The sequence below is a fragment of the Thermobaculum sp. T2p genome (genome assembly GCF_059335935.1).
Genome location: NZ_JANZYQ010000017.1, coordinates 1 through 95,742 on the forward strand (window position 1 = coordinate 1; position 95,742 = coordinate 95,742).

At 47.2% G+C, this 95,742-nt stretch carries 78 protein-coding genes and 1 riboswitch; of the genes, 33 read left to right on the forward strand and 45 right to left on the reverse strand.

All coding sequences use genetic code 11. The annotated features are described in order from the left end of the window. Positions 1–544: LLM class flavin-dependent oxidoreductase (locus N2245_RS08280; RefSeq protein WP_494536266.1), on the forward strand; the 544-nt coding region annotated here is incomplete at its 5' end. Positions 545–572: 28 nt separating this feature from the next. Here N2245_RS08280 and mutL read toward each other — a convergent pair. Then, positions 573–2,312, reverse strand: a complete 1,740-nt coding sequence (gene mutL, locus N2245_RS08285; protein ID WP_494536267.1) for a DNA mismatch repair endonuclease MutL — start codon at positions 2,310–2,312, stop codon at positions 573–575. Next, on the reverse strand, positions 2,302–5,094 hold the full coding sequence (gene mutS, locus N2245_RS08290) for a DNA mismatch repair protein MutS (protein ID WP_494536268.1): 2,793 nt from the start codon (positions 5,092–5,094) through the stop codon (positions 2,302–2,304). Before mutS (N2245_RS08290) ends, mutL begins: the two co-directional genes overlap by 11 nt. 338 nt (positions 5,095–5,432) lie before the next feature. On the opposite strand from mutS (N2245_RS08290), the gene N2245_RS08295 reads away from it, so the two are divergent. From N2245_RS08295 to N2245_RS08305, 3 genes are read left to right on the forward strand one after another with little or no spacing between them, the layout of a single operon-like run. Beyond that, on the forward strand, positions 5,433–7,061 hold the full coding sequence (locus N2245_RS08295; RefSeq protein ID WP_494536337.1) for a nitrite/sulfite reductase: 1,629 nt from the start codon (positions 5,433–5,435) through the stop codon (positions 7,059–7,061). Continuing rightward, on the forward strand, positions 7,061–8,251 hold the full coding sequence (locus N2245_RS08300) for a Coenzyme F420 hydrogenase/dehydrogenase, beta subunit C-terminal domain (RefSeq protein WP_494536269.1): 1,191 nt from the start codon (positions 7,061–7,063) through the stop codon (positions 8,249–8,251). Before N2245_RS08295 ends, N2245_RS08300 begins: the two co-directional genes overlap by 1 nt. A gap of 2 nt (positions 8,252–8,253) precedes the next feature. Beyond that, positions 8,254–8,622 (forward strand): hypothetical protein, encoded by a 369-nt coding sequence (locus N2245_RS08305; RefSeq protein ID WP_494536270.1) that lies wholly within the window; start codon positions 8,254–8,256, stop codon positions 8,620–8,622. Between the two features lie 65 nt (positions 8,623–8,687). Here N2245_RS08305 and N2245_RS08310 read toward each other — a convergent pair whose 3' ends face one another. Then, positions 8,688–9,323 carry a DUF47 domain-containing protein gene (locus N2245_RS08310; RefSeq protein WP_494536271.1) on the reverse strand — a complete coding sequence of 212 codons (636 nt, stop codon included), beginning with the start codon at positions 9,321–9,323 and terminating at the stop codon, positions 8,688–8,690. Positions 9,324–9,527: 204 nt separating this feature from the next. Then, a complete protein-coding gene (locus N2245_RS08315) occupies positions 9,528–9,746 on the reverse strand; it encodes a hypothetical protein (RefSeq protein WP_494536272.1) in 219 nt (72 codons plus the stop codon). A 119-nt stretch (positions 9,747–9,865) separates the two neighbouring features. Beyond that, positions 9,866–9,995: riboswitch (cyclic di-AMP (ydaO/yuaA leader) on the reverse strand. A gap of 967 nt (positions 9,996–10,962) precedes the next feature. Here N2245_RS08315 and rho point away from each other — a divergent pair. After that, positions 10,963–12,258, forward strand: coding sequence for a transcription termination factor Rho (rho, locus tag N2245_RS08320; RefSeq protein ID WP_494536338.1), 1,296 nt, complete (start codon positions 10,963–10,965; stop codon positions 12,256–12,258). A gap of 16 nt (positions 12,259–12,274) precedes the next feature. On the opposite strand, the gene hemB is transcribed toward rho, so the two are convergent. From hemB to hemC, 3 genes are read right to left on the reverse strand one after another with little or no spacing between them, the layout of a single operon-like run. Beyond that, entirely contained in the window at positions 12,275–13,285 is a 1,011-nt protein-coding gene (hemB, locus tag N2245_RS08325; RefSeq protein ID WP_494536273.1) for a porphobilinogen synthase, read from the reverse strand. 27 nt (positions 13,286–13,312) lie between these two features. After that, the gene (locus N2245_RS08330; protein WP_494536274.1) at positions 13,313–14,113 is read right to left on the reverse strand and encodes a uroporphyrinogen-III synthase; all 801 of its coding nucleotides are present in this window, start codon (positions 14,111–14,113) and stop codon (positions 13,313–13,315) included. 20 nt (positions 14,114–14,133) lie between these two features. After that, positions 14,134–15,036, reverse strand: a complete 903-nt coding sequence (gene hemC, locus N2245_RS08335; RefSeq protein ID WP_494536275.1) for a hydroxymethylbilane synthase — start codon at positions 15,034–15,036, stop codon at positions 14,134–14,136. 83 nt (positions 15,037–15,119) lie between these two features. On the opposite strand from hemC, the gene nifS reads away from it, so the two are divergent. Continuing rightward, positions 15,120–16,289: a cysteine desulfurase NifS gene (gene nifS, locus N2245_RS08340; RefSeq protein ID WP_494536276.1), complete on the forward strand. Its 1,170-nt coding sequence runs from the start codon at positions 15,120–15,122 to the stop codon at positions 16,287–16,289. On the opposite strand, the gene N2245_RS08345 is transcribed toward nifS, so the two are convergent. From N2245_RS08345 to N2245_RS08355, 3 genes are read right to left on the reverse strand one after another with little or no spacing between them, the layout of a single operon-like run. Beyond that, the gene (locus N2245_RS08345) at positions 16,278–17,219 is read right to left on the reverse strand and encodes an RluA family pseudouridine synthase (protein ID WP_494536277.1); all 942 of its coding nucleotides are present in this window, start codon (positions 17,217–17,219) and stop codon (positions 16,278–16,280) included. The two genes, nifS and N2245_RS08345, sit on opposite strands and share 12 nt — an antisense overlap. Further along, positions 17,197–17,733 (reverse strand): signal peptidase II, encoded by a 537-nt coding sequence (lspA, locus tag N2245_RS08350; RefSeq protein ID WP_494536278.1) that lies wholly within the window; start codon positions 17,731–17,733, stop codon positions 17,197–17,199. Before lspA ends, N2245_RS08345 begins: the two co-directional genes overlap by 23 nt. A 6-nt stretch (positions 17,734–17,739) precedes the next feature. After that, positions 17,740–18,120: a TraR/DksA family transcriptional regulator gene (locus N2245_RS08355; protein ID WP_494536279.1), complete on the reverse strand. Its 381-nt coding sequence runs from the start codon at positions 18,118–18,120 to the stop codon at positions 17,740–17,742. Between the two features lie 114 nt (positions 18,121–18,234). Here N2245_RS08355 and murG point away from each other — a divergent pair, with 114 nt between their 5' ends. Then, a complete protein-coding gene (murG, locus tag N2245_RS08360) occupies positions 18,235–19,380 on the forward strand; it encodes an undecaprenyldiphospho-muramoylpentapeptide beta-N-acetylglucosaminyltransferase (RefSeq protein ID WP_494536280.1) in 1,146 nt (381 codons plus the stop codon). Positions 19,381–19,386: 6 nt separating this feature from the next. Here murG and radA read toward each other — a convergent pair whose 3' ends face one another. The 4 genes from radA to N2245_RS08380 all read right to left on the reverse strand — a co-directional run bounded on the left by radA (position 19,387) and on the right by N2245_RS08380 (position 26,008). Beyond that, positions 19,387–20,769 (reverse strand): DNA repair protein RadA, encoded by a 1,383-nt coding sequence (gene radA, locus N2245_RS08365; RefSeq protein ID WP_494536281.1) that lies wholly within the window; start codon positions 20,767–20,769, stop codon positions 19,387–19,389. Between the two features lie 95 nt (positions 20,770–20,864). Then, positions 20,865–23,327: an ATP-dependent Clp protease ATP-binding subunit gene (locus N2245_RS08370; protein ID WP_494536282.1), complete on the reverse strand. Its 2,463-nt coding sequence runs from the start codon at positions 23,325–23,327 to the stop codon at positions 20,865–20,867. Between the two features lie 141 nt (positions 23,328–23,468). Then, positions 23,469–24,764 (reverse strand): 30S ribosomal protein S1, encoded by a 1,296-nt coding sequence (locus N2245_RS08375; protein ID WP_494536283.1) that lies wholly within the window; start codon positions 24,762–24,764, stop codon positions 23,469–23,471. 149 nt (positions 24,765–24,913) lie between these two features. Continuing rightward, on the reverse strand, positions 24,914–26,008 hold the full coding sequence (locus tag N2245_RS08380; protein WP_494536284.1) for a pyridoxal-phosphate-dependent aminotransferase family protein: 1,095 nt from the start codon (positions 26,006–26,008) through the stop codon (positions 24,914–24,916). A 127-nt stretch (positions 26,009–26,135) separates the two neighbouring features. Here N2245_RS08380 and N2245_RS08385 point away from each other — a divergent pair, with 127 nt between their 5' ends. From N2245_RS08385 to mfd, 4 genes are read left to right on the forward strand one after another with little or no spacing between them, the layout of a single operon-like run. Beyond that, a complete protein-coding gene (locus N2245_RS08385) occupies positions 26,136–27,452 on the forward strand; it encodes an AI-2E family transporter (protein WP_494536285.1) in 1,317 nt (438 codons plus the stop codon). Beyond that, the gene (locus N2245_RS08390; protein WP_494536286.1) at positions 27,436–27,996 is read left to right on the forward strand and encodes a GNAT family N-acetyltransferase; all 561 of its coding nucleotides are present in this window, start codon (positions 27,436–27,438) and stop codon (positions 27,994–27,996) included. Before N2245_RS08385 ends, N2245_RS08390 begins: the two co-directional genes overlap by 17 nt. Then, on the forward strand, positions 27,989–28,570 hold the full coding sequence (gene pth, locus N2245_RS08395; RefSeq protein WP_494536287.1) for an aminoacyl-tRNA hydrolase: 582 nt from the start codon (positions 27,989–27,991) through the stop codon (positions 28,568–28,570). Before N2245_RS08390 ends, pth begins: the two co-directional genes overlap by 8 nt. Positions 28,571–28,626: 56 nt before the next feature. Then, complete coding sequence (gene mfd / locus N2245_RS08400; RefSeq protein ID WP_494536288.1) at positions 28,627–32,082, forward strand: transcription-repair coupling factor; 3,456 nt, start codon at positions 28,627–28,629, stop codon at positions 32,080–32,082. Here the strand turns inward: mfd and N2245_RS08405 are convergent. Continuing rightward, positions 32,069–34,453, reverse strand: coding sequence for an endonuclease MutS2 (locus N2245_RS08405; protein ID WP_494536289.1), 2,385 nt, complete (start codon positions 34,451–34,453; stop codon positions 32,069–32,071). The two genes, mfd and N2245_RS08405, sit on opposite strands and share 14 nt — an antisense overlap. Before the next feature lie 119 nt (positions 34,454–34,572). Between N2245_RS08405 and gcvPB the strand changes: the two genes are divergently transcribed. From gcvPB to N2245_RS08430, 5 genes are read left to right on the forward strand one after another with little or no spacing between them, the layout of a single operon-like run. After that, a complete protein-coding gene (gene gcvPB, locus N2245_RS08410) occupies positions 34,573–36,024 on the forward strand; it encodes an aminomethyl-transferring glycine dehydrogenase subunit GcvPB (RefSeq protein ID WP_494536290.1) in 1,452 nt (483 codons plus the stop codon). A gap of 44 nt (positions 36,025–36,068) precedes the next feature. Beyond that, a complete protein-coding gene (gene fabF / locus N2245_RS08415) occupies positions 36,069–37,490 on the forward strand; it encodes a beta-ketoacyl-ACP synthase II (protein ID WP_494536291.1) in 1,422 nt (473 codons plus the stop codon). Positions 37,491–37,495: 5 nt separating this feature from the next. Beyond that, positions 37,496–38,242, forward strand: a complete 747-nt coding sequence (locus tag N2245_RS08420; protein WP_494536292.1) for a nuclease-related domain-containing protein — start codon at positions 37,496–37,498, stop codon at positions 38,240–38,242. 11 nt (positions 38,243–38,253) lie between these two features. After that, a complete protein-coding gene (locus N2245_RS08425) occupies positions 38,254–39,291 on the forward strand; it encodes a DNA polymerase III subunit (protein WP_494536293.1) in 1,038 nt (345 codons plus the stop codon). Then, positions 39,288–39,863 (forward strand): hypothetical protein, encoded by a 576-nt coding sequence (locus tag N2245_RS08430; RefSeq protein ID WP_494536294.1) that lies wholly within the window; start codon positions 39,288–39,290, stop codon positions 39,861–39,863. The genes N2245_RS08425 and N2245_RS08430 overlap by 4 nt, the downstream gene beginning before the upstream one ends. Here N2245_RS08430 and N2245_RS08435 read toward each other — a convergent pair. Both N2245_RS08435 and hemW read right to left on the reverse strand, forming a co-directional pair. Further along, a complete protein-coding gene (locus N2245_RS08435) occupies positions 39,846–40,106 on the reverse strand; it encodes a YggT family protein (RefSeq protein ID WP_012875304.1) in 261 nt (86 codons plus the stop codon). The genes N2245_RS08430 and N2245_RS08435 overlap by 18 nt on opposite strands. A gap of 70 nt (positions 40,107–40,176) precedes the next feature. Further along, positions 40,177–41,346 (reverse strand): radical SAM family heme chaperone HemW, encoded by a 1,170-nt coding sequence (gene hemW / locus N2245_RS08440; protein ID WP_494536295.1) that lies wholly within the window; start codon positions 41,344–41,346, stop codon positions 40,177–40,179. Positions 41,347–41,475: 129 nt separating this feature from the next. Here hemW and N2245_RS08445 point away from each other — a divergent pair, with 129 nt between their 5' ends. Then, positions 41,476–42,945 (forward strand): leucyl aminopeptidase, encoded by a 1,470-nt coding sequence (locus N2245_RS08445; RefSeq protein ID WP_494536296.1) that lies wholly within the window; start codon positions 41,476–41,478, stop codon positions 42,943–42,945. Positions 42,946–42,968: 23 nt separating this feature from the next. Continuing rightward, positions 42,969–43,937, forward strand: coding sequence for a polyprenyl synthetase family protein (locus N2245_RS08450; protein ID WP_494536297.1), 969 nt, complete (start codon positions 42,969–42,971; stop codon positions 43,935–43,937). On the opposite strand, the gene N2245_RS08455 is transcribed toward N2245_RS08450, so the two are convergent. After that, a complete protein-coding gene (locus tag N2245_RS08455; RefSeq protein WP_494536298.1) occupies positions 43,932–45,581 on the reverse strand; it encodes a hypothetical protein in 1,650 nt (549 codons plus the stop codon). The genes N2245_RS08450 and N2245_RS08455 overlap by 6 nt on opposite strands. A 116-nt stretch (positions 45,582–45,697) precedes the next feature. On the opposite strand from N2245_RS08455, the gene N2245_RS08460 reads away from it, so the two are divergent. After that, a complete protein-coding gene (locus N2245_RS08460; RefSeq protein ID WP_494536299.1) occupies positions 45,698–45,904 on the forward strand; it encodes a hypothetical protein in 207 nt (68 codons plus the stop codon). On the opposite strand, the gene pyrE is transcribed toward N2245_RS08460, so the two are convergent. From pyrE to N2245_RS08510, 10 genes are all read right to left on the reverse strand, one after another. After that, entirely contained in the window at positions 45,894–46,481 is a 588-nt protein-coding gene (pyrE, locus tag N2245_RS08465) for an orotate phosphoribosyltransferase (protein WP_494536300.1), read from the reverse strand. The genes N2245_RS08460 and pyrE overlap by 11 nt on opposite strands. Before the next feature lie 7 nt (positions 46,482–46,488). After that, entirely contained in the window at positions 46,489–47,553 is a 1,065-nt protein-coding gene (gene cax / locus N2245_RS08470; RefSeq protein WP_494536301.1) for a calcium/proton exchanger, read from the reverse strand. Between the two features lie 31 nt (positions 47,554–47,584). Further along, positions 47,585–50,872, reverse strand: a complete 3,288-nt coding sequence (carB, locus tag N2245_RS08475; RefSeq protein WP_494536302.1) for a carbamoyl-phosphate synthase large subunit — start codon at positions 50,870–50,872, stop codon at positions 47,585–47,587. Beyond that, positions 50,872–51,978: a glutamine-hydrolyzing carbamoyl-phosphate synthase small subunit gene (carA, locus tag N2245_RS08480; RefSeq protein WP_494536303.1), complete on the reverse strand. Its 1,107-nt coding sequence runs from the start codon at positions 51,976–51,978 to the stop codon at positions 50,872–50,874. Before carA ends, carB begins: the two co-directional genes overlap by 1 nt. Beyond that, positions 51,963–53,309 (reverse strand): dihydroorotase, encoded by a 1,347-nt coding sequence (locus N2245_RS08485; protein ID WP_494536304.1) that lies wholly within the window; start codon positions 53,307–53,309, stop codon positions 51,963–51,965. Before N2245_RS08485 ends, carA begins: the two co-directional genes overlap by 16 nt. Continuing rightward, positions 53,302–54,237, reverse strand: coding sequence for an aspartate carbamoyltransferase catalytic subunit (locus N2245_RS08490; RefSeq protein WP_494536305.1), 936 nt, complete (start codon positions 54,235–54,237; stop codon positions 53,302–53,304). Before N2245_RS08490 ends, N2245_RS08485 begins: the two co-directional genes overlap by 8 nt. A 4-nt stretch (positions 54,238–54,241) precedes the next feature. Continuing rightward, a complete protein-coding gene (locus N2245_RS08495; RefSeq protein ID WP_494536306.1) occupies positions 54,242–55,603 on the reverse strand; it encodes a uracil-xanthine permease family protein in 1,362 nt (453 codons plus the stop codon). A 1-nt stretch (position 55,604) separates the two neighbouring features. Next, positions 55,605–56,165 (reverse strand): bifunctional pyr operon transcriptional regulator/uracil phosphoribosyltransferase PyrR, encoded by a 561-nt coding sequence (gene pyrR / locus N2245_RS08500; protein ID WP_494536307.1) that lies wholly within the window; start codon positions 56,163–56,165, stop codon positions 55,605–55,607. A gap of 165 nt (positions 56,166–56,330) precedes the next feature. Continuing rightward, a complete protein-coding gene (locus N2245_RS08505) occupies positions 56,331–57,776 on the reverse strand; it encodes a peptidoglycan D,D-transpeptidase FtsI family protein (RefSeq protein WP_494536308.1) in 1,446 nt (481 codons plus the stop codon). 194 nt (positions 57,777–57,970) lie between these two features. Continuing rightward, the gene (locus N2245_RS08510; RefSeq protein WP_494536309.1) at positions 57,971–59,290 is read right to left on the reverse strand and encodes an FtsW/RodA/SpoVE family cell cycle protein; all 1,320 of its coding nucleotides are present in this window, start codon (positions 59,288–59,290) and stop codon (positions 57,971–57,973) included. A gap of 150 nt (positions 59,291–59,440) precedes the next feature. Here N2245_RS08510 and N2245_RS08515 point away from each other — a divergent pair, with 150 nt between their 5' ends. Continuing rightward, complete coding sequence (locus N2245_RS08515) at positions 59,441–59,737, forward strand: hypothetical protein (RefSeq protein WP_494536310.1); 297 nt, start codon at positions 59,441–59,443, stop codon at positions 59,735–59,737. A 4-nt stretch (positions 59,738–59,741) separates the two neighbouring features. On the opposite strand, the gene N2245_RS08520 is transcribed toward N2245_RS08515, so the two are convergent. Then, entirely contained in the window at positions 59,742–60,497 is a 756-nt protein-coding gene (locus N2245_RS08520) for a class I SAM-dependent methyltransferase (RefSeq protein WP_494536311.1), read from the reverse strand. Positions 60,498–60,609: 112 nt separating this feature from the next. Between N2245_RS08520 and N2245_RS08525 the strand changes: the two genes are divergently transcribed. Continuing rightward, positions 60,610–60,915 carry an ATP-dependent Clp protease adaptor ClpS gene (locus N2245_RS08525; protein WP_012875322.1) on the forward strand — a complete coding sequence of 102 codons (306 nt, stop codon included), beginning with the start codon at positions 60,610–60,612 and terminating at the stop codon, positions 60,913–60,915. A gap of 15 nt (positions 60,916–60,930) precedes the next feature. Continuing rightward, positions 60,931–63,519 carry a DNA mismatch repair protein MutS gene (gene mutS, locus N2245_RS08530; RefSeq protein WP_494536312.1) on the forward strand — a complete coding sequence of 863 codons (2,589 nt, stop codon included), beginning with the start codon at positions 60,931–60,933 and terminating at the stop codon, positions 63,517–63,519. Here mutS (N2245_RS08530) and ndk read toward each other — a convergent pair. The 4 genes from ndk to selB all read right to left on the reverse strand — a co-directional run bounded on the left by ndk (position 63,516) and on the right by selB (position 67,313). Next, a complete protein-coding gene (gene ndk, locus N2245_RS08535; protein ID WP_012875324.1) occupies positions 63,516–63,971 on the reverse strand; it encodes a nucleoside-diphosphate kinase in 456 nt (151 codons plus the stop codon). The two genes, mutS (N2245_RS08530) and ndk, sit on opposite strands and share 4 nt — an antisense overlap. Before the next feature lie 89 nt (positions 63,972–64,060). Beyond that, the gene (locus tag N2245_RS08540) at positions 64,061–64,276 is read right to left on the reverse strand and encodes a hypothetical protein (protein ID WP_012875325.1); all 216 of its coding nucleotides are present in this window, start codon (positions 64,274–64,276) and stop codon (positions 64,061–64,063) included. Then, positions 64,269–65,435, reverse strand: a complete 1,167-nt coding sequence (locus tag N2245_RS08545) for a zinc-dependent metalloprotease (RefSeq protein WP_494536313.1) — start codon at positions 65,433–65,435, stop codon at positions 64,269–64,271. The genes N2245_RS08540 and N2245_RS08545 overlap by 8 nt, the downstream gene beginning before the upstream one ends. Before the next feature lie 18 nt (positions 65,436–65,453). Then, entirely contained in the window at positions 65,454–67,313 is a 1,860-nt protein-coding gene (gene selB, locus N2245_RS08550; protein ID WP_494536314.1) for a selenocysteine-specific translation elongation factor, read from the reverse strand. A 146-nt stretch (positions 67,314–67,459) separates the two neighbouring features. On the opposite strand from selB, the gene dnaX reads away from it, so the two are divergent. The 5 genes from dnaX to glnA (N2245_RS08575) all read left to right on the forward strand — a co-directional run bounded on the left by dnaX (position 67,460) and on the right by glnA (N2245_RS08575) (position 74,118). Beyond that, a complete protein-coding gene (gene dnaX, locus N2245_RS08555; protein WP_494536315.1) occupies positions 67,460–69,106 on the forward strand; it encodes a DNA polymerase III subunit gamma/tau in 1,647 nt (548 codons plus the stop codon). Continuing rightward, complete coding sequence (locus tag N2245_RS08560) at positions 69,103–69,402, forward strand: YbaB/EbfC family nucleoid-associated protein (protein ID WP_012875329.1); 300 nt, start codon at positions 69,103–69,105, stop codon at positions 69,400–69,402. Before dnaX ends, N2245_RS08560 begins: the two co-directional genes overlap by 4 nt. Positions 69,403–69,439: 37 nt before the next feature. After that, on the forward strand, positions 69,440–70,978 hold the full coding sequence (locus tag N2245_RS08565; RefSeq protein WP_494536316.1) for a helix-turn-helix domain-containing protein: 1,539 nt from the start codon (positions 69,440–69,442) through the stop codon (positions 70,976–70,978). A 120-nt stretch (positions 70,979–71,098) separates the two neighbouring features. Continuing rightward, a complete protein-coding gene (gene glnA, locus N2245_RS08570; RefSeq protein ID WP_494536317.1) occupies positions 71,099–72,451 on the forward strand; it encodes a type I glutamate--ammonia ligase in 1,353 nt (450 codons plus the stop codon). A gap of 209 nt (positions 72,452–72,660) precedes the next feature. Next, on the forward strand, positions 72,661–74,118 hold the full coding sequence (gene glnA / locus N2245_RS08575) for a type I glutamate--ammonia ligase (protein WP_494536318.1): 1,458 nt from the start codon (positions 72,661–72,663) through the stop codon (positions 74,116–74,118). A gap of 49 nt (positions 74,119–74,167) precedes the next feature. Here the strand turns inward: glnA (N2245_RS08575) and N2245_RS08580 are convergent, their stop codons facing one another. From N2245_RS08580 to N2245_RS08620, 9 genes are all read right to left on the reverse strand, one after another. Beyond that, positions 74,168–75,901, reverse strand: coding sequence for an RNA-binding domain-containing protein (locus tag N2245_RS08580; protein WP_494536319.1), 1,734 nt, complete (start codon positions 75,899–75,901; stop codon positions 74,168–74,170). Positions 75,902–76,043: 142 nt separating this feature from the next. Beyond that, positions 76,044–78,446: an endopeptidase La gene (gene lon, locus N2245_RS08585; protein WP_494536320.1), complete on the reverse strand. Its 2,403-nt coding sequence runs from the start codon at positions 78,444–78,446 to the stop codon at positions 76,044–76,046. Between the two features lie 243 nt (positions 78,447–78,689). Then, positions 78,690–79,172 (reverse strand): cyclic pyranopterin monophosphate synthase MoaC, encoded by a 483-nt coding sequence (gene moaC / locus N2245_RS08590; protein WP_494536321.1) that lies wholly within the window; start codon positions 79,170–79,172, stop codon positions 78,690–78,692. After that, entirely contained in the window at positions 79,165–80,766 is a 1,602-nt protein-coding gene (locus tag N2245_RS08595) for a M20/M25/M40 family metallo-hydrolase (RefSeq protein ID WP_494536322.1), read from the reverse strand. The genes moaC and N2245_RS08595 overlap by 8 nt, the downstream gene beginning before the upstream one ends. A gap of 10 nt (positions 80,767–80,776) precedes the next feature. Continuing rightward, entirely contained in the window at positions 80,777–81,265 is a 489-nt protein-coding gene (gene rfaE2 / locus N2245_RS08600) for a D-glycero-beta-D-manno-heptose 1-phosphate adenylyltransferase (RefSeq protein ID WP_494536323.1), read from the reverse strand. Positions 81,266–81,277: 12 nt separating this feature from the next. Then, on the reverse strand, positions 81,278–82,279 hold the full coding sequence (locus N2245_RS08605) for a bifunctional heptose 7-phosphate kinase/heptose 1-phosphate adenyltransferase (protein ID WP_494536324.1): 1,002 nt from the start codon (positions 82,277–82,279) through the stop codon (positions 81,278–81,280). Further along, positions 82,276–82,764, reverse strand: coding sequence for a B-box zinc finger protein (locus N2245_RS08610; protein ID WP_494536325.1), 489 nt, complete (start codon positions 82,762–82,764; stop codon positions 82,276–82,278). The genes N2245_RS08605 and N2245_RS08610 overlap by 4 nt, the downstream gene beginning before the upstream one ends. 2 nt (positions 82,765–82,766) lie before the next feature. Beyond that, a complete protein-coding gene (locus N2245_RS08615) occupies positions 82,767–83,555 on the reverse strand; it encodes a WecB/TagA/CpsF family glycosyltransferase (RefSeq protein ID WP_494536326.1) in 789 nt (262 codons plus the stop codon). 22 nt (positions 83,556–83,577) lie between these two features. Further along, positions 83,578–83,949, reverse strand: coding sequence for a response regulator (locus N2245_RS08620; protein WP_494536327.1), 372 nt, complete (start codon positions 83,947–83,949; stop codon positions 83,578–83,580). Between the two features lie 184 nt (positions 83,950–84,133). Here N2245_RS08620 and N2245_RS08625 point away from each other — a divergent pair, with 184 nt between their 5' ends. The 3 genes from N2245_RS08625 to N2245_RS08635 all read left to right on the forward strand — a co-directional run bounded on the left by N2245_RS08625 (position 84,134) and on the right by N2245_RS08635 (position 89,612). Then, complete coding sequence (locus N2245_RS08625; protein WP_494536328.1) at positions 84,134–86,581, forward strand: ATP-dependent Clp protease ATP-binding subunit; 2,448 nt, start codon at positions 84,134–84,136, stop codon at positions 86,579–86,581. Positions 86,582–86,731: 150 nt separating this feature from the next. Next, complete coding sequence (locus tag N2245_RS08630; RefSeq protein ID WP_494536329.1) at positions 86,732–88,483, forward strand: ATP-dependent DNA ligase; 1,752 nt, start codon at positions 86,732–86,734, stop codon at positions 88,481–88,483. Positions 88,484–88,508: 25 nt separating this feature from the next. Next, on the forward strand, positions 88,509–89,612 hold the full coding sequence (locus tag N2245_RS08635) for an aminopeptidase (RefSeq protein ID WP_494536330.1): 1,104 nt from the start codon (positions 88,509–88,511) through the stop codon (positions 89,610–89,612). Positions 89,613–89,654: 42 nt separating this feature from the next. Here N2245_RS08635 and panB read toward each other — a convergent pair whose 3' ends face one another. Next, positions 89,655–90,509 (reverse strand): 3-methyl-2-oxobutanoate hydroxymethyltransferase, encoded by an 855-nt coding sequence (gene panB / locus N2245_RS08640; RefSeq protein ID WP_494536331.1) that lies wholly within the window; start codon positions 90,507–90,509, stop codon positions 89,655–89,657. Positions 90,510–90,640: 131 nt separating this feature from the next. On the opposite strand from panB, the gene rlmN reads away from it, so the two are divergent. The 3 genes from rlmN to purE are packed head-to-tail and all read left to right on the forward strand — an operon-like array spanning position 90,641 to position 93,391. Next, positions 90,641–91,756 carry a dual-specificity RNA methyltransferase RlmN gene (gene rlmN, locus N2245_RS08645; RefSeq protein ID WP_494536332.1) on the forward strand — a complete coding sequence of 372 codons (1,116 nt, stop codon included), beginning with the start codon at positions 90,641–90,643 and terminating at the stop codon, positions 91,754–91,756. Beyond that, positions 91,728–92,942, forward strand: a complete 1,215-nt coding sequence (larC, locus tag N2245_RS08650; protein WP_494536333.1) for a nickel pincer cofactor biosynthesis protein LarC — start codon at positions 91,728–91,730, stop codon at positions 92,940–92,942. The genes rlmN and larC overlap by 29 nt, the downstream gene beginning before the upstream one ends. Further along, the gene (purE, locus tag N2245_RS08655) at positions 92,933–93,391 is read left to right on the forward strand and encodes a 5-(carboxyamino)imidazole ribonucleotide mutase (protein ID WP_494536334.1); all 459 of its coding nucleotides are present in this window, start codon (positions 92,933–92,935) and stop codon (positions 93,389–93,391) included. Before larC ends, purE begins: the two co-directional genes overlap by 10 nt. Positions 93,392–93,469: 78 nt before the next feature. On the opposite strand, the gene purH is transcribed toward purE, so the two are convergent. Further along, positions 93,470–95,017 carry a bifunctional phosphoribosylaminoimidazolecarboxamide formyltransferase/IMP cyclohydrolase gene (gene purH / locus N2245_RS08660; RefSeq protein WP_494536335.1) on the reverse strand — a complete coding sequence of 516 codons (1,548 nt, stop codon included), beginning with the start codon at positions 95,015–95,017 and terminating at the stop codon, positions 93,470–93,472. Between the two features lie 4 nt (positions 95,018–95,021). After that, positions 95,022–95,630 carry a phosphoribosylglycinamide formyltransferase gene (purN, locus tag N2245_RS08665; protein ID WP_494536336.1) on the reverse strand — a complete coding sequence of 203 codons (609 nt, stop codon included), beginning with the start codon at positions 95,628–95,630 and terminating at the stop codon, positions 95,022–95,024. Between the last annotated feature and the right edge of the window lie 112 nt (positions 95,631–95,742).

Below are 95,742 nucleotides of genomic sequence, written 5' to 3' on the forward strand. Positions count from 1 at the left end.
CCGGGAGGCTTGTGCCATCATCCATGCCATGTGGACCCAGGACTACCCTCAGTTTGAGGGCAAGTACTACCAGATAGATCGTCCCATCAACGAGCCCAAGGGAGTCAGGAAACCTCATCCCTCCTTCTGGATAGGTGGAGGAGGGGAGAAGGTCACCCTCAGACTAGTAGCCCAGTACGGCAACGCCTGCAACCTAGCATCAGATCCAGAGATCCTAAGGCACAAGCTGGAGGTGCTCAGGCAGCATTGTGAGGAGCTAGGCAGAAACTACGACGATATCATCAAGTCCACAGGAGTAACCGTGCACCTGGTACGCCCTGGGCAGGACCCACGTGAGGCCACATGGCGAGCTCGTGGCAGGCAGAGCTTTGAGGAATACTCTCGCAACGTCATAGTAGGTACTCCGGATGAGGTAGCTGAGAGGTTGCAGACCATTGTTGATGCTGGCGCTAACTATTTTATAGTTACCCTGCCTAGAGTGGCCTACGACACAGAACCCCTCCATTGGTTCGCAGAAGAAGTAATCCCTCACTTCCAGAAGTAACCACATAGCTGCCCCAGGATTGGGGCAGCTACCACTCGAAATCTCTGTAAAGAGATTCCCTCGGCAGGTACCTGATAATAGGAGAACCATGGGGACAAATCGCAGGGGTGCTAGTGTGCCCTAGTCTTTCCACAATCCACACCATATGGTCACGCTCAAGCGACTTACCTCTGCGCACAGCCATCCTGCATGCCATGCGAGTTATAAGCCTGTGCTTCCAGTTGCCAGGATCCTCAAAGGCCGAAGGCTCATCCTGAAGTATCCAGAGAAGGTCTGAAGCAGTTAAATGATCTCCAAGCTCTTTTCCTGCATCTGGCAGAGCTCGCACTAGGAAGGCATTTCTACCAAACACCTCACACTCAAATCCCAGTGCGGATAGCTCGTCCATGTACTCTGCCAGCTTTTGCGCTTGGTGAGTACGCAGCTCGATCACTACAGGCTCAGATAGCAGCAACCCCTCAGATCCATCCATGCGCTCGGCGAGAAAACGCTCATATAGCACACGCTCATGCGCCCTGTGCTGATCCACTAGGTAAAGCCCTTCCTCTCCCTCCAGCACTATGAGCCTATCGTGCAGCTGGGCAAGCACCTTCACGGGAGGTAGGTTCGGAGTTACAATCCTTCCATCAGGCCAACTCTCCTTCTCTTCCGCTATCTGTAGCCTTGGATATTCTGAAGGGAAAGGCTCAATACCGTAGTACAGCAGCGACTTGGAGGCGGACGGATTCTTCCCGAGAGCACTCCTCAGCTGCTCACAAACGCTTTCGGCCACCTCTCTCTCATCCAGGAGCCTCACCTCCTGCTTAGCTGGATGTACGTTCACATCCAACCTAGATGGATCCAAATCCAACTGCAACAACATGATCGGGTGCCTACCCTTTGGTAGTATGCTCCTATAAACCTGTTCCATACTCGCAATCAGCGCCTTTACCTGCACCCACCTGTTGTTAACTACTATGTTAATGTGATGCCTGCTAGGTCGTGTCACCGAGGAATCGCTGAGGATCAACCTGTACCTGCCATATCGCAACTCCCTGATCCCTAGATCGATGATGTGCTCCTCAAGCTCGTCACCATACAGCTCGATTAGTGCTGCAAGGCGATCACCTTGGCCACTGGTACTAAGGAGCCTCTTCCCTTCAAAATAGAGCCTGAGAGCTATATGTGGGGAACTAAGATACAGCCGACGAAGTACCTGAGAGATGTATCCCACCTCCACCTGAGGCTTGTCCACCATAGCCAGCCGCGCAGGCACATTTCGGAATAGGTGGCGTGCTACGACTATAGTACCTCCAGATGCAGGTGCAGTATAGTCCGCCACTACCTTGCCATCTCGGACAGTAATGGATCTACCCACATCCTCCCATTTTGCCGAACTGGTTATGGTGAGCTCCGACACAGCAGCTATACTAGGCAGAGCCTCTCCTCGAAAGCCAAGCGTCGTAATAGCATCCAGTTTACCTTCCGGGAGCTTACTAGTAGCGTGCCTCTGGACAGCAAGATGCAGCTCGTCGGTAGGTATGCCCATGCCATCATCAACTACGCTTATATACGCCAGCCCACCCCCCTTCACGTCCACACGGATCGATGATGCAGCAGCATCTATTGAGTTTTCTACCAGCTCCTTCACCACAGAGGCAGGTCGCTCTACTACCTCGCCAGCTGCGATCATCCGCACAACGTCATCAGGCAGCAGCCTTATCTTAGGACGGTTAGCAGAAGATGCACCACCTACAGGTCCCTCAAACACCCCGTGCTCATAGATCACTTCTCATACCCCTCAGACGTCGTTGCCACTCTTCTATCTTCTGTAGAGCCTCTACAGGCGAAAGACAAGCAAGGTCAGTATCAAGGATATCCTCAGCGACACCTTCAAGCTCGCTCCTGGAGGGCTCAAAGCCCTCCAATACCCCCTGATAAGCCAGCATATTTCCATCGAGAGTCTTTACAGCAGACATCTTCACCGGCAAAGGATTTCCGCTACACGTATAACGCTCTATAGGCTCAAAAAGATGCCTTGCACCATCACAAGAGGCTTCACTTATGTCAAATTTAGGTGCTAAGTCGTTAACCCTACCATCTTCCTCATATCTCATAGCTTCACTTGCAGAGCCAGAGCTCAGAGCGTGAAGTATGTTCTCGGCCCTGCCAGCCACCCATGGAGGTAGACCTGCTAGCCTGGCCACATGTATTCCGTACGACCTGTCCGCAGCTCCTGGACGCACTGAGTACAAGAACACAATGTGATCTTTCTCCTCAGCAACAGACACATGCATGTTCTTAGCCCCTGGGAGCTTCTCAGCTACTATAGTCAATTCTAGGTAGTGGGTGGCAAATAGGGCTCTAGCCCTAACACGATCATGTATGTCCTCCAACACTGCCTGAGCTATTGCCACGCCATCATAGGTGCTCGTGCCCCTACCAATCTCGTCCAACACAACCAGGCTCTTCTCTGTAGCCCCATTGAGTATGGTAGCTGTTTCCACCATCTCCACCATGAAAGTACTGGCACCTCGAGCAAGGTCATCATGAGCACCCACCCGAGTGAATATGCGATCAACAAGTCCTATATGTGCGCTCTCGGCGGGCACGAATGAGCCTATCTGAGCTAGCAGGACTATAAGAGCCACCTGCCGGAGATAAGTGCTCTTGCCACCCATATTGGGGCCCGTGATCAGCAACACTCTCGGCCAATTACCACCTATATAGCAATCATTGGGCACAAACCTTTCCCCTTCTAAGGAGGACTCGACCACGGGATGCCTACCATTGCGTATCTCGATAACGTCCGAATCATCCACCAATGGACGGACCCAACTGTATCTGGAGGCTACTTCCGCTAGCGCCACAAGGGCGTCCATCTCCGCCAGAAACTGCGCGGTAGCTAGCAACCTTCGAGTGTTGGCGCTTACAAGCGACCTCAGAAGAGCAATAGCCTCGTTCTGTAGGCGTTCTATGGCATCCTCAGCTCGCGTTATCCTGGATTCCACTTCCTTGAGGGGTTCTGTTACAAACCTTTCACCAGTAGAAATAGTCTGCTTGCGCACGTAGTCTCTCGGCACCAGATGGAGGTTTGGTCTAGTGACTTCTATGTAGTAGCCGAATACCTTGTTGTAACCCACTTTCAGGCTACGTATACCCGTTCGCTCCCTTTCTTTTTGCTCCAGCCTGGCTAGCCACTCCCTAGTAGACCGCAGTTCCTCAAGAGCATCCTCTAGCTCTGGCATGAAGCTGGGCAGTATCACTGGGGAGCCATCATCAGCCTCTGCCACAGCCATCCTCAAACGAGAAAGGATATCTTCACAAGTGTCCATACTGCTTGCTACACTTGCCAGCGCCTGCTGATGTGTACTGGCTAGTATCCTCACCAGAGAACCTACATGTCCTAGAGCCGAAGACAGCGATAAGAAGTCTCTTAGAGTAGATCCGGACTGAGTGCATCTGCTAACTGCTCGCTCCAGGTCGCCTATCTGGACGAGTTGATTGGCAATCCGCGCTCGTACTCGAGGCATCTGGACAAGAGATTCTATGATATCCTGTCGCCTTCTAATCTCCTGCAGATCACGTAAGGGCGTATTGATGATCCTTCGCATGGCTCTGGATCCCATAGGAGTACTAGTCAGATCCACTACTCCCAGTAGACTTCCCCTGCTGCCTCCCGTACCAAAACTGCGTGTGAGCTCAAGGTTCCTTCTCGTCGCAGGGTCCATTCCCACTATATCTTCCGCACCCTCCATACGTATGGATGTCAGCATGCAGAGAAGTGATGGGTTGGTCTGCTCTATATAGGTGTATATGGCTCCTGCCGCACCAAGGGAGGCCTTTGCATCTTGGCAACCAAAGGCATCAAGCGACCTGACACCAAAGTGCTTGCACAGCAGTTGATAGGCAACTTGTGGATCACAGTTTTGGCGCCTAACAGGCGTAGCATGAGCCTGAGATAACACCAACTTATAGGGGAACCCCTCGGGAATCAGACATTCAGCAGGAGATACCCTTGCCAACTCCTCTTGCAGGCGCTCCGACGCATCGTCGCCTCTAAGCTCCATCAGCCTGAATTCACCAGTGCTAACATCCACCCAGGCAATTCCTATCCTGGCACCCACATCATAAACCGCAGCTAGATACCGATTCTCCCCTGCAGGCAACAATGCAGATTCCACTACAGTACCAGGTGTAAGCACTCGGGTTATCTCACGCTCCACCAATCCCTTTCCGGGCTCACTCATCTGCTCAGCAATGGCTACGGTGTGTCCTGCATTTAGTAACCGCGACAGGTAGTAGTTGAGGGCATGATGTGGAACTCCCGCCATAGGCACACGACCACTTCGCCCAAAAGTCCTGGAGGTCAAAGTAACGCGAGCATCGCGCGCAACTACTCTGGCATCGTCATCAAAGGCCTCGTAGAAGTCCCCCATCCTATAGAGCAATATCGCATGGGGATACTTCCTCTTAAGCTCCAGATACTGCCTTCTGGACGGTACCAGATCCCTGGCCGCCAGCTTGTCATCTATATTCCTGACAAGAGATTCCACCTGATCTTCAGGCATAGCCTTTCGCCCTCCATCTGGTCGCTCTAACGAATGCGCACCGTACGCTGTATAGCATAAATCACTCTGATAGTTACCGACAAATAATCACGAGGAGGATAGCTATAGGTAGCAAATATTTGTTGCTCCAGATTGCAACGTGAAAAGCAGATACAAATACCGAATTATTCTTATTGCGAAAAGATGCATGTAATATATGAGGTCATTTTCTCTCAAACTCTTGAGATTTAATTGGCACAATTGTTATCATCTCTGTAACCATGAGGTTAGAGCATATCTATTGCAATTAATTTCAACTAGTAAATTCATGGTAATTCTAGAAAGGAAGGGTTGTGAACATGAAGTTTCTACGCCCCTACAAGAAACTAAACAGCGTTGAGCAGGCAAAGCTGAAGAGACATCCACTCGATGTCCGTGATGACATCATCAATAAGTACGCTAAGGAAGGTCCTGAAGCCATAGCCGCAGTTGAAGGCGAGCAAGAACGCCTCAAGTGGTTTGGCATTTACCCTCAACGCCAGGGCGGAGATGCCTTCATGTTCAGAATCAAGATCCCCGGCGGCAGACTTACCTCCCAGCAGGCCCGAGTGATTGGACAGATGGCCGAAGAGTTTGCAGTCGGACCATACCCTAACCCCGTATTTGGTACGGGCTTCCTAGATATCACCACCAGACAGGATATCCAGCTGCATTGGATAAAGATCGGTAACATCCCAGAGATGTGGCGCAGGCTGGAAGAGGTAGGCATGACTACCACCCAAGCCTGCGGTGACTCGGCCCGCAACGTTGTCTGCTGCCCTGTGTCTGGACTTGATCGTGAGGAAGTCATTCACGCATATCCCCTGGCTGAAGCCATAACCCAGTTCTTCCTGGGGAACAGGGAATATGCTAACCTCCCACGTAAGTTCAAAATGAGCATAACGGGCTGTGTAGAGGACTGCGCCCAGGCCGACATCAACGACATAGGACTCACCCCGGCAAGGCAGGAGGACGGCACCTTAGGATTCAACGTACGAGTAGGAGGGGGGCTAGGCGATGGCCCAAGGATGGCCAGCGACATAGATGTCTTTGTTACCCCCGATCAGGTCGTAGAGATATGCCGGGCCATAGCTCAGGTTTATGGGGAGCTTGGTAACAGGGAGAACAGATGGACTTGCCGCCTGCGCTACCTTGTACAGGAGCTGGGGCCCGAACAATTCAGGTACGAGCTTCAGCAGCGAGCAGCATTCGAATTGACCCCGGCAGGCGAGGACCTTACAAAGCGCTACAGGGGCGACCATATAGGCGTGCACCCTCAGAAACAGGACGGTCTATACTACGTTGGATGCAACGTCACCGTGGGCAGGATGCAAGGCAAAAACCTCATAGAGCTTGCCAGGCTTGCCGATGAGTACGGCAATGGCGAGATCAGGCTCACCAACGACCAGAACTTTGTAATTCCCAACATACCTGAATCCAGTATCGATGCCTTGCTCTCCGAGCCCTTGCTACAGATACACTCCCCCTTCCCCAAACCCTTTGAGAGAGGGGTAGTAGCCTGCACGGGTAACGAGTTCTGCAGGTTCGCCATAGTCGAGACAAAAGTCAGGGCTTATCAATGGGCTAAATATATGGATGAGCACGTGCAGACCGACCAGGAAGTCATACGGATGCATTTTTCAGGATGCTCAGCCTCTTGCGCGCAACCGCAGATCGCAGACATTGGCTTCAGAGGCGACACTGCTATTACGGATTCAGGGGTAGTAGAGGCCGTAGACATAGGGCTCGGAGGTAGCCTGGGTCCCGATGCAGCATTTATAGACTGGGTTGAGGGAGCTAAACCAGTAGACGAAGTCCCCGAAGCTCTGGTCAGGCTGTACAAGCGATATGAAGCTGAGAGAAAAGATGGCGAACGCTTCTACGAATGGGCGAGGCGTATCCCAAACAGTGAGCTTAGAGCAACCCTACAGAATGGAGGTGGTCAATAGTGTCAGGTTTCTCTATTCGCAAGTTCATGAACGGTATTGAAGAACCCCCGAACAAGATATTCTTCTGGGAGCTCGAGCAGGCAGTTATAGATCCCGGAAGATGTGTACAGTGTGGGGCCTGTGTGGCTGCGTGTCCCTCCGATTCTATAGGCGTGGCTGATGATGGACTACCCAAGCTCGTCAAGATGTGCACGGGTTGCTCGCTCTGTTGGGACTTCTGCCCTCGCGGCGGCTTGCGATACGAGGCCGGCTGGAAGATGTTTGCAGAGGACTCAGGTGCAGGATTAGGTACTGTTCTTGAGAGCTACACGGCAAGAGTCTCGCCATACATAGACGGCGTCCAAGACGGAGGCGTCGTGACAGCCTTGCTCATCGCACTGATGGAGGCAGGAGAGATCGACGGAGCCCTGCTAGCTAGGGAAAGCAAGACAACGCCGTGGAAAGCGGAGCCCTTTATAGCACGTACGCCTGAAGAGGTTATAGAGTGCGCAGGCAGCTTCTATAATCAGACAATGGCCCTATCTCACCTGGACCTCAAAAAGTACAAGCTAGGGCCAGATGCCAAAATAGCTCTGGTTGGTACACCCTGCGAGATACAAACACTCAAAGCGATGCAAGCAAGACCCTGGAACTGGGGCTCAAGCAATGTAGATGCCGTGGTACTTACAATAGCACTCTTGTGCACCAAGAACTTCAACTACGAGAAGCTCATGGTCCAGGAGATAGAGCGCAAGAGGGGCATACCCCTGCATCAGATAGGCAAGTTGGATGTCATTCGTGGCAAGATGCTAGTGTACGATCACGAGGGCAATACACTAATTGATGAGCCAGTCAAAGACTTCCATGGCGCTGCACTCAAAGGATGCGATGAATGCGCAGACTTCCTAGGGCGAACAGCTGATATATCCGTAGGTTCCGTGGGTAGTGCTGACGGCTACTCCAGCGTCCTAATAAGGACCCAGAATGGCAAAAGGGCATTCGAACATGCTAAGCCCAAACTGGAGCTGAGACCATTGGACAAGCCCAAGGCGCTAGAAAAGCTGGACGCTCTAGACAAGAAGATAGCATTCGAGACACTTGAGAGACCCTTCGACCCAGATGCACCACTATTTATTGAGTATGAGGATCACCTCATGCACTATGCTGGCTCTGATAGAGCTCCTGTTGAATATGATGCTGTGAGATATTAGTAATGATGAGCAAGACTCCTGTACTACACATCCCGAAGGAACCCAGCGAAACCCTCACGGAGATCAGGGCCACTTATGGTAAATCTCAGCTTGAGGCCCTGCACCTAGTCAACGATGGCAACATAATCGCCAGATACCTATGGAAGGAATGGCAGAAGCCTCTGACACAAGCAGGATTGACCTACAACGACCTGCTGAGGGCAGTCAGGGGATACAGGCAAGAGTTTTGGCTCTGGGTAATGGGTGAAAGGCCTTGGGACCACTGCGTCGTGGGCACAGCTGGGAGGCTAGCACGGAGAGTATCTAGCAGCAAGGTCAAGCTTGAAATAGAGGATCTGGATTCAGGGTTTGTATCAGAGCTAGTAAGCTAGCCCCATCAGGAAGTCAACCTCCTAAGATAAAGAGGGGCGGTTTGGCGCTTGTCCCTCCCGCCCCTTTAGTCCTTTATTATCAAAGTCTCCATAACGTTAGCCACGTCCTCCGCCTGGTCCGTAGTGTCCTCTAGCAGACCATAAAGCTCTTGCCACCTTAGGCCGTTAGCTACATCTTCGAGCGTCTGCGCACCTTCGAAGACTTTAGCCAGCGCTTCATCCAGGACAACGTCTGCTTCATTCTCCAAGTCATGTATTAGCACGATGTTTCTCTGAACTTCATCGTGATCCCTAACCTTCTCAAGCAACGGAATAGATCTATATATTATGTTCCCCTGATCCCTGATCACTCTGCCAAGGGTCACTGCTTCAGGATATACAGCGCTTATACCATACAAGTGAAAACGCCTGGTCACAGCGTATATATGGTCAACAAAATTGTCTATCCTGCTACTAAGTGACTGGACATCCTGACGATCAAAAGGTGCTATAAAACTTCTGGAAAGGGCATTGAGAATAGTGTGGTTTATGTCATCACCCCTCTGCTCCAGCTCGTGGATGCGCTTTGCTTTCTCACCAACGCGCTCAAAGTTGCAAAGCAGATCATAGAGAGCTTCAGAGGTCTCATAAGCATTCTTTGCTGCATTTATAAAATACTCGAAATAGGGTTCTGAGTGAGGAAGAAAGCTCTTGAACGGCATGCACTTTCCTCAACCTAAATTTTGTTACAACTACAGATTGTATCGAAAAACCACTTGGTTCGTAATCATCAATAAGTTCATCCGCCTGAGAAAAGTTATACATATTGCAAATAGTAACAACATCATAATAAGAGATGTCAAAAGAATAGAGGCGGGAATTTTTCCCGCCTCTACATGTAGCTTCTCATACCAAGGGAGTCTTAATTATGGCACATCTTGAGATCCGGCAGATCCTTCAAGATATGGCACTGTGCTCGAGCGCACGAACTCTACCTCTACCTCCCCCTGAGGTAGATTAGTAACTCTTTGGACTATCCAGCCAGTAGTCGACATCTGATGTACCTCACGTGACATCTGATCTCGATCACGGTATCTAACAGTCCTGGTCTCCAAGTGGGATTCCCTGTGTTCAGAAATAGCCATAGATATCTCCTTTCTAGCTCCAGCAGTTATCGCAGAGAGCCGAGGGGAAATAAAGGAGTTCACCTGAGGGCAAGTTGACACAACCCACGATAGACAGCTTAAAGTCCTTGGCACCAAGCAAAACTCCTTTCGTACGCCTACGGGGTTAGCTGACGGGTTAGGGTCGAAAGGCTACCCTGTCCAAGTGGACTTCACCCCAATTATCTTGGGTCCCCCGCTCCCTTCAAAGGGATTCGGCTCTCTAAGTAACCTAAAGTAATTATAACAGCAAAGAGTGCCACCAAGGAGAAAACCCAAATATTTTTTATAACAGTCAGCCCTGAGTATGATCTAGGTTGCACGCCGATTGACTAAGAAAGCAGTTTATGCTACCCTAGAAGTGAATCTATTTGGTAAATTCCTGGTAATTTACCTTTTGGTTCTCCTAGCAGCATCAGCTAGCTAAACCTTCCTTAGGTGGTTTCCACGAACTACTTGAGTCATATATATCCGTTGCATTCTATAGACTATAAATTCACACACATGAATGTGAGACCTATCTTACTCCCTTGCAATCTTCCTTTAAGTGAGGTTTCAGCTAATGGATAACACTAAAAATCAAGAACTAGAAAGGAACATCGAAGAGATCGCAACCACAACGATTACAGAAAGTCCAGTAGATACGAGAGCATCAGCTCCTCAGCAAAGCCAGCAAACATCCAACGTAGATAACCAACCATCATCAGACCAGACAGCAAGCAACAACTTAGAACCCAGTAGTATAGCTTCAGAGAAGCCATCAGAAGATCAACTTGAACCTCCTATATCTGAATATAGAGTTGATAATAAGCCTGAAATCGTCTCAGAAGCACCTACCGATCAGCAAACCAGCATGCATACCCAAGAAGATACATTCTACAATGATCAACAACCAGAAAACCTAGTTGTTACTGAACAATCGGCCGAACCTGATCCTCCAGTTGCTGAAACAACAGAAGTAGTCGAAGTCGAGCAACAGGAGGAGCAAGCCGAACATAGGAAAGATGTAGCTCAGGAGCCCTCATCAACAACAGCTGTTGCAGAAGAAGCCACCTCCGAAGCAGCAACTTCTACAGAGGTGGATAAGGCGGAAGAAAAGCCAAGTAGTAAGAGGTCGAAGAAGAAGTCAAAGCAGAATAACGGTCGTAACGGGAGCAACCAGCAGGAAAGGACGAACGGTAACAACACAGCAGTTGCTGTGGCTAAGAAGCCTTCTAATGAGACAGAAACTGTTCAGGCTCCCACATTCACTTTTGCAGAGCTACAAAGCATGACTAAGGCTAACCTGCTTGCCCTGGGCAGAAGCCTGGAAGTCGAAGTCTCAGGCAGCATGACCAAGGAGACCATAATCTATAAGATACTGGAAGCCCAAGCTAACCGAGCTGGTTATCTGCTGAAGCAAGGCATTCTGGATATCATAGAAGATGGTTTTGGCTTTCTTAGGCAGGAGAGGTATCTACCTTCTCCGGACGACGTGTACGTCTCACAATCTCAGATTCGTAGATTTGGGCTCCGCACCGGCGACCACGTAATAGGTCAGGTTAGGGCTCCAAAGGACAACGAAAAGTATCACTCCCTGCTCAGGGTGGAAGCTGTAAACTATATGGACCCAGAGGCCGCACGAAAGCGCCCATTTTTCGACCAGCTAACGCCCATTTTCCCCAACCGGCAGCTGGTTCTCGAGACCACCCCGAAGCAGCTTAGCACTAGGCTTATAGACCTGGTAGCACCAATCGGGAGGGGCCAACGTGGCCTTATAGTATCACCGCCCAAGGCAGGTAAGACCACGCTACTCAAGGACATCGCCAACGGTATAACTCATAACTACGATGACGTTCACCTCATGATGCTCCTGATAGGTGAGCGTCCTGAAGAGGTTACAGATATCCGTAGATCGGTAGAGGGAGAGGTTGTAGCAAGCACCTTTGATGAGCCCGTTGAGGATCACACCAAGGTCGCTGAGATGGCCCTTGAGCGCGCCAAGCGGCTGGTTGAGTGTGGGAAAGACGTAGTGATACTAATGGACAGTATCACCAGGCTGGCAAGGGCCTATAACCTGGTAGTACCCGCAAGCGGCAGAACCCTCTCTGGTGGTATAGATCCCGTGGCCCTATATCCTCCTAAGAGATTCTTTGGTGCGGCCAGAAACATAGATGAAGGCGGTAGCCTTACAATAATAGCCACATGCTTGATAGATACCGGTAGCCGCATGGACGACGTGATCTATGAGGAGTTCAAAGGCACCGGCAACATGGAGCTTCACTTGGATCGTAAGCTCCAAGAGAGAAGGATCTTCCCCGCTATAGATGTACAGCGTAGCGGCACTAGAAGAGAAGAGCTGCTCATACCTGAGCCAAAGCTGCAGAAGATTTGGACTATGCGTAGGATGGTAAGCATGCTAGGTGGGCTTGAAGGCACTGAACTTCTCCTGAACCGCTTGGCAAAGACCGAAAACAACGAGGAATTCCTGAACACCCTCAACAAAGAGCTATAAGCAGCAGTTGGCTATCTTATTCGGATAGCCAACTGCAAACATCAAGCGAATGGTAGCTGATTATCATGTCGGCCCCTGCTCGCTTAATACCTGTAAGTATTTCCATTACAGCTCTGCGCTCATCCAGCCAACCGTTCATGGCCGCAGCCTTTACCATAGCGAACTCGCCACTGACATTGTAGGCCGCAACAGGAAGATCAAATCTTTCCTTTACCTTAGATATAACATCTAAATAGGCCAACGCAGGCTTGACCATCACTATATCAGCACCCTCGATTACGTCCATATCAACTTCCCGGATAGCCTCTCTAACGTTAGCCGGATCCATCTGGTAGCTTCTCCTGTCACCAAAAGCAGGGGCTGACTCAGCGGCCTCTCTAAACGGACCGTAGAAGCAGCTAGCGTATTTAGCCGAATAAGCCATTATGGGCACGTGCTGAAATCCTTCAGCATCCAGCAGCTCCCTGATAGTCAGCACCGTACCATCCATCATGTTCGAAGGCGCTACAATGTCCGCTCCAGCCCTGACATGCGACAGCGCTGTTCGTGCCAGGAGCTCAAGAGAATCATCATTCTGAACATCACCATCTCTTACAACGCCACAATGACCATGAGAAGTGTACTCACATAGGCAAACGTCGGTTATGACAATCATCTCAGGGAATCTATCCTTTATCTCGCTCACAGCAACCTGAACCACACCATGCTCATCATAAGCCTGCGAACCAACCTCATCCTTATGATTAGGAATTCCAAACAACAGTACAGCACGAATTCCCAGCTCCCAAGCAGTCTTGATTTCAGATAGAGCCAGGTCAATTGACTGCTGCCTCACTCCTGGCATAGAGGGGATATCATTACTTACAGAGGTTCCCTCCCTTATAAAGAGCGGTAGAATCAAGTCCTGAGGACTGATCTCTGTCTCTCTCACCAGTGTCCTAAGGCTCTCTGACCTCCGTAGCCTGCGTAGGCGTACTCTAGGAAATGAATATCCGGCAGTGGTACGAATAGTACTTGTATCAGACACCGAGGCACCTCCAGTCTAGCACTGACATCAGCTACACTCGACAAACCATTTCTCCATCGCCTTAACAAGACCTTCTACCGTATAGACCTTAGCAACGACATCAACACGCAATCCCAATTCTTTTGCAGTATCAGCCGTAATTGGACCTATACACGCGACACATAACCCTTGAGGTACATAGCTTGGATCACCTAGAGAATCTAGGAAATACTTGACTGTTGATGAGCTTGTAAACGTGATAGCGTTGGAGTGAGCCAGTAAGTCCTTTAGATACTCCTGGTCATACTTAACGGGAAGAGTCTGATAGATCGGCACCTCTCTAACTATAGCACCCGCCGCTTCTAGTCCCTTCCGTAACACCTCTCGAGCATTCTCCGCCCTGGCAAGCAGTATTCTCTGCCCATTTATGCCTTGATCTATAAGGGATTGAAGCAGGCTTTCAGCAACGTAGGACTTGGGCACTAAGTTTACACTAATCCTATAGGACTCAAGCGCAGACTTAGTAGAAGGACCAATACAGGCGAACTTTAATCTACTTAGGGGAATTTCTTCAAGCCCCAACTGCTTTAGGCGATCAAAGAATATCTCCACACCATTGACACTGGTGAACACAACCCAGTCATAGCTACCTAGCACATTCAACTCAGCATCCAGCTCAGAGCTGGCTACGTTAGGATTTATTTCTATCGTTGGCAACAAGATAGGCACTGCTCCGCTACTTTCAAGCAGCTTCACTAAAGAGTTCGCTTGGTGCCTTGGACGAGTGATAACTATTTTCTTGCCACTCAATGCGCCTGCAATCTCAGTTTCAGTCGACTTCCAGCTCATAAATAACCACCAAATGCCTATCAGCTGATAGTCAGTCCGATACCCAAGTCAAGCATCTCCTTAGCGACTCGCTCTCCTAAGTGATCAGCTTGATCAGGAGTATCTACCCGCCGCGTGATCACAACTTGAGAGCCATCTGGTGCTACAACCATACCGGTTAAAGACAGCTCTCCATCACGTAGCTCGGCGTATGCTCCAACAGGCATGCTACAGCCGCCTCCCAGCGCACGCATAAGCGATCTCTCAGCCAAGTAAGCCACCTTAGAGGGGAAGAAATCTAAGGCATTGAGCATTCCAATTATTTGTTGATCATCTTCCCTGGCCTGCACAGCTATAATTCCTTGACCAGCTGAAGGTACCCAGCTATCTAGAGGCAAAGGCTTAAACTCTACAGATAGATTCATTCTCTTGACTGCAGCATAGGCCATCAATATCACATCATAATTACCTTCAAGCATTTTCCTGACTCGAGTATCTACGTTACCTCGAAGGTTGACTACATTAGCATCTGGCCAATAAGACCTTACCAATGCAGATCTACGAACACTGCTGGTACCAACCCGACTATTATTGAGGTCAGGCATGGGCTGACCCTTTGGCCACAGGATACAGTCTCTGGGATCCTCCCTCTCGGTAAAGGCGGCTATAACAGTTCCTGGAGTAGAGAGCGTCGGTAGGTCCTTCAAACTATGGACAGCTAGATGTATGTCACCAGCCAGCAGTGCCTGTTCAATGTCCTTTGTAAACACTCCTATCTGGCCTATTGCACTAATAGGCGCATCAGGACTCCTATCTGATGTGACCTTGATCACCACTGGTTCAAATCGACAGTCTGGATGCAAATTCCTAAGTCTATCGATCACCCACTGAGTCTGCCAAAGTGCCAGCTTGCTCCCTCTGGTACCTACTCTAATTACTTTCAACTCTAAACACCTCTCCGAATCAATTGTAGCTTATCCAAAAGTTGATGCATCCAATGGTATACTTGCAGATGGAGGTGTGTCTTATGGAAAGTAGACTTGTGTACATGGATCACGCGGCAACCACACCTGTACATCCCAAGGTGGTAGATGCTATGATGCCCTACTTCAAGCAGGAGTATGGCAATCCAAACAGTGTGCACTCTTTGGGTAGGAGTGCTCGAGATGCTGTAGATAAAGCCCGTGAGACTGTCGCTCAGATACTCAGTTGTCAACCTCAGGAGATTGTCTTTACAAGTTGTGGCACTGAAAGCATCAACTTAGCCATAAAAGGCATAGCGAAGGCTCGAGGAAAGACTGGACATATCATCACCTCGGCAATAGAGCATCATGCTGTGCTCCATACAGTCGAGCAGCTAGAGCGAGAAGGCTATACAGCCACTATTTTACCCGTATCCCCCGATGGACTAGTGGACCCGGACGACGTTCGCAAGGCCATTAGGCCAGATACAGTCATCATATCTATTGGCTATGCAAACAACGAGATTGGAACTATACAGCCAATAAGGGAAATAGGCGCCATAGCTCGAGAAGCAGGCATCCCATTCCATACGGATGCTGTACAAGCGGCAGGAAGTCTAAGCCTGAACGTCGAGGAACTGCAAGTCGATGCTCTGTCGCTTTCTGGGCATAAGTTTAATGCCCCCAAAGGTGTAGGGGTATTGTACATACGCAGCGGCATTCCACTTGAGCCTCAAATGCAAGGAGGTGGCCAGGAAAGCGGCAGGAGATCAGGTACCGAGAATGTGCCGTACATAGTAGGCATAGCGGAGGCACTTAGACTGGCCCAAGAGAACCTGGAAGCTCACAATGAACATTGCATCTCACTAAGAGAGAAACTATTTGAAGGTATACTCTCGGAGCTATCAGACACGCGGGTAAATGGGCATCGCACTCAAAGGTTACCCAACAACGTACACGTGGCCTTCAGGGGCATCGAAGCACAATCCATACTCATGGGGCTTGATCTAAAGGGTATATGTGCTTCCAGTGGTTCCGCTTGCCATTCAGCATCCATAGAACCGAGCCACGTACTCAAGGCAATAGGCGTTCCAAGCGAATACATCTACGGTAGCTTGAGGCTCACACTAGGAATAGATAACTCGCAGGAAGATGTTAGCTACGTACTGGAAGTACTGCCTTCACTGGTCAGAAGGCTGCAGTCCTTATCGCCGTTAGTTGAATCAGCTAGCTAACACAGTAACCCTCTCAAGAGCTTGGCGCAGATCCTCAGGAAGAGGGCTGCGCCATTCTTTGTACTCGCCGTTTGGCATAACTACTCCTAGGCGTGAAGCATGCAAAAACTGTCTGTTTAGTCCCTCTATCCTGCAGTTACCATAGACAGGATCCCCTGCTATTGGATGACCAATAGCTGCAAAATGGACCCTAATTTGATGCGTTCTGCCCGTTATGGGTCGCGCTACTGCAAGCGTATATTTTCCTAACGCCTGTATCGTAGAGTACTCAGTAACGGCCTCTTTACCTCCAGCGATCACGCTCATCTTAGTTCTGTCTCTAAGGTCTCTTCCTATAGGTGCTTCAATACGCCCTTCAGGAGGATCTAGAGTTCCGCAACAAAGCAGAGTATATTCCTTGAATATCCTTCTGGCCTTCATCTGACTTTGGAGGTAGTTTAGGATCTCCAGATCCCGTGCTACCATGATCAGGCCACTAGTACCTTTATCAAGTCTGTGCACTATACCTGGTCGATCGGTGGGTTGCTTTAGTAGATCAGGGTATCTAGCTATTAGAGCATTTACCAAAGTGTTTTCATAGTGGCCAGGAGAAGGATGCACCACCATGCCAGCAGGCTTGTCAATGACTATAATCTTGTCATCCTCATATACGACGCATAGGTCCTTATAAGAAGGGATCAATGCAACTTTCCCTTGTGGAAACCTGGGAATATTCAGGACTAATATTCTATCTCCCTCTTTAAGTTTGTAAGAAGGCTTAGAGGGGTGGTTATTCACTAGGATGGTACCTTGTTCGATAGCACGCTGGACTTGAGACCTTGAAACATCCTCAAGTTTATGAGCTAGCAGTGTATCGAGTCTTTCTCCAGCCTCTTCTGAACTAATGATAAGTAGGGCTTCAATCTCGTCAGTTACTGGCTTCCCTCTCATAAGTCTTTACTTCCGACTGCTTCTCACCTCCACTATGTAGGATTAAGTAACCCAAGAGCAGAACCACCCCTATGGTAATACTTGCATCGCTTATATTAAACACAAAGGGCCAGATCCGTACATCTATGAAGTCAATGACATGTCCATATCTTATTCTGTCAGTAAGGTTACCTATGGCTCCACCCAGTTCCATCCCAAGAGCCAGTCGCACTATCCAAGGAGCGTAAGCTATCCTTCTCGAAGACAGCAATATGATTACGGCTACCAGCACAGCAGCAATAGCGAATATCAAGGATGCTTCCCGAAACATTCCGAAAGCTGCGCCAGTATTGTGCACAAGTCTTATCCATAAGATATCGTCTAGTACTTTTCTGTAGGATCCCTCTTCCGTGCCCAGAATTCGGAGCACATAAGCCTTGGATGTCTGATCTACAAATATTATTAGAGCTGCTGTCATGTACGTCAGCAGTAGTCTTCTGATGATGAATGTTCTCTCCTCTTGTGCAGATCTCAATTTATACTACCTATGAACACGATCGTATCTTTCTTGGTCAGCGATACATCTTACAGCGTAAGGCCTTGCCATAAGCCTCTCAATAGGTATTTCCTGTCCGCAATCTATACATATACCGTACGTACCCTCATCCATACGCTTCAAAGCAGATTCTACCTCATTTAACACAGATTTGAGGTTCCTCTGAAGAGCAATTTCTTTTTCCTGCTCAAAGGTATCTGTACCCTCATCAGCCATGTGGTTACCATAGCTGCTATCCTCATCTCTAACAGACTCTCCCCATTGAGAGGCATCAGATTGCAGCTCCTTCAGTTCTGAGATCAGTCTAGCACGTTCGTCTTCCAATCGCTTTCTTAATTCAGCTATCTGTTGAGTTCTAATAGCCATATTGTTGTAACTCCTTTCCCAGAAGCATGTAAGCTGATTTATATTGGTTCGTGGATTATATCACAGCATATATTGCTCTCATTTGACGTTGCACTGCCTTATAATTCACTTGCTATGAAGAAGAGACTGAGGCTTGCTATTACAGGCGGAGGCACGGGCGGACATCTAAGCCCGGCAGTGGCTGTCATAGATGAAATCAAAGCCAGAGAGGATCTGGAGGCGAGGATTCTGTACCTGGGCAGCAAGAATGGTATAGAATCCACTGTCATCCCACTAATGGGGATTGAGTACAAACAAATACCCACTGGCAAGCTTAGGCGATACCTGTCGTTACAGAATTTTTTAGACTTATTTCGCGTAATAGCTGGTATCTTAAGGTCACTCATACACCTTAGTAGTTTCAAACCCGAAGTCTTATTTGCTACCGGTGGTTACGTATCAGTGCCTGCAGTCGTAGCAGCAAGACTGCTGAAGATACCGGTAGTCATCCATGAGCAGACTGACAGTCTGGGGTTAGCCAACCGAATATGCGCACGCTTTGCCAATGTGATAGCAATTTCCATTCCAGAGACCGTCAATTTGCCACCTCACAAGAAGACTGTCTTTACAGGTAATCCAGTCAGGAAGAATGTTCTCAGTGGCAGCAAGCAGAACGCAGCAAGGAGGTTTGGATTCGATCTATCATTACCAACTATCTACATAACGGGTGGTGCCCAAGGATCCCACAAGATAAACACAATTGTCGGCGAAGCGTTACCACAACTCTTGTCTATAGCACAGGTAATTCATCAGACCGGCGATTCCGAACATGGTAAACAAGACTACGAACACCTAACAAGAACCGTGCTATCGCTCTCACAACAGCTACAACAGAGATACATTCTATTTAGGTATATAGGTAGTGAAATAGGCGATATATACGCCATTAGCGACCTGGTGGTCGGTAGAGCCGGGGCTGGTACAGTGAACGAGCTTATAGTACTAGGTAAGCCATCAATCCTCATCCCATTACCTCACGCAGCTGGGGATGAGCAGAGAAAGAATGCCCAAAGATTAGCCAACGCTGGAGCCGCAGTGGTCATAGAGGAGTCAGAGCTGTCATCAAGCATCCTTGTTGACACCATTAAGGATCTTATATCAGACCCTGAGAAACTGCAGAACATGTCGCAGGCTGCCTTAAGAATGGCTCCCGAGAGAGCAGAACACAAACTAGTGGACCTTATATTACAGACTGCGCAGAGGAAAGATACAAGCCTTTAAGTAAGGCTAGTCTCTAACTCCAGGTGGATATAGAGACTTACCAATAGCCTCAGCAAGAGTCTTGGCTTGGACAACTTGAATACTGTTTATCTTTTGGGCGTTCTTCTTGACGGGTGCGCAAACCGCTCTCTTGAATCCAAGGCTAGCCGCTTCGGATAGCCTTCGATCTATATTAGGAACGCTGCGTAGCTCGCCCGATAATCCTACCTCCCCAACAAATATGGTATCCTCACGCACTGGTCTGTTGAGTGCACTCGAAGCTATAGCTACAGCAACAGCTAGATCAGATGAGGGCTCATCTAGCCTGAGACCTCCCACCACGTTCACATATATATCTTGATCAGAAAGCTTGAGCCCAACTCTTTTGGTAAGCACCGCAATGAGAAGGAGAAGCCTGTTGTAGTCCAGACCGTTACTTGTCCTCCTCGGTATGCCCGCAGGGTTATGAATGGCCAGCGCCTGCAATTCCACCAACAACGGACGGCTACCCTCAAGCAACACGGCTATAGAGGATCCAACGGTATCCTCCGGCCTCTCCGAGAGGAAGACTTCCGAAGGGTTCGGGACGTCTACGAGACCTTCTTGCGTCATCTCAAAGACACCCACCTCGTTAGTTGATCCATAACGGTTCTTGGCAGCACGAAGTAATCTGTACTGGTGGGCCCTATCACCCTCAAGGTACAGGACCGTGTCAACTATATGCTCAAGAACTTTGGGGCCTGCAATGGCGCCCTCCTTGGTGACATGCCCCACAATAAACATGGGAATATTCCTAGATTTCGCTGTCAGCATGAGGGCCATAGTACAGTCCCTTACTTGACTTACACTGCCTGCAGCGGACTCGATATTCTCTGAATATATAGTCTGAATAGAGTCGATGATAACTAAACTGGGGGACTGCTCCTCGATAAGGTTCAATATAGCCTCCAAGCTCGTCTCAGAAACAGCCCAAAGATTATCTGGTATACGCCCTAGACGAGAGGCTCGAAGCCTTATTTGTTCTATAGACTCTTCTCCAGAGACATATAATACGGTGGGCAGATAATCACATAGCAGACAACATAGTTGCAATAGCAGGGTACTCTTACCCACCCCCGGATCCCCACCTATCAATACCAGCGATCCAGAGACTATGCCCCCACCAAGCACCCTGTTAACCTCAGGCATAGGTACATGTATCCTGTGTATATCATCGGTCGATACGTCCTTAAGCCTTCTAGGACGCGTAGCAACACTAGTCGATATCCCACTAGTAGTTGGTGTAGGTTGTTCTACTGTTTCCACATAGGTATTCCACTGCCCACACTCAGGGCACTTACCTTGCCACTTTGGAGAAACGTTACCACAACTGTTACAAACATAAACGGTTCTAGATCTAGTCTTAGACATATGTTCCTACTCACTTCTCCATAAAATACGGAATCGGGGTTTTCCCCCGATTCCAGATATTAGCTACAAATAACATCTATTTATGAGAACTCGAGTTATGCGGTTACGAGCTCCTCTTCAAGATGCAGCACTATCTCGTCGTCGCGAGCATCAACCACTACTGTAGATCCTGGCTGGAACTTACCCTCAAGTACGCCCTCAGCCAGTTTGTCTTCAACCTCTGTCTGTATCAACCTCCTCAATGGTCGAGCACCATAAGCTTGGTCATATCCTCTTCTGGCCAGTGTGTTCAGAGCTTCCTCAGTCAGCTTCAGCTGAATCTGCTGTTCGGCCAGGCGTTCCCTCACGCGATCAATCTGTATGTCTACTATCTTACGTATGTGCTCAGGTGACAACGAGTGGAACACTACCACAGCGTCGATTCTATTGAGGAACTCCGGCCTAAAGTGCTTCTTCAGCTCGCTCAGAACCTTGTCTCTCATGTTCTCATAAGCTCTCTGCTGGGCCTTGGCCTCATCGGTACGGATCGTAAATCCCACAGTCGTATCACGGTTGATCATCTCCGCACCGATGTTACTGGTCATGATTATGATTGTGTTACGGAAGTTTACTCTCCTACCCTTGGCATCCGTAAGGTGACCATCCTCCAGTATCTGGAGCAGCATATTGAAGGCCTCTGGGTGAGCTTTCTCTATTTCATCTAGAAGTATGACAGAGAAGCTCTTCCTACGGACAGCCTCTGTCAGCTGGCCACCCTCTTCATATCCCACGTAGCCTGGAGGAGCCCCAACCAGTCTCGCTACCGCATGACGCTCCATGAACTCCGACATATCAATCTTGATAAGAGCGTCTTCGCTACCAAACATGAACTCGGCAAGCGTCTTAGCGAGCTCAGTCTTACCGACTCCTGTGGGGCCTAGGAATATGAAAGAACCTACCGGGCGTCTCGGGTCCTTCATCCCTGTTCTGGCTCGACGCACGGCCCGAGCCACAGTAGTGATAGCCTCATCCTGACCCACGATGCGCTTGTGAAGCTCCTCCTCCATTTTCAGAAGTCGCTCCGACTCTTCGCCAGCTATCCTGGTTAGAGGAATACCAGTCCACATACTCACTACCTGGCTTATATCCTCTTCGGTTACATAAGGCTCTTCAGCCTGCTGCTCTTCCTGCCACTGCTGCTCAAGCATGCCTATCCTTTCTTGAAGTCGCTCTTCACGGTCACGGAAAGCAGCAGCCATCTCATAGTTCTGAGCATTGATGGCGGCTTCCTTCTCATCCTGTATAGCCTTTAGATGCCTCAGAGCATCCTTCAGGCTTGGAGGACTTGCAGCTCTGTGCATTCTTACTCGGCTGGCAGCTTCATCTACCAGGTCTATAGCCTTATCAGGCAAGAACCTGTCGGACACGTACCGCGCAGCAAGGTAAGCAGCAGCCTTCAGAGCCTCATCAGTAATCTTGAGCTTGTGATGAGCCTCATACCTGGGTCTTACACCCTTGAGGATCTCGATTGTCTCCTCAACAGTCGGCTCCTCGACCATAACGGGCTGGAATCGCCTCTCTAGAGCTGCGTCCCTCTCTATATACTTGCGGTACTCATCAAGGGTTGTAGCACCTATAACCTGTATCTCACCTCTGGACAACGCTGGCTTGAGGATGTTAGCTGCATCCACAGCCCCCTCAGCAGCGCCAGCCCCTACTAGGGTATGGAGCTCATCTATGAACAGGATAGCTCCAGACTCCTTGATTTCAGCCATAATCTTCTTGAGGCGCTCCTCGAATTCGCCCCTGTATTTAGTCCCTGCCACGAGAGCTCCCATATCTAGCGAGAGCACTCTCTTATTGAGCAAGGTATCCGGCACATCGCAATTAACTATTCGCTGAGCCAGCCCCTCTACTATTGCTGTCTTACCAACCCCTGGCTCACCTATCAACGCGGGGTTGTTCTTGGTTCTCCTAGACAGGATCTGCATGACACGCTCGATCTCTTTCTCGCGACCTACTATTGGATCGAGCTTATCATTCCTTGCAAGCTCCGTCAGGTCAGTGCCTAGAGCATCTATGTAGGGCGTCTTTGTAGCAGCTTTACCCTGCTGAGAGTAGGCACTGCTCTGATTTATAACCTGTAGCACCTGAGCCCTTACCTTCTCAAGGTTCACGCCCAGGCTCTCGAGAACACCAGCTGCTATGCCCTCACCTTCTCGCACGAGGCCGAGCAGCAAATGCTCGGTACCTATGTAATGATGATTCTGCCTCTTGGCCTCATCGAAGGCGAGCTCTATTACCCTTCTGGCACGAGGAGTCAAACCAATTTCACCCTGAGGCGGTCGCTCACCCCTACCTATTATAAACTCTACAGCAGCTCTTACTTTTTGGAGCTGGACCCCCATGCTCGCAAGCACGCGCGCAGCTACACCATCGCCCTCGCGCACCAGACCTAGCAGTATATGCTCGGTGCCAATATAGTTATGATTAAAGCGCGCTGCTTCCTCATGGGCCAAGCTTAGAACCTTACGTGCCCTCTCAGTAAACCGATCGAAGCGTTCGCCTCTATCACTCATCTTTCTAACTCCCTCTAGCGAACGAAGGGGACAAAACCCCTACCAAAAGTTTAGCAACGGTATGGACTAGGTGCAACTAGTTTTACCACCATCATACACCTAGCACAACCCCTCTATGTAATTTCAACCGAAAAGAGACTTTTATTCTTCCCTTTCTCCCTCCTCCGTAGACTCCTCTTCCCCTTCGCCGGCAGCATAGTCAGGCTCATCCAACTGTCGAACACTCAGACCTATACGGCGTCTCTGCGTGTCCATTTTGATAACACGAAGTCTCAACTTGTCACCAACTTGTACTTTAGTATCTCCCAGCTCGGACATATGAACCAGGCCCTCTATACCATCTTCTAGCCTTACAAAAACTCCAAAGGGGGCTATCTGTGTCACCTCCCCTTCCACAATCTGGCCTACATCGTATCTTTCCATTGCGGTGGCCCAGGGCTCTGGTTGTGTCCGCTTCATGCTCAGGGCTATCTTTTTGTGCTCGCGATCTATATTGAGCACCATGACATCAACTTCATCACCAGGCTTTAGCACTTCGCTGGGATGGTTGATCCGCCCCCAAGATATCTCCGACAGATGTATGAGCCCGTCAGCACCTCCTATATCTACAAAGGCTCCGAAATCTGCAAGGCTAGTTACCTTACCCTTTACTATCTGCCCTTCATGTAGCTCTTCAATTAGACGCTCTTTGCTCGTCTCCTTTCTTTCCTGGGTGGCTATCCTCTCAGAGAGTATCAAGCGATTACGCTTTCTGTTGACCTCTATTACCTTGGCCTGCAGTGTTCTACCAACCAAGCTAGCAAGCTCAGACTGCCTGCCAACATCATTTGAACTGACAAGAAAGCTGATTTGAGAGGAAGGAATGAAGCCTCTTAGTCCGCCTAGATCTACAAGTAGTCCTCCCTTGTTATACCCTACAACCTTGCAATCGACGATCTCACCAGTTTCAAGCTTTTGCTGAAGCTCGCGCCACAAACGCTCAGCTCTAGCTCTATCCACTGAGAGGACTATACGTCCCTCATTGTCTTCACTAGCATTGAGCACGGAGACCACAATAGGCTGACCCGGCTCAAGAGACTCCTTCTCTTCATCGCTTAGCGTAGTTAACTCGGAGGCGGGAACTATACCTTCGCTCTTCCCTCCCACATCCACTATCAGGTCGCCGTTATCGAACCCCATTACCACGCCATCTACGATCTCGTTTCGGTGCAGAGCCCGATAGTCTGCCTCCCCGCTAGCCAGAATATCTTCCATAGTAATATCTTCTTCTGGCTGGGAGGTTTGTTGCCCTCTTTGGGAGCTCGGGCTGTTATCTTTGTCCGGCGAACCAGCGGATAGGTTACCCGAACCGCTGACTTCTCTGTCTAACTCCTCGTTCTCTCCAGGAAAAGGATCATTATAATGTTGACCTGTGGTGCCCATGGATTCGTGTGTCATTTATCTCCCTTTTGCCATAAGTAGAACTAACGGCTCCGATGTGCGCCATTGGGTCGCACTCGTGAGCCGTCTGTTGACATTATAGTAAATTAGGAGATACCTATCAATGAAAGCTCGAAAGGCAAGACATATGAGCTACTAAAGTAAATTTACTGAGCGGCTACCTTCAGGCTCTCGAGCTCCATCTGGATGGCATCACAGGCTGCGGAGATATCCTCCTTGGTAAAGTACCCTAGGTGTCCCAACCTGATAATCCTCCCAGAGAGTTCAGCTTGGCCTCCACCCACTATAACCCCGTGTTTATCTCGCAAGTTATTCTTGAAGATCTTACCATCTACACCTTCAGGTACTTTGATAGCCGTAACTGTATTAGAGGCATAGCGCTCATCGGCAAATAGCTCTAGCCCCATTTCTTTTATACGATTCCTAGTATAAGCTCCCGCTTCAGCATGCCTCTTCCATATAGCCTCACGTCCTTCTTGCATCATCAAATCTAGAGCAACCTCCAAGGCATAGAAAAGACTTACGGCAGGGGTGTAAGGTGTCTGGCCCTTCTCGAGCGAGGATTTTGCTGCCCTGAAATCCCAGTAATACCTGGGGAGCTTTGCAGTCTGAACAGCTTGCCATGCACGTTCACTGACGCTAACCATCACCATACCAGGTGGAATCATCCAGGCCTTCTGAGATCCAGACACCACCACATCCAGATCCCACTCATCGGTCATTACCGGGATAGCCCCCATCGAGCTTACCGCATCTACTAATAGCAAAAGATCTCTTTCCTTTACTATATGTGCCAGTTCCTCCAGAGGATTGGTAACGCCAGTTGATGTCTCGTTATGAGTGATCAATACTGCCTTTACATCCGGGTTCTCATCAAGGGCTTGACGAAGCTGATCGGGATCTACAGCCCTACCCCTGGGTATAGATAGTCGTCGCACATCGAGACCGAAAGTCTCAGCTATCTTGGCAAACCTATCACCAAAGACGCCTATGATAACAGCCAAGATTGGGTCACGAGGTGATAAAGTGTTGACGATGGCCGCTTCTAATCCCCCAGTACCCGAGGCGGGAAATATTAGCACATCCCCCCGTGTGCAATAGAAATACTTGAGCGTCTCAGTGCACTGTTGTAGAATACGAGCGAATTCCGGCCCCCTATGATCTATCATATCTCTGTGCATAGCCGCCTGTACTTGCTCAGGCAAAGGTGTTGGACCTGGAATTCTCAAATTCTGATGCATACACTCATTCTCCTGTAAAGATACACGCTTTCAATATTATAAGAGATATATGTAATGTTGGTTAGTTCGACAAAATTAGCTCAGCTTGTGATATATTCCCGCTGAGAAATGGTTGAGGTTCCATAAGGTGAGAGAAATAAGGTTTACCAAGAGGGCTAAAGAGATAACTATATGGATCTCGGTAGCCGTAATTCTTTACTTTCTCCATAGCACAGCTCACCTGCTTACACCGTTTATCTGGGCTATTGTAGCCACGTATATATTTCACCCACTTGTGAGTTTTTTGTCCAGAGAATCTGGAGTACCTAGAGCTATATGGATCATACTACTGTACATAGCTGTTTTCTCAGCGGTCGCGTGGAGTCTCATAAACGTTGTGCCCATCATCAGAGACCAGTCACTAGCCCTAGCTAACCAAGTGCCACACATCCTCAATCAAATAGAAGGCTTCATTAATCGAAACCAGATGCTGCGAGAATGGGGAATATCCGTCGATCTCAAGCAATTAGAATCACAGGTTGTAGCTCTTAGTGATGACTTCGCAGATTACGCACGCAGGATGGCAGTACCCATCCTGACCGTAGTCATAGACAAAGCAGTTAAGTTTTTTATATTTCTCGTCGCTACATTCTTCCTGCTTCTTCACGCAGACCATATAAAGAGCTCGTTTCTCGAGTTCACCCCGGCTCCATACAGGCACGAAATAGAGAGCTTGCTAAGGAGAATCAACGATACGTTAGGGGCTTACCTAAGGAGCCAGCTAATTCTGCTAGCCATAATGACTATAGCTACATGGATATTCCTATCTACGATACACGTACAGTACGCCCTGCTTCTGGGAGTATTGACAGGTTTTCTTGAGCTCATACCCATTATCGGACCTTACACGGCAGGAGGTATAGCTGTTAGTGTAGCGTTGTTCCAGTCTAACCCCCCATTTGGATGGAATAACCTCACGCTCGCAGCAGTAGTAGCGTTAGGATACTTCATATTGCGTCAGTTAGAAGACAATCTGGTAATACCTTTTCTGATTGGTAGAGTGGTACACCTCAATCCAATAATAGTTATATTCTTCATAATGGCTGGAGCCAGCTATGGAGGCATACTGGGACTTCTAATCGCTGTACCAATTGCCTCGGTCCTACGCATAATTGCTCAATATCTTTATAGCAAGATAATCGCCCCCGAGCCGGCATTCTTCGTTACAGTCTCAAAGAATGATAATCCAATAGAACAAACTGTTAGGGCCATACAATCCGGAGCAAGACGCATAGTGCTGATCTCAACAGAGGGAAACGACGCTCTAAGGGATCACGGGACTTTCCAACAACTGGTAAATCTCATGAATACAGAAGATGTCGAGATAACCGTGATCACTCTAGACTCCGTGACTCAGGCTCTAGCTACAGCCCACGGGATGAGGCTGAATGGGAACGGATATTAATAATATAATGATCAGAGCTGGAAGGTTGTCAGATATAGCCTTATGCGAGAGGCTAGATGCCAGTTTCATCACCGACCTGGTTTGGCAGATAGCACTAGATTCCTACGGTATAGGCTCAGAAGACGACCTTTCCCTTCGACTACTAACAGCTAGGCTACCAAGGCCCAGAGCAATAACTGATCCTCCGATTCCATCGTATCTTGAGAGCAATTGGGACAGATTAAGTCTGTTTTTAGTGGCCGAAATAGACAAGCTAGTTGGTTTCCTATGTGCAAGTACAGAAGAGCAATATCTTAGGATCGAGCAAATAGTGGTAGACAAGCCATTCCGCAGATTAGGCATTGGCAACTCCCTGATAGGCGCTACTATCAGTTGGGCTAGAGAAAACCATATGAAGGCAATTACTTGTACGATATCGACTAAGAACTATCCAGCTATAGCATTCTTTAGGTCGCAGGGCTTTCATATATGTGGCTATAATGAGAAGCATTTCACTTCTGGAGATATAGCTATCTACATGGCACTGGAACTACTAGATGAATAGAGGATTTTTGATAGTTGGTCTCGGGAATCCTGGAAAAGAGTACGCACATACACGACACAATGTAGGCTTCCTAGTAGTAGATGAGCTGGCCCGTAGATATAAAACATCTGGGTTCTCTCTTATTGACAGAGCACTAGTGGCAGAAACCTATATAGATGGCTACAAAGCAATCTTGGCCAAGCCCGTCACCTACATGAACAACAGTGGGCAAGCAGTCAAGCTTCTGCTCAGACGCTACAATCTGGAATATCAGAGCTCCTTGATAGTTATACATGATGACCTAGATCTACCATTTGGAACAATTAGAGTGAGAACCAAAGGTAGCTCAGGAGGTCATAGAGGAGTTCAGTCGATAATAGATACTATCAGTAGTAACGAATTCATAAGGATTCGAGTAGGCATAGGGAGGGACCCAAAGTTAGATCCAGTAGATTACGTCCTTGGGAAATGGAGCAGGGAGCAACTGTCCTACATTGATCATATAATCACACGCGCAGCAGATGCAGTGGAATCTTTGATCAAAGAAGGTGTAGAGGCAACCATGAACAGCTTCAACACCAAAGCAACGAGATAGGTACAAATCGACTTGATATACTAGATAGGTCACCAATGTTACTTTCCTGGATATAAATGACAACAACAAAACCTCTAATAGAACTGCTATCTAAGTCCAAGCAAATCCAGCATCTAAAGTCACAACTCAGTAGAGGGGAAAAGGTCAGTTATCTTCCATCTGCTGTCCCTTCTGCCTACCCAGCCTTATGGGCAACATTATTTGCCGAAATGCAGACAGACACCCTGCTGATAGTACCGAGGCCAGAAGAAGCTCAGAACGTAGCGGATTCTCTATCTACATACTTATGGGATCCCAAGAGGGTACTGCTATGGCCAGCACATGATGATCTACCTTATGAGAGGATAGCTACCCCAACTCAAGACTCGCCATTCAGAAGGCTCGCAGCCTTGGAGCGAATATTACAAACAGATAGGGAGCCGCTGCTAATCGTCGCAAGCGTGAAATCCATCCTGGAACCCACGTTAGCTCGACGCTACTTTGAGGATCATAGAGAACTTGTCAAGACAGGAGTTACCGTAAATATTATTGCCCTAGCTAACAGAGCGTCCAAGTTCGGTTACTCGCCTGTTCCCAGTGTCGAAGAAGTTGGTCAATTCTCACGGCGAGGCGGTATCTTCGATATATGGCCACCATCATCGGATCTGCCAATCAGATTAGAACTTTTTGGCGACGAAGTCGACAGCATAAGGCTGTTTGATCCAGAAACTCAAAGATCTGTCAGAGAAATAGACTCATTCTCTATAATCTCGCCATACGAGATCCCAGTTGCCGAGTATGAGTCAGCACTAGAACGTCTTCAGCAGATAGATCTGTCTAATCTGCGGCATGAAGTAGCATCCAACTGGAAACAGTCCCTAGAAAAGCTATCAGCAGGTGACGTTCCATCCATACATAGCATAATAGCTCCGTACTTTCCAAGCGGTCAGGGGAATCTGCTTGATTACCTCAGCGAAGGCAGTATAGTCTTCACAGATCTGCCTGACAGACTTGCACTTACTGCAAGCACCCTGCGTTCACACATTGAAGGTATGCGATTGGAGATGGAGCGATCAGGAGATATACCCTCGAACCTGCTTAGCCCTGTCTTTGAGTGGAGTACTATAGAGGATAGACTCAAGACGTTACCGAAGATCGAACCTGTCAATTCGGCTGAGGGCAACCTCAGTTTCTATCCCGCTCCGCAGATTAGATCCAGCACTATAGACATCGTCGATAACCTACGATCTTGGATTGACGAGGGTAGAACTGTATTTATCGTAACTCGGCACCATGAGAGAATCCGCCACGTGGCAGAAGAGCACAACTTGCCATTGGCACTAGAGGAGGATGATAAACAGGGGCAGATATTCATAGTACCTGGCTCCATCCAAGATGGTTGGATATGTGACGACATCAATCTGGTAGTTCTTTCAGACACGGAACTTTGGGGTTATAGGGAGCCAAGAAGAGCGCGCTCTCCAAGGAAAGCTCCTCAGAGGGTCTTCCTAGCTGACCTCCAACCAGGTAGCTACGTGGTACATGTAGACCATGGGGTAGCTAAGTACGTAGGCAACGTTATGAGAGGTAGCTCAGGAGCAGAACGAGAGTACCTGGTCCTGGAGTATGCCGGAGGGGACAGACTATATGTACCAGTAGACCAAATAGATAGAATCTCTCCATACATTGGTGGAGGTGAGCCTGCGCTCAGTCGGTTGGGAACTGCCGACTGGGCGCGCACCAAAAGAAGAGCCAAGAAGGCGGCAGATCAACTAGCTAAAGAGTTGCTTCAGCTATATGCGGCCCGAGAGATAGCCAAAGGTCATAGCTTTTCCCCAGACAATGAACTCCATAGAGAGTTCGAGAGTGCGTTCCCTTATGTGGAAACAGATGATCAGTTGGCAGCTATTGAAGATGTCAAGGCTGATATGGAATCATCAAAGCCCATGGATAGACTGATATGTGGGGATGTAGGGTACGGCAAAACCGAAGTGGCGCTTAGAGCTGCATTCAAGGCTGTGGCAGATGGCAAACAAGTCGCGGTACTCGTCCCGACAACTGTGCTTGCACTACAACATTATGAAACATTTAGGTCCAGATTTAACCCATTTGGCATACGAGTTGAAATGCTGTCCAGGCTGCGGACCAAGAAGGAGAGAGACCAAGTCCTGGAAGATTTGCAGAAGGGTAACGTCGATATAGTTATAGGTACACATACCATCCTCCAAAAAAATGTAGTGTTCAAGGACCTTGGACTAGTCATAGTAGATGAGGAGCAAAGATTTGGCGTCAAGCACAAGGAAACGCTCAAGCAGATACGTACTCAGGTAGATGTGCTGACCCTTACAGCTACTCCTATACCCAGGACTCTGCAAATGGCGCTTTCGGGAGTAAGGGATATGAGTGTGATAGAAACTGCTCCCGAGGATCGCTTACCTGTATACACCTATATTGTTCCGAAGAATGACAGCATCATCAGAGACAGTATCATAAGGGAGTTGGAACGAGGCGGACAGGTCTTCTACGTGCATAATAGAGTGCAGGACATCTACAAGGTAGCACACAAACTACAAGAGATGGTGCCAGAGGCTCGCATCACTGTCGCCCATGGTCAAATGCCAGAACAACAGCTAGAGCAGGTAATGCTGGAATTCATGCATCACCATTATGATGTTCTAGTATGTACCACCATTATCGAGTCAGGACTAGACATCCCCAACGCTAATACGCTAATAGTTGACGATGCTACACATATGGGCTTAGCTCAACTCTATCAGCTACGGGGTAGGGTGGGTAGAAGCAGCAATCGAGCATACGCATACCTCATGTACAGACCTGATGCTAGGATGACAGAGGACGCACAGAAAAGGCTGGAAGCAATTTCAGAAGCTACTCAGCTGGGGGCTGGCTTCCGGATAGCTATGAAGGACCTTGAGATAAGGGGAGCAGGCAATTTCTTGGGGCCAGAGCAAAGTGGACATGTTTACGCCATTGGACTAGAGCTTTACACCCAAATGATAGAGAGAGCAGTACAGGAACTGCGCACAGGACAGCCCATCAGTGAGCCCCCTGCAGTAACAATAGATCTGCCGATTCCAGCTCTAATACCCGAACATTACGTTTCTGATAGAGACACCAGAATCAGGTTGTACAGGCGATTAGCATCCACATCAACGGCACGTGAGCTTAGATCGATGGAAAACGAGATGCGAGATAGGTTCGGGCCGCTACCTGAAGAGACCATAAACCTGATCAAGCTCATAGATCTCAAGATAGTGGCAGCAAAAGCAGGTGTCACTGCAATACGAGCAGCGGACAACGAAGTGATAATCAAAGCCGACAACCCTCCACCTGCTGAGAGACTGGCACATTGGCGAGGAGTTAGGATATTGCCTGGTCAGGTAAGAGTAGAGATTAGTGGCAAGCCAGATCGATGGCTTACTAGATTGAGATCCGTACTACTTCAGATGTCCTACACGCCCGACGAGTATCAGCCAACCAGCCTGGAAGACAGGATGGTTAGCGGGAGATAAGATTGATAACAGTTACCCCGTCTCCTCCCTCACCTGGGCTACCAGGCCGAAATACGGAGACCAGTGGATGACCCTGCAGCATACCCCTGACTGCATCCCGCAAAGCTCCAGTACCATAGCCATGAATTATACGTGCTGTAGGAATACCCTGTATGTAAGCATCATTGAGATATTCATCAAGCTTAGAAAGAGCCTCCTCAGCTCTCATTCCCCTCAAGTCAAGTTCTGTGGATATGTTGGCCCTAACATCCACATTTAGCCTGACACCACGGGTACGCTTTTGAGACGAGGCCTCGAGGCTTTGCTTCCCCCCTACAACCTCCAGGTCAGATAGTGGAACCCTAGATCGGACACTGCCTACTTGTACTTCAGCAGTAGAATCACTTATACTAATAACCTTTCCCTCGGTACCAAAACTCATTATTCTCACACTATCCCCTACCTGAGGGGTCCTTCTAATAACACTAGGCCTCTTCGAACTCCTTGTAAGCTTCCTCACGCGACGCTCAACATTCTCCACTGTTCTTAGGGACTCGGTGATCTCCCCCAGTTTGCTCGCTGCCTGAGAGGCACTCAATCTTCTCCTGAGCTCATCGATCTCCCTGCGTACATCTTCCAGTTCTCTTAGAGCCTGCTGATACCCTTCTTCAAGAGCTTGCTCCCTTATCCTTTCAGCCTCCTGAAGTTCAGCTACAGCGCGTGAACGAAGCTCCTCTGCCTCACGTCTAATCCGCTCTGCCTCGGCTAATCTTTGATCTGCTAGCTTCTTTTCATTCTCTATCTGTTCCAACAGATCGTTGGTTGCTCTGCTTTCGGGTGAGACTCTAGATTTTGCCGCCTCAATAACTGCTTCGGGTAAGCCCAACCTCTGTGCAATATCTATGGCATAACTACGGCCCGGGAGGCCAATCTTCAGCCTATACGTAGGTGAGAGTGTCTCCAGATCAAACTCCACAGACGCGTTAGTAACGCCTGGAGTGGTCTGAGCATATACCTTGATCTCAGGATAGTGAGTAGTAGCCACCACCAAAGCTCGCTTTTCAAGAAGATAATCGATAATTGCCTCAGCTATAGCTGCTCCTTCTTCTGGGTCCGTACCCGCTCCCAGCTCATCCAGCAGCAGCAAAGTATCGGAGCCGGCCACCTCCAGCATCTTCTTGATATTGATGATGTGAGAAGAAAATGTCGACAAGCTTTGCTCAATGCTTTGCTCGTCGCCTATATCAGCCAAGATGTACCTCAACACTGGCACGCGTGCACGCTCACTTGTAGGTAGGTGTAGACCACTTAGAGCCATCAGAGAAAGGAGCCCTGTAGTTTTGAGGGCTACGGTCTTACCGCCAGTATTAGGCCCGGTTATAACCAGTACTCTAAAATCTTCTCCCAAGAAAATGGTTATGGGCACTACGTCCCCGCCTAATAGCGGATGCCTAGCATCAGGCAGGAACAGTTTATCTCCTTTATACTCAGCACTTACCAACTCGGGCTCACAAGCATCCAAATATTGAGAGAACTTTGCCTTGGCCAAGGCAAAGTCCAATCTTGCGAGAGCAAGTAAAGTCCTCATAATATCCGAAGCAGCCGAAGCAACCGCTTCGGATAGTTGGGCAAGTATCCTTTCTATCTCCTCAGACTCCTGCCTACGAAGCTCAGTAATCCTATTACCCATGTCTACGGTAGCTAGTGGTTCTACAAATAGCGTCTGCCCGCTGCCTGACACATCGTGAACTATGCCCGGTATCCTGTGCCTTGCATCCGCACGTACAGGGACTACATATCTTCCATCTCTCTGAGTGATGATCGGCTCCTGCAGGGCATCCCTATAAGACGAAGAGCTAATCAAATTATTGAGGTGCTGCATTAAGCGATCGTGCGCTGATCTCAGCTGCGATCTTATCCTTGCAAGAGTAGTACTAGCGGAGTCACGTACCTGGGCCTGGTCATCTATGGCCGCGTCTATCTGTTTACGCAGATCAGACAGGTCAACTATGTGCCTCAACTGGGCAGATAGCAGAGAAAAGGAGTCTACACCTTCCAAGACTTTACCAAGCTGCCTGGAGAAACTATTGGCAGCTGCTATAGTATCAGAGACCTGTAACAGCTCCGAAGGGTCTAATACACCTCCCAGACTTGCCTTTGTGACTAGACTCCTAATATCCCTAGCTCCACCTATCGTTATATCTGGTCTGAGTTGTAAAACTCTGAGAGCCTCAGTTGTCTCTCGCTGGGACCTTATAGCTCCTTCCAGATCATTCAGCGGACGTAGAGATAGAGCCAGCTCTTTGCTAAGGCTAAACGAAGTGTGCTTACTTAGCAGCTGTAGTATCTTGTCGTATTCTAGGCTTGTATATGCTTTATCTTGTATATCCAAATGTGCAAGTTTACTCCGCAAACTAACAGGTGTATGACAGCATCATGAGTGCCATTCAAATATTATGATATAATCTAGCCGCATATAGGATTTTTAGAGTTCTCGGAGCATCGAGCATAATGACCATACCTCTAATCTTCGAATGGAGCCGAGATGGCGCCACCGGATACAGTCTACCAGATAGTCAAGTCCCTACAGCAAATCTCCCAGAGGAACTGTTAAGGGAAGATCTCAATCTGCCAGAAGTCAGCGAGCTTGAGGTGATTCGTCACTTCGTAAGGCTGTCTCAGTTGAACTTTGCCATAGATACTACCTTTTATCCTCTTGGGTCCTGTACGATGAAGTACAATCCCAAAGTCAACGAAGAGGTAGCTGCTCACCGAGGCGTTAGGAGAGTTCACCCGTATACCCCTATCGAGAAGGTCCAAGGAGCCCTACAAATTATGTATGAGCTCCAGCAGGCATTAGCGGAAATCGCCGGTATGGATGCCGTCTCACTACAACCAGCTGCAGGCGCACACGGCGAGCTGACCGGTATGCTCGTGATTAGAGCATACTTAGATAGTATAGGCCAGACACACAAAACCAAAGTAATAGTGCCAGATTCCGCTCATGGCACGAACCCAGCTACTGCCTCCATGGCCGGGTACCAAGTAGTAACCGTTAGAAGCGATGATCGCGGCAACGTTGACCTCGAGGAACTAAAGCAGCTGGTAGATGAAGAAGTAGCTGCTATGATGCTTACTAATCCCAATACCCTCGGCCTGTTCGATGAGCATATCAGAGAGATATGCGAAGTTATTCACGAAGCTGGTGGATTGATGTACGGTGATGGCGCAAACATGAACGCCATAATGGGTATAGTTAAACCAGGCGAGCTCGGATTTGATGTACTCCACTTTAACTTGCACAAAACCTTCACAACACCCCATGGTGGAGGAGGTCCAGGTGCAGGTCCAATAGCAGTTAAGGACTTCTTGGCTCCATTTCTGCCATCGCCTGTAGTAGTAGCTCGAGATACAGAGGCAGGTAGGATCTATCAGTTTCAGGATCCCCCCAAGAGCATAGGAAAAGTAAGATCACTATGGGGGAATTTTGCAGTGCTAGTAAGGGCGTACACATATATAATGCAGCAAGGTTCTGAGGGACTAAGATCTGTCAGCGAACATGCTATACTCAATGCAAACTATCTTCTGTCTCTACTAAGAGACGCTTATCAAGTACCATACGATCGTCCTTGTATGCACGAGTTTGTGCTTTCAGGATCAAAGCAGAAGCGATTTGGTGTACGTACCATAGACATAGCTAAGAGGCTCATCGATTACGGTTTTCATCCACCAACAATCTACTTTCCACTTATTGTAGAAGAATGTCTGATGATTGAACCTACCGAGACGGAAAACAAGAGAACCTTGGATGAGTTCGCTGCAGCTATGATAAAAATAGCCGAAGAAGTTGAGAACGATCCGGAGCTAGTAAAATCAGCACCACATAACACTATCGTCAGAAGACTAGATGAAACAACAGCAGCTAGGAAACCTGACCTAGTGTACCAGCAAGCAGTTAAATGAAAAACAGTTACTAAAAATAAATTATGGGGGTGTTTTGTAGCTTAATGACTACCGAAAACAAGGTCGAACTAAGGGAAAGGCTTATAGAAAAGCTTAGAGCAACCATAAAGGAGGAAGGTGGAGAACTTACAGAGACCATAGAGCGTCAAATTGCACAGATTGCCACCAACGTAGCTCATGAGCCCCAGTCCCTTGTAGAACCTCTGGAAGTAGCGGACAACTCCAGACAAAACAGAAGAGTTGTAATCACAGGCATGGGAGTAATCTCTCCTGTAGGCATAGGGAAAGAAGCTTACTGGGAATCGCTTGTCAATGGAAAGTCTGGAATAGATACCATCACCATGTGCGACACCGAAGGTTGCACGACCAAGATAGCCGGAGAGGTAAAAAACTGGAATCCAGAGGAGTATATTGATCCCAAGCAGGTACGCAGGATGTCCCGAGCATCACAGTTTGCTGTTGGGGCTGCAAAACAGGCTGTGCAGGACGCAGAGCTATGCTTTGAAGAGCAAAATCCCAGGATAGGCGTGCTGTTAGGTACCGGAACTTCGAGTTTCCCTGATACTGAGGCCGCTGCACAGACTCTATTTACACGAGGTCCTATGAGAATTAGCCCCTTCTTCGCACCCATTAGCTTAGCAAACGCGCCCGCAGGACAGGTGGCAATGACATTCAAGGCTCATGGGTATAACGGCACTATAGTGACCGCTTGTGCTGCTGGCACTCAAGCCATTGGTGAAGCCTTTGAAGTAATAAGGCGCGGCGAAGCAGATGTCATGCTAGCAGGGGGTACTGAAGCTCCTATCTGTCGCTTGGGCTTGGCTGCATTCTGCGTTATGCGTGTTATGAGCACCCGCAATGAAGAGCCTCAAAAGGCGAGTAGACCTTTTGATAAAAATAGGGATGGATTCGTACCTGCGGAAGGGGCAGCTATACTAGTGCTCGAATCCCTTGAACACGCTCTGCAAAGAGGTGCCAAGATATATGCTGAGATAGTAGGTTACGGCGCAACCTCAGACGCCTATCATATGGTCATGCCAGAGCCTGATGGAACTGGTGCTGCCAGAGCCATGCGCAAAGCACTGGAGTGTGCACACCTGAGTCCAGACCAAATAGACTACATAAACGGTCACGGTACGAGCACACAGCTGAACGATGCCGCAGAAACCTTAGCAATAAAAGCAGTCTTTGGTGAATATGCATATAAGGTGCCTATCAGCTCTACCAAATCTATGACAGGACACTTGCTAGGAGCTGCGGGAGCCATAGAAGCAGTAGCTTCTGTAATGACAATTTACGATAAGGTGATTCCTCCTACGATCAATTACGAAACCCCTGATCCAGCATGCGATCTTGATTACGTGCCCAACGAGGCCAGAAGAGCTGATGTAAGGACTGTTATGTCTAATTCGTTCGGTTTCGGCGGGCAGAATGCCGTGCTGATATTTAGAGAATATCAAGGGTAAAACAAGTGCAAGTAGCAGTCAATTCAGAGTACATAAGAAGCCGCCAAAGCCTAATACAGAGAACGTTACTAATAGGGTTCTTCTTTCTAACAGCTTCAGTAGTAATAGTCCTGCTGTATCAGCAGCTAATATTTGTCGCATGGCCACTCATGATCATCGGTTATATAATAACGAGCCTTACTAGGCAGATCCAGTTTGACCTAGGACAAAACGTGAGGACGGATCAGAGACTAGCCACAGCTTTGAAATCCCTGAGCAACAGGTACTGGCTAGGTAATTGGATACCCGTGGGTTCTGTAATAGTAGATGGTATACTCGTAGGTCCCGAAGGCGTACTGGTAATTGAAACTCGTAATCACGGCGGCGTAACAGAATGTAATGGTAACAAGTGGAAAAGACGAAAGAACATCTTGGTACGTTTCTTTACTGGCGAGCCATCCCTGGGAAACCCTTCAATAGATTTGCAGGCATCTCTTGAAGCTGTAGCAAAGGACTTACAAGAGGCAGGCTTTGGAGATGTTCCCGTGAGCGGTGCAGTGGTCTTTACATCACCCGACGCTGTATTGATGTTAGACGACTGTAAGAACACAGCTTTAACTTCTGCACAGCTACTGCGCTGGGCCAATAGCAGGCAGGTACCCTCGGTAGTAATTCAAGACACAACCAGGCAGAAGATAATTGAGCACTTTTCTGCGAAAATAGCACCAGCTAAGAGCCCAGCACAGCAGGAACAAGAAGTAAAAGCTAAATAAAAGAGAAGGCTATGATCAGCACCAGCTCGTCAGGGTTTGTAGGCAATAAGCAAGCATTGCAGCTACTGTCCGCAGCCAAGACAAAAAATAGAGCTAGCGGCTCCTGGCTATTTACCGGTCCTCCATCCGTAGGCAAGAGCACTCTGGCAAGATGGTTCGCCGCATTACTACTATGCTCCGCCGAAATATATGATCCCCCATGTGGCAGATGCATACACTGCAGGAAGATCTATCATGGCTCACATCCTGATGTCGAGACGATTAGCCTGGCATTACAGGCTGAACAATCAGGCAAAACTTCTAGAGAGATTGGTATAGATTCCATCAGGAACATCATCGAGCGCATATATCTTAGACCTTTCGAGGCTAACAGGAAGGTCTATCTGATCGAAGACGCATCTACAATGACAGAGGAAGCAGCCAATGCCTTCCTGAAGACTTTGGAAGAACCCCCAGACTTCGTGACAATAGTACTTATAGCTATAGATGATTACACGCTCCCTGAGACGATCAGATCACGTTGTTATAGAGTAAACCTACAACCCGTTCCACATAGTGAAATTACCAGCTATTTGGTCAATAGCCTAGGTGTCGAGCAAGGAGAGGCAAATATAATAGCGACTCTGTCCAACGGCAGGCCAGGATGGGCAATTAGGGCAGCTCACGACGGAGCGCTAGTAACCCAGGTAAATGATGATTGGAAATACCTGAATAAAGTCCTCCAATCAAATGACATTGAAAGGCTGAAGTTCGCTGAAGAATTATCCAAAGATTGGTCCAATAAGCCTAACGATAGAGATGATTTGTACTCTCTCTTGTTTAACTGGATAGGAGTTATAAGGCTAGCAACTATCAAGACGTTTCAAGAAAACAGCAGTAAATCATATCTATCTGAAAACGTAGATCTTATTCAGTTCCTAGTCTCCTTAGGGCCACAACATGGCTACGAGTTGATACAGCATATTCTAAGGGCTATATATATGCTCGACTCAAATGCTAACGTAAGGTTAGTACTAGAAAACCTCTTTCTGAGGTTACCTAGAGTATGAGCTATATTCTAGGCATTAGGATACTTGGACATAATGAGCTAACATGGGTAGAAAATCACACCCCAGCATCTCCAAGTACATCTTCCTACTGCTTGATAGATCTAGCGAATGAAGGACTAAGATGGGCGAGAATAGTATGTATAGCGCACAACTTGGCCAAAATCAATGTTGAATCTCAAGCTAGCATCAAGATGTTCTCTGCAGAGCCCTCCCCACCAGAAAAGGACTCTGTAGTTCAAAGCTTAGTAAGGGAAATGCGATCAACACCAGGAAAAATCGTGAATATTAGCTTGGATCCTTTGCTTAGATTCCTAAGAATAGAAATAAACACAGATGATATCGATCTAACAAGTAGGATCAAGGAGATATCTTCAGAACTAGGGATAGTAACATTTATAAACAAAACTCAACCCCAAATACGGTACATACCGAAGCTGGGAGAAAAGGTCACGTGGAGAGGCCAAGAATACAAAGTAGCTAAACTGAACTTATACAAACAGACAGCCAGCCTCGTATCCGAAGAAGGTCGGGTTCAACAGATAAAACTTTCAGATCTAGCCAGCCACAGCTGAGTAAAACAGCCTCTCTATTATCCAAAGAATTATCAAAGCAACTAAAGGAGAAAAATCAATCATCACTCCCCCAGGCATAAAGTTACGTATTGGCCTAAGAATAGGTTCAGTGACATCGTAGAGAAAACGCGATATTGGATTCCTAAACAAAGGGTCAAACCAGGATATCAGCGCTCTACCTATAATGGCTATCTCTAGTACCCTCAACAGCAGACCTACGAAGGTTACCAAAAACTCTGGCAAGGTTTTCCTCCAATAAAAATAACTAAGAACTATTGTGTTTTGCGTATTAGATAGCTGTAAACCTACAATTCTAATCAGGAAGTATCCTAACAAACACTTCGTTAGAAAGCAGTCTGCCCTTCGAAGTGAGTCTGAAATAGTTATCCTTCCACTCTACAAGCCCCAAACCAGCAACATCATCGATCTTACCGCTCAGAAAAGATCGTAAGCTTTGACCGTATCGTAGCTGAAAATCTTCGGCGTTCACACCCTCCGCAAGCCGTAGATGCAGGATAACGTATTCAGACCTCTCGATGGGCGCGCTCAGCTCTTCTTGCCAAAATATAGGGCTCTGCCCATTATTTATAAGTGAAATATACTTAGAAGGCAATAACTCATTGTAATAGCGCACGCCGTTTAGAAACCCATATGCTCCTGCCCCAGCCCCTATAAACGGCTCTTCTCTCCAATAAATCATATTGTGTTTGGCCTGCTTACCTGGCCTACACCAATTGCTTATCTCATAGTGTATATATCCGGCTTTTTCCAGGACCTCTTGAGCAAGCTCATACATATCAGCCATTAAGTCGTCATCTGGAGAGGGCAGCTTCCCCCGTGATATCAACTTATGTAATGGGGTTCCTTCTTCAACAGTCAACGCGTAAAGTGATAAATGATCAGGCTCTATATCTATTACACGGGATAAGTTAAGTCTCCAGTCATCTAGAGTTTGAAATGGCAAGCCATATATCAGATCGACGCTGATGTTCTCAAATCCTGCTGCCCTTGCAGCACTGTAAGCCTCCAAAGCATCTTCAACCGTATGGTGTCTAGCCAGCCTGCGCAAATCATCATCCTTGAAGCTTTGTATACCAATACTGACTCTATTTACACCCAAAGCTAGGATAGCTCTAAGGTACTGCTCATCAACCGTACCAGGGTTAGCTTCCATTGTTATCTCAGCATCATCAAACAATCTAAGGTAATCATGCGCAGTACTAATGATACACTCAACCTGACTGGGAGAAAGAAGGCTAGGTGTGCCGCCTCCCATATAGAGCGTTTTCGCAGCCAGTCCTTGATTACTGTAGGTTACAAGTTCCTTACTAAGGGCAAGCACATAATCAGGTATGAGAGCATTTTTCCCGGCATAACAATTGAAATCACAGTAGATACACTTGGTTCTACAAAAAGGTATATGAACGTATAATCCTACATAGGAGGGTTTATTGGTTTGTTCTAGCTCATTACCTCTATTCACATATGGAATCTTAGCTGCAGGATACGACGTATGTCCAGAAAGACACGGGCCCAGCTTGCTATAATCTCTTCGGTTTCAGGTAAGATACCTATGATCACCAAGGTTGATGGCTAGGTAAAAGGAAGAGATATGAAGATTACTTACCGTGTTGGCGAACCACTTGAATCCGAAAGAAGATATGTAGCAATACCAATGTTTGCAGGGCAGGCTTTGCCCTATGTGAACCAAATAGAGTCAAATATATCATCGACGGATCTGGTCGGCGTAGCATCACAGAAGGGTCAAGTATCCCTAATAAATGCAGGACAAAGGGATAAGTTTATCCTTCTAATTGGGATGGGCGAGCTCAGTAATACCGTAGAGGACATCAGAAAGTTCTCTGGGACTGCTGTCAGGTGGGCCAGGAAACATAAAATCGATAACCTATCAATATTCTTACCATCACTCGCAGAGCCAAACGAAGCACTGGTAGCAGCGGCGGTACACGGCGCTATAGTGGGCAATTTTTCACCCGGAATATATAAAACCCCCTCTCAGGAAATAAACGTAGAAAGTATAGAGCTCATACTAGAATCTTCAAGCTCCGATATAAAAGCAACCATCAACAGGGCTACAGCAATTGGAGAGTCGGTTAACCTGGCCAGAACCCTTGCTAACGAGCCTCCCAATGTACTAACAACAAGGGAATTTGCTCACAGGGCACAGAGTTTATGTGAGGTCAATGGATTGGCTTGTGAGATACTTGAGGAAGAGGATCTAAGGCAAAGAGGTTATGGTGCTATCCTCGCGGTCGCAAGCGGCAGCTCAGAACCTGCGAGAATGGTAATCATCAAATATCTAGCCAGCGACAGCCCAAACACTATAGGGTTCGTAGGGAAAGGCATAACCTTTGATACTGGTGGTATATCACTCAAGCCGGCTGAGAATATGCACAGGATGAAGTCAGATATGTCTGGCGCTGCAGCAGTGCTAGGTGCGATGATAGCTATATCTAAGCTTAAACCTGAAGTGAACGTAGTTGGTATTCTATGCCTAGCTGAAAACATGCCTAGTGGCTCAGCCATGAGACCTGGAGATGTAATAAAAGCCGGCAGCGGGAAAACCATTGAGGTGCTAAACACTGATGCTGAGGGCAGATTAGTACTTGCTGATGGCATCGTACAAGCCAAGAGGGAGGGTGCAACACACCTGGTAGATGTTGCCACGCTCACAGGAGCCTGCGTAGTAGCTCTTGGAACTATTACCACGGGAGTCTTCGGGTCCCATCAGTACTGGACAAATGTAGTGCTCAACGCCGCCTCACAAGTAGGTGAGAAGATGTGGCAGATGCCTACTTTTGCAGAGTATAGAGAACAGCTAAATAGCGACATAGCGGATATAGCTAATAGCGGCGGCAGAGAGGCCGGGGCTATAACTGGTGCTCTATTCATCAAGGAGTTTGCTGAAGATACTCCATGGGTACACCTGGACATAGCAGGCACTGCTTGGAATAATAAGGACCTTCCACATCTAGCCAAAGGGCCAACAGGAGTGGCTACTGCTACATTAACTAAGATAGCTGATATAGTAGCAAGTCATGGTATAGATAGTAATGGCTAATATTATTCAACTTGAGGTTTGATGTGACTACACTCACTTCCTTCGGAATCATATCGTCGGAACTCAGGCAAGTAGAACAGAAACTACTGGAATCAGTGCCAGAAGAGATACCGGAGCTAGCATCGGTAGTAAGATCACTGATTTTAGCCGGTGGAAAGAGACTAAGACCTGCGCTAGTCTTTCTTTCTGGCAGCATCAACTCGCCGGATCACGAAAAGCTGCTTAACGCCGCCGTGGCCGTTGAATTACTGCATACTGCAACTCTTATACATGATGACACAATAGACCAAGCTGACGTCAGAAGAGGTATAGCCACTGCCAACTCGATATTTGGCCCTGGAGTTGTCATTCTCCTAGGAGATTTTCTGTTTGCAAAAGCTGCTCACTACGCGGCAATGACGTCAGATCCAGAAGCAATTGATCTTTTTGCGAAAGTCCTGATAGTCATAGTAGATGGAGAGCTGAGGCAGAGTTTAGGGAAGAACAACGGAGTACCTTCAGAAGAAGAGTACTATCGACGAATATACGCAAAGACAGCAGCTCTCTTCGAGTGTTGTACCGAAACTGGGGCTATACTCTCCAAAGCACCAGAATCTCACAGAAGAGCATTAACCACTTATGGCAAAAAGTTAGGGTTAGCTTTCCAGATCATAGATGACTTGCTAGATTTCACATCTACTGAACAGATAGGCAAGCCTGTGGGTAACGATATAAGGCAGGGTACTATAACTCTACCAGTAATACTGTTCCTTCAAAGTGCCGACATTAACGATCACAGAGCTGAACATGTTAAGGCAGTCATATCAGGACTCAGCAAAGATTATGATGGGGCTATAGATATTATCAAATCTTCAGGAGCTCTAGAAAAGGCAAGAGACAAAGCAGCAGCCCTTATTGAAGAGGCCAAGTCCGCTTTACTAGTGCTACCTAACAGCGATTCTCGTGAAGCCATGATGGAGATAGCTCAGTTTACGTTAGAGCGGACCTTATAGTGAGTTCCCTTGCTCTTCTACTAACTGCTGTGCCCTACTGATTACCTCTTCTAACGTAATTGGTAGGAAGCATACCTTACTATCAAATCTATGTTCATAGAGCCACTCAGTTGTAATCGAAAGCGCATACGTGGGCACGTTCGTCGGTTCTTGACAGGACTCCAATAAAATTAATAGGTTCTTTATCTTCTTTCGAACGTCCTCGATGTCATCCCAACTAGCCCTGGTGGCAACAATGGGTATATTTATAACTCCAGTAAATAACAGCTCTCGACTCAGAGAACAATAGCTTATTATGATAGCAGGACCTTGAAACCTGTCAGAGGTCAAGCTGAACTGGCCCCTCTCGATCTTCTGCAAAACACTCGTCATACTTGACCGTTCTAGGCTATGCTTACTATCTAGACCAGTTATATAAATAAGTCGGCTTATTATTGGCTGTAGTTTCTCAGGATCCTGCACAACTTGCGCAAGAACTTCAGGTTCCTTAGGAAGAATAGAAGGACAGAAAGTTAGTGCCGATTGAACTACGATCTTTAGGTCGTAGAGCAGCTTCCTATTGGGTAAAGGGCCTATATGAATAGCTCCTTCTTTCCTGTTATCGCTGGCAACAGTTAACTTGATGCTATCTTTTTTCTCTATTCTCAACCACCAGAGCTTGCGGGTTCGCATCTTTTGGATGTTGTATTTGGGGTTCAGGCCCGCTATTAGAGCCATTTCCTCAATTTGCGCCTCAAGATGTGTAGCCAACAGCACATAATCAAAATCACTCACATTCTCAAGAAAGCCTCTCATGTTGCGAGTTATGTCTACTTGCCCACCCAGATAAGTCCTAAGTCTGCTACGGAGATTAGAGGAGCTCCCTATGTACATAGGAACACCATATAAGTCGTAAAAGATATACACTCCTGGCCATTCCGGTACAGCTCTCACCTTTTCCTGCATGCGACGTAGTCTAGAACCTACGTCTTGAGCAGCATGATGTGTGTAGCTACTATTGATCGCACTCAAAATCACCTGTATCTCTTCTACAAGGGGGTTATAGTTTAAAAACGGTCCCGGCGATAAGCCATTGAGAACGTAGTTTGATTTACCCTTATCCCAGCCTTTAGAACTTACAACCACGGGCTCGGCTAGATCTGGGGACAAGCCTATCCTAGAAAATTCATAGGCTAGAGAGTTCCAGACCTTGATATCCAGTACGTATACATTTCTACCCGCTAAGTAGTAGCTGATATCCTTTGCTACATGCTCAAAAGGCACAGGTTCTATATCCACAAACCAATCGTACAGCCCTTCTTGATATAACGGCACCTTGGAATCAACAGAAAATCTCCAATACCTTACCGTAGATTCTTCAGGAGCATATATTGCTAGCAAAAGCAATCGACCTCTGTTAGCTCTAGTTGTACGACCGGTAAGTAAAACTGGTTGTCTAGATAAGGCATCTTCCTTAAGTCTCCAAACCCCGTTGGGATCCTTTTCTAATCTGGGATCCCCATCTAGACACTGCTCCAGGATCCGGATCCAAGCAGGACCACTATTTATAGCACCAAAAAGTTCCCGAGCTAAAGAATCTTCACTCTTCGGACCAGTTTTAAGAAGCGTTACAGCACGAGATCTGATTTTATCCTGAGAATCCATTATCACCTCTCGTAAATACATGAGCAAAGGCATAAATACTGCTAGAAAATAGCAAAACGCAACAATATTTATACCCTAACACGGTATAATTAGGGGAAGGTAGGGAGGGTTAGGTGTTGGGTAATAACGAAGGTTTTCACAAAGATCCATTTCTATCTACCGTACGTACCATAGGCCGCGTTTCACAAATAATAACTGAGCTTAGGGCTGAATATGAACGCAGACCAAATCCAGCTACTTTAGCTCAGATCAGACATCGCATTCGAGAGCTGGCGGAGCTTGAGCGTCAACTGGACTCAGACGATATACTAGCTACGGGTTAACCTTAGCAGAAGTCCCTCTTTTAGTAATTGGTACTCCAGCGGAACAAAGGGGACACTCTTCTGGGTTATAAGTCGGTATATCAAGAGTTATAGTAGCCCAATAGTCAAGACCCAAATCAACTTTTCCCGCAGATCTGTCCACAAGCAGACCAACGCCTACCACATTACCGCCCAACCGGTTGACAGCCTCAATAGTGTCTTTCACGGATCCTCCAGTAGTCATGACATCATCTACTATTAGCACTCGCTCACCAGGCTTAATCTCAAAACCGCGTCTGAATTCCCTACCACCTGCCGGAGCAGGTTCAGCGATTATACTTCGCAACCCCATCTGTCTCGCTACCTCGAAGGCTAATATCGCCCCACCAGTAGTCGGCCCTGCAACAACCTCTGGATTCCTATCAGCAAAATGCTGTACGATCTGGCTACATAAGGATGAAGCTAAATCAGGTTTCTCAATAATCCGAAACTTCTCAACATAGTATTGCGCATGTAGTCCACTCGAAAGTAAGAAATGCCCTTCAAGAAGTGCACCGTTTCGAACTAATAATTCTCGGGTATCATTCGTCTCCCTCATAAGCCTCCTAAACAGGTAAGAAATAGAATGCTATCCCTAATATGACATATGCTGTAATAAGCTGTGCGCCCTCAAGCCAGTTGCTTTCACCATCCAATACCACTAGATTACCTATTAGAACAGCGGCTATAAGTGCAACTATCTCAAATCTTGTGAATACCAAGTCCATATGCTTAGAGAAAAGCAGGCTTACTAGGACCAGCACTGGAGCTACAAACAGTGCTACTTGCAAGCTACTACCTAAGGATATAGAAAGGCTCAGGTCCATTCTATTCTTTAAGGCTACCTGCACTCCTACCAGATGCTCAGCCACGTTACCAACGAGAGGTATGATCATTACTCCCAGGAAGATCTCTGTCCACCCTAAGGCACTTACAACCTCCTCTACAACTCCTACTAGTATCTCGCTCATTACCACAATACCTATAGTGGAAGCAACGAGTAGACCCAATGACATAGGAAGGGTCCAGCTAGCCGTATGCTCACCCTCAGCACTATCAGAAACACCTTTGTGGGAGTTAGGAGAGGTAAAGAAAGAATACAATAGATATAGGACATATACCACTATCATGGCGATAGCTACACCATCGCTTAGCAGCTGTACATCTTCATGACCCGACTCACGTTGTATCGTGGCCGAAAAGATAGTTGGAACAGATATCGATATAACAGCAAGCAACATCATGGATGCAACAGCCCCCATGCTACCCCTATCGAACCTCTGGATGCCGTTCTTTATACCACCCGCTAACAGGCTTGCACCCATAACTATTAGGATGTTGCCTATGATAGAGCCAGTTATAGAAGCCTTTACTAGGTCGACCAAACCCGCACGAAGAGCAACTATGCTTATGATCAACTCAGCTGCGTTCCCGAGAGTAGCGTTCAATAAGCCTCCTACCTGTGGACCGGTATAGACGGCTAGCTCTTCAGTAGCCTGACCTAGCACAGCTGCAAGAGGAACTAGGGCAATAGCAGAAGTAATAAATATAAGCAGATATAAGTCTGGGACGAGAAAGTGTAGAAGTACTGCTATAGGTAAAAAAATAAGCAGTGCGTATATATATTTCACACATCACTCCCAACAAACCGTAATAAAGAAGTTACACAGCCAAAATATCCAATGCACCCTGCCTATACTCTACAACAGTAGCAATATTATAATCTCCTCTTCTCTGTAATGCTTTCACCAGAGACTTAGCTGTATCCAGAGATGTCAGGCAGGGAATACCGGACTCTGCAGCCGCACGACGAATCTCAAAACCATCTCTTATGGTCCTACCAGACCTAGAGGGCGTATTGATTACTAAGGAAACCTGCCTCCTCCGGATGATATCGGTGATATCTGGGCGTACTGATCCTATCTTGTGCACTACCTGGTTTACACGGATACCATTGTCCTCAAAGAAGGTTGACGTACCTTCGGTACAGACCAACGTGTAGCCCATGTCAACCAGAGCAGCAGCTAATGGCAGAGCCTCGGATTTCTCATGGTCAGCTATGGACATCAGCACAGATCCCCCTGGAGGAGGATTTATACCTGCGGCTATCATAGCCTTCATAAGTGCTGGTTCATATTCAACATCTACGCCCATAACTTCGCCTGTACTCTTCATCTCGGGGCCAAGAACCGTGTCAACCCCAGCTAGTTTCGACATGCTAAATACCGGAGCTTTCACGGCATATAGTGGCATCCTAGGTACTAACCCCGTAGCGTAACCCATATTAGCAAGCTTACTGCCAAGCATCACGTGAGTAGCTAGAGTTACCAAAGGCACCCCGGTGACCTTGCTAATAAAGGGTACTGTACGGCTGGCTCTAGGGTTTACTTCAAGGATATACACCTGATGATCCTGAACCACAAACTGAACGTTCATCAGCCCTTTGACGTTCATAGCTCGAGCCAACCTAACCGTGATCTCTTCAATTTGTGAGACATCCTGGTCATCCAGAGTTATCTGCGGGTACACGCCAAAGCTGTCTCCTGAATGCACGCCTGCTCGCTCGATATGCTCGACTATACCAGGGATAACCACCGTCTCTCCGTCAGATACAGCATCTACTTCCACTTCAGTGCCTTCGATGTACCTATCAAGCAGAACTGGATGGTCCCCACTTACCTCGGTAGCAGCATCTATATAGTCCAGAAGTTCTACTTCGTTGTAAACTATTCTCATAGCCTGTCCACCCAGAACATAAGAAGGCCTTACAAGAAGCGGGTAACCTATCCTGGTAGCGGTCTCCAAAGCAGAATCCAGATCTCTAGCAGTCCCTCCAGGTGGTCTAAGTAACCCCAGGCTATTGAGCAACCCGTCGAAGCGCTCTCGATCCTCCGCCAAATCGATGGACTCTAGCGAACTACCTAGGACCTTAAAGCCAGCTCTGTGTAACTTGGAGGCAAGATTTATGGCCGTCTGTCCACCGAATTGTACAATCACAGGAGGTCCTGCTACCGGCAGTTCATCACCTTCAAGCGTAGATTGAGTAGGATAGCCTTCGGCAAGCGTTTCCAGACGCTCATTCTCGACTATATCTCTAATGCTTTCGTCGTCAAGTGGATCAAAGTACAGCCTATCCGAAGTATCAAAGTCTGTGGAAACGGTCTCAGGATTGCTATTGATCATTATGCTCTTTACTCCAGCTTCCCTTAGAGCCCTTGCACTATGGACGCTACAGTAGTCGAACTCTATGCCCTGACCAATTCGTATAGGACCGGAACCTATAACAACAGATGACCTACCCTCTTGTGGGAGAGCCTCGTTCTCCTCCTCATACGTGCTGTAGAAGTAGGGAGTTGTAGCCTCAAATTCGGCGGCACATGTGTCCACCATCTTCCATACGGGAGTTATACCCCATTGCTTGCGTAACTTCCTGATGTCCTCAGCACTTACGCCCTTAATCTGAGCTATATATGCATCGGAAAAGCCTAGCCTCTTCGCCCTCCACAATAGAGCTTTGTCTAACTCGGAACGTCTGATGACACCCTCCAAGGAGATTATATTTTCCATGCACTTTATGAACCATGGATCGATTTTCGTCTTCTCAGAGACGTCTTCAACTGTATAACCTCTCCTCAGCGCAGTAGTTATGGCCCAAAGCCTCTCATCTGTAGGCACTTGTAAAGCCTTATCCAGCTCCTCTAGGTCATTCCACTTTGGAGACTCCCAGAGCAGGTTTCTGCCCGAGATTTCCAGAGAACGTACTGCCTTCTGTAGAGCTGCTTCAAAGCATCGATCTATAGCCATAACCTCGCCGGTAGCCTTCATCTGGGTACCTATCCTCCTATCACCTTCCGTAAATTTATCGAAAGGCCATCGAGGTATCTTGACCACACAGTAATCCAGTGAAGGCTCCAAAGCAGCCGTTGCCGAGGACGTAACCGCGTTAGGTATCTCATCTAGTGTAAGACCTAACGCTATCTTGGCGGCAACCCTAGCTATAGGATAACCAGTGGCCTTCGATGCTAAAGCTGAGCTTCTACTAACCCTTGGGTTGACCTCTATGACATAGTAGTCATCTGACTTAGGATCCAGGGCAAACTGGACGTTGCAACCACCTTCAATTTTCAGAGCGCGCACTATTCTAAGCGCTGAATCCCTGAGTATTTGATACTGGCGATCAGACAGAGTCTGGCTCGGAGCCACCACAATAGAATCGCCAGTATGTACACCCACAGGATCTATGTTTTCCATATTACAGACTATGATGGCGTTGTCTGCGCTATCTCGAATGACCTCGTACTCGACCTCTTTCCAACCCTCTATAGATCTCTCGAGTAGGGTTTGGCCTATCGGGCTAGCCCTTAGGCTATGCTCTATTAGCTTAGTCAGCTCTCCCTGGTTGTGAGCGATGCCACCGCCAGTCCCTCCAAGCGTATATGCAGGCCTACTAATGAGCGGGTAACCAATCTGATTAGCGAAAGCTATGGCTTCTTGTACAGAATGCACAGTCATGCTCTCAATTACAGGTTCTCCTATCTCCTGGAGCAGCTGCTTGAACAGTAGCCTATCTTCTGCCTGCTTGATACTATCCAGGGAAGTCCCAAGAAGCTTAATCCCATACCTATCAACAATACCCGCAGAGGCCAGCTCAACTGCCAGGTTTAGGCCCGTCTGTCCGCCGAGCGTTGGTAATATGCCATCAGGTCTCTCCCTGCTAATTATCTTCTCCAACACGTCCACATTCAGGGGCTCAATGTACACTCTATCCGCTGTGGACTCATCGGTCATGATGGTCGCAGGGTTAGAGTTCACAAGCACAACAAATATGCCCTCTTCTCGCAAAGCTTTGCATGCTTGACTACCAGAGTAGTCGAACTCTGCAGCTTGGCTGATAATTATCGGGCCAGAACCTATAACCATAACTTTCTTTATGTCGGACCTGATGGGCATTAGCTTTGCCTCCTTGAATAATTCTCAACCATCGAAAGGAAGTTAGAAAATAGGTACTCGTTCTCATCAGGGCCAGGAGAGCCCTCCGGATGGTACTGCACCGAGAAAGCTGGCCTGGTTACGTGCAGTATCCCCTCCACCGAGCCATCGTTCAGACTAACGTGACTGACCTTCCAACCTTCATGCACTGGTATGCTATCAGCATCTACCTGGTATCCATGATTCTGAGATGTTATGTGTACTTGCCCAGTAGCTAGTTCTTTTACTGGGTGATTTGCCCCTCGATGACCAAACTTAAGTTTGCTTGTGGTAGCACCGATGGCAAGTCCCAGTATCTGGTGCCCCAGGCATATACCGAAGAAAGGCACATCGTTGTCCAGCACAGCTTTCACAGCTCTAACTGGAGCTTCAGCATTTTCGGGATCGCCTGGTCCGGGTGAGGTGAGTACACCATCGGGAGAGAGCTCTAGTATATCCTCTGCGGTAGCTGAATAAGGAACTACAATTATCTCTACGGGGTGCTTAGCCAACGACTTGAGTATATTATGTTTGAGGCCACAGTCTATTACTACTATTCGCCTGCCAGCTACATCTGCCTTGTATTCATATTTCTTACCCAGGCTAACCGTGTCCACACTGGGAAGATCATCTGGAGTAAGAGCCCTCTGAGCTTTATCTAGTAGCTCTTCAAGCGAGTACTGAGACATATCAGATACAAGTACGCCTCGCATCGTGCCATGAGATCTTATATGGCGGGTTAATGCCCTGGTGTCAACCCCACTTATTCCAGGAATTCCGTGTCTCTTGAGGTATGAATCAATAGTTCCCTGACTAGACCAATGGGAAGGATGATCACAGTGCTGCCTAACTACTAGTCCAGCTATCCAAGGACGGACAGACTGATCGAAGGCTTCACTTATCCCATAGTTACCAACAAGAGGATATGTAAGGCATAGTATCTGCCCATAGTAGGAGGGATCGGTGCACATCTCTTGATATCCAGTCATGGACGTGCTGAACACAACCTCTCCTTCTGTATAGCCGAGGTAGCCGAATGGCTCTCCTTTGAATATCCTGCCGTCTTCCAGAATTAATGCTGCTTCCATTTCGCCTTTAATTCCTCTCTTACATAGCGCTTATTTCCCAATATGGTCATAAGTACTCGGCCTGTGACCTGCCTACCAATCAAAGGGGTATTTTTGCCCTTGGAAATCAGAGTCGATGGGGTAACTGTCCACTCCAGGTTGGGATCGAACAACACCAGGTTCGCATCTCTTCCCTCCTCTATTCCCCAATGGTCAATACCAAAGGCCTTGGCTGGAGAGATGGTGAGCAAGCTCACCATCTTCATCATAGAAATTCTTCCGGCTCTGACTAACTCCAGACTAAGAGGCAAGGCAGTCTCAAGTCCACTAATACCGAATGCTGCCTCTTCAAACGGACAATCTTTTTCGAGAACTGAGTGCGGAGCATGATCAGTGGCAATTGCGTCAATCGTCCCATCAACTAGGCCTTCAATGACTGCCTCAACATGCTCTCTAGACCTAAGAGGAGGATTGACTTTAGCATTAGTATCGTATGCTGAAATGCTCAAGCATCGATCAGCACTAGAATCTTGCCATCCTGCCACCCACTCATCAGTAAAGGTAAAATGATGGGGTGTAGCTTCAGCTGTGACTTGCACACCCATCTTCTTCGCATGTCTGATGGCTTCAACTCCTCCAGAGGTGCTCACATGCGCAATATGTATATGCCCCCCTGTCTCAGCGGCTAGTGCTAGATCTCTATAGATCATGACCTCCTCCGCGCTAGCAGGTATTCCAGGAAGTCCCAAACGAGCGCTAACAGCTCCGTCATGCATACAACCATTAGCCGATAGATCACTATCCTCACAATGGGAGGATATGGGCACTCCCAATGTTCTGGAGTAAAGTAAAGCCAGACGCATCATTCGGGAGTTCATAACAGGACTGCCATCATCGGAAAAAGCTACGGCCCCTGCCTTAACCATAGCTTCATAATCAACCGGTAATTTACCCTGCCTCGCAATGGTAATAGCACCTATTGGGAGAACCCTTACGCCATTACCATTAGCCCTATCTACTACCCATCTAACTAACCTGGGATTGTCTAAGGCAGGGTTCGTGTTAGGCATAGCACATATAGTGGTGAATCCACCAGCTAGAGCTGCACTTGCTCCAGACGCTATAGTTTCCTTATGTTCCTCTCCGGGCTCTCTGAGGTGTACATGCACATCTACGAAACCAGGGGATAACACTAAACCGTCGCAGTTTACACTTTCAGCCTGATCTACATCCAGCGACTTACCAATGCAGACGGCAGTTATCCGACCGTCCTCTATTAGAACGTCTCCAGTACTATCAATCGAGGTATAAGGACATACTATTCTGGCGCCTCTCAGCAGTAATCTACTCACTATCTCCTCCTAGAAGCATGCTAAGAACTGCCATCCTAACTAGCACGCCGTTCGCAACTTGCTTTTGGATCAAGCTGTTGGGAGCTACCATAAGATCCGCAGATATCTCCACTCCCTCGTTAGCTGGTCCAGGATGCATAACAAATGCGTCTGGACAGTACTTTGCTATGACTTCTGGGGTAATGCCATAGTTCGTTATATAGTTGCGAATACTGGGTATATACCCCTGATCCTGCCTTTCTCTCTGTATGCGCAGAGGCATAACTACATCAGCACCTGTGATCCCCTCTTCGAGAGAGGTATGCATGCTAACTGATAGGCCGAGTCCATATAACCAATCTGGGTGTATAGATAATGCTGGAGGAGATACAAGCCTAACGTTAGCTCCGCACATAGCGAGTGCGATCGCGCTAGATCTGGCAACTCTACTGTTCTGGATATCGCCTACGATAGCCACGGTAACACCTTCAATGCGGCCTAATGCCTGATAAACAGTCAGCAGATCTAGCAGCGCCTGAGTTGGATGAGCATGCCTACCGTCTCCAGCGTTGATAATCACACCAGAGTAGTGTCTTGCCAGCAGGTAGGAGGCGCCAGCAGCCTGATGCCTCAAGACTATGGCATCCGCCCCCAGAGCCTCGACAGTTCGAACAGTATCTATCAGAGACTCGCCCTTTTCTACACTGCTCCCGGCCACAGCGAAATTTATAACCTCAGCCCCGAGCTTACGTGCAGCTATCTCAAAAGACATTCTTGTCCGTGTACTTGGCTCATAGAATAGGTTGACAACTAGTTTGCCAGCTAGCTGATGCGAATAGACAGTTGAATCGGTCCTACCAAACCACTCAGCCTGCTTCAATATTCGCTCTATCCCAGCTTTCCCTAGAGTATCTACATCAAGCAAATGCTTCTGAACTGCGACAGCCATTCCATCAAACCTCTGCATCAGCTACAGCGATAGACTCTCCTTGTTGTGGCTGAGACTCCAATCTGAGCAAAATTTGATTGAGAAGTATTGCAGCAAATGTGGCCAGAGCCATATCACCAAGTGCGAAATTGCCTATATTGATGGTCCCGGTAGGTACTTGCGACAGGACATCAGCAGGCAATTTGTTAGCCTGCACCAGATTACTTACCGTAGAATGTGCAAACTGTAATGCTGCGCTACCTCCCCCAATGACAAGGGTAGCTCCAAATACTATTAGAGGTCTGGGACTAGTAAAATCAATTCCCGCATCCCGAATAATCCTTCCTGAGGTAGCCACTATAAGACCAAATAGCAATATTGATATACCACCCATAACTGGAACGGGTATCGAATTAATCAGCGCCCCAAATTTTGGACAGAAGCCGAGAATTATGGCCGTGGCGGCCGCAGCTATGAACACATAGATGCTGTATATCCTAGTCATAGCCATGACGCCTATGTTTTCAGCATATGTTGTTTGTCCAGGGCCTCCACCCAAGGCGGACACCATAGTGGCCACAGCATCGCCCAGGAATCCTTTACCTAGATGGGGGGTAAGATCACGACCCATATTGGAATCAAGAGCTTTGATATGGCCTGCGTTCTCGGCTACAAGCACCAAAGCTACGGGCGCTATCAGGGATATAGCCCTCCAGCTGAATGTAGGATGCACAAAATTGGGCAGCCCTATCCAAGCAGCATTGCGAACAGGAGAAAGGTCTACCTCGCCCATTATTAGTGCAACAATGTAAGCTACGATCGCACCAAGAAGTATCGGGACTAGGCGAGGAAAGCCTCGAGCTCCCACTGCGATAATGCCGGCAGCCAGCAGGCTTATGATCGCTAGCGTTATGTTACCTGAAGCCATGTTGATAGCAGTAGGAGCCAGAGCCAGGCCTATAACAGCTACAACCGAAGCAGTAACCACAGGAGGCATCACAACATCAATCCATCGTGGCCCAGCCCACATAACTATTACTGCAATAACTGCATAGACAACTCCTGCTGCAAAGATCCCTCCCAGTGCTGCCGGTATGCCACCCTGAGCCTTAGCTGCAATGACGGGAGCGATGAATGCAAAGGAGCTTCCCAGGTAAGATGGGATCTTGCCTCTTGTAATTAGAATAAAGATGATCGTTCCCACACCAGAGAAGAAAAGCGCTAGGCTTGGGTCAAAACCCATGACTATCGGCGCCAAGACGGTTGCACCGAACATAGCTAGTACATGCTGTATGCCAAGTACCAACGTTCTACCCAGTGGCAGCCTAGTCTCAGGGTAAGCTACAACTAGCTGATTGCTTTCTACCGTCTGTGCGTTTGAACTCATGTCAGTCCTCTCCCCTCCTTACGATGTATACCCCTTCCACCCCATCGACATCTGATATCCTTACTAGAACCTCTTCTTCTCGAGATGATGGAAGGTTTTTGCCTACATAATCAGGCCTTATAGGTAATTCCCTGTGCCCCCTATCTATAAGAACAGCCAGCTGAATCCTTGCTGGCCTACCCATATCTATCACAGCCTCCATGGCAGCCCGAGCCGTGCGTCCAGTGTAAAGGACGTCATCGACAAGTATCACTGTACGGTTTTCAACCTGGAAATCTACATTGGAGTAATTAGATCGGTAATCGTCTCTTCTTAAGAGGTCATCTCTATAGGGGGTGATATCTATCTCTCCAACCGGGACCTTTACGCCTCCGATACGGAGCAGCTCAGTCTGAAGCCTATGGGCCAGATGCACTCCTCGGGTACGGATACCTATTAGGACTACATCGTAGAGGTCAGGGTTGTTCTCAAATATCTGATGTGCCATGCGGATAAGCATCCTTCGCATGGCAGACTGATCTATAAGATTCTTCGCTCGCTCATCTAATCTATTTGGACCCATAATAAAAGCTCCTGCTTTTTCCGCAAGGCGGCAGGCAGGAGCTTAGGCTAACAGACATATTTATATAGCTATAGCCAGATTGTCCTTGCCTTGCCAGCCTCACGGGACTGGATTTAAAGGCTAACTGATTATAGGAACACTAATGGTCCAATTGCAAGCACCACATTACTTACTATATTCCTGCAGAGCTGCCTGTAGCATGGCCTTAGCAATAGGAGCAGCAACCTTGTACCCTTCGCCACCGTTCTCAACTAAAACTGTCACAGCAAACTGAGGATTGTCGGCTGGAGCAAAAGCAGTAAACCAGGCATGAGGAGCTTGCCCTTCTCCTAGTTGAGCTGTACCTGTTTTGCCGGCAACCTTAACACCAGGAATCTTCGCATTCTGACCACTCCCACTGTCGACTGTGGCCACCATCATTTCCTTGATCTTCTGTGCGGTATCCTTACTCACCACTTGTTCAAGCGGGGTATAACTCCTCTCTTCAATAACTCGACCACTTGGCGAGACTATTTTCTTTACCAGGTAAGGCGCTGGCATAACACCTTCGTTAGCTATAGTGGAAGTGATCAAATTAATCTCCATAGGCGTTGCCAAGATCTCTCCTTGGCCAAAAGCAGTATCTGCCAGTAGCACCCGATTACTCAGATCGGCTGGATCCTTGGCCAATTGACTAATTGATATAGGTAAATCAAAAGGTATACGCTTCTCGAAGCCAAATCTTCTCGCGTATTCCCTAAGTCCTGCAGCTTCAACTTGTAGACCCACCTGAGCAAAAACAGCATTCAAAGACCATTTGTAAGCCTCTAGCAACGTCCACTTAGTCTTGCTTTCGTCAGGTCTATTTGGATCTCTAACTATATGTCCCCCAACGACAAATTCACCATCATCCTCATAGATATTATCTGGCTCCGCAACTCCAAGATCTATAGCCGCAGCGGCCGTAACGGTCTTGAAGGTGGAGCCTGGAGAGTATAGCCCCTGCAGAGCCCTGTTAATTAGCCTGGCATCAGCACCACTGCTTATCTTAGAAAGTTCCTCTCTCAACCTATTGATTTCTTGATTTCTTACAGATGGATCAGGGTTCATAGTCAGATCCTGGGCGTTGTAGGTGGGATTGCTCACCAGAGTCAGAACCTCACCAGTCTTAGGATTCATCATCACGATAGCCCCTCTTCTGCTGCCTAGCAGGCGTTGCCCAAGATTCTGTAGTCTAGCATCTAAGGTCAATACAAGATCATTGCCTACCATTGGAGTGTGGAAGACTTTGCTTCTAAGCCTCTCGATGGGATCACCAGCACGACCAGAAAGATAATCGTCATAAGCTTTCTCAAGAGCTGATTTACCGATCACAGCATCTGGAGTGAAATAACCAGCTATATAAGACGTAGAAGGGTCTGAGTAAGTACGCCTAACATAGCCTTGCTTAGTGATCACCCTTCCGGCTATCTCAATACCGTTCCGATCGTATATACGACCACGCACTACCCTTAGCTCTGCATTCAGTAGCCTAGGATTATAAAGCCCTCCTACTGGAGTGGTAGCGTAAGTATCAGCTATGATGAACTGCTGGCGTAGAAGCTGCAGGCTAAGCATGATAAAGCTCGCCATCAACACCCCCACGATTCTCCATGTATTCTTTTTCCAATCAGGCGCATCAACCGGAATCATGGAAAATATCAAATAGCAGAGAGGCAGCATGCTCAGGTAAAGACAAGACATCCATATTACATCTGAACCAGAGGTTGCACCATAGATGAGCAACCCAGCTATGCATACAAGGCTAAGAAGGCGCAGGAAAAACTTCAATTTGCGTCCCTCCCCCTAGCTCCACTAATACCGAGGAGCAATCCCGCCATGATAAAGTTGGTCAAAGTGGAGCTGCCTCCATAAGCGATGAACGGAAGAGTGACGCCAGTTAGGGGAATAAGCTTGATATCTCCTGCTATGATTATGAAGGTCTGTACGCCAAATATAGTTGTTATACCTATGCCCAGCAACTGGTAAAAACCATGTCTCGCAGCCATAGATATCATAAATCCACGATATATAAGCACTATATATAAGGCAAGAATGGCGATGGTGCCTATCAATCCCAACTCTTCACCAATGGCTGAGAATATCATGTCGGTATGTACATACGGCATGTTCTGGGGGGCATCGTAGCCTATGCCAGTACCAAACACACCGCCGGTACTAAGAGCAAACAAAGACTGTATTATCTGAAAACTCGAATCATACGGGTCGAACGCCGGATTCAGCCATGCAAGCACCCTGACCTGTACGTGTGCGAAAAGCTGGTAGGCTACATAAGATCCAGCCACGAACATACCACCCAGTACCCAAATATACAATCCCCTACCAGTAACAACGTAGAGCAGAGCTAGAAAAATAGCAAAGAATAGTAGAGCTGTGCCAAGATCCTTGAGCAGAACTATAACCAACATCGACAGCCCCCACATAGTAACCATAGGAGCGAGGTAAGGCAGGGGAGGCAGCTTTAGCGGTCCAACCCTGTAGAAAGAGGTTAAAAGTTCCCGACGTTCATCAAGATATGAGGCCAAAAAGATAACTAACAGTACTTTGACTATCTCTGAAGGCTGAAAGAGAATAGGACCAAGCCTATACCAGAGCTTGGCCCCATTTATCTCCACACCAACGTAGGGTATAAGGAGAGCCGCCATCAATAACAAACCCAGAACGGCGATGGAATATTTATATCTACGCAGCCTATAAACTAGATCCACCTTGGCCGCAACTACCATCATGGCGATAATGCCAAGCAGAACCCATAAGCTCTGTCTTATAGCTATACCGCCCAAGGGGTTGTCGCCACCAGGCATGATAAGCTCTAGCCTTCTTATGACAACTAGACCCACAGCCGTAAGTATAGCTACTGTAGGAAGGATAACCTGGTCGCCAGCAAAGCGAGTGACCGTGAAATAAAGGTGAACAACAAATAGCGCGCCCACGAAGGCTAGAGCTGTAGATAGGTCTGATAGAGTCCAGTAAGCCTCGCCACGACTTACTAAAGTTATGAGTAGAAAACCTGCTACTATAAGCAGGGCTGCTAATATCAGTAGCTCCAGTTCTATAAACCTAAATCTACGTACAGTCTTGACCATGCTTATACTATTACACCATCTATGAGAGGATTAGGCAAACAAGCCGAGTTGCTAATCAAGCAACGAAGGATACCTAACCGAATGCATTTGACTTGAATATGTTAGCTACAATATACTTTGGAAAAATCACCTGATAACAATACAGAACAAATGGAAGAATTAGAAAGACAGGACCACGAAGAAGAAATCGACGTACAGCCCAACGAAGCCAAGGTGCTTATAACGCTCGTTAGAGGCGAGGATGGCATCGATGGATTCATCCTTACTAGAGAGGGTTTCGATTTTGATCCTGGCGATACTGAAGGCTTTCCTCAGAACGATGTGCTCAGATTAGCCTCTGAGCTCCTGCTAAGGGCATCAGGGTACGAAGACAGAGATGTACAACAATTCCTAGATTCTGCGCCTAGAGGTCCTATAAGGCTTGAAGAGAGGGAAGTAGAAGAATAGACTTCTATATGTTTCCCTTTGCTCCCACAACTATCAGCCTGTCACCTTGGCCATAATAAGGCGTCATGTCCCAACTACCGAAGACGTTTTCTATCTTCAGTCCTGCGGCCTTGAATAGAAGATAGATCTCTCCAAGAGTATAATTTCTCATCTCAGCCTCAAAAACCACCCTCTTGAGGGTATCAGAGCTACTTATATCCCAGATAATAGTAACGTGATCAATAGAGTTAGCTTGGTCTGTCTTTACAGACACCAACTTCAGAATAATATCCTCACCTCTCCTAAACTTGCCAGCTAGTAATACCTCTCCGTTGCCAGGTCTCCTGCCAGCAACATCCTCCATGTCCAGAATGAGCAACCCAGACGGCCTCAAAGCTTTCTTAATACCCTCCAAAATCTCCATCGCCTGCTGTAGATCGTGCACATGCGACCAAGTATTGAGAGCACATATGGCTAGGCCAAAAGTTTCCTCCGGCAAGTTATACAGGCTGTCTTGCATCACACCATGGATCAGCTTGAATCTCGCCTCAGGCAAACCTGATAGTCGTCTCATGGCCCTGTCTAACATATGAGGAGAGGCATCAAGACCTACCACCTCGTACCCATGCTTTACTAAGGGAAGCATCACTCTACCAGTACCACATCCCAGATCAAGCACCGGACCGCCAGTGCGAGCTGCATAGCTGAGATAGAGGTCTATGTCCTCAGTTACCGAATCATGCTCCAAATCGTATAGTTCCGCAACTAACTCGTCGTACATATCTGAAGCATAAAGAAAGCAGTAACAAGCAAGCAAGTGCCAAACATGACCAAACAGATGATAAAATCCAATCTGTAGTAAAAAGACAAGCCAGGATGACGGGAGTGAGATAATGGGGCTTGATTTTGATATGCCTATATACAGAGAAGTCTCTGGCGAAGAGAAGGAATTACTAGATATACCCGATAGCCTTTTTGGTTGGAAGGTCATACTATGGAATGATGACGTCCATAGCATGGACTACGTCGTACTCGTCCTCATGAGATGCCTAGGCATGAGCCTAGAGAAAGCAACTCAGGTAATGCTTGAGGCTCATCACAATGGCCAATCGGTTGCTTGGGCAGGAGCTAAGGAGACTGCAGAGCTCTATCAAGATAGACTACTATCATTTGGACTTACCGCAACGATTGAGAAGTAACCTCGAAGCACTGTCATGTCTACACCCGCAAGGCAACAATATCTAAGAATTAAGCAGCAATATCCGGACGCCATACTATTTTTTCGTCTGGGAGACTTTTACGAGACTTTTGACGAAGACGCTAAGATAGTGTCTTCAGAACTGGACATAGTTCTAACCTCAAGGGAGGTTCGAGGCAAAAAGATACCCATGGCGGGCGTTCCTTACCATGCTGCCGAGGGGTATATCGCAAAGCTCATCGCTAACGGCCACAAGGTAGCCATATGTGATCAAATAGGTGAGCCAGATGGCAAAAACCTAGTTGAAAGAAAGGTAACCAGAGTACTTACACCGGGCACAGTTGATCACCCATCTTTGATAGAAGCTCAAAGAAACAATTACTTGATGGCCCTTTGTTTTAGCAGAGGCAGGGTCGGCTTAGCTTTCGCTGATGTATCTACCGGAGACTTCTATGCTACAGAGCTAACAGGTGAAGACAGGCTAGATAAGCTCAGAGATGAAATAACTCGGATTCAGCCTTCAGAGGTTTTGGTAAGCGAGGGCCCAGACAAAGTCCATACTAGTGAAGAACATGTGTGGATGAAACAATCAGGACATCCAGCGCAGATCACGGTATTGGAGTCCTGGAAATGGAAAACCGATGTAGCTAGGGACTCGGTATTGTCGCTAACCGATGCCCAATCGTTAGAGGCGTTCGGGCTTGACTCTATGCCAGTAGCTTTGAAATCAGCTGGGGCCCTAGTTCAATACATCTCTGATACCAATCCAGCTGCTTTATCTACCCTGCGCCCTCCCAGCACATACTTCCTGTCTAACTTTATGCCTCTGGATGATAGAACACGTAGGAACCTAGAGTTGATAGAGAGCACGAGAGGAGACAAATCTCTGTCACTGTTAGCCGTGCTCGATCATACCAGCACCGCCATGGGCGCTAGAATGCTCAGGAACTGGATTAACCAGCCACTGATATCCAAAGAATCCATAGAAAATAGACTAAACAGAGTACAGGAGTTTGTAGCACATAGCGAAGCTAGAGAAAGAATAAGAGAAGCACTCAAACAAGTCTCCGATCTGGAGAGATTAGCCAACCGACTGGTCCAAAAGACTATTACTCCAAGAGAGCTACGTTCCCTTGCCCTCAGCTTGGAGAAGATTCCAGAACTTGTACAGATACTTCAGCAATGTAACATGCAGCTACAAGTATCCACCCATAACTTCCAACATATAGTCGACCTTATATTGTCAGCATTGGTGGACGATCCTCCAGCAGTTAGAGGGAGTGGGACGATCATACGTGAGGGTTACTCTCAAGAGCTAGATAGGTTAAGGAGCGCATCAACAAATGCAAAGCAGTGGATAGCATCTCTCGAGCGCAAGGAACGCGAGGCTACCGGAATCAAAAACCTGCGGATAGGTTACAACAAGGTATTTGGTTATTACATAGAAGTTACCAACTCATTCAAACACCTGGTACCAGACAGATATATAAGAAAGCAGACACTTGTGGGGGCGGAACGTTTCATAACTCCTGAGCTGAAGGAGTACGAGTCACTCATACTGAACTCGCAAACAGAAGCTGAGACCATAGAAGAGCAATTGCTTGATGAACTCATAACTAGAATAGCTGGAGAAGCAGGCAAGATATTCTCAACAGCCAGACAGATAGCCGAGATAGACTGTTACGTATCGCTAGCAGAAGCAGCAGTTAGACACCAGTATGTTAGACCCATAGTATCTGAGGATGATGTTATAGAAATCAAGGGGGGCAGACATCCGGTAGTTGAGCTGAGAGCCAGCGAGGGCTTTGTACCTAACGATGCCTTCCTTGATCAGGAGACCCATCAAGTACTTATCTTAACCGGGCCCAATATGGCGGGCAAAAGCACCTATCTTAGACAGGTTGCGCTTATAACCCTCATGGCACAAATAGGGAGCTTCGTACCTGCTGACAGCGCTCGTATAGGGATAGTAGACAGGATATTCACCAGAGTGGGTGCTCAAGACGATATAGCCAGCGGGCAAAGCACATTTATGGTAGAGATGACTGAGACCGCCTATATACTCGCCCACTGCACTCCCAAATCCCTGGTAATACTGGATGAGATTGGGAGAGGTACAAGTACCTATGATGGAATGGCAATCGCACAGGCTGTAGTTGAGTACCTTCACAACAACACTCGGACAAGAGCCAGAACCCTATTTGCTACACACTACCATGAGCTCACATCATTAGAAGAATTCCTGCCAAGGGTCAAGAACTTTAGGATGGAAGTTCTTGAGGAAGGCAACGATGTGGTTTTCCTTAGAAAGGTCGTGCCAGGTGGAGCAGACAAATCCTATGGCATCCATGTGGCCAAGCTAGCCGGTATTCCGAAATCTGTAATCCGTCGGGCACAAGAGCTCCTAAAAGAGCTAGAAGCACAACTCAAGAAGGAAGAGGAAGATGATAATCCTCAACTAACTTTTCTCAATCCGGATGATGGATTGCTTCAGGAGCTGGCGGATCTAGACGTGGAATCAATGACTCCTGTGGAGGCATTGACCAAGCTGTTCGAGATCCGCCAGCGGGCAGCCACTAAGTTGCTTGATCTAAGTAATCCCTAATCCCTCTCCAGTATCCAGTTATCTATAGCTCTCTCGTAGCTAAGTATCTCATCAGGAGAGAAAAAGATTGATATCTCCCTCTCTGCCGACTCAGGGCTATCCGAGCCATGTATAACATTTCTGCCCAGACTAATAGCCAAGTCCCCTCTTATGCTACCGGGAACAGAATCAACAGGGTTAGTAGCCCCCATAGTCTTTCTAACTATGGAAACGGCATTAGGTCCCTCAAAAACGGCCAGAACTACTGGGCCGGAAGTTATAAAGTTCACCAGTCCTTGAAAGAAAGGCTTATTTACGTGCTCCTGATAATGGGTATGCGCAGTCTCTCGATCTATCTTAGAGAGCTTTAAAGCAACCAGTTTCAAACCTGTACGCTCTATCCTGGCTATAACCTCTCCTATAAGGCCTCTCTGTACAGCGTCTGGCTTTACTATTACTAATGTTCTTTCCAAATGATCCCTCCTATAACACAAAGTAATCTATGCCTGGGCCTTGCTGACCCAAGATCAAGAATACCAATAAACAGATCAGAAGTTAGTAATTAGCCTATAGCTGGGACCGGTTCTCTCTCTGGCTCCACTTCCGGAGGTTCTTCAGGAGTAGGCTCCAGAGGTATATCTGGTCCTATGTCAGGTACAGGTTCAGGTATATCTGGTTCTGGCTCGGGCGGCGTGTCCACCTCGGGATAGTCTGGTGCAGGATTAGTATCTGGTTCATCTGGGATGACTGGTATACGCATGTAAGTAATATCAGGCATTAGCATCTATCCTTTCTATCCATAGCTGGGGAGACTTTATCTCCTCAAGGGACGGCAGATTCTCAGGCCCCTCCCATACTTTGTTCATGAAGCTTATTCCGCGTTCAGCCACCACCTTGTTCACAAAAGCCTCACCCTGACGGTACTGTTCCATCTTTATATGAAGTCCTGTCAAGCGCGCAAAGAGTTTATCCGCCCAAGAGGCATTGGTCTGTCTTGCATCAAACCTTGATTTAATATAGCTGTAATCCGACAGTACAGATGAGCCTATAGAATTCATAATATGGTTTGAATACCCCTCCAATAGGCTCATTACCGCCTGAAGCTTGCGAAAGATCTCTCTTTGAGCTTGAGGCATGAATATCTCCATCCAACCCTCATAATTATCTCTCGAACGCAGGCTGGATATGGCAGTGTTGAGCAGATCCTTACCCCTGAAAGTCTTTACCTGACTGTTTACTACATCAAAATAACTCTCCAATAGGCTATTGAAATAATCCCTTAGCCATGGATTAGCCTCAAACTCAAATGCATGAGTAGTTTCATGAAGCGCTATCCACAAGCGCAAATTATATCCTGGCAGCCTCAAGTCCCTTTCAAGCTTGCGAATGTTAGGCTCCACGAAATATAAACTGCCACCAACAGGTTCCTTCCCAAGTAGGCTTAGATCATATTGTCCAAGCACTCTTCTTGAGAGGTAGCCAAGGAGCACCCCCATCTGTGTGCTCATAAGCTGCTTGTTTACCTGAGAGAACACTAGAGCGCCCAACGAGCTAGAATTGTCAAGGTGCGCTTGTATCTCTTCTATCTTACTGAAGAGCTTGCGAAACCCTTCGATATTAGCCTTTATCCACTCTACGCGATCAAACACGTAAACAGTGCCGGTACCATGGATCAGATCCAATCCAGTGTAGCTATGAATGAAAGCTACACTTTGCTGAACCATATCGTTGTACATAAATCCCAAGCGATGCCTATCGATCACCTCTGAATCTGGTAGAGATTGCACCATATTGATAGCCATCTGCTCTACTTTAGACCAATTAACTAGCCTAGAAGAGTCATGATTTGTAGTTCTCGGTCTGGTAGCAACGTATATAGCACCAAGAGCGGCGCCAATTAGTATCCCTGTTTCTATCTTTCTCCTGTTATTCAGCATCTTTTTCCTCTAGCTATACTACCTTCTTACCCTGTAGTCTCCCGATCTCCTGGTGATTCTCTGCTCATCCATGTACTCCAGCAAAGCCAGTACATACTTCCTGCTGGTTCCCAGCAGATCTCTTGCCCTCGCTACAGTTATAGGTCCACTCTTATCAATATCAGCAAGTATCTTATCAACCATGTCTTCATAAACGTCGATAGAAAAATAAATATCATCATCCACCTTAACAAGTTTACCCATATCTACCAGAGCCTGTAACAGCTCCCTGTCAGCATCGATTTCTGTTGGAGATGGAGGAGAGCTACCACCTGCTCTTATGCTCTCTAATATCCTGTCTGCCTTATACTTTAAGTATGCTGGCACCTCCAAACGCCAATCAGTAGCGCTTACAGAGTCACCTAAATCCTTTATTATGTTATCCTCTATTAACTTATGTAAAACGGCCGATGTAAACCTAAGAGGTACAGGCAGCTTCTTTCTGAACTCCTCCTTCGGCATTCCCTTTCTCAAGGGAAAGTTACTATGGTACTCATGGAGCTCTATAGTAACACCTTGCTCGATAGAGTCCCAGAATTCTCTAGTCATTACTAGAGCGTCTGAGTTATATCCAGAGCTGATTGATATTAACTGGCTATTCGCTATCATTCCCCTTATGTCATCTTCATGAGCATATCCTAGAGACATCAATAGATCGTTCAAGGGCATAGGTCCATAGAGGCTTAGGATGGATACAACCTTATCGTTGATGCTACCTCTATGAAGGATATTCATCAGCTGTAATATCGCTGAATCGCTACGCTTATGCCTTCTAGGATATGGGGACAATACTATTCCTCCGCCTACCGTAACAGAAGGAGATGCTTTCCTCAGTATGAAATAGTCGCCTGGAGAGACCACCACAGGATCACTCAACCTAAGTTGGGCATATCCAGAACTCCCAGGATCTATGGTATCTATTACCAATAAGCTCAGGATAGCCTGAGATTGAGTGGTACCTGAGAAGAACTCCAACTTATCGGCATGGGTGATTGGATCATCTAGGTCACTTACTGCTCTCACATACACATCAATTCGCTTTGTTGGTCTAAACTTACCAGGAGTAACAAGCACATCTCCTCTCTGGATATCAGAGACATCTACTCCCGACAGGTTTACAGCCACCCTCCTACCCGGACCAACAGAACTAATTTGATTCTTGTGGCTTTGAAGCCCTCTTATTCGAGCCCGTTTCCCAGTAGGAAGTATCTCTACTTCTTGCCCCAGAATAAGAGAGCCCTCGATTAGGGTCCCTGTAACCACAGTACCAAAACCCTTGATAGTAAAAACTCGATCGATTGGTAACCTAGGCACACCTTTTACACTTCGAGGGGAATCCACCAAAATAGAATCTAAAATCTTAACTAAGTCACCCAGCCCCTTACCAGTGCGCGATGAAACACAAACGATAGGCGATCCCTCCAATACTGTACCCTTAAGGAGCTGGAGTACATCCTCGTATACGAGAGATAACCACTCTTCATCCACCAAGTCCACTTTAGTCAGAGCTACTACAGCCTTAGATATCTCAAGCAGGTCGAGAATCGCCAGGTGTTCCTTCGTCTGAGGCATGACACCCTCATCTGCAGCTATTACTAGAATAGCCGCATCTATGCCTCCTACACCTGCAAGCATATTTTTGATGAATCTCTCATGACCAGGAACATCTACTATCGATACCTCTCTGCCAGAGGGTAGCCTCAGCCAAGCAAATCCCAGATCAATAGTCATCTCACGGGCTTTCTCTTCTTGCAGCCTGTCAGGGTCGATTCCTGTGAGAGCCTTGACGAGGGTACTCTTGCCATGATCTACGTGACCAGCAGTGCCAATGACAAACACAGACGAGCTCCTGAGAAGAATAACGAGAGTGTAAAAGAATAAAGAAAAGTAAAGTCGGCAGGTGGATTATATCACAGAGAAATAAGTAAAGTAATAAGGCATATATACGAAAACGCTCAACGGTTATAATGGCAGGTGGAGGTATGATGTCACAATCACTGTACCGGAAGTACCGCTCGCAAACTTTTGATGAACTCGTAGGCCAGGAGCATGTCAAGAAGACTCTGATAAACGCTATTAGGTCCGGCAAGATTGCTCATGCCTACCTGTTCTGCGGCCCTAGAGGTACCGGCAAAACCTCCACTGCTAGGCTATTGGCCAAGGCAGTAAATTGCCTTTCAGAAGATACCAAACCCTGCAACAGTTGCAGTGCATGCCTATCCATAAATGAGGGTAGAGCAGTAGATCTTATAGAGATCGATGCAGCCAGCAGGAGAAAGGTAGAAGACGTAGCTGATATCATCGAGAGGGTCAACTTTGCTCCTGCTGAGCTGAGATATAAGGTCTATATAATAGATGAAGTCCACATGCTAACCACCCACGCATTCAATGCGCTTCTCAAGACCTTAGAGGAGCCTCCAGCACATGCCATCTTTGTGCTGGCAACAACTGAGGTCTGGAAAGTGCTACCTACAATAATCTCTAGATGTCAAAGATTCGACTTTAGAAGAATCGCTCCTAGGGAGATAGTAGAGCGACTGGCGTTCATAGCTGAGAACGAAAACATTAGGATACAGAAGGATGCCCTGATTGCTATAGCGAAAGCCAGCACAGGAAGCCTAAGAGATGCAATAAGCATCCTCGACCAGCTTACGGTATATGGCGACGAGGAGATAACGCTGGAGCATGTAAAACAGCTGCTGGGCATAGTAGGGGAAGATGTAGTAGCTGACTTCGTGGGAGCAATCATAGATAGCGATACTCAAGCAGCACTCTCATTGCTGTCACAACTGTCTGAGCACGGCATAGACCCTAGGCAATTTACCCATGAGCTTGTGAGCTATTTGAGAGATCTAATGCTACTCAAAGCCTATAACCAAAACGCCAGCAAGGCGGGAATAGAAAGGATGTCGCTCCAGGCTATAAGCGAGCAGGCAAGCAGGGTTAGCATAGGTAGATTACACGAAATCACTGAGAAGTTTAGCACGCTAGACTATACAATACGTACTGGGCCTTACGGTTACCTACCACTGGAATTGGCAGCTGTCGCACTCACAAATCCACAATCCTATGGAAGGACAGATAATCAAAGGCAGCAATCTAGCCCGACGCACACAAACAGTAAATCTGTTATTCATAGAGTTGAAGAGGTAGCAGAAGACGTTAAGGATGCGATAAGCGACATGGTCGCCAAGGTAACATCAAAGAACGATGCTCTGCTGTATGAAGCTCAACCCTCACAAAGCGAAACAATAACATTAGATAGGGTACAGGCAAGTTGGCAAAGAATATTGGACAGATTGAAAGCAAGCAGTCTCAAGGTACAAGCCCTGCTAAAGGCAGGGAGGCCAGTAGCGGTTGAAGATGGTAACACCTTAGTCCTAGAGTTTCAATTCGACTTCCATAAAAAGAACATTGAAGAACCCTCAAACAGAGAGCTTGTGGAATCTACTCTTCAGAAGGTCTTAGGGGGAACATGGAAAATACAATGCGTACTAAGCAGTGAGCAATCAGATCTAAATCCAACAGATACAAGAACTGAGAGGGAGAAACTTAGCTCAGATCCCAGGGTAAGAGCCGCAGTACAAATCTTTAACGGCAGAATCGTCGAGATAAATGGAGGAGAGTCATGAATCAGAGAATGGTAAGAGAACTTCAAAATCAGATGATGAAGATCCAGGAACAACTAGAGCACGAAACCGTAGAGGTTACAGCTGGTGGCGGGGCGATCACTGCGGTCATGAACGGACATATGAAGCTACTGAGCATCAAGATTGACCCAGAGGTTGTGGATCCTGAAGACGTGGAGACTCTGGAAGATCTAGTAGTTGCCGCAGTAAACGAAGCAATAACCAAAGCCCAGGAGCTAGCCGCACAACGCATGTCCGTACTAACTGGCGGGATGAAGATTCCGGGACTCAACTTCTAACTTGCAATTTATTGTGCACTATGCACTATAATCTCTTGTGGTCTCAATAAGTGAACTGCTGTCTGGTCCTCTCAGTGGAAAGGCATCGGTGGTTGCAGGTGCACAATCCCTCAACCACATAGTCACTTGGGTTGCCTCCGCTAGATCACGCACTCCTGCACTTTCTAGACTTGAGGGAGGAGAGCTGGTTCTCATTCCCCCATCAGCTTATGAGTATTTAGGCGGAGACCAGACACTAGAAGACCTGCTTAGATCCTTGAAGTCAGCCGACATAGCTGGTATATGCCTATGGCAGGCACCTTCCGCTAGGGCTATACAGGTTGCTAACGAGATAGAACTACCGATTCTAGCTGTGACTAATGTATCCCCTCCAGAGCTGGAGAGGGACCTAGTTGAGTTCATCTCCAACAGGATCCGATCTGGTATCCAGAGAACCAATCAGACACAAGTACAGCTTTTGGATATTCTTGCTAGCAATAGAGGTCCAGAGGCACTAATCAGATTGCTAGCACAGAGCTTGAATATGCCGGTGGCTTGTTATCAGATCGATGGGCAAATGATTTCAAGTCCCAATTTCCCCGATATAGATCCCCCTGACCTAAACATAGATTGGAATGAAAGCATCATCCATACAAATAGGTCAACAAACGCAAGGTATTCCGGATGGGTCTGGCAGATAGCAGTACGTAGGAGCAATAAACCTATTGCAGTGTTAGTGGTTCTAGCCGATAAACCAGACCCAACCCCACAGGAAGCCTTGGACATAAAGCAGACAGCCGCCGCTATCTCTGTAGAGTTGAGCAGGCTACTAGCAGCTGAGGAGAATAAGGCCAGGCTACGGTCAGAACTAATTAGGGACCTATTCTATAAAGGAGCCGTTGAGAATCTGGCTGTAAGAGCAGATGTCGTAGGGATATCCATTCCAAATAACGGTGTAGTAGCGGTAATAAGAGGGATACCGCCTGAAACTAATGCTATGGAATTGCTGAGGGATCTGCTACCAAAGGCATCAAGCTTGCTTTCCAGTTACCCTATTCTGTATCTGTATGAGAAAGGTGAAATTGCTATGCTCTTACCTGCTACCTTGAGGGGTGAGAGCACGACTTCTATGCTGAGCAGAGGTGGAGCAATAAATATACCTAATATTGCCGTTGGGATTAGCACTCAGGTAAAACAGATAAGCGAAATACCTAACCACCTCTATGAAGCTAGAATAGCGGCCCTTGTTAGCGAGAAGATCCATCAAGGGAGAATGGTAACCTTAGAAGAGGCTAAAGCATATGGACTTATAGCCCCCTTGGCTGGCTTAGAACCTATAAAAAGAAGAGTTATCGAAATTCTAACTCCCCTCATCACAGAAGCGGAGGGTAACAGATCGGAGCTATTCGAGACTCTGAAAGTATACTCTGAATGCAACGGCAATTTATCAGAAGCTGCTCGCATTCTGCACATACATCGCAACAGCCTGGCCTACAGATTGCACAAAATAGAGCAGCTTACTGGAAGGAACTTGGAAGATCCTGAAGATAGATTTATGCTGGCTATTGCTGTACACCTCTATCCCTTCCTGTTGTAGCGCTAATTTCTGTTGCTAACTGCACAACTAAATAGCGGTTTTATTGTGCAAAATGCATACTAGAACGATAGGCTCTGACCTATACCATGTATGCGTAACTATTATACTTAGGAGTTGCAAATGGCCTTAGTAGATGTCCAGCCCGATGTTCTGCAACGCATAAAGGAAACTATAGAAAGAGAAAACATCAAATTCATCAACCTACAATTTACAGACATAATAGGTATGGTAAAGAGCGTAACCATACCTGTATCCCAATTCGAAGACTGTGTAGAACACGGAAAATGGTTCGACGGATCCTCTATCGAAGGTTTCGCTCGTATCGCAGAAAGTGACATGCTTCTTGTTCCCGACCTTGAGACCTTTAGAGTTATACCCTGGGAAAGAGGCGAGAACGCTGGAGCTAGAATTATATGCTGGGTCAGGGAGCCTAATGGCTCTGAATTCCCTGGAGATCCCAGAGCAGCTCTCAAAAGGGTAGTCGAAGAAGCTAAAGCTTTGGGCTATGACTTCATGACTGGTCCAGAGCTAGAATTCTTCCTATTCAAGCTATCTGATCTCGAGAAGACTGAAGTACTACCTCATGACAAAGGCGGTTACTTCGACCTAACCACCGATCTTGCATACGATGTGCGTAAAGATATGGTAAACGCCTTGGAAGACATAGGTATAAAGGTAGAGACCAGCCATCACGAAGTAGCTCCAGGTCAACACGAGATAGACTTTCAGTATGATGCTGCCATTCCTACTGCTGATGCTGCGGTAACCCTTAAGTACACTTTGAAGGCGATTGCGGAGCGTCACGGTCTTCACTGCACTTTTATGCCAAAGCCTATTTACGGCGTCAACGGATCAGGCATGCATACTCATCAAAGCCTATTCAAGGATGGTGAAAATGCGTTCGCAGATCCTTCAGACACCTACGGGCTGTCGAAGATCGCTAAGCACTTTATAGCTGGACAGCTGGCTCACGCCCGTGCTATGATCGCGGTTCTAGCTCCCACCGTGAACTCCTATAAGCGTCTTGTACCAGGTTACGAGGCTCCTGTGTACTTATCGTGGGCAAGAGTAAATCGATCGGCGTTAATCAGAGTACCTAAGGTAAGCAAAGGTCAACTGAAGGCTACGAGGGTAGAGTTGAGATGTCCAGATCCAAGTGCTAACCCATATCTAGCCTTTGCAGTCATGCTCAAAGCAGGACTGGACGGTATTAAGAGAGAACTGGAGCCGCCAGATCCCGTGGAAGAGAACCTCTATCTATTTGATGAGCATATGCTTGCTAAGCATGGAGTCGGCACATTGCCTGGTAGCCTGGGAGAAGCGATAGAAGAGCTCAAGAAAGACGAAGTTATACAGGATGCGCTCGGCGAACATATATATGAGAGATTCATAGAAGCCAAGCAGATAGAGTGGGAAGAGTACAGCAAGTATGTAACAAAGTGGGAAATAGACCGCTACCTACCTATCTACTAGGCTATTAGACCAGAAGAAATACCGGCTTTCACGGGAGAGACGATATGTCTCTCCCGTTTCTGTTTTAGGTTTTTGTGCATGTTGCACAAAAACCTAATCATCTTTGATGGATATTGCACTTACAAAGTTTCCTTACGACCAGTAAAGTCATGCATAAAAGATAAGACTAAGCGCGTACTGCAGGTAAAAATTCGGAGGTAAGAGAATAAATGGGTAAAGTCTTGATCGAAGAGCAAATCGTTCAGGAAGGAATAACACCTAAAGAGGTTATTGCCCGTGCACACGAAGCTGGGGTGGCTATTGTTGACTTGAGATTCGTAGACCTGCTAGGTACTTGGCAGCACTTTAGTATTCCAATATCCGAACTGAATGAGAAACTGTTTCTGGAAGGAGCAGGCTTCGATGGTTCTTCTATAAGAGGCTTCCAGCACATACATGAGTCCGATATGATACTCATCCCCGATCCCTCAACGGCTGTAGTAGACCCTCTACTGAAAGTACCAACCATGTCAATTACGTGCTCCGTGTACGACCCGGTAACAGGGCGGCCTTACAGTAGAGATCCTAGATATGTAGCTCAAAAGGCCGAGAACTATCTTAAGGAAACTGGCATAGCTACTGTTAGCTATTGGGGACCTGAAGCCGAGTTTTATATCTTCAACTCAATAAGGTTTGATCAAGACAGCTATTATGGTTTCTATTTTATAGATAGCGAAGAGGGCATATGGAACAGTGGTAACGATGGTGGGGTTCCTAATCTTGGATACAGACCGAGATTCAAAGAAGGTTATTTCCCTGTTCCACCCACCGATAAGCTTCAAGACCTCAGATCTGAGATAGTACAGAACCTTATAGCTACCGGTATCGATGTAGAAGTGCATCATCATGAGGTCGGCACTGCTGGTCAAGCCGAGATAGACATGGCTTTCAAATCCCTCACGCGTATGGCTGACCAGCTGATGATGTACAAATACGTGGTGAAGAATACTTGTTACCAGAAGGGCTATGTGGCTACATTTATGCCCAAGCCGATTTTTGGAGACAATGGTTCAGGTATGCATGTGCATCAAAGCCTATGGAAGGAAGATCAAAACCTGTTCTTCAGTCCGGAGGGTTATGCTGGGCTAAGCGACATAGCTAGGTGGTATATCGGTGGGCTATTGTTACACTCACCGTCTATACTAGCATTTGCAGCTCCAACCACCAACTCATATCGAAGACTAGTTCCAGGGTTTGAGGCCCCAGTATACCTCATGTACTCAAAGCGTAACAGATCTGCTTGCGTAAGAATACCGATGTATAGTAATAATCCTAAAGCCAAGCGAATAGAATACAGAGCTCCCGATCCTAGTTGCAACCCATACTTAGCATTCGCGGCGATGCTTATGGCTGGTCTCGATGGTATCAAGAACAAGATAGAGCCTCCATCTCCTATGGATCAGGATCTTTACGAACTACCGGAAGAGGCTATTACTAAGCTGCCGTCTGCTCCATCATCACTAGCTGAATCGCTCTCTGCACTGGAGAAGGATCACAATTACCTGTTGCAGGGAGATGTATTTACCAAGGATCTCATAGAAACCTGGCTATCAATAAAGAAGAAGGAAGTTTCCGAGATAAATAGGAGACCTCACCCCTACGAGTTCTTCATGTATCATGATGCGTAGTCCGATCAAATATTTCAGGGCAGGGTTTTATTCCCCTGCCCTGGAGTACTTAGCTGACAACCTCAATTGGCTCCTTGGAGACTGTATCTTGGGAATCCTCTAGCTCCTCAGCTGGAAGCGCAAATGCCCTCCACGCCCCGTGCAACCCCTCATCGGTCACACCATAATAAACGTGCAGCCTACCATCCGTGTCCCTCTGCACCAAGTTGTAACGTATCTCATTGCCGCGTCTATAAGTCTTCCAAATACCCATGCCCTCACGCCATTGGATCTTTGAAGGATCAAACTTTCCGCTCTCATGCTCTTCGATTGCATACCTCCACAACTTCCGAGCAGACCCCCTGGTTACGTTCGTTACAATCGATCCGTTACGCAGGTCCTTCATCGTATAGTAGTTGACACCATCCCGAGTAGTATAGTCAATTATCTCAACTCCATTCTTGGGAGGATCATGCAGAGAATGGGTCTGTTGAGGCTGAACGTCTGGGCCAAAAGACAAGGTTTTTTCAGAATGATATTTGCTAACCAGCTTCACAATATCCTCAGGAGATGCTGGTACAGTAGAAGCATCTTTACGCACCCAGACCTGAGCCGGCTTCAGAATATAAGGAGGACTGGTTCCATCGGGAACGGACACTATGAGCACATTCTTCCCTTGCGACTGCACTATCTCTACCTTTACTTTGAGTTTGGGCTGCACCGCAGACTCTACGTACTGCTGAACCCTTTCAGAAAGAGACTCAGGGTTATCTACACCCTTTACTGATCCAGGCTCACGAGATGCGCCAATAATTATCCTTCCCCCTCCTCCATTGGCTAAAGCAACAGCATCCTTTGCAACTTCTTCCATCTGTTGCTTTCTGCTAACTAGACGCTCGTAAAACACTAGCGATGGCCCTGGCCCGGACTGTTGAGCCTGCATGATAACATCAGGTAGAGAGATTTGCTTGGCGGGACGAGTTCGGTCAAAGTCCGTGCTGGTAAGCAAATCCCTTATGGCTTCGAAACTAACTTCAGGAAGAAGCATCTCAGTACATCTATCACCTATACCCAGCCTGCCACTTTTATCTGAGGGATCCCTCTCTAACCTGTGAGCATCGGAACCTTGTATACAGTGCATCCTCCTTGGGTACTCAGGTTTGGTGCCATTGTAAAACCTAGCAGTAGCTTTTTTACTACGGCTAGACAGATCGGTAACCTCCAAAGCATGTAGGTTAGGGTCCTGAGTATATGATATTTTGGTTTGACCTCCAAAATTAAAGTCCTGCATAGCTACCCCATGGTTACTATTTGCATGAGCAGCTATCACTAGAGCGCCAGCCCTATTGAGTAGGGAATAAGCTGTCAGGACATCGGTAGTGGCTCCGATCTCGCTAGTGCCCTCATCAAGCTTCTCTTCGGGAACATTTAGCTCGAGCAATATGTGTTCAAGCTTTCTAATAGAGGTCTCTGGTGGAAATATAGCCAAAATATGGAAACCAAGGGTAGCTGTAAATTCAAAGCCTGGGAGTACAAGGATTCTAGACAGCAACTGCTCACATTCTTCAAGCTCAGAGGCCTCTGCAGGAGTGAGACGATGAGTATCCCGCAAAAACCTCAGTATATCCAACCTCCTTCGGAATTCAGCTATACCAACAACGGTATTGTGATCAGTTATAGCTATGGCATCTAGCTGCTTTTCAGCTGCCTTGCGCAATATATCTATAAACCTAACGTTCTTATCCAAGTAGCAGAGGGAAGACGCAGGGGTATGGATATGCAAGTCGACTCTAAACCACTTCATCTGACTCTTATTTTTTGATTTTGCCAAATCACATCAACCCCCTAGATCGGTAAGATTTACAATTTCTATTTTTGCCAATTCTAGCAAAATAGGGTGCGAGGGTTTTATGTCACCTCGCACCCTACTAATCAAAGCGCTAAGTTCAACTACTCTTGCTTTGCACTGACAGATCGTAGCTGGATGTTTCAGTTGGCAGATCTATTGGAGAATCCGAATTCTCTGCTCTGGGAGCAAGAGCTATCTTTAGCACTTCGTCCATGTTCTCAACCCAGTAGAACTTAAGGTCTCTTTGTACGTTCTTAGGTATTAGGTTTAGATCTGGCTCGTTATCTTTGGGTGCAATTATGCAGCGTATTCCTGACTGGTGTGCAGCTAGTACTTTCTCTTTGAGCCCACCTATAGGGAGCACACGCCCTCTTAGAGTAATCTCACCAGTCATGGCCACATCGGATCTCACTGGTCTGTGTGTAAGTGCGCTAATCATAGCTGTGGCCATCGTTATCCCAGCGCTGGGACCATCTTTAGGCACAGCACCTTCAGGCAAATGTATGTGCCAATCTGTTGTCTCTTGGAAGTTCTCAGGGATATTAAGTTCCTTCGCCCTGGATCTAGCGTAACTCAGTGCTGCCTTAGCTGATTCCTGCATTACATCACCTAGACGACCAGTGATTATCAACTGGCCTTTTCCAGGTAATGTAGCCACCTCCACTGGTAGTAGCACACCACCAAGTTCCGTCCAAGCCATACCTATAGCCACACCTACCTGGTCACTGGCATTACGCATATCCTGTATCTTCCTAGGCGGACCAAGGTATTCCTGTAGCAAGTGAGTAGTAACTCTGATCCTAGAGGTCCTACCTGAAACGATCTGTCTTGCAGCTTTCCTACATATTGCGCCCAGCTGCCGTTCAAGATTTCGCACTCCAGCCTCACGTGTATAAAAACGCACTATATGTCTCAGCATCTTGTCCGAGATCTCTATGTAGTGAGGCTGAAGGCCATGGGACTGTATCTGCTTAGGTAATAAGTATCTTCGGGCTATTTGTACTTTCTCATCCTCGGTATAACCACCTATCTGTATTACTTCCATTCTGTCGAGCAGAGGACGAGGTATAGTATCGAGTGTATTGGCGGTGGCTATAAAGAGCACATTAGAAAGATCAAATGGGAGCTCCATGTAATGGTCAACAAACGTCTTATTCTGCTCTGGATCCAGCACCTCAAGCATAGCAGCAGATGGATCTCCCTTGTAATCCGCACTCATCTTATCGATTTCATCTAGCAACATTACCGGATTATTGGTCTTAGCCTGCCTTAAGCCATGAATGATCCTTCCAGGGAGGGCTCCCACATAGGTTCGCCTATGTCCTCTGATCTCTGCCTCGTCCCTGACTCCTCCTAGGCTAATACGCACAAAGCTTCTACCTAAGGCCCTTGCTATGCTCTGCCCCAAACTGGTCTTCCCAACACCCGGAGGCCCCACCAGGCAAAGTATGGGGGTTTTCGGCTTGTTGCCAGATTTGCTAGTCAACTCTCTTACAGCTAAGAACTCGAGTATTCTTTCCTTTACCTTTTCAAGTCCGTAATGATCCTCATCAAGTATCTGTTCTGTTCGCCTGATATCATAGTTATCCTCAGTACTATGTGACCAGGGTAACGCTAGTATCCAGTCTAGATAAGTTCTTATAACTCCACTTTCCGGGGATGTGCTAGGGGTTCTCTCGAGTCGGTTTATCTCTCGTAGAGCTTTCTCACGAACCTCATCCGGTAAGTTGGAACTCTCGACTTTATCACGCAGTGCCTGTATCTCGTTGCCACCTTCACCGCTCAACTCATCATGAATAACCTTGAGTTGCTCACGCAGATAGTATTCCCTCTGGCTTTTATCTATCTGCTGTCGAACTCGCGCTCTTATACGTGACTCGAGCTCTTCGATTTGAGAAGAACCCGTAAGCATAATGGCCAGGCGCTCCAACCTGTCCATAGGATGAAGAATATTCAAGAATTTCTGCCTTTCCTGCCAATCTGTAATAAGGATATTCCCCAAGTAGTCTGCCAACTCAGAAGCTGAGGAGAATGCTTCCAGTTCGTTCCTGACGTCGCTCGGAGACTTGCCCTTGGACTCAACATGCTGGGCATAGAGATCTACTACGTGATCGATCATTAATCTCTCTACAGAAGATGTGGTCTCAGGCTCCTCGACAGGTGAAACAAGAGCTCTATATCCTTTTTCGGACACCTCCACTCTATGCAGGTTAACTCGCTTCAGGCCCACAACCACAACCTGCATCAACCCCTCTGGTAGCCTTTCCCAGTGGCGCAACCGCACTAAGGTACCTATGCGGTTTAGTCCTTCTGGAGAGGGATCGTCCTCATCACCGTTTCTCTGAGCACTAGTAACGAGCAGACAGTCTCTGGCTATGGACCACTCCGCGGCCTCAAGAGATTTTGGCCTCCCTATCGTAAGTTTACTTTCAGTCCCAGGTAAAATAACCGTTCTCTTGAGTGGCAGAAGTGGATAAACATCGGCAGACTGCGCATACATAAGTCAAACCCCTAACTCATAAACCATATAAAGTTACGTCTTCTAGATAAGCTCGATACTAAGAGCTATAACTAAAAATCAAGCAAAAATCAGCAGTACAAGTTAGTAATACATTATAAAAACCGATAATTCCGCGCGCCAATATATAACTAGCTCTAGCCGATAGCTTTTGCTTTATGTATAGTTTATCTAATCAAAGTTAAACTATCGTTATAGATAAATGACTTTAGCATTACTATTCTGTCATTTGGTTTCGACTTTGTATTCCCCGTGTACACCACCTATCTTTTTAAGGAGCCGAATATCCCCTATAACCATGCCTCGCTCGACCGCCTTGGACATATCGTAGATGGTTAAAGCCGCAACGGATACCGCAGTTAGAGCCTCCATCTCAACTCCGGTTTGAGCTTCTGTTCTAACTATGGATACTAATCGTATCGATGGGGGATCCTCAATAAACTCCAAATCCAGGTTAACCGAGCTAAGAGCAATGTTATGACACAAAGGTATTAGTTCCCAAGTGCGTTTAGCAGCCATGATACCTGCTAACTTGGCTGCAGATATCACAGAGCCCTTCGGTAAATTACCCTGCCTTATCTTTTGAAGAGTATCCAGACTCATGTACACTGTAGCTTCCGCCATGGCTTCTCTATGCGATGTGGGCTTGCTTCCCACATCAACCATATGTACATCCCCTGAAGAATCGATGTGCGTAAGATCATCCATTAGCATTCTCCAGTGCTGAGAGCACTACGTCATGTATAGCTTTGGGGAGAAATTCACAACTATAAGGTATATATAGCCTCTCGGTGTACTTGTGAGCGTCAAATCCAAGTACGCCCATATTGATTACATCCAGGTTAACCTTGCGCATGCTCTCAAAAGGAACGTTGTATAATCCGCTTTCACGCTTGTCGGACCAAATAGGCATGTTTTTGGTTAGCGCTTCCAGGGATGAGGATTCAATCTCTAGCTTCATGTAACTGGCATCAGATATGTACGGATAGTAATGCTGTATCTTGATGCGCAAATTAGCAGCCAAATCAGTAACAGCTCTCACAAGTGGGTTATCTTCTTCTCCTTTTACACTCGGATAATAAGGGGGTGAAAAGTAGACTACAGCAGCTGGACCAGACATTCCACTCATGTTCCAGGCTGCCCTTACCAACTCCGCACACCTCATTCTCGAGTCTGCGCCAGCTTCAAACAGCTGTTGGTTTACTTTCCTTAAAGATTGTTCCACTTTATCCTTCCCTAGCATAGAGGCGGCAGCTTTCACCAGCTCATCGTAAGTAACGACCTTAGGAGTCACTTCAGGGATATTGATATCAATATCCCTCAGGGACTCTACAATGATAGCATTCACCAAAGCAGCTATCTCATCTATTACGTTCTCAGGAGATTTTCTTAGAACGAGGTAGTTTATGTAGCAGAAACTTTCGAAAGGGATCCTCACATCATAGCAGTCCTTGAAGTCACACATCTTCAGAGTAACAGGTGCAACCGACATCATGTCATTGTCGGTATCTGCCAAATCGGGATTCATACTTATCTTGGAAACAATCCTTGCCAGGAGCAAATTAGAGTCAATCCCTTTTGAAGGCTCCCCTGCATGGGACTCAACACCACGCACGTAGATACTAGGGAGCAACTTACCTATAGTACCTACATGTATAGTGGAATCCATCTCCTCAGGAGAGCTAGGTGTCGAATAATCAGTATTTATAGCACCTATTAGCCTAAGACCTTCCTTCTCTGCAAGGGTTGAGAGCCACTCTACGGCTCCCATGATGCCTATGCTCTCAGCCTCCTCATCTGGTACAGACAAGAATATTATGCTACCCGGTAACTCTTTTCCCTGAAGCTTCTCCTTACAAAACCTAGATAGAGCCCATAGATGAGCAGCAATACCTGCTTTCATATCGACCGTACCACGACCGAATAACCAATCAGATTCGGCCCTTAGATGCTCATAGACAAGCTCATCTAATTGCTCCCTTCGAGATAACAAGTGTTCGCGTAGCGCACTAGGATCACAGGCATAACTTCCAAGATCGCCATAATCTGAAACATCAACAGTATCAAAATGAGATATCAAGACAATAGCGTTGTTCGAATTTCCCCTCAGCAAGGCCCAAACAAAAGAACGTTCCCAGGGATCTCCAGCTATCTTCTGTATTCCGTGTTGAAGTAGGCCAAGTCCAACCTCGTCAAGAAGCTCATCTATTAGAGCAGGTATGCTTTTTTCGCCCTCTGTCCTTGTAAAGCTAGGATGCTCTACAAGCCGCAATATGATACTCAGAACACTCTCTTTAGACATACCAGAAATTTCACCTCTCAAGCGATTCTCTAATGGTTCCCAGAATGTGGGTGGTCGAAAAACCTTCTTGATAGGGTAATATAACTACCCTGCCACCATAACTTCTAACTATCGCAGACTCTGGGAGGCTATTGACATCTGGGGTATAATCCCCGCCTTTGAAGTAGATATCGGGCTTGATAGCTTCTACGATCCTTTCAGCCGTTATGTCCGAGAATATGGTTACGTAGTCTACACAGCGCAAGGCAGACAAAACCTCAGCACGAAATACATCCGGGATGATAGGTCTTTGCGGTCCCTTTAGAGCTCGAACTGATTCATCGCTATTGACGCCCACTATTAGTACGTCCACCATGGACTTAGCTGCACATAGATAGCGGACATGACCTACATGCAAAATATCGAAGCACCCGTTAGTAAAGCCTATACTCTTCACCTGCTTCCTAATAGCGCTCACTAATCTAACGATATCCTGTTGGTCTAGTACTCTTTGCTCCAAAATTCCTCCTAATTACCTCAGACTTTGTAGTAGATCGTGTTGGGACACGTAGGCATTACCAAGTTTCTGCACAACTAGTGAAGCCGCTTTATTAGCCAGAAATGAAGCTGTAGCAACATCGCCCCCCAGAGCCATCACCAAAGCTAGCACAGCTATAACTGTATCCCCAGCTCCAACTACATCCACAACGGTAACTTTTTCTCCTGGAACATGAACGTAGCCGGTATCTTGGGAATAAGCAGATATACCATTAGAATCACGAGTTACAACCAGCCAATCACACTCTAAATATTTAGCCGCCTGTGGGAGTAGGTACTCGAAATCTGCTTCGGTTTCTAATTTATGACCCAGCGATCTCTCTGCCTCGCGTCTGTTACAGCGTATGCATTTATATCCCTTGAAACGGGAAAGCTCTCCCTGAGAATCTACCAATATAGGGATATCGAGATATTGTGAAGTCTCCAAGCAAGACGCTATCACCTCAGGGTTTACTACTCCAACTCTATAATCCGAGACTAGTATGACATCCGCCCTCGAAGCTTTATCTTTTATATTTTTGTTCAGTTCAGATATCTGATGACTTCTCAAAGGCTCTCTATCTACTTTGTCTACTCTAGCTACCTGCTGTGGAAGGGATAGTAACCCTTCTGCTAATATTCTCGTCTTCTCAGTTGTTCTCCTATCTGGAGAGGAAACAAGATGAGATGACTCAACTCCGTGCTTATCCAACAACTCTCGGAGCTCCGCTGCAGCTGAGTCATCCCCAACCACCCCTACAAGCGAAACCTGTGCACCTAAAGAAGCTAAGTTCAGAGCGGGGTTAGATGCAGCCCCAGGAAGGGCGTACTCACGCCTCCACTCAAGGACTGGCACTGGAGCTTCCCTAGACAGCCGAGTTGGTTCGCCAAATATATATCTATCTAGGCATACATCACCAACAACTAGCGCACTAACTCGGTGGAAAGATGTGATAAGATTTATCAGTTGCTGTTTATCTGTATTATTCAGTTTCACCTTTGACGTGCCACTGCTAAAAATAACGCGACTACCGCCATAACCACCTGAAACAGGAAATCCATGTTAGTACTTACCGTCAATCCCCTCTGCAATTCTCCAATCAGTCCTATGACCACAGCTATCAGAACCATGATCGCTGCAACAGCTTGCATTTCAGGTCCGCGTTTTCTACCAGATACGAGACTAATCATCTCCCCTCCGACAAATCCAAGTACCAGGGCTATCCAAAAGGCGTAACGCGGATACATCATCCATAGCGCCCCTAACACTACAGAAAGGGGAAGTACTGCCAGAAAAGACTTGGCGATCTGACCGATGGAAGGCGCATACACCCCAGATCTAGGACTACTAGCACATTCCCTACACCTTATACCTACTGGTGTGTAGACCATACATCTAAAGCAAACTGGCTTACCACAGCGAGAGCATGTAAGGCTAGTTACCTGATCCGGATGTCTTGGACAACGAACTTCTTGCTCCACTATCATCCTTTCTTTATGTTAATGCCTTGGGAAAGCAATAACTCTTTAAGAATTAAATAGACAAATATTGGCAAAGCGATCTGACGTTTCCAACGCCAAGGCTGTCGCAGAAGCCTATAAAACCACTCTAACCCTAACTTACGTATTAGTCTTGGAGCTCTAGGCACTTTGCCGGATAGATAGTCAAAGGTCCCGCCAACTCCCATTGCAACTATAGAGCCGAGATATGGAAGGTTCCTGTGAATCCAAATCTCTTGATTTCGCATCCCAAAAGCCACAAACAACAACCTAGCTCCACTATTTTTTATCATTTGTCTTATGTGCTCGTCTTCCTCAGGACCATGGCATCCTGCATAAGTGCCCGCAACTTGTAGCTCTGGGATCCCTGCTCTCAGGGCTAGGGCAGCTGCTTCGGCTACTCCTGGGGCAGCTCCCAAGAAGAATACTGGCCAACCCTTATTAGCAGCTAGGGCACATATATCTCTAATTATGTCTGCTCCTGGAGTGCGTGGAGACCTAATATGGTATAGCAGAAACAGCGCAATCTGGACACCCACCCCATCCACCACAGTAAGATCTGCGCTGTTTAGTACCTGAAGAAATCGAGGATCTTTCTGTGTCAATACTATAAATTCGGGATTTACCGTCGCTATCCAGCCACTGTGACCCCTTTCAAGAGTACTTGCTATAAAGCCGATGATTTGATCTATAGGAGCAGGGGTAACTCTAACTTTCAGGACTTCGAATTCCGATTGAAAGCCTAGATTCATGCCTTCTAAATATCTAGTCAAGCAGCTTTCTCCACAGAAGAACTTAGGGTATGAGCATATTTATAGCTAATTGTAAATCTTTTAGGTCAAAAGGCTTTTCAATGATCCAATCAGCTTTCGTAGCCCTGAAATCTCTTAGATACTTACGCTTAGCACTTAGGATGATGACAGGTATATTCATAGTCTCCTCGTCAGACTTAAGTGACTCCAGAAGCTGTAGACCATCAACACGGGGTAATTCTATATCTAAAGTTATGAGAGCAGGATGTAGCCTCTTGATCATCACTAGAGCAGTTTCAGCCTCCTCTAGGGGTAGAACTCTATAACCTTCCCCCTCAAATACAAGGGTGAGAAAGTCTCGCACCTCGTCATTATCATCTATTACCACTATCGTCCGACTATCCACTGAAGACATCAGAGCCACATCCAATCTGTAAGCAGATTTTACTCCAAAAAGTTAGCACATTCATTCATTTTGCAAAAAGCATACCCTGGAATACGTGTGGGCATCTAGATGTTATGAGTAATGAAGCCGCTGATTCAGATACAGTTGCAAACTAGCGGCTCTACTACAAACTTTTTGGGTGAGGTAGAAGGAATTGGCGCTGAATAGGTTTACTGATCAAGCTCACGATGCATTTCAAAGAGCCCATGAAGCTATGTTGCGCATGGGTCACTCATATCTGGATGTAGAACACCTGTTACTGGGACTGTTGGAGCAGCCAGATAGCACGGCCCAGATGATCCTGAAGCGTGTGGGCGTAGATATACCCAGACTAAAGGATCAGGTCGAGCAGGTGCTACGTGGCTCTCAACCGGTCACTCCAAATCGTGGTAACCAATTGCAGGTGTATGTAACAGCTAGGGTAAGACAGCTGGGAGCATCCGCAGCCATGGAGGCGGACAGAAACGGGGATGAATACGTAAGCACAGAGCACATATTGCTAGCTTTGTGCAAAGATAATACTGGCCCCGCAAGCAGGCTGCTCTCGGCAAGTGGTGCTACACCTGAAGCAGTAGAGAAGGCCTTCCACGAGATCAGAGGTGAAGAGAAGATAACCGATCCTCATGCTAGCGCCCAGGGACAGGCACTCGAGAAGTTTGCCGTCGACCTGACTGCGCTGGCCGAGAAGAACGAGCTTGATCCTCTGATAGGCAGAAGGACAGAGCTGCGCCGGGTCATGCAGATACTATCTAGAAGAACCAAGAACAATCCCGTCCTTATAGGAGAGCCCGGGGTAGGTAAGACTGCAATCGTGGAAGGACTTGCTCAAGCTATAGTCAGGGATGAGGTGCCTGAGCCACTGAGGGGCAAGAGGGTACTATCACTTGACTTGGCCTCGATGCTTGCTGGATCTAAGTTCCGAGGAGAGTTTGAAGAAAGGCTACGTGCCGTAGTAGACGAGATCAAGCAATCTAAGGGCCAGATTATACTGTTTATAGACGAGATACATACGATTGTTGGAGCTGGGGCTGCGGAAGGCGCAATGGATGCCGCCAATATGTTGAAGCCTGCCCTTGCTAGGGGACAGCTGCAGGCGATAGGAGCAACTACACTTGACGAATACAGAAAGCATATTGAGAAGGACGCAGCTCTGGAGAGGAGACTAGCTCCGGTGTTTGTTGAGGAGCCCTCCCCAGAAGAGACCCTGCAAGTCCTTTATGGAGTAAGGGACAGGTACGAGCAGCACCACGGCCTGAAGATATCTGATGAGGCGCTTGAGGCGGCTGTGAGGCTATCCCACAGATACCTCAAGGAACGCAGACTGCCTGATAAGGCTATAGACCTCATGGATGAGGCAGCCAGCAAGGTGCGCCTAGATAACTTCGATCTACCTGAGGAGCTTAAGTCTTACAAGCGAAAGATTGAGAGCTTGAACTCGCAGATCGAAGCGGCAGTGGCTGAGCAGGATTATGAGCGTGCAGCTATGCTCAAGGCTGAACTCATAAAGACACAAAATGAGTACGATAAGGAATACGAGAAGATCAAGTCAGAGCATCCAATAAGTGAGACGGTAACTGCCAAGGATATAGCTGAGGTTGTAGCACAATGGACTGGTGTTCCAGTCAACCAAATGCTAGAGTCTGAGACTGCTAAGCTGGCTCACATGGAGGAAGCTCTGCATAAGAGAGTCATCGGACAGGATCAAGCCATACAAGCTGTATCCGACGCCATTAGAAGGAGCAGAGCAGGCCTATCTGATCCCAACAGGCCAATAGGTTCCTTCATATTCCTTGGACCAACAGGAGTAGGTAAGACCGAGCTGGCTAGAGCGTTAGCTGAGTTCCTGTTCGATGATAGGGAAGCCATGGTCCGAATAGATATGAGCGAGTATGGCGAGCGCCATACGGTATCCAGGTTGATAGGGTCTCCTCCTGGATATGTGGGTTACGATGAAGGTGGACAGCTAACTGAGGTTGTCCGACGGAGGCCATATCAGGTGATATTGTTTGACGAAATAGAGAAGGCTCACCCTGAGGTCTTCAACGTAATGCTACAGATACTTGATGATGGTAGGCTGACTGATGGGCATGGGAGAACGGTTGACTTTAGAAACACGGTCATCATTATGACTAGCAATGTGGGTACTGGTTGGATCGAGCAGTACCAGCCACTAGGGTTCACCAGGGCTGTGGACAGTCGAGGTGAGCAGAAGAAGCTTGAGGATGCTGTGACCAGAGCACTAAGGGAAACCTTTAGGCCCGAATTTCTGAATAGAATAGACGAAATCATAGTATTCCATCCGCTCAGCAGAGAACAGATACTGCAAATAGTGGACATACAACTAGGTGACCTTAAGAAGAGGCTCGAGGAGCGCAAGATAAACCTGGAGCTGACACAAGCAGCTAAGGAGTGGCTCGCTGATGAGGGATTTGATCCCACCTTCGGCGCTAGACCATTGAAGAGGACCATCCAGAAGAACATAGAGAACATGATTTCGAAGATGCTTATAAGCGGCGAGATCAAAGAGGGAGACACTGTAGTTGTCGATAGAGATGGGGATAGGCTTACATTCTCATCTCTCCAACCAGTCGTAACTCAGTAGCAAGCAAAAACTCGTAAAAGTAAGGATACTAGAGCCTGGGAGATGCTCCCAGGCTCTAGTACTATTTAGAAGCACCTAAAATCGTTATGGGTGACCTAATACAGACTAGGAAGAAAGGTATAATCACAACGTAATCCCATGGAGGCCAAAATGCTCTTTTCAAAACTCGCAGAATACTTTGAACAGTTGGACCATACCACAAGTAGAAACACCTTAGTAGCCATTTTGGCCGACTTGTACTCCAAATGTGATCAGTCCGAAGTGCGACCAATTACTTACCTACTACAAGGCAGGATTGCACCTTTCTTTAAGCCTATCGAGATAGGTATGGGAATAAACTACGTTGCAGACGCTATTGCTAGAGCTTTTGGTGTGGACAGAAAACATGTTATGCAGGTCTTTGATAAAGTTGGAGATATTGGCACAGCAGCTCGTCAGGTGCAGCAGGAGGCCGGAAAAGATCTGCCCGCGGAAGACACCCCAACTGTCTCGGAAATATTCAATCAGCTTATGGCTATAAGTCAGGTATCCGGCCCAGGCAGTATTGAGAAGAAGATAAGCATGTTCGCAAATATATTACAGAAGCTGGATCCTAGATCTGTAACCTACATATGCAGAATACCAGTAGGTACCTTGAGGCTAGGAGTAGGAGATCCAACTATTTTGGATGCTTTATCTTTTGCTAAGAGCGGAGATAAGAGCCTTCGCAAACCTCTAGAAAGGGCCTATAATGAAACCTCAGATCTCGGACTCATAGCTGAGACCCTATGGAAGGAGGGTATAGAGGGCATAGAGAAACTCTCTATTATGCCCGGTAATCCAGTAAGACCAGCTCTAGCTGAGAGACTTCCCACTCCCGAGGCCATAATCAACAGGATGGGGCAATGTGCTGTTGAGAAGAAATACGATGGTTTCCGATGTCAGGTACACAAAATAGGAAACGAGGTGAAAATATTCTCTAGGAATCTTGAGGACATGACAGGGATGTTCCCTGAAATCACCAGCGGCACTCTAGCCATGGTGGATGCAGAAACTGCTATTTTTGAAGGAGAAGCCCTTGCTTACCACCCCTTATCTGGAGAGTTCCTCCCGTTTCAAGTCACTACAAAGCGAAGAAGAAAGCACAAAATAGAAGAAGCGGCTCAAGAACTCCCATTAAAGTTGTTTGCTTTCGACATTCTCTATAAGAATGGTGAAAACTTGATGGGAATGAAATATGTAGAGAGAAGGGAGGTACTAGCAGATACCATTAAGGGGGAAGACTCTCTCATCATTTCAGAATGGGTCATAGCAGATAACGTTGAGAAGTTGATGGAGGTTTTTAACGAGGCAATAGAAAGTGGCCTCGAAGGCATAGTCGCCAAGAGGTTAGACTCCCCTTATCAGGCAGGAGCAAGGAACTTTAACTGGGTAAAGCTCAAAAGAACTCACGCAGGGCAACTGCAAGATACTGTCGACTGCGTCATAGTAGGCTACATCTATGGCAGAGGGAAAAGGGCACAACTCGGTGCTGGAGCATTATTGGTTGCCGTTTATAACTCAGACAAGGATACATTTCAAACCATCACTAAGATAGGCACAGGACTAACTGACGAAGAATGGAAGGAAGTCGTAGAAAGATGTAAACCCTATGTTACAGAAGAAAAACCAGCTCGAGTAGAAAGCATAATTCAGCCAAGCGTGTGGGTGGAGCCCGCGGTAGTTATAGAGGTACTCGCCGACGAAATCACAAGGTCTCCGGTGCACACAGCAGGTATGGATGGAGATAAGCAGGGATATGCCCTTAGGTTCCCTCGCCTGGTGAGCTTTAGAGAGTCGGACAAGCGACCAGAAGATGCTACCACGGTACAAGAGATAATAGAGATGTATCAACAACAAGCTATCAAACAAGTTGCTTCATAAACTACGTTGCTTGAGGTGAGGTATCATGGCGGACCCGAGACATCAGAAGTTAGCACAGGTACTTATAAACTACTCATTAGGTATACAACCTGGAGATAAGCTTATAATCACCGCTCCTGCTGCAGCCGCTCCCCTTGTAAGAGAAGCTTATAGAGAGGCCATCAGGGCTGGTGCACATGTTATGACCAGGATAACTATAGATGGCCTGGCCGAGATAAGGTTCCGTGAAAGTACCGACGAGCAGTTGAGATTCGTGCTAGAACCCGAGAGACAGGAGATAGAATACTTCGATGCTATGCTAAGGATAATGGCGGATGAGAATACCAAGTCTCTAACCAATGTAGACCCTAACAAGCTAGCCATCGCCCAGCAAGCACGAACAGATATCATGAGAAGATATCTTGAAAGAGCCGCAACAGGCGAGCTCAGATGGTGCCTGACTCTGTACCCTACACATGCGTATGCTCAGGATGCAGAGATGTCCCTAGAGGAATATGAAAACTTTGTGTTTAACGCAGGATTAATCCATCACGATAACCCATCTGAATCATGGCAAAAGATAGCCAAAAAGCAACAAGAAATCGTGAAGCTGCTTGAAAGCCATGATGAAATACATATCGTTGGGAATGATATCGATCTCCGCTACCGAGTAGGGGGAAGAAAATGGATAAGTGCAGATGGCAAGCATAACTTCCCAGACGGGGAGGTATTCACCGGACCTATTGAGGACTCAGTAAATGGTCATATAAGGTTCAGCTATCCAGCCGTATACAACGGAAGGGAGGTAGAAAACGTGAGGCTTACCTTCCAGGACGGCAAGGTTGTAGACGCCACTGCTTCCCGCGGGGAGGATTTGCTGAACTCAATGCTAAATATCGATGAGGGAGCCAGAAGAGTCGGCGAAGTAGCCTTTGGCCTAAACTACGATATTCAGAAGTTCACTCGTAACATACTTTTCGACGAAAAGATAGGTGGAACGATGCATATGGCCCTTGGAAGGGCTTACCCTGAAACGGGTGGGACCAATGCATCCGCCATACATTGGGATATGATCGCAGATCTGACTGATGCTAAGGTCTACGCCGACGGAGAGCTCATATACGAAAACAGGAAGTTCAAGATCTGGTAGAGCTGTGCGCGGCAGATAGAGTCCTGCCGCGCACAAAAATAACTAACTCAAAGCTTGCTGGAATTTGGTGAGCTCCTCAGGGCTTAATGAATAGGAGTGCTCCTCGTCAGGGAACTTTCTACTCTTTACATCCTCTTTGTACATACAGAAGCCCTTAAGTATATGCTCGGATAGGTCAACGTATCGTTTGGCAAACTTAGGTAGTGATCTTTGACTCAAGCCAAATATATCATGGAAGACCAACACTTGGCCGTCGCAATAAGGACCAGCACCAATGCCTATGGTAGGTATCTCCAAGCGCTCTGTGATAGCCTTGGCCACCGGCGCAGGTACAGCCTCGAGAACAAGAGCGAATATGCCTGCATCCTGTAGAGCCAGGGCCTCATTCAAGAGCCTCAAGGCAGAGCCAGAATCTCTCCCTTGTACCCTGTAACCTCCGAGCAACGAGAATGACTGAGGAGTAAGGCCTATATGCCCCATTACTGGTATGCCCGCAGCTACTATGGCCTTAATCCTTGAAAGCACTGCCGTGCCGCCCTCGAGCTTTACTGCATCGACTTCAGCATCCCTCATAAAGGCACCAGCATTCAAAACCGCATCTCTATCAGAGGGCTGATAGGACATGTATGGCATGTCGCCCACAATAAGAGCCCTTTCAGTTGCCTTCGAAACAGCTCTAGAATGGCTTATCATCTCGTCCATGCTTACTTGTAAGGTATGTTCGTACCCAAGGACATTGTTAGCAATGGAATCGCCTACTAATATGACATCTATACCTGCCCTATCAGCCAGTAGGGCGGTTGGATAGTCATACGCAGTCACCATTACTATGGGTTCATCTTTTTGCTTCAAACGTATCAGGTCCCGAATGGTAACTTTATGAAGGGTAGATGACATCACCTGTTCCTCCCAAAGTAGTACCTGCCATAAAATGGTCAAGTCCAGTTGCAATGTATCAAGTAAGGAACTAAGTGTAAAGGAATGAAGTGCTTGGAAATTATCTAAGTGCTATACGATATAATTACTCGATGAACATGCATCCGGCACTCAGTATCGCCAAAAGGAAAAATCACAAGCCAGCTAAATCCTTGCTTGATCTTTCCTTACAGGAACTGCGTGAATGGATCAGGCTGAGGGGTTATCCAGAATACAGAGCGGTTCAGGTATGGCAGGCCCTCTATAGGCAGTTAGAAATCGATCCAGAGAAAATGACCAGCCTGCCAAAGGCCCTTAGAGAGGAGCTAAGCGCAGAGTTCCCATTCCCTAACATCACTCCCATTAGGACGTTTGTAGCTGATGGAGGTGATACCGAGAAAGTTCTGTTCCGTCTTGAAGATGGTAACGCTATTGAAAGCGTTCTAATGGAATATATTGATGGTAGGGCTACGGTCTGCGTAAGCTCACAAGCAGGATGCGCTATTGGCTGTACATTCTGTGCTACTGGCTTAGGAGGTTTCTATAGAAACCTCTCAGCAGGCGAAATAGTCTATCAAATCCTGTACTTCTCGAAGAGGCTTCGTGATAAAGGTAGGAAGCTCACAAATATTGTGTACATGGGTATGGGCGAGCCCTTGGCTAACCTAGATGCTGTCTGGCGATCTGTAGAGAACTTGCATGAACCCACCGGCATGAACTTTAGCGCACGCAGGATCACTATATCCACTGCGGGCTTAGTTCATCAGATAGATAGATTTCCACCAACAGATCTTCAGGTGAACCTAGCTATATCGCTCCATGCACCTAATGATGATCTACGCACAAGTATCATGCCTATCAATCGCAGGTGGCCCATCTCAGAGTTGATAGCCTCTGCAAAAAGATATGTCGCAAGAACTCATAGGAGAATCACCTTTGAATACGTACTCATAGCTGGCTGTAACAGCTCCAAAGAACAAGCAAGAGATTTATCGAACCTGTTACGAGGACTGCTCTGCCACGTGAACCTGATCCCTCTCAATAGAGTACCCGGGAGTCCTTTTGAGCCTCCTTCAACTGAGGAGGTAAATGCTTTCAGAGACATACTACTAAGCGCGGGAATACCCTGCACAGTGAGATTGGAAAGGGGAGCGGACATTCTGGCAGCATGCGGCCAACTAAGAATGGAGCACTCACTTCATGACGCAGCTATACCTAGACACATATAGTGGCATTAGCGGAGATATGTTTCTTGGAGCACTGTTAGATCTAGGTGCCGACGCAAATGCCTTGAATGAGCAACTTCAATCTCTGGATATAGGTAACTGGAACCTAAAGATAGAGAAGACAACACAATCAGGCATAAGCGGAACTAAGATAGAAGTTGAGTATTCAGAGCAGCACATCCATAGAAACCTTCAGGACATAGTCCAGATAATTACAAAATCTAAGCTTCCTGACAGCGTCAAGAATAAAGCCATAGACATCTTTCACCTAATCGCTCAGTCTGAAGCCAAAGTACACGGCACATCGGTGGATGAAATACACTTCCACGAAGTTGGAGCTGTAGACTCGATAATAGACGTAGTAGGCACATGCTTGGCGCTGCATCTTCTAGAGATAGATCAGATTTACTGTTCAAGCTTACCTTTGGGAGATGGTTTCGTATCTACAAGTCATGGAAAGCTACCGGTGCCTGCGCCTGCCACTTTGGAAATCCTCAGTACGTGTGATGCCAGAGTTACATTCAGTAGGGGCTCTGGCGAGATGGTAACCCCTACAGGAGCAGCCCTTGTAGCCAAGCTGGCTCATTTTGATATACCGACTGCTGTCAAGATTCGTAAAATAGGGTACGGATTTGGCTCACGTCATCTCCCTTGGCCCAATGCATTGAGAGCTGTACTGCTCGAAAAGGATGAACCTTCATCAGCACTTAACACCTACGACGTAGACGAAGTAGTCATGATAGAGACAAATATTGATGACCTATCCCCTGAATTGACTTCTTATATGCAATCGAAACTACTTCGTAGCGGGGCTCTGGACGTTTGGATCTCTCCGGTCATTATGAAGAAAGGTAGATATGGACATGTGATAAGCGTCCTAACGCTAGAAGAAAATGCATTAGAGATTACGGATTTGCTTCTGAGAGAGACTACAACTCTTGGCGTAAGGGAGAGCCGTCTTAAAAGAGTAAAAGCTCGCAGAGAGATAAGGGAGATAGATACCAAATTGGGCAAAATCAGATTAAAGTTGAAGCTGATAGATGGCAAAGTACATCAAGTTAAGCCTGAGTACGAAGACTGTGCGTCATTAGCTCAAAAGCATGACATGTCTATAGATCAGGTCTACGATTTAGCTAACGTGGAAGCAAGAAAAATTATAGGGAAGGAGATTGATAATTTATGCCTCTAGTTTCTGTGTTAATGGGTAGCGAATCAGATAGATCTTATATGCAGGAAACAATGGATACTCTCGAACAGATGGGGATAGAAGGAGAGCTTAAGGTAATATCCGCTCATCGACAGCCCAATAAGCTCAGGGAATACGTATCACAGGCAACAGCAAATGGTGTAGAGCTGTTTATAGCAGGAGCTGGTGCAGCTGCACACCTGCCAGGAGTTATAGCTTCCCTTACAACAAAACCCGTTATCGGAGTCCCTCTGCCCACAAGCGACCTAAAAGGTCAAGACTCCCTCTACGCTATAGTCCAGATGCCTGCAGGCGTACCAGTAGCCACTGTGGCAATAGGAAAGGCGGGCGCCAGAAATGCGGCTTACCTGGCAGCACAAATCCTCGGAATCAAGTACCCTGAAATAGCTGAGAAATATAACGAGTACAGAAGACAGCTAGCTGAAAGATAGGCTATTATCGTCAACCTAGAAGGGTTGGGAGGGATACTTAGATCCCTCCCAATTTCTATTTTCTACAATGCTAATGTATTAGTGCTTGAAGTGGCGGGTACCTGTAAAGACCATAGCCATGCCATGCTTGTTAGCGGCACGTATTACCTCTTCATCCCTGATAGAGCCGCCTGGTTGTATGACTGCGGTTACGCCCCCCTTAGCAGCTTCCTCTATGCCATCGGGGAACGGGAAGAAAGCATCGCTGGCCATAACGCTGCCTTCTGCCCTTGGTCCGGCCTTCTCTACCGCATGCCTCACTGCATCAACTCGACTTGTTTGCCCCGAACCTACACCTACCATAGAGAGATCCTTTGCTAGAACTATAGCATTAGACCTTACATGCTCTACTGCACGCCATGCAAATAACAAGTCAGTCGTCTCTTCAAGTGTAGGTTGACGCTCTGTGACCACCCTGGTAGTTACCTCATCTGGAGATACTGCATCCATGGTTTGTGCAAGGAACCCTCCATTTATTCTCCTCCAATCGATGGTCCAAGGAGTTAGAGGCTCCTCCCAGCTGGGCTTCATATCACCCACCTCAAGTAACCTCAACCTGCGCTTCTTGGAAAAAACTTGCTTGGCTTCCTCAGTAATAGAAGGAGCAACTATGAGATCAAAATGTGTTTGGGTCATAACTTCCGCCAGACTTGCATCTATTTCGCGATTCACACCTACTATCCCACCAAAAGCCGAAACTGGATCCCCAGCTAGCGCTCGTTCAAAGGCTACTTGTAGATCAGGGTTGGTTGCCAATCCGCAAGGAATACCATGTTTGATTATGGTAACTGTTGGTCCTAGAAAGTCAGCAACAACACTAACCGCGGCATATAGATCCAATATGTTGTTAAAAGACAGGTCCCTACCACCCACTTGTCTCAACTTCTGAACTAGACCTGTATATCCAGGGCTTACTTCAGCATATAAAGCTGCCCTTTGATGAGGGTTCTCACCATACACTAGATCCTGTACCTTGCGCAAAGGTATGGTGACCACGTTAGGGAACAGCTCCTCCTCAGCAGCCAGATAGCGATTTATAAGAGCATCATAGGCTGATACATGGGCAAAAGCCTTGGCTGCTAGCCACCTGCGAGTTTGTTGACTTACCTGCCCATGTTGTGACCACTCTTCCAAGACAGGTTGATAATCCTGAGGATCAGTCAGGACCAAAACGTCTAGGAAGTTCTTTGCTGCTGCCCTAATAAGTGTAGGCCCACCTATATCTATGTTCTCTAGCGCTGTAGAGAGATCGGTATCGGGATTAGAAACAGTTTCTTCAAAGGGATAAAGATTTACCACTACAATATCTATAGGCTCGATACCAAGTGCTGCTATCTCTTGCATGTCATCTGGCCGAGATCTTCTAGCAAGTATGCCCCCATGTATCTGAGGGTGTAGCGTCTTGACTCTTCCCTCCATGATCTCTGGGAAACCAGTAATGTCGGTAACAGACTTGGCGGGAATATTAGCTTCCCTTAACACAGTCAAAGTCCCACCAGTAGAGAAAATCTCTACCCCTTTAGAAACAAGATCGTTTGCAAGCTCTACTATGCCGGTCTTGTCGGAGACACTTACAATAGCACGCACCACCTTACCCCTTGATTAAGACTTTTCCTTCCTGAATAGTAAGTCTTCCCTGAGCAAAGAGCCTTATAGCCTCGGGGAGGATTCTATGCTCTTCCATCAAGATCCTATCGGACAAAGATTCCACAGTATCATTCTCAAATACTGGAACGGCTGCCTGTGCGATTATAGGTCCCGCGTCAACGTCCTCAGTCACAAAGTGTACAGTGCAACCAGATATCTTTACCCCATGCTTTAGGGCCTCGGCCTGAGCGTGGAGTGTTCCTCTAAATGCAGGTAACAGTGAGGGATGTATGTTGATGATCTTTCCTTGCCAACGGCGTACAAATTCCTTCGTCAGTATGCGATCATATCCTGCCAAAACAACTAAGCCAACATCTCTAGCAATAAGCATGTTAGATATTTCCATTTGAGCTTCTTTCCTATCATTACCTTTGCGGTCAGAGCAGACAAATACTTCTATCCCAAAATCCTTCGCAATTTGTACAGCCTTAACATCGGGATAATTAGACACTACCAGGGAAACCTCAGCTCCCAGTACTCCCTCGCGTTGCCTTTGGAGGATCGCTTCCAAGTTACTGCCCCTGCCAGATACCATGACCGCAACTTTGAGCATTATCTATCCAACTCCATAGGATCTTTCTCTGCAAGTAAAGATAGCAGAACAACTGCCGAAAACCCAGTATCAGGGCAGTTAATCTGAGGACAAAGCTAGGTCCGGCGACTAG

Excerpts from the sequence above, each read along its gene's own strand:
- mutS (WP_494536268.1), bottom strand. The coding sequence starts at position 5,094 with ATGCCTGAAGATCAGGTGGAATCTCTTGTCAGGAATATAGATGACAAG.
- N2245_RS08295 (WP_494536337.1), top strand. The coding sequence starts at position 5,433 with ATGAAGTTTCTACGCCCCTACAAGAAACTAAACAGCGTTGAGCAGGCA.
- N2245_RS08305 (WP_494536270.1), top strand. The coding sequence starts at position 8,254 with ATGATGAGCAAGACTCCTGTACTACACATCCCGAAGGAACCCAGCGAA.
- N2245_RS08310 (WP_494536271.1), bottom strand. The coding sequence starts at position 9,323 with ATGCCGTTCAAGAGCTTTCTTCCTCACTCAGAACCCTATTTCGAGTAT.
- N2245_RS08315 (WP_494536272.1), bottom strand. The coding sequence starts at position 9,746 with ATGGCTATTTCTGAACACAGGGAATCCCACTTGGAGACCAGGACTGTT.
- N2245_RS08330 (WP_494536274.1), bottom strand. The coding sequence starts at position 14,113 with ATGAGCTGGAAGTCGACTGAAACTGAGATTGCAGGCGCATTGAGTGGC.
- nifS (WP_494536276.1), top strand. The coding sequence starts at position 15,120 with ATGGAAAGTAGACTTGTGTACATGGATCACGCGGCAACCACACCTGTA.
- N2245_RS08345 (WP_494536277.1), bottom strand. The coding sequence starts at position 17,219 with ATGAGAGGGAAGCCAGTAACTGACGAGATTGAAGCCCTACTTATCATT.
- N2245_RS08355 (WP_494536279.1), bottom strand. The coding sequence starts at position 18,120 with ATGGCTATTAGAACTCAACAGATAGCTGAATTAAGAAAGCGATTGGAA.
- murG (WP_494536280.1), top strand. The coding sequence starts at position 18,235 with ATGAAGAAGAGACTGAGGCTTGCTATTACAGGCGGAGGCACGGGCGGA.
- radA (WP_494536281.1), bottom strand. The coding sequence starts at position 20,769 with ATGTCTAAGACTAGATCTAGAACCGTTTATGTTTGTAACAGTTGTGGT.
- N2245_RS08370 (WP_494536282.1), bottom strand. The coding sequence starts at position 23,327 with ATGAGTGATAGAGGCGAACGCTTCGATCGGTTTACTGAGAGGGCACGT.
- N2245_RS08375 (WP_494536283.1), bottom strand. The coding sequence starts at position 24,764 with ATGACACACGAATCCATGGGCACCACAGGTCAACATTATAATGATCCT.
- N2245_RS08380 (WP_494536284.1), bottom strand. The coding sequence starts at position 26,008 with ATGCATCAGAATTTGAGAATTCCAGGTCCAACACCTTTGCCTGAGCAA.
- N2245_RS08390 (WP_494536286.1), top strand. The coding sequence starts at position 27,436 with ATGGGAACGGATATTAATAATATAATGATCAGAGCTGGAAGGTTGTCA.
- pth (WP_494536287.1), top strand. The coding sequence starts at position 27,989 with ATGAATAGAGGATTTTTGATAGTTGGTCTCGGGAATCCTGGAAAAGAG.
- mfd (WP_494536288.1), top strand. The coding sequence starts at position 28,627 with ATGACAACAACAAAACCTCTAATAGAACTGCTATCTAAGTCCAAGCAA.
- gcvPB (WP_494536290.1), top strand. The coding sequence starts at position 34,573 with ATGACCATACCTCTAATCTTCGAATGGAGCCGAGATGGCGCCACCGGA.
- fabF (WP_494536291.1), top strand. The coding sequence starts at position 36,069 with ATGACTACCGAAAACAAGGTCGAACTAAGGGAAAGGCTTATAGAAAAG.
- N2245_RS08425 (WP_494536293.1), top strand. The coding sequence starts at position 38,254 with ATGATCAGCACCAGCTCGTCAGGGTTTGTAGGCAATAAGCAAGCATTG.
- N2245_RS08430 (WP_494536294.1), top strand. The coding sequence starts at position 39,288 with ATGAGCTATATTCTAGGCATTAGGATACTTGGACATAATGAGCTAACA.
- N2245_RS08445 (WP_494536296.1), top strand. The coding sequence starts at position 41,476 with ATGAAGATTACTTACCGTGTTGGCGAACCACTTGAATCCGAAAGAAGA.
- N2245_RS08455 (WP_494536298.1), bottom strand. The coding sequence starts at position 45,581 with ATGGATTCTCAGGATAAAATCAGATCTCGTGCTGTAACGCTTCTTAAA.
- pyrE (WP_494536300.1), bottom strand. The coding sequence starts at position 46,481 with ATGAGGGAGACGAATGATACCCGAGAATTATTAGTTCGAAACGGTGCA.
- carB (WP_494536302.1), bottom strand. The coding sequence starts at position 50,872 with ATGCCCATCAGGTCCGACATAAAGAAAGTTATGGTTATAGGTTCTGGC.
- carA (WP_494536303.1), bottom strand. The coding sequence starts at position 51,978 with ATGGAAGCAGCATTAATTCTGGAAGACGGCAGGATATTCAAAGGAGAG.
- N2245_RS08490 (WP_494536305.1), bottom strand. The coding sequence starts at position 54,237 with ATGGCTGTCGCAGTTCAGAAGCATTTGCTTGATGTAGATACTCTAGGG.
- N2245_RS08495 (WP_494536306.1), bottom strand. The coding sequence starts at position 55,603 with ATGAGTTCAAACGCACAGACGGTAGAAAGCAATCAGCTAGTTGTAGCT.
- pyrR (WP_494536307.1), bottom strand. The coding sequence starts at position 56,165 with ATGGGTCCAAATAGATTAGATGAGCGAGCGAAGAATCTTATAGATCAG.
- N2245_RS08505 (WP_494536308.1), bottom strand. The coding sequence starts at position 57,776 with ATGGCGAGCTTTATCATGCTTAGCCTGCAGCTTCTACGCCAGCAGTTC.
- N2245_RS08510 (WP_494536309.1), bottom strand. The coding sequence starts at position 59,290 with ATGGTCAAGACTGTACGTAGATTTAGGTTTATAGAACTGGAGCTACTG.
- N2245_RS08515 (WP_494536310.1), top strand. The coding sequence starts at position 59,441 with ATGGAAGAATTAGAAAGACAGGACCACGAAGAAGAAATCGACGTACAG.
- N2245_RS08520 (WP_494536311.1), bottom strand. The coding sequence starts at position 60,497 with ATGTACGACGAGTTAGTTGCGGAACTATACGATTTGGAGCATGATTCG.
- N2245_RS08525 (WP_012875322.1), top strand. The coding sequence starts at position 60,610 with ATGGGGCTTGATTTTGATATGCCTATATACAGAGAAGTCTCTGGCGAA.
- mutS (WP_494536312.1), top strand. The coding sequence starts at position 60,931 with ATGTCTACACCCGCAAGGCAACAATATCTAAGAATTAAGCAGCAATAT.
- N2245_RS08540 (WP_012875325.1), bottom strand. The coding sequence starts at position 64,276 with ATGCCTGATATTACTTACATGCGTATACCAGTCATCCCAGATGAACCA.
- N2245_RS08545 (WP_494536313.1), bottom strand. The coding sequence starts at position 65,435 with ATGCTGAATAACAGGAGAAAGATAGAAACAGGGATACTAATTGGCGCC.
- dnaX (WP_494536315.1), top strand. The coding sequence starts at position 67,460 with ATGTCACAATCACTGTACCGGAAGTACCGCTCGCAAACTTTTGATGAA.
- N2245_RS08560 (WP_012875329.1), top strand. The coding sequence starts at position 69,103 with ATGAATCAGAGAATGGTAAGAGAACTTCAAAATCAGATGATGAAGATC.
- glnA (WP_494536317.1), top strand. The coding sequence starts at position 71,099 with ATGGCCTTAGTAGATGTCCAGCCCGATGTTCTGCAACGCATAAAGGAA.
- glnA (WP_494536318.1), top strand. The coding sequence starts at position 72,661 with ATGGGTAAAGTCTTGATCGAAGAGCAAATCGTTCAGGAAGGAATAACA.
- N2245_RS08580 (WP_494536319.1), bottom strand. The coding sequence starts at position 75,901 with ATGAAGTGGTTTAGAGTCGACTTGCATATCCATACCCCTGCGTCTTCC.
- lon (WP_494536320.1), bottom strand. The coding sequence starts at position 78,446 with ATGTATGCGCAGTCTGCCGATGTTTATCCACTTCTGCCACTCAAGAGA.
- moaC (WP_494536321.1), bottom strand. The coding sequence starts at position 79,172 with ATGGATGATCTTACGCACATCGATTCTTCAGGGGATGTACATATGGTT.
- N2245_RS08595 (WP_494536322.1), bottom strand. The coding sequence starts at position 80,766 with ATGTCTAAAGAGAGTGTTCTGAGTATCATATTGCGGCTTGTAGAGCAT.
- N2245_RS08620 (WP_494536327.1), bottom strand. The coding sequence starts at position 83,949 with ATGTCTTCAGTGGATAGTCGGACGATAGTGGTAATAGATGATAATGAC.
- N2245_RS08630 (WP_494536329.1), top strand. The coding sequence starts at position 86,732 with ATGCTCTTTTCAAAACTCGCAGAATACTTTGAACAGTTGGACCATACC.
- N2245_RS08635 (WP_494536330.1), top strand. The coding sequence starts at position 88,509 with ATGGCGGACCCGAGACATCAGAAGTTAGCACAGGTACTTATAAACTAC.
- panB (WP_494536331.1), bottom strand. The coding sequence starts at position 90,509 with ATGTCATCTACCCTTCATAAAGTTACCATTCGGGACCTGATACGTTTG.
- rlmN (WP_494536332.1), top strand. The coding sequence starts at position 90,641 with ATGAACATGCATCCGGCACTCAGTATCGCCAAAAGGAAAAATCACAAG.
- larC (WP_494536333.1), top strand. The coding sequence starts at position 91,728 with ATGACGCAGCTATACCTAGACACATATAGTGGCATTAGCGGAGATATG.
- purE (WP_494536334.1), top strand. The coding sequence starts at position 92,933 with ATGCCTCTAGTTTCTGTGTTAATGGGTAGCGAATCAGATAGATCTTAT.
- purN (WP_494536336.1), bottom strand. The coding sequence starts at position 95,630 with ATGCTCAAAGTTGCGGTCATGGTATCTGGCAGGGGCAGTAACTTGGAA.